Source organism: Kurthia senegalensis, assembly GCF_000285595.1.
GTDB classification, from domain to species: domain Bacteria; phylum Bacillota; class Bacilli; order Bacillales_A; family Planococcaceae; genus Kurthia; species Kurthia senegalensis.
Map to the genome: position 1 here is coordinate 628,613 of NZ_HE611064.1, position 115,343 is coordinate 743,955.

Genomic DNA, 115,343 nt, shown 5'->3' on the forward strand with positions numbered 1-115,343 from the left:
TACCGCCGAAACGACCTAAGCCGATGACTACGAATTCTTTTTCCATTCAATTCCCTCAACTCTCTAGGCAATTGCCTACATATTCTCTATTGCTAGCGTTGTTCTTCACCCGAATCGGTAAGAGGATGCGCGGGGCGAGATTGACAACGTTCGCATTCTGGTTCGTCACATGTAATTTCAATCCATTCATTGCAAACCGAGCAATACAATGCATCGTACAAATCTGAAAATCGTAACAATTGAATGCAAGTTGGACAATAATCTCGTAAATCTTCTACGTCTATTAAACGACGGTTAATGGCTAAAAATACGCCTTCAATTGCTGCCTTCTCCATGTTCGTGCCCCCTACTATAATTGTAGTATAGCACATAAAAAAGCAAAGAAACTGTTTCGAATCACCTTTCAAAAACAGTCCCTTTGCCTTTTTAAATTTATCGTCATAAATAAAGAGCAGCTAAAATTTAAGCAAGTTGTTTATAACCAGATAATGTTAAAAACTCTTCAAATTCTTCTTGTTTTACTAAATTGCTGAAAATCGTTTCGGCTTCATTGAATTTCGATGATTGGAACACATCTTCCCCGAATTGCGCACGCAGTTTTTGCATTTCTTCGGCAATCGTTTGTTCAACGAGTTCCCACGTAATAGCACGACCATCCGTTAATTGTCCTTTCGGATGACGAATCCACTGCCATACTTGCGTTCTTGAAATTTCAGCAGTCGCTGCGTCTTCCATTAAGTTATGAATTGGCGCAGCACCTTGCCCTCTTAACCACGATGCGATGTATTGAATGCCGACGCTACAATTCATACGCAATCCTTCTTCGGTAATCGTGCCAACGGGTACTTCTAATAAATCTTTCGCTTCCACGCGTACATCTTCACGTTTCTTATCAATTTGATTTGGCGCTGGCATATACAAATTGAATTGCTCTAATGCGACAGGTACAAGTCCTGGATGTGCAACCCACGTCCCGTCATGACCGTCCATCGCTTCTCGTTTTTTATCTTCACTCACTTTCGCATAGGCTGCATCGTTCGCTTCTGGATCATCTTTAATCGGAATTTGTGCCGCCATACCACCGATTGCAGGTGCATTGCGCTTATGACATGTCTGAATACAAAGCGACGTATATGCACGCATGAAAGGTGACGTCATCGTTACTTGACTGCGGTCTGGTAAAATAACGTCTTCTTGATTACGCTGACGTTTAATATAGCTAAAAATATAATCCCAACGACCACAATTCAGACCAGCTGAATGCTCGCGTAACTCATATAAAATTTCATCCATTTGGAATGCGGCAGTAATCGTTTCGATTAGTACCGTCGCTTTAATCGTTCCGCTCGGGATGTCTAATGCCTCTTCCGCAAAATTAAATACGTCATTCCACCAACGTGCTTCTAAATGATGTTCTAATTTTGGTAAATAGAAGTATGGACCTGTTCCGTGTTCTAACGCAGCTTTTGCGTTATGGAAAAAATATAAACCAAAATCGAATAAACTTCCAGACATCGGCTCTCCATCAATTTCAAGATGCTTTTCACTATAATGAAGCCCTCTCGGACGAACGAGTAACGTCGCTGTTTCGTCATTTAATTGATATTTCTTACCCGAAGCATTCGTAAATGAAATCGTACGACGAATCGCATCCACCATATTTAGCTGTCCTTCAATCATATTGGACCACGTCGGACTTGTCGCATCTTCAAAACAAGCCATAAACATCTTCGCTCCTGAATTCAGTGCATTAATAACCATTTTACGATCAACAGGACCTGTAATTTCAACGCGACGATCTTGTAAATCTTCCGGTAATGGCGCAATCGTCCAATCCCCTTCACGAATCGCCTTCGTTTCTTCTAAAAAGTCTAACTGTTCCCCTGCATCTAGACGTTTTTGTGTTTCTTCACGCGCTTTTAATAATTCTAAACGGCGGCGATTAAATTGTCGTTGAAGTGACGCTAAAAATTGTAGTGCCTCTTGTGTTAATAAGCGGTCCGTTTGTTCATTTTGTTCCCCTGTAATACGAATATGTGAAGTCGTTTGTTGTTGCATATAACATTCCCCTTCCCCTTTTAGATATAAAAACAATCTATATTGCGGTTGTAAGCGACTTACTTCCGACAGCACGTAGAATATGGAGGCGCTCCTTCTCCTACGTACCTATGCAAAAGTGCATCCCGCAATATAGATTATTTAGCTAAATTAAAATTGTGCTGTTTCAGTTGATCCAGCCATCGCTGTAGTTGAAGACGTACCACCTGAAATAACTTGTGACACTTCGTCGAAATAACCTGTCCCAACTTCACGTTGATGTTTCGTTGCTGTGTAACCTTTTGCTTCAGAAGCAAATTCTGCTTGTTGCAGTTTAGAATATGCAGCCATCCCGTTGTCTTTGTAATCGTGTGCAAGCTCGAACATTGAGTGGTTCAATGCGTGGAAACCTGCTAACGTTACGAATTGGAATTTGTAGCCGAGTTTTCCTAATTCACGTTGATACTCTGCAATTTCTTCTGTCGATAAATTCGCTTCCCAGTTGAAAGATGGTGAACAGTTGTACGCTAACATTTTCCCTGGGTATTGCTCATGAATAGCATTCGCAAATTGACGTGCTTCTTCTAATGAAGGTTTTGAAGTTTCACACCAAACTAAGTCTGCGTACGGTGCGTATGCTAAACCACGTGCAATCGCTTGATCGATTCCTGGGTTCGTGCGGTAGAAACCTTCTGGTGTACGTTCTCCCGTTAAAAACGGTGCATCGTAAGGATCGATGTCCGACGTAACCATATCTGCTGCATCTGCATCTGTACGCGCAATAATAACTGTATCAACGCCCATTACGTCTGCTGCTAAACGAGCGGCTACAAGGTTTCTTACAGCTGTTTGTGTCGGTTGTAACACTTTACCACCTAAGTGACCGCATTTTTTCTCAGAAGCTAATTGATCCTCTAAGTGAATACCTGCAGCACCTGCTTCAATCATCGATTTCACAAGTTCAAATACGTTTAGCGGACCACCAAATCCTGCTTCAGCATCCGCTACAATCGGTGCAAACCAATCAAATTCACCGCCGCGTCCCTCTGCTGTATCAATTTGATCTGCACGTTGTAATGTTTGGTTAATACGTTTCACTACTTGTGGTACAGAATTAGCCGGGTATAATGATTGGTCTGGATACATATTACCTGATAAATTCGCATCTGCTGCTACTTGCCAACCTGATAAATAAATCGCTTGTAACCCTGCTTTTACTTGTTGCATCGCTTGATTTCCTGTTAATGCCCCCAACGCATTAATGAAAGGCTCTGTATTTAATGAATTCCAAAGTCGATTTGCACCACGTGTTGCGAGCGTTTGTTCAATTAAAACAGAACCGCGTAATTTTAAAACTTCCTCTGCATCATATGGGCGCTCTACCCCGTTAAAACGCGCTTCTTGCCATTGTTGTTGTAATTGTTGTGCTGTTTGATTTGTCATAATTAATTCCTCTCCCTCATATCCATTAAATTACAACCCCTGCCACTTGTTGCATAACAGTTATTGTTTGTTGTAAACTACTATATAACAACGTTATTTTTTTGTATTATTTTTTAGACGAAACGACATTTTTCGGCGATAAAACGTTATAATTCTAGATGGAAGCGTTTTATTTCTAATTTAAAGGAGTGGTACAGATGACGATAATAGAACAAATTTTACAACCTGTAATAGAACAGTATGAATGTTTATGGGATGATTGGATTCCAAAAGATGCGACTGTCGCCATTGCGTATGCAGATCGTTACATTTATTACGCACCGAAACAGTTTGATATTCACGTACAAATTGGTAGCCCGCTTCCTGAAACGAGTATTGCTTATGAAACAATTCAACAGCAAAGAAAAATTAGCCACACCGTTACACATGCCGAATCCGGTATCGATTATTTCGGCATCGGTTATCCGATTACATTAAACGGTCAACAAGCTGCACTCATCGTCGTCTTACCTCCTACTTATAAGCAGCCGACTACCGTTCCACTAAAATTTATTACAGGACGAATGGAAGACGAATGGCTCCCAATTCCGATTGAGAAGGCAAGTTATTTTGAAAGCTACAATAAGAAAAATTGGTTGTACGTTCAAAAAGAAATGTTTCAAATTTCACTAACGATGAATGAACTTGAACGACGATTAACGGATGATTTTGTTCGAATTCATCGTTCTTACATTGTGAACATTCATGCGATTGAGAAAATCTCAAAAGATATGACGAATAATTTAATTGTCATTACAAAAAGCGGTAGCTCGCTTCCTGTGAGTCGTACACATGCTTCCAAACTACGAAAAATTTTAGAATTTTAATCCTTTTTCTATATAAAAATCGCTAACACGTCGTATTAGTTACTTCGTGTTAGCGATTTTTATTTTCGAGGCCTACACCTACTCCACTGCAAGTATTTTCGTTTTCATTTTTTTAATTGCAATATGATTGTAATATTCTTTTTTTCATGAAAATGGTTGAAAAAAACGATAATTTTGTATAATTATAGTCGTTTGAGTAAACTTTAAGTTTTGTTAAAGTAAACTTTTGTTATTTTTAGTTTCGCAAAAGTAAACTTTCTTTACTTAAAGTTTACGAATAGTAAATAAACGAGGAGCACCTATTATGCAAATCGGAAAGAAAATTAAACGCTTACGCTTAAAAAAAGGTCTCACTCAAGAGGAACTTGGAGAACGTACCGATTTAAGTAAAGGCTATATTTCTCAACTTGAACGAGATTTAAATTCTCCTTCAATTGAAACACTGTTCACACTTTTAGAAGTGCTCGGTTCTACGCCGAAGGAATTTTTCGATGATGAAATCGACGAACAAAAAGTCGTGTACAACGAAGATGATCAAACAATTTATAGTGATGAAGAAAAAAATTATCGTATTCAATGGTTAATTCCGACATCCAATGAAAAGGAAATCGAACCAGTTCTACTGACATTCGGTCACCGTGGTGAATTTAAGCGTTTTGAGCCATCACAGTCTGAAACATTTATTTACGTTTTAGAAGGTCGCGTTCGAATCGAACTCGGAAAAGAACACTATACCGCCTCCAAAGGGAACGCCGTATATTTTGAAGCATCTGATTCTCATCAATTATTTAACGACTGTGATGGACGAACAGAGTTACTACTCGTTGTCACAGATTCTTATTTGTAATAAAGGGAGGCATACAATTGTCACAAAATACGATTATTCGCTTTGATGGCGTTTCTAAATCTTATAATGACGGCACAGTCGTGTTAAAAGATATTAGTTTTGAATTAGAAAAAGGAAAGTTTTACACACTACTAGGTCCTTCTGGCTGTGGTAAAACGACCATTTTACGCTTAATTGCCGGCTTTATGGAGCCGTCAAAAGGTGATATTTATTTTAACGGTAAAAAAATCAATAACGTACCAGCGAACGAACGCCAAGTAAATACGGTATTCCAAGACTATGCGTTATTCCCTCACTTAAATGTTTTTGAAAACGTCGCTTTTGGATTACGTATTCAAAAGAAAAAAGAAAAAGAAATTAAAGAGCGTGTAGAAGAAGCACTTCGCTTCGTCAACTTAGCCGGTTACGATCAACGGGACATTCAAGAAATGTCTGGTGGACAACGCCAACGTGTCGCAATTGCGCGTGCCATCGTAAACGACCCAGAAATCATTTTATTAGATGAACCGTTATCAGCGCTTGATTTAAAACTTCGTACAGAAATGCAATATGAGTTACGTGAATTACAACAACGCCTTGGCAAAACATTCGTTTTCGTAACACATGACCAAGAAGAAGCACTTGCTATGAGTGATGAAATTTTCGTCTTAAACAAAGGGAAAATCCAACAAAGTGGCTCCCCTGTCGATATTTATGATGAACCAATTAACCGCTTCGTTGCAGATTTTATCGGCGAATCAAACATTATTAACGGCATTATGGAACGCGACTTCTACGTAAACATTAATGGAAAATCTGTCGAGTGTGTCGACCAAGGCATTCCTGCTAATGAAAAAGTCGATGTTGTCATTCGTCCTGAAGATTTAACGATTACGACTGTCGAACAAGGTACTTTAACAGTTACAGTTGACACACAATTATTCCGTGGTGTTCATTACGAACTTTCTACGTACGATGAAGATGGCAATGAATGGCTCGTTCACTCATTGAAAAAAGCCGATGTTGGTGCAAAAATCGGTTTAGATTTCGAACCAGATGCCATCCATATTATGCGTCCAAACGAAACGGAAGAAGAATTCGATGCCCGTCTCGAATCTTACGGAGATGAAGAACATGCAAAGTAAGCGCGGTAGTTTAACACTCGTTCCATATTATATATGGATTGCGCTCTTTGTTATTGCACCGATTATTCTCGTTGGCTATTATTCTCTTCTTGATTTAGATGGTCATTTTACATTAGAAAACTATCAAAACTTTTTCACACCGGTTTATTTAAAAATGACGTTGAGTTCGTTCTGGTATGCATTTATTATTACAGTCATTTGCTTGCTTATTTCTTACCCAGCCGCATTTATTATTTCTCGTTTGAAAAACAAACAACTTTGGCTCATGTTAATCATCATTCCATCATGGATTAACCTCCTGTTAAAAACATATGCTTTTATCGGGATTTTCGGTCAAAGTGGTCCAATCAATGCATTCCTATCGACGATTGGTTTTGAAAAACAACAAATTTTATTTACGAGCGTTAGTTTCATCTTCGTATCGGTGTATATTTTTATTCCGTTTATGATTTTGCCAATCTTTAACTCTGTTGATAAATTAAATCGTGGGTTACTTGACGCTTCTCGTGATTTAGGAGCGTCTCGCCTTTACACGATTCGTCGCGTCATGATTCCACTAACGATGGACGGCATTAAAGCTGGGATTCAGGCCGTCTTCATTCCGGCACTTTCTCTCTTCATGATTACACGCCTAATTGCCGGAAACCATGTCATTACACTCGGTACAGCGATTGAGCAACAATTCCTCGTAACTCAAAACTGGGGAATGGGTTCAACGATTGCCGTCTTCTTAATCATTTTCATGTTCATTATTATGGTCATTACAGGTGAACAGAAGAAAAAGAAAGGAGCTGCTCGTAATGGAAAAAATTAATAAGCGTTCAAAACTTTATTTAACACTCGTTTTCATCGTGTTGTACGCTCCTATTTTCTTCTTAATTTTTTATTCATTCAATAGTGGGGATTCGATGACGAACTTCCAGTCATTCACACTAAGCCATTATAAAGATGTTTTCTCAGACAATCGTCTCGTTGTCATTTTATTAAATACGATTGTCGTTGCCCTATTGTCTGCATTATTTGCGACAATTATCGGTACGATGGGTGCGATCGGAATTCAAACGATGCGCAATCGTAAATTACGCAACACTGTTTTATCATTAAACAACATCTTAATCGTAAGCCCTGACGTTATTATCGGTGCTTCTTTCTTAATTTTATTTACGATGATTGGATTAAAACTCGGCTTTATGTCCGTTTTACTAAGTCATATCGCCTTCAGTATTCCAATCGTTGTCATCATGGTCTTACCGAAAATGCAAGAAATGTCGAATTCATTAATCGACGCAGCACTTGACCTTGGTGCTTCTAAAAAAGAAGTGTTAACACGCGTTATTTTACCGTATATCCAACCCGGGATCTTCGCTGGATTTTTCATGGCTTTAACGTATTCACTAGATGACTTTGCTGTTACATTTTTCGTTACCGGCAATGGCTTCTCAACATTATCCGTCGAAATTTACTCAATGGCACGTGCCGGTGTATCCTTAACGGTCAATGCGATTAGTGGTCTCGTATTCGCAGTAACAATGCTTCTTGTAATCGGTTACTACTTCGTAACGAATCGTAAAATGAAAGGAGTGCGCTAACATATGAAAAACCTCGTAAAAGCTTCCATAGCTATTTTAGTCGTTTGTGTTGCGCTAATCTTCATTACGAAATCGCTCGATACGAACGCTTCAAAATCAGGGAAAAACATTTTAACTGTTTACAACTGGGGAGAATATATCGACCCTGCACTACTGAAAAAGTTTGAAAAAGAAACAGGCATTCACGTCGTTTATGAAACATTCGATTCGAATGAAGCGATGATTACAAAAGTGGAACAAGGTGGTACGAATTACGATATCGCTATTCCTTCTGAATATACGATCGAACAAATGAAAGAAAAAGATTTATTACTTCCTGTCGATCATTCAAAAATCCCGAACTTAAAAAATATCGAACCTGATTTTTTAAATTTAGATTTTGATAAAAACAATTCCTATTCCATCCCTTATTTCTGGGGTACAGTCGGAATCGTTTACAACGAAAAAATGTTAACGAAAAAACTAGATTTCACTTCTTGGGATCAATTATGGGACCCTTCTCTTAAAGGAAAAGTATTACTCGTCGATAGTGCGCGTGAAGTACTCGGTATGAGTTTGAATAGTATGAATATGTCTTTAAATGAAACCGATTCTACTAAGCTTCAAAAAGCGACAGACAAATTAATCGACCTGTCACCGAATGTGCAAGCTGTCATCGGTGATGAAGTAACACAATTAATGGTCAACGGTGATGCTCCTGTAGCACTGACGTGGTCGGGACAAGCGGCTGATATGATGTACGATAACGAAGACTTAACATATACTGTACCGGATGAAGGCTCTAACTTATGGTTTGATAATATGGTCATTCCGAAAACGTCTAAAAACGTAGACGGTGCACACAAATTCATCAACTTCATGTTAGATCCTGAAAACGCTGCTCAAAATGCCGATTACGTAGGTTATTCAACACCAAACAAAGCGGCACTAAAATTATTAGATCCCGAAGTAACGAGCGATGAACGCTATTACCCTTCTGCAGAAGTGCGTAAAAACCTTCACGTTTACAAAAACTTAGGAAAAGAAAAAATCGGCGAATACAATGAACTATTTTTGAAATTTAAAATGTCATTGAAATAGACCTATTTTTCCAGAAAAAGTCCTTCAACATATGTTGAAGGACTTTTTTAATGAACGCTGTCTCCTGTTTATTCATTTGTTCAAATTAACAATTTTATTAATAAATCCCATTTTTAAATGTGTATAGTTATGAATCTATTTTCAAACAAATGAAAAAAAGATAGTATGACAAACATTCGATGCATAAATCTTTCTCATTTTAAGTCCCATCACTCATAAATAGAATAACGAGTACGGCTCATTTTTTTCTGTTTTTCATTTGCTATACTGACTTTCGGGAGTGAAACAAATGAAAAAGACACTTGCAGTTTTCGCATTAACTGCCGCACTATTTACGAGTGCAACAACAGCATCAGCAGAAGGAATCACAGGTAAAGTTCCATCTGAGAAAACGATAAATACATATCTTACGAAACACCCTCTAGCACTATCTGAAGAACAAAAATACATAACAAAAACTTCTTCAAAAACAGTCGGTAAAACAGACAATACCGCTGCACTTAACTCATTAAACTTCGTGCGTCTTCTTACTGGCTTACCTCAAGTGAAAGAACACAAAAACTTTTCGAACATCGCACAAACAGCGGCTTATTTAATGGATAAAAATAAAACACTTGCTCACCAAATTAGCGTTCCTGTAGGCATGAGCAGTACGAGCAAAACGTATCGAAAAGGGGCACTCGGTGGCTTATCTAGTAATATTGGTGTCGGCTATCCAAACATTCAGCGTTCGATTCTCCAAGGTTATATGTATGATGGTGGCGGAAATATGTCGGCTGTCGGACATAGAAAATGGTTATTGAACCCTTCTCTTCGTTCTACTGGATTCGGTAAAGTAGGTGCTTACACAGCGAACTACGTCTTCGACAACAAAGCGACAGTTAATCAACAATTAAAAGGGCTTTATAAATGGTCCGCAGCTGATTTAAATGAACCTGGTGGTTGGGGCTTAACAGCAAAAAATTATGCATCTGCGAAAATCGCTTGGCCTGCGCAAAGTATGCCGACACAACTCATGACAACGTCGACACCTTTCTCTTTATCTCTAGGCAAAAACTTTACGATTTCAAACAAAGTAAAAATCACGATGAAAAACGCAAAAAAACCGTTTCTATTACGTCTAACAATTTAAAAAAAGGGCAACATTATAGTGTCAGCCCTTCTGGTTACGGATATATGAACGCCATTGTTTGGAAGCCAAACACAACTGATTTTGCTTATAAAGCTGGCGAAACGTATACAATCAAAATTACCGGCTTATTGAAAAACAATAAAGCGACGACGATCAATTACAAAGTGAAGTTCTTTAATTTAGCTACTGCATTACCAAAACCAACGTTACCAAAAACGATTTCATTGAAAAAAGGAAAATCGTATACATTCTCAACATTGAAACGCTTTGATTATGAAACATCACCGAACGTTTCTGTAAAATCGAGCAATAAAAAACAAAAGTATCGAATACGTATACGATTAAAGCTATTTCAAAAGGAACGTCTTACGTAACTGTAACGAATAAGGCGAAAAAACAAACACAAAAAATTAAAGTAACAATTAAATAATAATGAAAAACCTCATCAAATATGTATTCGATGAGGTTTTTCATTATTATCATCTTTTTCCTTCTACGACTTTTTACTGATTTCGTTCAGTATAGTTGCGATGCGATTTCTCGTAAGGCTATAATCAACTTACAGTACTCATTTTTTATGGAGTAATCGGAGGGGAAAAGATGAAACATCCACGCTTTACTTTAGTTTTATTAATGTTCATTATGTTCATTACGATGAGCGGTATCGGACTAATCATTCCTATAATGCCCGCTTATTTAAAAACATTCGGGGCAGCCGGTCAAGTACTCGGCTTTTTAATCGCCGTTATCGCTTTCGCACAATTTATTTTTTCCCCACTCGCAGGAAATTTATCCGATCGAATCGGTCGTAAAAAATTAATTGTCGTCGGGTTATTAATTACAGGGATTGCCCAAATCGGCTTCGCTTTATCAGGTCATTTATTTGAACTTTTTTTATGGCGTTTCTTAACTGGCGTCGGAGCGGCTTTCATTATGCCTTCTGTTATGGCATATGCCGCCGATATTACAACGCTTGAAACGAGAGGGAAAGCAATGGGACTCATCGGCGCAGCCATTTCATTTGGCTTCATGATTGGACCCGGAATCGGGGGTGCACTTTCAAACGTAAACTTGCATTTTCCATTTTACGTAGCTGGTTCAGCAGCAATCATTACGAGTTTACTCGCACTCCTCTTCCTTACGAACATCATACCGAAAGTACCTGCTGCAAAATCGTCGAACAACATCGTGAAAGAAATTATTCGCTCGACGAAAAAACCGTACTTCATTATGCTCGTTGTCGTATTTATTTTTTCATTCGGTATCGCTAATTTCCAAGCGACATTATCGATGTACTTAACGTATAAATTTGATTACTCAGCAAACGATATTGCCATCTTAATGACTGTCGGTGGATTTGCCGGTGTCATTATACAAGGTGTATTACTGAGCCGTCTGTTTAAAAAATTCGGTGAATTAAACATCGTATTATGGAGTTTACTCGTTGCCGCAGTCACATTTATTTGTATGATTTTCGTAAGTGGCTACTTCCTTATTTTATTCGTCGCAACAATTTTCCAAATTGCAACGACATTAATTCGCCCAGCAATCAATACACTCGTTTCCAAATCCGCTGGGGACGAACAAGGTTTTGCTGCAGGAATGAATACCGCTTATATGTCACTTGGAACGATGGTAGGTCCTGCACTTGCAGGAACACTACTCGATTGGAAATTAGATGCACCATTCGCACTCGGCGCAGTCATTTTATTCATTGGCTATCTCGTACTACGTCAATGGACGAAAAAAAAATCCAGTCTCAACTGAAGCATAATAAAAAGAAATGAGAACATAAAAAGGAAAAGACACTTTCAAAGGGATCAAATCTTTGGAAGTGTTTTTTGATGGAAAAAATATTCATACGAAACAAAAATGAAAGTGATGAACGTATGTGGAATTAAAAATGACAGGCAACTTTATCAGTAGGCAAATTAGTATGAAAAGGTGGAGTTGCGTCGTTTACAACAACTAATCGGTAAACAAGATCGTGTCGGAAAAGAACCGTTTGAAGAAAAATTAATTGAAACGTTCCATGCCATGCCTAACGTGCGAAACGTTTGATTTTGAATAGCTTTTGAGAACAACAAATGACATTGTCGTTCAAAGCGTTCAAGCATACATCAACTACTGTACGAATACTCGGATTTTAGCAAAGTAAAACCATCTTTCTCCAGTACAATACCGAAAAAAGATGGTTCAATAAGAATTTGACGGCGACTCCTAGTGAGCAGAAGACCCTATAGTAAGCTTGCGAGCGAGGAGGCTTTTGCCATGCCCCAGAGGAAAGCGTCCGTCACATTTAGCTTAAAAGAAGTGTCTTTTTCACTGTCTCACTTTCATGGGTCAGTTCATCATTCACGTCTTTTCTTATTTGACTAAAGTTTCATTCCAGCCTCTTTTTATATTATTTATTCCCCTTTGAACTGTCTTAAAAATCCGGCAACAAATTGTGTAGTAATCGGTAATAAACGCTCATCTGGGCTCATTTTTGCATCGTGTAATCCGTACGGTGTATTCGCACCTGCCCAAAACATTGCGCCAGGTAACTCTTTCAAGAAGAAACCAAAATCTTCCCCGGTCATCGCAGCATCACATTCGTACGCTGTCACACCTTCGACTTCACTCGCATACCGTAACAGCGCATTCGCACTTTTCTCTTCATTGAACACTTGATAATAGCCAGAACCCCAGTCAATTGTTACTTCACAATCGTACGCTATTTCTGTTGCTTTACATAATTTCGTAATACGCTCTTTAATCAACGTCATTGATTCAGCAGACATCGTGCGAATCGTTCCTTCTAAACGAGCATTCGCCGCAACAATGTTTTGAACGACACCACTCGTCATTTTACCAATCGTCACGACACCGCTATCGAGTGGATCGATATTACGGCTAACAATCGTTTGCAACTGCAAAATTAAATTCGCGGCAACGACCGTCATGTCTTTCGTTAAATGCGGACGCGCTGCATGGCCACCTTGTCCTTTCAAATCAATGAAAAGTTCAGACGTATTTGCAAAAAGCATCCCCGGTCTTGTCGCTACTGTACCAACAGGATATTCTGGTGCGATATGACAAGCAAATATGTAGTCTGGCACAAGTTCTGGACGCGATTCTTTTAAATAAGCAAGCATCGGTTTTGCTCCACCCGGGCTTTCTTCTGCTGGTTGGAAGTAAATAATCATCGTTTCATCTGGTTGTTCTTTTGCAAAATCTGCTACAAGTCCGAGTGCAATCGTCATATGACAATCGTGTCCACACGCATGCATATAGCCTTCGTGTTTTGACGCAAAAGGAAGATCCGTCTCTTCTGCAATAGCAAGTGCATCAATATCTGTACGCCAGCCAATTTTTAACGTTGGATTTTTCCCTTCAATTTTTAAAATAATCCCCGTACGCCACGTCTCTACCTCAAAATAAGGCTGTTTGACTTGTTCAATCGCCGCTAATAAATAGTGCTGCGTTTTGAATTCTTCAAAGCCGACTTCTGGAATTTGATGTAAGTCTCGACGCATTTCTACTAATGGTTTCATCTAAACACTCCTATTTATAAAAAAAGCCGCCTCAAATAAACAATTGAGGCGACTTACTTTATTAAATTTTACGCAAGTCTTGCATAATTTCAGTTTTTGATTTTGTTTTTTCATCGATTTCTTTAATAACACGTGCAGGTACGCCCGCAACGACTGTGTATGCAGGAACATTTTGTGTCACGATTGCTCCAGCTGCAACAACTGCACCTTCACCGACGTGTACGCCTTCTAAAATAACCGCATTGGCACCGACCATTACATTCTTCTCAAGAATAACAGGATCTGCGCTTGGTGGCTCAATTACGCCGGCTAAAACAGCGCCTGCGCCTACGTGACAATCTTCGCCAACTGTTGCACGACCGCCTAATACAGCGTTCATGTCAATCATCGTACGTGCGCCAATTTCTGCACCGATGTTAATGACTGCACCCATCATAATGACCGCATTATCACCGATTGTTACTTCATCACGAATAATTGCACCTGGCTCAATGCGAGCATTAATACCTTTTAAGTCCAATGTTGGAACTGCTGAATTACGTCGATCATTTTCAACAACATAATCTTCAATTGTTGTTGCGTTTGCTTCTAATACAGGCGCAATTTCTTGCCAGTTGCCGAATACGACCGCTGTATTTCCTTCGCCGAACACTTGGCTTTCTTCACCGTATGATAACTTCGCAACACCTTCACCTTTAACGTAAACTTTGACCGGTGTTGCTTTTTTAGCATCCGCTAAATATTGAATGATTTCTTGTGCAGTTAATTTTTGCATTGAGACGTGCCTCCTATGTATTAAATGAATTAATATACATTGTACACGACTTTTTCAGAAATTTCACTTATTTTTAGAATAATCATATAAACATTGCGCTTGTTGCTTCACAATGTCTGTAAATGCTTGTACTTGGCGGAGTTGTAAAGACGTTTCATAACCAATTAACCACGTATCTCGCGTTAATTCGAATGCTTCGGTATCTGCATTTAAATCGATTTTATGAATATTTTCATGTCCGCTTAATGTAATCGACGGTAAAATCGCATAACCAATCCCATTCAATGCCATTTGTTTACACGTTTCAATTTGGTCTACGATAATTTGATGTTTCGGATTAGACGTAAAATGGCGTTGCCACCATTGTTGAATTTCTTGATAGTAATTCGAGTCACTTTTAAACTGAATAAACGGTCTTTCCGTTTCAAATACTTCGTCTAACGATTCAATTTCTGTATCGACTAAATAAAGTGTATCGCGGAATAAATGTTCTTTCGGACCTTTCCAATCCGTATGACCACGTATAATGCCAATATGTGCTTCCCCTTCATAAATTGCTTTCAAAATTTCTGAACTCCACCCTGTAATAAGTGAAATTTTTGCATCTGGATAAAGCGTCACAAACTCTTTCAACACTTTCGGTAGCCACGTATGACCAACAATTGAAGCACACGCAATTTTTAACGTTCCGTGCACTTTCGAATTCAATGCTTGAATCGTTTCAAACACTTCTTCTCGTTTATTTAACATTTCATTTGCATACTGAATCACAAGTTCTCCAGGTGGTGTCGCTGTCAAACCTTTTTGGGAACGTAAAAACAACTTCGCTCCCCAGTCTTTCTCAATTGTTTGCAGGCGTTGTGAAAGAGCTGGCTGCGATAAAAATAAGCGTTCTGCCGCACGACGCATATTCCCTTCTTCTGCTAATACTTTCATCATTTCCGCTTCCGATGTCGTCATTAAAAAAACCTCCTAATAACATTAATTTCATTGTATCAGAGTAATTGAGAATCGTGTTCATATACGCTTAAAACGAAAAAAGATAGCCGAAACGACAAACGTTCCGCTATCTTTTTACTACTTATGATTGATAAACATATTTTTTTAATTGTTTTAAAATAACACGACGTGTCATAATGCCGACGAAATGATGGTCATCATCTACTACACATAAAAAAGCATGATTAATGACTAAATCTAACGCTCTTTTAAATGTTTCATGTACGTTCAATGTCGCAATTTGTTCATCCATTACATCATCTACACACGTATCTTCTAATTTTTCATATTCAATTCGTTCTAACCCTAAGATGGAATCCATAATCATTCGAGCACTGATCAAACCACAAAAATGAAATTGTGCATCAAGTACGGGAATTGCCGAATAACCACTCTTCGTCAGCACAAGTAATGCATGTTCTACGTTATTTCCTAATTGAACGTGTGCGACTTTTTCAGCAGGAATGATAAACTCTTCTACGGGCATTTCTAAAAACTCTCTTTTGCTCAAAGAAATCATCTTCCAGAACCCCTTTTTCTCTATTGCTTTTAAGTCCTTCTTTTTTCATCATATCATAAGCATCTCTTTTCATTCTACTCATAACATTTTGATAAAATCGATGAAAAGAATACTTATAGCAAAAGCAATCTAGCGTTATTTATTCTTCATCATTCAATACGCGATACGCTTGCTTCAGAAAAACATTTTGACTATCGACAGCCTTTTGACCACGTTGCTCTTTATAATGATACACCCCATTCGCATCTTGTACGCGTGCTTTCACATTATCTTCTAATTCTGTATTAACCGCATCCATAATACGTTGTTTAATCGTCGTATCAAAAATTGGGAATAAAATTTCCACACGTTTAATCATATTGCGCGTCATCATATCTGCCGAAGATAAGTATAATTTATTCTCCCCATTATGATGGAACCAATAAATACGCGAATGCTCTAAAAATCGCCCAACGATACTCGTCACCGTAATATGTTCACTAATGCCTGGAATACCTGGGCGTAAGCAACAAATACCACGAATAATCAAATCAACGTGCACACCGGCAATTGATGCTTCGTATAACTTCATAATTAAAGCTTTATCTGTAAGCGAGTTCATTTTAGCCTTAATAGCCCCGTTACCAAATTGTTTATGAAAAGCAATTTCTTCATCAATCAAACGTAAAAACGCATCCCGAATATCGTACGGGGATACGACAAGATGTCCAAAGTCTGGTTTATTCGTATAACCACTTAAATAATTAAAGAAGTTCGTCGCATCGACACCAATTTTTTTATTCGTCGTAATGATGCCCATATCCGTATAAATTTTAGCTGTCGCATCGTTGTAATTCCCCGTTCCTAAATGAACAAAGCGCTCAATACGACCTTGTCGTTTACGAACGACGAGCGTAATTTTAGAATGTGTTTTTAAATTGTGCATGCCATAAATAACGAGGCAACCCGCTTGCTCTAATTCTTTCGCCCAGTGTACGTTATTTTCCTCGTCAAAACGTGCCTTCAACTCAACGAGAACGGTTACTTGCTTGCCATTCTCCGCTGCTTGCTTCAATGCACGAATGACCGGTGAGTTGCCACTTACACGATACAACGTTTGCTTAATCGCTAAAACGTCTGGATCCTGTGCCGCATCTGTTACAAAATCAACGATCGGTTGGAAAGACTCGTACGGGTGATGGAAGAAAATATCTTCTTTTAATGCTTTTTCGAATAAATCTTCATCATACGCAAGTGATTCAGGTGCTTGCGGAATAAAACTTTCGTATTCAAGTGATTCGCGCCCTTCTGCGACCATCTTACAAAAACTGAATAAAAACGTTAAATCAAGAGGGCCATCTAAACGGAAAATTTGTGCATCCCAATCCTCTAATTCTTCTAAAAGAAATTCGAGTACGTTGTCATCAATTTCTCCTGAACGTACTTCAATGCGCGTCGTCGCTCCCCATTTTCGTTTCTTCAATTCTTTTTCAATTTCAACGAGTAAATCACGCGCGCCTTCTTCGTGAATCGTCAAATCTGCATTTCGTGTAAGTCGGAATGATTGAACGGATTTCACTTTGTATCCTAAAAATAGTTCATCGATGTTTTGAACGATCATATCTTCTAGCAATACGCCGCAAATTTCATCCATTGCACTTGGGATACGAATAACACGGTCTAGTACAGACGGTACTTGAACGATAGCTACTTTTTCTTTTAACTCTTCCTCATCATTTTGTTGCTCTAAAATGACGATTAAATTTTGCGTTTTATTTAATAATGTTGGAAAAGGACGATAGGCATCCACGGCAATTGGCGTCAATACTGGGAAAATCGTTTCGTCAAAATACGTTTGAACGTACTCGCGCTGTTCCACATTTAAATGCTTCGTTTTCAAAATTGAAATCTGTTCTTTCGGCAACTCGTTATAAACGAGCTGCTTGTATACGTCCATTTGACGTGTAATCAATTGGCGTGTACGCGCTTCAATACGCGCCAGTTGTTCTTTCGGCGTGAGCCCCGCTTTGTTTTCTGGTTTATGAAAATTCGCTTTAACTTGGTCTTGTAACCCTGCTACACGTACCATAAAAAACTCATCTAAATTCGAGCTAAAGATTGCTAAAAAACGTAACCGTTCTAACAATGGATTACGTTCATCTTCCGCTTCTTCTAATACGCGTTCATTGAAGGCTAACCAGCTTAATTCTCGGTTGTTATAATATTTTGGTAAAGCAATTTCTTCTAAGGTAGCTAACTGATTCATACTTTATCCTTCCTCTTCTATAAATTTTAAAACGATTGGCTTTTTCACAATGCGCTCAATATGTTTCGCTTGTCGATTCGTTCGATATTGTTCTGCCAACGAGTTACGACTCGTATAAATATGAACTTCCACCGTATCTTCTCGGTCGAACAAACGAATTTTGCGTACGACATTTCGTTGCGTCGCATCTAGCGCATAAGCAAATTTTAAAATGGCTCCTAATTCTTGAAACATTTTCAACTCTTGGTCCCCATACCAATGCTGAAACGGCTCAGAATATCGTTTAAAATTATCTTTATTTTTATAAGATGCTAACAGAGCAAGCCTTACTCTTTCTTTATGATTCAATCCATCGATTGCACGGTTCGATAAGATATAGAAAGTATGCTGGCTCGCAGCGTCCTTATCAATATATTCCCCTAAAAAATAAACTTTAGCGGCTTGTTGCAAATAGCGTAAATTCGTCGCATTCCAACTCACAGCACCAATCGAACCGAGCTGCGCATAAAGCATGCTCGCTAAATAATCGTGATGTGCGATTTGGCTATGATCTTTATTAAATTCTGTACATAAAAATTTCGCCGTCGTTGAAAACACATCGTAACGATCAAACGCATGCGGATCTCGTTTTAAGATCATTTGAATAACGAGTCCTTCCCGCAACCCTTTACGACTAAATTGGAATTTTTGAGCACCAACGACGTCCATCAATGCATGGAACACTTCAATAACCGGTCCGATAATGTCTGCACGATCACTCGATAGGCCGTCTAATTTTTGAAGTTGCTCTAATTGCATCGTCGTTAGTTTTTCCGCAATGGCGACGAAATCTTCTCGCGTAATTCGATATTGATGTACACCTGATAGTGGATAATCTTGACGATGCTGGTCATACGTTGCCATATTCCTCGCACTACCACCGATTCCAATAACCGGTAGATTCAACCCTTTTAACCACGGTACACGTTCAAACTGCTCTTTCGCAAACTCATAAACAGCGCGTCTTTCAGAACTTGTTAATACGTCGCCTGATACGAACTGTTGCTTCAAAGATACCGAACCGAAAGGCAAGCTAATCGAATCGACGAGTTCTTTTTCATCGAAGTACGTCAACTCCGTACTACCGCCCCCCATATCAATCGTAACACCGGATGGAGTAGACGTCGTATGTACGACCGCATAATACCCGTAAAAAGCTTCTTGTTCTTCTGACAGCAATTCAATATCAAATCCTACATGATCTTTCATTTGTTGAATGATTTGTGCACCATTTTTCGCTTGGCGCACAGAAGCCGTCGCAATTGCTCGCGTATGCACGACTTCATAATCTTCTAAAATCACCTTGAATGACGTCAAAATGGATTGTAATAAATCAATTCCTTTTTGCGCTAACCATCCTTCTTCATTTAAAAAACTACGGAGTCTCGCTACCGCTTTAATATTCTCTATTTCTTTTAACCCTGTTTTGGCACTATATTGATAAATAACGAGGCGAACGGTATTCGAACCGATATCAATAATAGCTGTTTGATACGTCGTCATGAAAGCACATCCTTTATCGTTCATTTAATTGAATTATCATACAATCATCTATACTTTCTACTTAAAGCTTGTTAAAATAATGAAGACTTTAAATTGAATGGCCTGATTTTCCTTAAAAATCATCTTGGGAAAGGAAGGTTGACATGATTTCATCTATTTCAGATCAACGACTAGCATTAGCCATCTTCACTGTTAATAAGCATGCCAAAACAGCTCCAAACAATCAGTATTTATACGCATTAAAGCGTGAAGCACTTCAAAAGATGATCGATGAAAAGCGCGCGAATAAAGTAGGCCTGCACTTCGTCCAACGAGCGAAATATAGTCAACAAAATTCCGTTGTTGTCGTACAATGCGCAGACTACTTCTTTCATACATTGCCAACGAAACAAGATATGAAACAACTTTCACATCTTGGCTCATTAGATCCACAATTTCGAAATCCACAAGGTCATATGAGTTTAACAGAGGCAAAACGATTGCTTTGCACGTATACGAACCGTCCGATTAAATCAGCTTCTCCACCTAAATTGCGTGGCACCGGCTATTTTCAAGGCTATTAATGTAAAAAGAAAGCGCGTTGCTACAACGCGCTTTCTTTTTACTTGAAGAAGACGCTCGTTCTTACTTCGACTCGTATTATTCGCCTTTACAAGACGTGTTCATCAATTTTTAAAATAAGCTCCGCAATTTCTGGTTTACTAATTTGATCCTCTGCCCCTACTTCAAGACCTTTATGGCGCAAATCATCTGTAATTAAGCTTGAGAAAATAATGACCGGTAATTTTTGGAGTGCTGCATCTGATTTAATTTTCTTCGTCAGATGATGTCCATCCATTTGTGGCATTTCAATATCTGTTACGACTAGCTGCACGTAATCTGCAATGTCGCCTCTTTTCGCACTAAATGCTAAAAAATCGTAAGCGTCTTTCCCATTTTCGAAAAACTCCACATTGACATAACCCGCTTCTGTTAGCGTATCATTCAATAGTTTACGAAGAAGTGGCGAATCTTCTGCAACGACAATTTTCTTGTCGCTGCGGCTACGTTCCCCTAATTTTTTAACCGATTCAATTTGAATACCTGATTCCGGATTAATATCGACCATAATACGCTCGAAATCTAATAGTAATAACATTTTATCATCACGTTTAATAACGCCGATTACTTGTGAGCCACCACCTTGATACATATCAGATGGTTTTTCAATTTGATCCCATGAAATACGGTGAATTTTCGTCACATTGTCTACATGGAATACAACTTTTTGTTTGTTAAACTCTGCAACGATATACTTTTGTTGATCTCCGTACTGCTGCACGTTCATGCCAAGAACTTTTTGCATATCAACTACTGGCAATACTTCTCCGCGTAGTTGAACAATCCCTTCCACGTTCGGATGAGCATGTGGAATAAATGTTACTGGAATCGGTTGAATAATTTCTTTCACTTTAATAACGTTAATACCAAATTTATTATTCGCTACTTCAAATTCAACAATTTCCAGCTCATTCGTTCCACTTTCTAATAAAATCCCTTTATTACTTTCCATTGAACAATCGCCCCCTCAGGCTTTTTATTAATACCATTGTATCATAGCGGATAACAACAAACATAGACAAAAATCACACATAACAAGGCGATTCAATGTCAATATAAAAGGACTTTGAAACTATTTATTCATTCATTTTACGCATTATACAGTTCAATCAACGCTTGTGTACCTTTTAAATCAAACCCTTTGGCAGACAGTTCATCGTACATTGATTTAGCTAATGTTAACCCCGGTAAATTCAAATTCATGCGTTCTGCTTCTTCGAGTGCAATGCCCATATCTTTAATAATGTGCATAATATAAAACCCTGGTTCTTGATCTCCTTGAAGCATTCTCGGTGCTAAGTTCGTTAAAGACCACGAACCTGCCGCACCAGATGAAATGGATTTCAATACGCTTTCCATACATAAACCAGCTTTTCTACCGTAAGCAATCGCTTCACAAACGCCAATCATATTCGTCGCAATCGCAATTTGATTACACATCTTCGTATGCTGACCACTGCCCGCAGTACCTTGGTACACAATATTTTCCCCAATTATGTCGAAAAGTGGTACGAGTTTTTCGTATGTGGCTTTTTCTCCGCCTACCATGATCGATAGCGTTCCATTTTGTGCCCCGATATCCCCACCTGAAACAGGTGCATCTAACGCTTCCATTCCTAGTTTTTTCGCATGTTGCGCAATTTGAATAGCGAGTGCCGGTTGTGACGTCGTCATATCGACGACAATCTTCCCTTGCTTCACCGCTTCAAAAATTCCGTGTTCACCAAAATACACTTCTTCCACGTCTTTCGGATATCCGACCATCGTCAAAATAACGTCAGCTGCAGTCGTTGCACTTGATGCAGTAGCATGCCAAATAGCGCCACTTTCTACGAGCGATTGTGCTTTTTCTTTCGTACGTGTATAAATATGTACTTCATGATTTGCTTGCAACAAATTATTTATAATCCCTTTTCCCATAACACCTGTACCGATAAACGCGATTTTCATGAATGAAATCCCCCTTTTATTATTATTGTATCAAAAAAATTTGAAAGTTAAGACAATCATAAACCGATTTTTACAATTCTCGAACAAATATACATTTTTAATGTATAAAAAAGAAGCCATGATTTAGAAATCACGGCTTCTCATTGCAATGTCTATATTTTTTATTAGAAAGGACCGTAGTTCATAAAATGAGCTGCGATTAAGAATAAAATACTTACAACGACTTGTGCAAGGAAGAATGGGAAATACCAACGTACCCATTTATTCCAAGGAATACCTGCAACAGCAAGTGCTGCAATTAAAGCACCGTTCGTCGGGAATAATAAAGCCGCAATCCCGTCACCTAATTGGAAAGCTAATACCGCTGTTTGACGTGTTACGTCTACTAAATCGGCAAGTGGTGCCATAATTGGCATCGTTAATGCCGCTTGACCACTTTGAGACGGTACGAGGAAGTTAATAACCATTTGTAAGAACATCATAACAACGGCTGTTAAGGCAGATGGTACACCTTCTAATAAACCGCTCATGAAGTGCAGCATCGTATCTAGTAAACCACCGTTTTGGAATACGACTAACACCGCTTGTGCTAAACCGATAATTAATGCCCCACCGATTAATTCACTTGCACCTTTTACGAAATTATCCGCAATTGCTGATGGGCTTAAGCCACCAACAATCCCCATAATAATACCAGCTAATAAGAATAAACCAGCTAGTTCTGGAATGTACCAATCGTATAATTTTACACCTAAAATTAATACGACAAAGTTTAATAAAAAGACGATTAATACGAGTTTATGACGAAACGTCATTTTTAATTGTTTATCTTTATCTTTCGGGCTAAATTTTTCGAACTTGCCGTAAATACCTAGCTCCGGATTTTTTTGTACTTTTGAAGCGTGACGATAAATAAAAATAGATGCCATCACAACGAATACTGCAAAAATAATTAAACGTAATCCCATTCCTGAGAAAGTAGGTAATTCCGCAATACCTTGCGCTACAGCTGTTGAGAATGGGTTTAAGAAACCGGCTGTGAAGCCCATCCAAGCACCCATTACAACGATTGCAAAACCTGTAACCGCATCAAATCCTAATGCGATCGTTAACGGTACGATTAAAGCAACGTATACGGCTACTTCATCACTCATACCCATTGTAGAACCACAAACTGCAAAGAATAATACAAAGACAGGGATCATTAATTTTTCTTTACGTTTCATTTTTTCAGCAAACGTGACGATAAACGTATCTAACGCGCCTGTTGCATTCATAATACCGAATACACCACCGATGATTAGTACGAAGAAAATCGTACCTGCACCGTTCACCATACCTTCGTGAATACTCGTGAAGATATCTAAAAATCCGACCGGTGTATTTTCTATAAATTTAAATGAGTCTGCGATGATGACACTGTGACCATCTTGATCTTTCGTGTCGTAATGTCCAGCTGGCACGATGTACGTTAAAATAGCCGAAATGACAAGCAAGCCAAAAATTAATACGTATGCATTAACGCCACCAGAAAGACCTTTCTTTTCTTTTAGTTTCATTTTCTTATTTCTCCTCTTATACTAACGTCTATATATGATATATGACTTAAATTTCTTTTTCAAAGCAAAAATAATTATACATATAATATGATTTTTATACAAGTGCTTTCTTCATAATTATTCATTGGAATTCGGATTTTCATTTATTAAGAAAAGGTCGGAATTTTTAGTATTTATTCTATATAAAATCTACTTGTAAGCATACCTCTTTATAATAGGAAGAAACATACTCTTAAAAATAATGATGTATACGCCCGTCATAAAAGCTTTCTTAGTTCTTCTAGTAAAAAAGAAACAACATACCTTTTCTTGCACACTACTCCATTACTGTGATAATTGTTCATTATTTTCCTTTTCTCGTTTTCACTTTTGTTCTTTTTCAAATGAAAAAAGGTCAAAAAGACTAAGAAGCATACCATACTTCCCCTTTATGAAAATGACATTTTTCTCTAAATTCACTTCCATAAAAAGTCGATTGAATTTTTTAACGTTGATGTTCTTTTCCCTTCTATATAACTTTCTGAGAACGTATACCTATCGTAATCATTCATAAAAAGATTTTTTCTACAGACTAATCTCCTTATGATTGCACAATCTTCTCACAAAAAAGCACTTTCGAAAAATAAATTTCCGAAAGTGCTCGATAATTTGTCGTTAGATTAAACGTTTCTTTCTTCTTTTTCAACGTGAAATTGGTACAAATTTAAAAGGTCATCAAGTTTTTTACTCAATTGGATGGTTTCATCATTCAAAAAGCCCTTTTCGAGCCCTGATTGAATCATTTTTTCACGTGTAGATTCTAATTTTTTAGTAGTGCATCAGACATCATCGTTCCATCCTCCCTTTACAATTTATTTACCATCATAGCTGTTCATTATTATACTATTATTTCCACTTGACTGTAGATGAAAGTTTCGGCAAAATTCGACATTTTAACTTCTTGCAACGTCACTATAAACGTATGAAATATTGCCACCTTGTTGTGCAATTCCTCTAAAATGTTTAAAATCTTCTCTTTTGATTAATTTTTCTCTTATTTCATAAAATTCATTTTTATCGACATGGATTATTTCTATAGTACCCATTTTTAAGTCTTCTAACTCTTTTTCATAATCTCTCAAATAAATACACCCTTTTTTTATTATTTAATAGTTTTTATTTTACTTTTTTTGAAATTCATGCACAATGTTTACATTATTGAATGAAGGAGTTGTTAGTTATGGAAGAAAAAGCTGAACTAGGCAACGTCATTGAATTTGGTGACGGTTTACAAGGAATCGTCGAGAAAGTAAACGAAAACTCGGTTATTGTAAATGTAACATATATGGAGAATTTCAATAGCTTAGAAATGGAAGAACGTACAGTTGTGAATCATAAACGCTATAAAGTAATTGCGAATTCTGCAGCTCAATAAGTATATTATTACATACTACATGCTATGTAACATAAAAAAATGCGTTGACGTAATACTGTATGGCCGTCCAATATGGACGGTTTTTTCACGTAAGGAGGATTTATGAATCGATATACAATCAGTTTTGTTTTTTCAATAATACTCGTAGTATCGTGTATGACCTATAGTTTCCATCAGCCACATACATTTTGGTACATCTATTCTTTCACGATGCTCGTGAGTGCAATTTTTTCTAAAACTTTTTTAAAAGTATATGATGAATTGTCTACGTTTAAATATTTAATTAGTGGCTTATTATTAGGTGGAATCGGTTATGCTTGTATTTTTGGACTGTATTTACTACTCCCTGAAAATGCAGAACGTGCTGTACAACATTTTTTAGTTCACTTTGCACCGACAACACTTTTTGAATATTTAATGCTCATTTTAATTATTGCTCTAACAGAAGAACTATTTTGGAGGGGGTACGTGCAAGGATTTCTAATGAAATATATGAGAACGTCCTTTGCAATTGTTACGGCTGCTCTGTTATTTAGCTTACCGTTCTTATTTAATGGCTTTTATTTATGTAGCGTCGCCACTTTCATTTGTGGCATCGTCTTTGGTATTTTATATGAGCGCCTTAGAAGTATGCCGCTACTCGTCATTACACATATCTCGCTCATTTCATTACTATTCATTTTACTACCGTTATATTAAAAAAAGAGGAATCGCCTAATCGAAGCGATTCCTTTTTTTAATACGTCTAATAAGATAAGTCTTTTATAGATAAGCCTAATTTTTTTAGTAGTTGGATAGCTGTTTCTTTTTCCGTTGGATTTAAGGCATCCATTAATTCATGTAATTTCTTCTCATGAACAGGGAAAATTTCGGTCATAAAGGCTTTCCCCTTCTCCGAAATTTCAGCATACGTTACACGACGGTCAGATGGACACGCAAGACGCTCTAAATAACCACGTTTTTCAAGTTTATCAATGACGTACGTAATCGATCCACTCGCTAGTAAAATTTTATTGCCGATTTGTTGAAGTGGTTGACGCCCTTTATGATACAACAATTCCAAGACAGCAAATTCTGTCGGATTAAGTCCCTGCTCTTGGAAAAATTGATTCGTTACTTCGTTAATTGCTTTATGTGCGCGTGACAAAACGATATATAACTTTAATGATTGTTCTATTTCTGGTGAAGACATCTTATCATCCTTTTTTGTTCAATTAGACTTATTATAGCGATACCGTTTTTACTTTGTCAAAAAGCGTTACTTCTATAAAAGATAGACATGACTTCTACAATTGACGAGATCAAGTAATTGAACGCTTCTCGTTAGAACGATACTCCTTGCATAATAGACGCTATTTTTCTAGCGTTACAAAAAAACGTTGAACGAATAACGTCCAACGTTTTCTTGCATTAACCTGTAATGACACGTTCTTTCGGATAATGGAATTTCGTTTTTTCTGACTTACCTCCAATTGAGAACAAGAACGATATTAAGCCGACACGTCCGATGAACATAAGCAGCATAATAATACATTTACCTATTGTTGATAAATCTTCCGTTAAGCCTAATGACATACCACACGTACCGAATGCAGATGTAATTTCAAAAATAATTTCGATTAAAGAAGCGTGCTTTTCGGTAATCGATAAAATCATCGCCGAAACGAGTACCATAATGATTGCGAGTAAAATAACCGCATATGACCGGAAAATATCGATTAAATAAATTTCCCGTTTGAACACGTGAATTTCTTCTCTTCCGCGCGCAAAGTTATAAAGAAACAATGCAGCTAAAGCGAAAGTCGTCGTTCTAATCCCCCCACCGACAGAACTCGGTGACGCTCCAATAAACATCATAAAACTTAAAAATAAATCCGTCGCTTCATGAAATTGTGTGACATCTACGGTCGTTAAACCACCTGAACGAGTTGAAGACGATTGAAACATTGCTGCAAAAAGTGCTTCATGCCAAGACATCTTTTTGAATGATTGAAAAGATTCAATTAGTAAAATTCCTATTGTTCCCCCAACGAAAAGGGCTAAATACGTAACGGACGTAATTTTAGCAAACAAAGAGAAACGAAAAGCACGTGGTCCTCGGTGCTTAATAAAATTTTTCACTTCAATTAAAACAGGGAACCCAATCGCACCGAGCGTAATGAGTAACATATTGATGACTTGGACGAAATAGTCTCCTTTAAATGGTGCAAGTGACTGACCTGTAATATCGAATCCGCCATTTGTTGTCGCAGAAATGGATGCAAAAACTCCGTTTAAAAGTGCATCTCCAAACGTTTCGAAATACGGTGTAAAATAAAAATATAGCGTTAAAATAAAAGCGCCTACTGCTTCGATTAATAATAAAATTTTAACGATTTCTTTAATCAGTTGTACGACACCAGATAAATTATATTGATTGTGGTCGACCATAATTAATTGACGCTCACGTAAGCCAATTTTTTTCCCTACGACGAGCCATAAAAATGTACCGACTGACATAATGCCGATTGCGCCAAACTGCATGACGACGAGTAACATGACGATGCCAAACAATGAATATGTTTCCGATATATTCACAGCAGTTAGACCCGTCACACTGACCGCACTCACTGCCATAAATAAATTGTCCATCCATGAAACGTGAACGCCAGGCTTATGTACACCTGGTAAACTTAACAAGATGAAAGAAACAGTCATTGCCACAAAATAATAAGAAACAATCGCCTGAAATGGCGTCGATCGTTTTTTAATTTTTTTAATAGCGCCCATAAAATCGAGTCCTTTCACAAAAACCTTCATATTCTACTGTATTGTATGCAAAAAGAACAGAAAAAGAAAGAATGTCTTAAGCATCAAAATTGTCAATCACTTCACAAAAAAAAGCATGTCGAACGCGTAACGCGTCCTTCATGCTTTTCTTATTACCCTCGTTGTTGCTTTTTAGAACTTCTAACACCCATCACATAACCACCGACTGCGATTACGACTAGAACTGTCCAGAAAACAGCTTTCCAAGCGAATGAATGTGGGAAATGCTCATCTAATATACCGACATCTTTATGCGCTAATGTCATAACTGTTAATTTCACGCCGACCCAGCCGACAATTAAAAATGCCGCTGTTTCAAGTTGTGGATATTTTTGTAGCAATTTCACGAACGCTTGTGCAGCGAAACGCATAATGACAAGTCCGATAACGCCACCTAAGAACATGACGGTGAATTGTCCACCGTTAATACCACCAATGTCCCAGTTGCCCCAGTGAGGTAATGTTACAGCAAGTGCTACTGCCGCAAGCATTGAATCAATCGCAAACGCTAAATCGGCCGCTTCTACTTTTACGACCGTCATCCAGAAACCTGAACCTTTTTTCTTTTTCGATGGTTCATCTGAATGCTCATCTGAATGCTCATCGTTCTCTTCTTTATGCTTTCGTAAATCGATAATGTTTTTCACACTGATGAATAATAAGTAGGCCGCACCAATTGCTTGTACCCACCACCACTCTACGATTAATGTGATCATGAATAATGCACCGAAACGCATGATGAATGCACCAATCAAACCGTAAAATAATGCTTTTTTCTGTTGTGCTTTCGGTAAATGTTTTACCATAACTGCCATGACGACTGCGTTATCTGCCGCCAGTAATCCTTCTAATACGATCAGTACGAGTAATACCCACCCATACTCTAACAATAAATCCATATCGTTTCCCCCTTTTTTGAACAAACAAAAAGAGACCCATGCCTAAATAAAGGCAAAGGTCTCACTAAGCAATTAAATTTGCTCTTATAACCGATGGCACGAGCCATGTATTGACGACTATAAGTACAGGACGCATCCTGTAGCTACTCCCCCTTGACAGATGTCAAAAGTGTATTCTATTTGTTGTTATAAATAGTATATCAAGGGCTGTGTAGAAAGTAAAATGATTTCTACTTACCTTGCTGTTTTTGTACGAATGTGACGAATTGATCGGTTACGACATGTAAAAATTGTTCGGTCGCTGCATCTGTTAGTTGCCCATTTTCATCAAACTTCGTATGCACGCTGCCGACTACGACTTGGTAACTCCCTGCTAAAAATGGTGAATCAATTCCGGGTGAACGAAGGACATCATATAAGTGTCCTTGCGCTTTCACCGTGCCAAGAGCGCCCATAGAGGCTCCCATCACGAGCGACGGTTTCCCGACCATTACTTTGTCGACACGACTTAGCCAATCAATTGCATTGACGAGTACGCCTGGCATCGTTCCGTTGTATTCAGGCGTGAACCAAATGACCGCATCCGCTTCCGCTACACGTGCTTTAAACTGTTTCACTGCTTGAGGTGCTTCATTTTCAATATCTTGATTGTACAAAGGAAGGTCTTCTAAAGTTAATACGTCTAACTCAAATTTATCCGCAAAACGTGTCGCAACATAGTTCGCTAACATTTTATTAAAAGATTGTTTTCGTACAGAACCAACAATACCAACTATTTTCATATGCACAAAGCCTCCATTTATCTCAGTTTCGAGGTAATTTTAACGTGATTTATTTTAGAATTCAACTCACACATACTTGGAATAAAAAATTCCTCATTTTGCTCTATATTTGGTCATTTTCAATATAAATATATGGACCTGTCATTCGTTTAAAAAAAGGCATATTTTATAAAATTATTGCGTCTGCACATAAAAAAGAAGCCGTGCATGATGCACGACTTCCCCGTTACCGATTGAATTATAATAAACTATATAGCTCAATTTCTGGGTATTTATCTTCAAACCAACGCAGAGCGAACTGATTTTCAAATAAAAATACTTTATTGCCGAAGCGGTCATTCACTAAAATAGAACGTGGCCCTGTCATTGAATCTTTAATGTCTTCTTCATTGCGAATCCAGCGTGCCATTTTTTGACCGATGTTTTCCATTATAACGTCTACATTGTATTCATTTTTCATACGGTTTTCGAACACTTCAAATTGTAATTGTCCGACCGCACCTAAAATAATATCTTCTGTAAATAACGTTTTGTAATATTGAATCGCACCTTCTTGTACAAGTTGGTCGATCCCTTTATGGAAATGTTTTTGTTTCATTACGTTTTTCGCACTTACGCGTACGAATAACTCTGGCGTGAATTGAGGAAGGGCTTCAAATTCGAATTTTTTCTTTCCGCCGACAATCGTGTCTCCGATTTGGTAGTTCCCTGTATCGTATAAACCTAAAATATCACCGGCTACCGCTTCATTTGCTGTTTCACGGTCATCCGCAAGGAATGTTGTCGCTTGTGTAACTTTGAATGATTTACCTGTACGGTTCATCGTAATGTTCATACCACGTGTGAATTTACCTGAAACGATACGTACGAATGCGATACGGTCACGGTGAGCTGGGTTCATATTTGCTTGAATTTTGAATACGAAACCTGAGAAATCGTTATCTGTCGGTTCTACAATCGTTTCTTGTTCTGTTAAACGAGGTTGTGGACCAGGTGCGAATTTCAAGTATGTTTCAAGGAATGTTTGAACACCGAAGTTCGTTAAAGCTGAACCGAAGAACACAGGTGTCAATTGACCTTTGCTGATTTTCTCTTCAGAGAATTCATTTCCTGCTTCGTTCAATAATAAAATATCATCAAGTGCTTGTGTGTAATAAGATGTTTTCGTCATATCATTTTCTACATCGATTGAACCTTCTTCATTCAATGGAATGAAACGGTCTTCCTCTTCTGTACGGAATTGTTCGATGCGTCCATTGAAACGATCGTAAATACCTAAAAATTCTTTCCCCATACCGATTGGCCAGTTCATTGGATACGCGTTAATGCCTAATACTTCTTCTAATTCTTCGATTAGTTCTAACGGTTCTTTACCTTGACGGTCCAATTTGTTAATGAATGTGAAAATAGGAATACCACGCATACGACAAACTTGGAAAAGTTTTTTCGTTTGTGCTTCAATCCCTTTCGCAGCATCAATAACCATGACTGCACTATCGACAGCCATTAACGTACGATACGTATCTTCCGAGAAATCTTGGTGCCCCGGTGTATCTAAAATGTTTACGCGGCAACCGTCATAATCAAATTGCATAACAGAAGATGTTACAGAAATACCACGTTGTTTTTCGATTTCCATCCAGTCAGATGTTGCGAATTTACCAGTTTTTTTCCCTTTAACTGTACCGGCGTCACGAATGGCACCACCAAAGTATAAAAGTTTTTCAGTAATAGTCGTTTTACCAGCATCAGGGTGAGAGATGATGGCAAAGGTACGACGTGACAAAATATCTTGTTCTAATTTAGTAGTCATATTGTTCTCCTTTATGTTCAATCAAAATACATCGAATTTGAAACGAATCTATTATTTATTACATCGGCAATCACCTTTGCAAATTATTTCTTTCATCTGTTCCTTAACTTATCAAGTATATCAAAAATTAAGACACGAAAAAAGCTACCTACTTATAAAATTTACGTAGGTAGCTCGGAAATACGTTACGCTTTCGTTACGCGCAGCTGTTGACCAATTTTAATCGTTGTCGTCTTCAGCTTATTCCATTTTTTTAAATTCGTTGTGGTCGTACCATTCTTCTTAGCGATTTTCGTTAACGTATCCCCTTTTACTACTTTTACTGTTGCTTTAGCCGTCGCCGTTAATTTTAACTTTTGACCGACTTTAATCGTTGTGGAAGAAAGACCGTTCCATTTTTTAAGTTCTTAATCGTGACGTTGTATTGTTTCGATACTTTCGTTAACGTATCGCCTTTTTTAACGGTATGTACAGTCGCTTTCTTTTTCACTGTCGTTGCTTTGACAGCTTTTTTGTCCGAAACGAATAATTTTTGACCGATGAAAATCGTCGTCGTCTTCAATCCGTTCCACGCAACGATTTTTTCGTTGTCGTATTGTATTTTTTCGCAATAGCTGACAACGTATCCCCTTTTTTCACCGTATACTTCGTACCAGTTGTTAAAGTCGTCGTATTACTTACTTGTGTCACCGTTGAATTCGTCGTCGTACTAGTCGTCGCTTTTTTCGGATCGTATTTCGTTAAATCGTATTTTGCGATGACATTATTTAATTTCGTTCCATAATGCGTATCTGTCGCGTATGTACCAGTTAATGCAGCCGTCGCATCTTTGTAAGAACGTGTATTTTCAAGCCATGTTTTTTGATAATATGTAGCATTCCAACTTAAACCGTAGCGTAATTTTTTCGCATAATCTTCTAATGATTCACGGTAAGAAGGGTACTTACGGAACTTCGCCGTAATCGTATAATATTGTCCTTTACCGTTATCTTCTAAAGTAGGTAAGCTTACCGATTTACCATTGTACGTTCCCTTCATTCCGAATAAATTGAAGTTCGGTGCAGATGCTAATTTACTTAAACCATACTGACTCTCAAGTACCGCTTGTGCCATCATTACAGAACCGTACAAGCCATATTGTTCAGATAATGCGACAACGTCCGGTGCAATCGTATCCATGAACGTATCGACTGCTGGGATAGCGCTTTGTACTTGCGCATACACTTTCGCATTTTGTGTTGCTGTATTAGACGTAATGTTACTTACGGTTTCTTCTCGTTGTTGCACTTCTGTCACTGCAGATGAATTCATTGTACATAGCGTTGTAGAAGCCATCATTGCTGTCATTGCCGCAACGATCCATTTTTTCTTTTCGTGCATTTAATCATTCCATTCTCTCAGTGCTAAACCTCTTCCAAATAAAAGGCCTATCCTAGCATAACACATTTATAAAAGAACAAAAACACAATAAAAAAATAGCGTAAACAGCCGATTTTTACGACGCTTACGCTAACTTTTTATTATTTCATGAATTTCTTCGTAGCTTCATCTAAAGCGATTTCAGCATCGCTATGTGGGTATTTCGTATTTTCGATAATTTGATAGTTTTCATGACCTTTACCAGCGAATAAAATTAAATCGCCTTCTTCAGCCATTTGTACAGCGTGGCGTACCGCTTCTTCACGGTCCCCAACACATGCATAGTTACTATGTTCCATACCTTTTTCTAAATCACCCATAATCGAATCATACGCTTCGTAACGTGGATCATCTGTCGTTAACACAACGTATTCCGCTTTTGACGCTTTACGTGCCATATCTGGACGTTTCGATTTATCACGATTACCACCTGTACCGATGACGAAAATCATTTTATTTTTTTTGTAAGGCATTGCCGCGTCGATTGCTTTTTCAATCGCATCTGGCGTATGCGCATAATCGATGAAAATATCAATTGGTAAATCCCCAGTTGGTACGCGCTCCATACGACCTTTAATCGCTGTTAAGCTTTCTAATTGTTCAATGACTTCTGGTAAGGCATATCCTTTTGCATAAAGTGCTGCAACAGCTGCTAATGCGTTGTATACGTTAAATTCTCCGAGTAATTTTAACTCAACTGGGTAATCACCATCTGGTGTCACCATCGTGAACGCTGTATGTTCATCGTGGTATTCAACATTTATTCCGCGGAAATCGGCTTTTTCATCTTTTAGACCGTACGTCCAAATTGGGAACGGTGTTAAATATTCATATTTTTCGCTCCAAGCGTCATCACTATTTAAAACGACATGCTTGTCTTTCGTTAAGTCTTGACCAAGTTGTGCAAATAACATCCCTTTTGCATTCCCGTAGTTTTCCATTGTTTTGTGGAAATCTAAATGGTCTTGCGTTAAATTTGTGAAAATGGCTACGTCAAAGTCAATACCTGCAACACGACCTAATACGAGGCCGTGAGAAGAAACTTCCATCACCATTGCACGACAATTTTCTGATTTAGCGCGGAAAATCATTTGTTGCGTTGAAAGTGCGTCACTCGTCGTGTTGGAGGATTGATAAAGCGTCCCGTTAATGTCGAAACCAATCGTTCCTTTAAGAGCTGATTTAATCCCTAAACCGAGAAGCATTTTCTCTAACATGTTCGCAACAGTCGTTTTACCGTTCGTTCCTGTTACACCAATCATCGTTAAATCATTTGATGGGTAATCAAAAAAGCGGTTTGCTAATAAACCGATAGCACGGTCTGTATTTTTCACGATAACTTGTGCTGCATTTCCTTCTAATTGTAATGGACGTTCTGTAATGATGACTGTCGCACCGCTATTCACTGCTTGTTGTGCGTAATCATGTCCATCTACTGTATAGCCTTTAATACAAATGAAGACGCATTTTTCTTCAACATTACGAGAATCGATGGCCATATTGCGTACTTCTTCAGGTAAAGTACCGATGATTGTTTTTTAGGTAAGCATTGTAACAATTGCTTAGTTTGCATAGTTAATCCTCCAGTTCATCGATCATAGGAGACAACACGTAAGCGTGCAGAAGTGCTGCTGTGTGGCGTAAAGAATCGACATGTGTACGTTCATACGCATGGGATGATTCAATACCTGCACCGAAAAGTGCATGACGTACATCAAAACCGGCACGAATTGCTGCCGAAGCGTCCGAACCATAATGCGGATAAATATCGAGTTTGTAGTCAATATCATTGTCATTGGCAAGTGCTACTAACTGACGAGTTAATTCATAGTGATAAGGGCCACTTGAATCTTTTGCGCAAATAGAAACTGTATATTCATCAGATTGTTGGCCATCCCCAATTGCACCCATGTCTACAGCAATATATTCGACTGTTTTTTCTGGCACGCTCGCATTGCCACCATAACCGATTTCTTCATTATTTGAAATATAAAAATGTGTTGTGTACGGCAAGATGAGTTGTTGCTCTTTAATTTGTTTCAATAGTTGGAGCAACAACGTCGTACTCGCCTTATCGTCTAAATGACGTGATTTTACGAAGCCAGATTTTGTGTATTCAAAACGGTTATCGAAAGAAACAAAATCGCCCACTTCAATACCGAGTTGACGCGTTTGTTCTGCAGATGTTGTTTTCTCATCTACGCGTACTTCAATATGTTTTTCGTCACGTGGTAACGTACCGACACCATCGTAGACGTGGACAGATGTTTCGTGCATTAATATAGTACCACGAATTGCCTCTCCTCGTGCGGTATGAATTGTACAATATTCACCTTCTACCGCATTCCAACGAAAGCCTCCAATCATAGATAGGGCTAAACGTCCCGAAGGTTTAACTTCTTTTACCATTGCTCCGAGTGTATCGGTATGCGCTGTTAATAAACGATGGCGTTCATCGTTCGTTCCTTTTACTGTTGCGATGAGCGCTCCTTTGTTCGTACGTACGAAATCTACCCCGATTTTCGTAAGCATGTCTGCCATTACATTCATAATATTTGTTGTGAATCCTGATGGGCTAGCGATGTTCGTTAATGTTTCTAACAACTGAACGGTTTCTTTTTCATTAAAAATGCTCATTTCTTTTATCCCCTTTGTGTATTGAAGACAGCATTGCCTACAAATTTATTCCATCATATCAAAATATGACTTTTTACGACAACGACAAATCATGTATGATAGTACTATCAAGTATTCGAGGTGTCTTTATGGAGAACTCTACTAGTTTACGCAGAAGAAATCAATTCATGTTGTTTACGATGACAGCAGGGATGTTCCTTTTTTGCTTATTGTGCGTCATTCGGAATTTACCTTACCCGATGACAGCGAGTATTTTATCATTTTTAGCTTCTGCTGCCTTAACGGCCATTTTTTTAGCGAAACGCATTAATGAGCGCTCGATTCGCATCTTAACAATTATATTTTTAAATGTGATTGGTCTCATAACTATTTTTAATACAGAAAATCCGTATTATTTAACTTTTCTCATACTCGGATTATTTATGTTTTCTATTTATATGTCTTTCATTATAAATATAATTATGACGATCGTTGTTACTGTTGAAATTGCGTTAATCGTCTCATTCCACTTTCCTACATTATTGGAAGACCTCGCACCGCATCAACTATTTTGGCTAACGCTTTCGCTTCTTTTCTTTTTCACATTCAGTTGTATTCAAATGCTCTATTTATACAATTCATCTAAAATAATCGAAGCACAGCATAATGATATGGAAATGAAGTTCGAATCACGTGAAGGGTATTTAAATTTATTTTTCGAAAATGCGAAAGATAGCATTGCCGTTTTTGATAAAAACAACCGAGTTGTCGCTGTCAATCCCGCATTCACACAGCTTTATGGTTGGACGAGTGAGGAGAGTATTGGGAAAAGTATTCCTATGGTCCCACCAGAAGCATACGAAATGGCACAAAAGCGCATTCAAGGCATGCTCAGTGGTCAAAGTTATGATTTGTTACAAACGAAAGATATGCGAAAAGATGGCACAATTTTCGATGCCGAAGTAACGTTGTCTCCAATTTTAGATACGCACGGTCAAGTCATCGCTACATCAGTCATTACACGTGATGTCTCGTATCGTAAAGAAGCAGACCAATTACGACTGCAATCAGAAAAATTACAAACAGCCGGAGAAATCGCTGCAGGTGTCGCACACGAAGTACGAAATCCACTATCTGTTATTTCTGGGTTTATTCAAGTAATGAATGAAGACCCGCATTCACCTTATACGTTTTACACAAATTTAATCGAAAAAGAAATTGATCGAATTCAATTAATTGTTAATGAATTTTTAGTCCTTTCCCGCCCACATACAGAAGAGCCGAAAGTATTTAAAATCGATACAATTTTACAAGATATTTTAGTTTTCTTTTCACACGAACTCGAAATTAAAAACATTATTTTAACGACAAACTGGCTCGAAGAAAATATTTGTATTAAAGGCGATCCAAACCAGCTGAAACAAGTGCTTATTAACATTATTAAAAATGCAATTGATGCCATTGAGGCAGAAGGAAATATCGACATTACATTCCAAAAAGAAGATGATCGCCATATCGGTATTCACATTGCAGATGATGGACTCGGTATGAAACAAGAAACCGTCAATCGAATTTTTCAACCGTTCTATACGACGAAAGAAAAAGGAACAGGGCTCGGCATGATGATCTGTGAAAAAATCATTACCGAACATAAAGGAAAAATTGAAATTGATAGTACGTACGGTCAAGGAACGATTTTTTCAATTACACTTCCGATTTGCACGAAAGAAGAAAAAAATAAAATGTTAAAAAAAGCTTCTGAAAACGCATAATCGTTTTCAGAAGCTTTTTTACTTTAACGCATAATCGTTTTAACAAGTTTCACTTTTTTCTTATACGGTGGGAATAATACGTTCGTAGAAAGTTTCGTTGAGCGTTTCAAAACGGATTTCGCATGTGTGAAGCACTCAAAGCTTGCTTTCCCGTGATAATTCCCTGCACCTGATTCACCGACACCACCGAACGGTAAATGAATCGAACCGACATGTGTAATCGTATCGTTAATACAGCCGCCACCGAACGGTAGATTAGCTAAGAAATAATCGACTGCTTTATCTGTTTCTGTGAATAAATAAGCCGCAAGTGGTTTCGGTTTTTTCTTAATTAAACGAATGGCTGTTTCTAAATCTTCATAAACTAAAATCGGCATAATCGGCCCGAAAATCTCATCTTCCATAATGGCACTATTCCATTTTACATCTTGTAAAATAGTCGGTGCGATATATAAATCTTCTCGATCACGCTCGCCACCCATTAACACGTGATCTTTCATTTCATTTAATAAGCCGTTTAAACGATCAAATTGACGTTCGTTGACGATTCGACCATAATCTTTTGATGTTTGTGCATCTTTGCCATAAAACTTTTGTAATGTTTTTTTAAGCTGGCGTAAAAATGGGACTTTCACTGATTCATGTACGAGTACGTAATCTGGTGCGACACACGTTTGACCTGCATTCGTAAATTTCCCCCATGCAAGACGTTTCGCTGCTACTTCCAAATTAGCCGTTTGATCGACGATTGCAGGACTCTTACCGCCAAGTTCTAACGTGAATGGTGTCAGACGTTCTGCACAAGCACCCGCCACAATTTTGCCGACTGCTACGCTACCTGTGAAGAAAATAAAGTCGAACGGTGCATGAATTAATTGTTGTACGACGTCTTTCTCCCCTTCAACGACTGCGACGTATTCTGGTGAAAATGTTTCTTCAATAATGTGACGAATGATTTGCGTCGTATGCGGTGTGGATTCAGACGGTTTAACGATTGCTGTATTCCCCCCAACAATTGCGCCGATAAGTGGTTCAATAACGAGTTGGAATGGGTAGTTAAATGGTCCGATAATACACGTAACGCCGTACGCATCTCGAACGATCATACTTTTCCCAGGTTGGAATTGAATTGGTGTCGACACGTTGATTGGATGCATCCATTCTTCTAAATGTTTTAACATGTGGCTAATCGAGTCATACACAATACCGATTTCCGTCGCAAATGCTTCGAATTCGCTCTTATGTAAATCTCGATGCAATGCCTCCATTACACGTTTTTCATTTTTTGAAATCGTTGCCTTCAGTTTCTTTAATTGCTCTTTACGAAACGTAATAGATTGTGTTTCCCCACTGTCAAAAAAAGCACGTTGCTTTTCCATTAACTGTTCAATATGTGCCATTTTCCATAAGCCCCTTTCAAATTTCCTTCGTATTCGAATTGTACCATTTCTCGCTCATTTCTTACCATTCATATATATTTGAAACATATTATAAAAAAGGATTGCTTTTTTTATAATATGCGTATAATTAATTATTAGGTGCCAAACCTATTGCTATTCTTTATTGAATAGCAGACTTACTCGCTCATAACAGCCGGATTGCTGGAGCGAGTTTGTTTTTTTCGGCGGGAAGGATGAGCTCCCGCCTTTTATTTTTGTCTAAAAATGAACGTATATAGTGTATAGGAGAACAGACTTCTTTGTAGAAGACTGTTCTCTTTTTTTCTACCTCATCTAATTTTCAACCGACATTCGAACAAATAAAAAAGAGACTGGGACAAAACACGTCATTTTTCTTTTTTAGCGTTCGCAACGAAAAACCGGAACCGCGCCACAGCGCGATTCCGGTTTTTCTTATGCTCATATGAGAGGTGATTTCTGCACGTATGTCCCAGCCTCTTTAAATAAAGCAATCTTACTTAGCTGCTCTTACTTTATACGAATAAGTTTAATAGTAAGTAAATACCACCAGCTAATAATGCTGAGATTGGCAACGTAATAATCCAAGTTAGTACGATTTTACGTGCTACGCCCCATTTAACGCCTTTCACACGTTGTGCCGCACCAACTCCCATAATCGCTGAAGAAATAACGTGTGTCGTTGATACAGGCAAGTGAATTAACGTTGCACCGAAAATAATAGAAGCTGAAGATAAATCAGCTGCGACACCATTTACAGGACGGATTTTCATAATTTTACCGCCGACCGTTTTGATGATTTTATAACCACCAATTGACGTACCAAGACCCATTGCTAATGCACAGGCAAAACGAACCCAACCTTGTACGTCATCGTTCGTTTGAAGACCTGCAGCAATTAAAGCCATCGTAATAATCCCCATCGCTTTTTGTGCATCGTTCGTACCGTGTGTAAATGCTTGAATAGCTGCCGTACCAATTTGTACTGTACGGAACCCTTTATTCGTTTTATATAGATTAAATCCTTTAAATATAAATTTAAACAGTGTCATCATAATGAAACCGACAGCAATCGCAATAAATGGTGATAAAATTAACGCTTGAATAATTTTAATAAAACCATCGTAGTTTAAAGAGGCAAAACCTGCTGCAGCAATTGCTGCACCCGCGATTGAACCGATAATTGCATGTGAAGAACTTGATGGGATACCGAAGTACCATGTTACTAAGTTCCAAATAATTGCTGCTAATAATGCTGCTAAAATAACGAGCGTCCCATTTTGCAATGCAAATGGATCCACGATATCTTTCGTGATGGCTTTCGCTACACCTGTAAACGTAATCGCCCCAACAAAGTTCATGATTGCAGCCATGATTACAGCTGTTTTCGGCGGTAGCGCACGCGTCGAAACAGAAGTCGCAATCGCATTCGCCGTATCATGGAAACCATTAATAAAGTCAAATACTAACGCAAAAATAACGACTAAAATCGTTAAAAGTATAAGCGTATCCATTCGTTCACCCTACCTCTTATGCATTTCGCATAATGATTGTTTCCATCGTATTCGCTACGTTTTGGCAATCATCTGCGATATCTTCAAGTTGTTCGTAAATATCTTTATATTGAATAATACGAATAGGGTCTGTTTCGTGTAAAAATAGTTGTTTAATCGATTTACGTAATACTTCATCACATTTTGATTCGTAATCTTTTATTTTAATCGCATTTTCACGCATGCCGACTAAATCTTTTCTTTGAAGTTTTTCCATCGCTAGAACGATTTCGTCTGTGCTTGCTACGATATTTTCTACAAATTTCTTCATTGATTCGTCCGCTTCTACGATCCCGAACATGTCAAAATGAGCGATACATTCTTCCATTCCATCAAGTACGTCATCCATGCTGTTCGCAAGAGCTAAAATGTCCTCACGTTCGATTGGTGTCATGAATGATTTATTTAACATAACGATTAACGCATGAATCAGCGTGTCACCATCTGTTTCATATTTTTTCATTTGCGTACTGATTTCAGCTAAATCATCAAGGTTATGAATTTGAAAATCATTTGCATAATGAAGTGCTTTTTGTGCATTTTGTGCGATTTCCGCAAGTTTGTTAAAGAATGGATCGTCTTTTTTCGGTTAAACATAAGTTCCTCCTAGAGCTTGTCTGTTTGTAGTTTTTTTATAATTAAGGATCAAGCATATAGCTTCTCTCTTGCTTTTCAGGTTAGCCAACTTGCTTTACTGACAAAGCTATCTTAACAATCTTTTAGACAATTTGCTTTGAAATTTACATTACTTAATGCAACATTTACAAAACTGTAACAAAGTCGTCCACAAAATTGCTGTTAAATAGAAAAAATAAATGCCTAAGGAGCATTTTACACCATTTGTTAGCAAAATTTAATTGTTTTCTATACGTTTTTTCTGTTTTTCATGCAAAATTTTTGTTCAAACCTTTACATCGCCTTTATAAATTTACAAACTATGGAATACTTGTGCATAAAAAAGAACAATCATTGAATTGATTGTTTCTTTTTTATTTACTTAATCGAGCAAATGATGCGTTTCATTGTATTTACCGAGCCACCATTTACCGTCTTTCGTATAAATCGTACTAACCCCACCATTTGAAAGACGCGCATTCGCCGGAAAAAGGTCGTTATTCTCTACAATTTGAAAAAGATGATGAATGACTGCACCGTGTGCTACGAGAACAATCGTGCCTTTCGGATATCGTTCTTCTAATACAGCTAAGCCACTTTTCAAACGGCTTACAAATTGGCGCAATGGCTCTTGATCCGGGTATTTCTTATTCGGAAAAATTTTAGAACGCTCTTCATACGTCATTCCTTCTGCTTTCCCGAAACCACGTTCTTTAAATTGTGTGATCATTTGCAACGGTAAATCAAACGGTTCATTAATAATACGTGCTGTATCATATGCACGCTTTAATGGGCTCGTAAAAATCGCCGTTGCTTCGTTTTCAAAAAAGTACTTTTGACAAGCCATTGCTTGTGCAATACCTTGTTCATTTAACGGTATATCTGTCGTACCTTGAAGCCGACCTTGGCGATTCCAATCGGTTTCGCCATGTCGCACTACGTAGACCTTTGTCATCGCTCTACACCCCATTTGTTTTATCCCACTCATCGTATCACAAAAATTGGAATTTGCGTATTTTTCTCATTGATTTCAGAACGAGTTACGACGCTTTTTTAAACCCTTCTTTTTGTGCATCTGCTTCACTACAAAACATCTTCTCTTCTTTTACATCATCGTAATTGTTCGTACCTGGTAAAAAGTAATTTTTGTTCCCTTTCGCATTTACATTCCCCTTAATATTACATGCTGTATCCGAGCTTTTCTCTGAAGTGGATTTCGTCGTTGAACTAGAATCGGTCGTTGATGTTGATGTAGAAGTACTGTCTGCTGACGGTAAGTTGTTCAACGATCCATTTTTATCTGGATTGTCGCCGACTTGCCAACCCGCTACTTTCTCTTTGACGAAACCACGATTCGTTACGTATCCAGGATATTGCCAAATACCACGCTTTTCAGCTTTCGCTTTATCTTGTGCGGCATAAAATGGTTTTAAATATGTTGCTTGTTTGTTGTACACGTATCCAACACGCACGACACCTGCACGAATTAATTGTTCTTGCACACTTTTGCCGTCTGCATAAACATATGCTAATAAACGGTCATATTTATCTTCACGGTCTCCCGTCGCATCAAATTCGATTGATACGACTTTCGCTTGCTCGATTAGTTTTTTATTCAAATCAAGCGCTTCTTGTCCGAATGGTTGTTGTCCGAGCGTTTCATGATGCATTTCGGGTGCATCAATTAATAGAAAGCGAACTTTTCTTTGCTTCCCTTTATAATCGATTCGCATCGTATCTCCATCAATAACTTGTAATACTTTCACTCGTTCTCCGACGATTTTGTCACCATTCGTCGTAGTCGATGTACTTTTTTCTGTACATGCACCTAAAATCATCACACATACGACGGTGAGTAACATCATAAGTTTCTTCATATTTTATCTACCTACTTTCTGTCTTCTTACTCATTGTATCGAAAGTTTGGAATGCTGGCTATTTCCATATTAACGAACAAAAAAACTCAAAATCTATAAATGATTTCGAGTTCTTCATTATATTTAAATAAATGCATGCGTTTCTAACGTTTCGCCACGTTCTTCTAAATCGCGAACCGTATGCGCTAAACGTGCAGATGCACATGCAGCAATACTTCCTACAAGATCATCTAAAAATGTATTAACGCACTTACCATCTTTCGAATCAAGATGATTAATAATTCCTACTTTTTCTTTATCTAAGTGACCGTACGTCGTTAAAGCGATACTTCCGTAAGATTGTGTCGCTCCGACAGCTAACGTTTCATCAATACCGAATAAACTTTCATCACTCACGATTAATTGTTGTAATGGTTCAGATAACAACCCTTTTTCTGCTAGCTCATCTAATTCAATCCCAACGAGCACGGCGTGTTGCACTTCGCGTTTTTGTAACACTTTATGCACCGATTGTTCACAATGTTCAAGCGTTAATCCTTTACTATAAGGACTTTGAACATCATATACAATCTCAGCGATGTCTCGGATTGTTACGCCACGACGTGCAAGTGCAGCATACGTCGCATCGGTTACTTCTTTTGAATGCACTTTTAAATTCGTATTAAACATGTAAAAACCCTCTTTTCATTCTCTCTTCCTTGAACGTTTTCTATTATAACGTAACTTGATTTATGTTACACTTTTCGTACATATTGACTATTTATTTTAGAAGGAGTGCTTTTTAGTGAACACTGGCACAATTAAAGAATTTTCATTCCATAGTACCGCTTTAGACGAAACCCTCAACTTATACATCTACGTTCCGTCAAACTACACCCCGATGATGAATTATCCGCTTATCATTGCGGCAGATGGCAAAGACTACATTCAGCTCGGTCGTATTTCTTCTGTCATGGATCATTTAATCGAAGATGGCGATATTGATGGGGCTATCATCGTCGCTGTTCCTTATAAGAGCGTTCAAGATCGCCGCGATAAATATTTACCAAAAGGCATTAAACATCCAGCTTATTTACAATTTTTAAAACATGAATTATTACCGTATATGCATGAGAATTATTGTCTTTCAGACGATGCAGATGACCGTACACTCATAGGAGATTCACAAGCAGCGACCGTTTCTTTGTTAGGCGCACTCGCTTTTCCAGATACATTCGGGCACGTTATTATGCATTCTCCATTCGTGGATGAAGACGTTTTAGCTATCGTTCAAAATGCGACAGACGGCATGGCAGTCAAAATGTATCACGCTGTCGGCAAAGGGGAAACGGAAGTTCATACGACCGACCATAAAATTAAAGATTTTTTAACGCCAAATCGTACACTTCATACATTGCTCGTTGAAAAAGGATTCGATACTTTTTATAAAGAACTAGATGGCGACCATTCTTGGAAAACGTGGCAACCTGACTTAAAACAAGCATTCATCAAAAATTTTAACGAATTGTAAAGGCCCTGACTAAAAATTCTTTAGTATTTTCTGTTATACTGAATTTTAAGATAACTGTTAATTTTAAGGGGGATTTTTTATGAATTATGGTATTGTTGCTTTTCCATCAAAAGAATTACAAGATTTTGCGAACGCTTATCGCAAACGATATGACTCTCACTACGCACAACTCCCACCTCATATCACATTACGTGCAACGACTGAATCAAGTAATATCACGTTACAAGAATTGGCGGATCAAGTAGCTGAAGTAACGAAAGAAATGAAACCAATCGACATTCACATCGGAAAAGTAAGTACATTTTCACCTGTGAACAATGTCATTTATTTAAAAGTCGATCCGACAGAACAATTAACAGCCTTGCACAATACATTTTATGAGGAACCGTTCGGTGGCAAACCACCGTATCAATTCGTGCCTCACATTACACTCGCACAAGGTCTTTCTTCAAGCGAACATGACGATATTTTCGGTCAATTACGCATGTCCAATATCGAATTTAACGAAACGATCCATCGCATACATTTACTTTATCAATTAGAAAATGGTACATGGTCTGTTTATGAAACATACCGTCTGCGAGGCGAATAAGTTGTTACCGGTATTTGCTAAAATCGTCCAAAACGATGAAGAAAAAAAGACGCATTTTTCGTAAGAACGGAAGTATTCGTTAAAGAACAAGGCTTACCGCTTCCGCTTGAAATTGATGAAGTAGATGACTATGCGACACACTTCGTCGCTTATTATGAAAAAATGCCCATTGCGGCAGGTCGCGTTATTATTGAAGAAAGATACAACACAGCCCAAGTGGAGCGCCTCAGCGTACTCCCACAATTCAGAAGGAAACAAATCGGCGTTCAAATGATGCAAACCGTTGAAAAATTTATACGCGAGCATCATCCGGATGTAACGCACATTAAAATTAATGCGCAAACACACGCTATTCCTTTTTATGAAAAACAAGGATATCATGTGACGACACCTGAATTTATGGATAACTACATTCCACATCGTGCAATGGAGAAAAATTTGTACGGTGTCCAAAAATAAAAAAACTAGGATAAAACTTAGTCAACGAGAAAAGACATGCACGATTTGAATAAAATCATGCATGTCTTTTTCGTATACTGGGAGCGATTCTATACTTCTACCGCAAGTCGCTCATAAAAAAAGTCATTTTAAATAAAGCATCCCAAACTAGTAGCAGTCTTATCGTTTAAAAATCCAAAAATGTTCAACAAAATAAAAAAGCTTCCTCATCGTTCGAAGAAGCTTACTGCTTATACATTTACGCATAAGCATTTATGACAAAACCTTTGCCAACAATCTCTGCAGTAGACATTGGTTTCGGTTGGTAAAAAACAACATCTTCCGTAGGTGCATATACAGGTTGTGAATGTTTCGCCGTCTTTTTCACTTGTTCTTTCTCAACAAAATGCTTTTGTGATCGTTTCACTTCGTCAAAGAAACGATTATGTGCTGCCACCGCTTGTACACCTTCAATATACGAGAAACCTTTCGTTTCAAATGCTAGACGATTTGCATAATCGGCGTACTGTAATGGTGTGTTCGGTAAAATATACCCCATCTGCACCTACTCCTTTCAAAAAGTTTAATTATTAATAACATTCCTGCAAAAACAATCTATTAAACTATTTTTTTATTAATTATTAAAAAAAGTTCGAAAGTCATAAGACGAAAAAACGACTTGAAATAAATTTCAAGTCGTTTTTTCATTACATTAATTGCTCGACAAATACAGTCGCAATACCTAAATAAATTAAAATACTCGTAATATCATTTAGTGTCGTAATAAAGGGACCCGATGCAACGGCAGGGTCAATTTTCAGACGATCCATTAACAATGGAATAATTGCTCCGGCTACTGTTGCCACAACAATCGAACAACAAATTGCTACGCCGACAAGCAAGCCTAAAATAAATTCATGCTTCCAGAAGAAGACGATACTGACCGCAATCACACCACAAATGACACCCATGACTAACCCCGTCAACATCTCACGTGTTACAAGCTTCCATTTACTTTCTTTCTCCGTATCACCGTTTGAAATCCCTCGGACAGCAACGGCTAGTGCCTGCGTACCACTATTCCCTGACGTCCCACCAATTAACGGGATAAATGCAGCGAGTAAAGCTACTTTTGATAACGTATCTGTAAATAAATCGACGAGATTCGCTGTAATCATTCCGAGGAACAATAAACAAACGAGCCACGGCAAACGCTTTTTAGCAGCCGTAAAAGGACTCGTATCAAATGTTTCCATATCAGAGACACCGGCAAATTTTGAGTAATCTTCTTCGGCTTCTTCATCAATGACGTCGATAATATCATCGACTGTAATAATCCCTAACATTTCATTACGTGAATTCGTAACAGGAAGTGCTACGAAGTTATAATCACGCATGACTTGTGCAACGTCTTCTTGGTCGTCTGTCACGAGAACACTCACGACACGTTCATTGCGAATATCACGAATGAGCGTATCTTCTCCAGCGATAATTAAATCTCTCAATGACAAAACACCCGTCAGACGGTTTTGGTCATCTACTACAAAAATATAATAAATCGTTTCTGCTTCTTGTGCTTCATTTCGAAGAATAGTCATTGCAGAACGAACATTTGAATTTTCAGCAACCGCCACATACTCGGTCGTCATAATCGAACCAGCTGTATCTTGTTCATAGTGAAGTAATTCACGAATATCTTGTGCTGCTTCCTCATCCATAATTTTTAAAAAATGGCTCGTTTGATCTTGGTCCAGTTCGTTTAAAACGTCGACCGCATCATCGGTATACATTTCACCGAGCATTTCAGCTGCATAAGATGCTTCCATTTCTTCAATAAAAATAGGATATTCTTCATCATCTAACTCAATTGCCTCAAAAATCGTTGCAAGTTCTTTCGGAGATAAATATTGGTAGATGATTTGACGTATATCAGGGTCCACCTTCTCATAAAATTGTCCTTGATCATAGGGATGTAAATCTAAGAATTGGTCTCGGAAAGCAACAATGTCACCTTGTTGTAAAAGTGCGATTAATTGTTCTTCTTGAAATTGTGCTTCCATGCGATCTTTTAATTCTTCTGCCATATTATCCCCTCCTTTCAATCGATTCATTTGAACAAAGTTCATACTACCATTTTCCACAACTATATTAAACCTTAATTCTACTATTCGCTCGAATTGGCATACATCTTATCCATTCACTTACGAAAAAAGATGCTACATTCACCGTTTGACTATCTTCCTACTATTCTTTTAAAAACACTCCCTTTTGAAAATCATATCTATTAATTCAAATGAGCATATTATACGTATTAAATAAAAAGAACTTTCCTAAGATGACACTTATATAAATGAATAATAAAAATAAAGCTAGGCAACTTTTATACTCCGTTTTAGCCGAAGCTTTTCGCAAGGACGCGAAAAAAATGGATATTCCGCTCGCGCTCTTCCCGTAGAAGTCGCGGCTGTCACTCCGAATATACTTCTATTAAAAATCCCTTATAGAAAAAAATAATTTTTGTTGAAATTTAAGTATGCTACTACGAAACCTTAAACGAAATAAGCTTCATACTCATGACAACAAACGTAAGAAAATACACAACGGGAATAGCCATTCCTCATTTGCGCATAAAAATAAAGAAGGAGATGCCCTATTGGAACTGCCCCACGAAAGTGAGACAGTGAAAAAGATGCTTCTTTTAAGCAGAATGTGACGACCGCTTTCCTGGGGCATGGCATTGATAAAGTTGCCTGTCATTTTTAATCCCACATACGTTCATCATTTCTTTCACTGGCACTTGTGCCAACTTCCTCTTCATCACTTTCATTTTTGTTTCGTATGAATATTTTTTTCCTATCAAAAAACACCTCCAAAGATTTGATCCCTTTGAAAGTGTCTTTTCCTTTTTATGTTGTCTCAAATTTTTAGGTCAGTTTTATTACCGTAGCAATTGTTGCATATCGTCTGGTAACGCACTTTCCCATTGAATCGTATGTTGTGTCAGAGGGTGCGTCAACTGCATATATACGCAATGGAGCGCAGAACGTTCAATTCCTGTTAATCGTCCATCATAAAGCGTATCTCCGACTAACGGATGCCCTAAATGTGCCATATGCACACGAATTTGATGTGTACGTCCTGTATGAAGGAATAAACGAACGTGCGTCATCGGTTCCCCTTCATACGTAAAGCGACGTAGCACTTTATAATCCGTATGTGCAAATTGCCCTTCTGGACAAATCACACGTTCAATAATACTCGTATCGTGACGACCGATTGGTGCAATAATCGACCCTTCATCTAAAGAAACATGTCCGTGCACAATCGCTTCATACTGACGTGAGATGTCGTGACGCTTTTGTTGCTCACACAATACGTGATGGACGTGACGATGCTTGGCAATACACATTAAACCCGACGTATTACGATCCAAACGATTCACGACGTGTACCGTTGAAGGAATATGATTTTTTTGGAAATAGCCCGCAACGATTGCCGCGACATTCGTATCTAAATGATTATGAGACGGAATCGTCGCTTGGTACGGTTGTTTGTTTAAAATTAAAATTTCCGCATCTTCATAAACGATGTCTAACGGACCGTCTACCGGCACGAGTCCATCGCTCACTTCTTCACGTGGGAATTTCACCGTGATGACATCGCCTACTTCTAATACGTAACGAACGGTTTGTTCTTGCCCGTTCACCGTAATCTCACCGCCACGAAATTTAATCGCCGTTAATGCTTTTTTCGAAATGCCATAACTTTGTAATGCGCTGCGTAGCATAATTGCTGCAGTCGCTGTAAATGTAATTGTATACCGATTATCCATGTTTAATCTCTTAAATCACTATCAATAAATGAATCGTGAACACGTTGCCAAAATGGGAAAGCTTTGAATCGTGCAAAACGAACTTTTTCTTTCGCTACACGATATTCAATCGATTTCACATTTTTATGAAGGAGTTGTACGTGGTCAACCGTCACCATAAAGTCATCTGCTTGTACAGGTTTCAGTAAGCAATGATGATGAGATGGTAAAACGAGTGACGAACCGACCGTACGGAATACGCGGTTGTTAATCGATGCCATTTCCGTAATTTGTAGCGCTTCTAATGAAGGATGTAAAATCGCTCCACCGAGTGCTTTATTGTAAGCCGTACTACCCGACGGTGTTGAGACACATAAGCCGTCTCCACGGAATCGTTCGAAACGACGTCCATTTAACATGACATCCATAACGAGCGTGACTTCCGATGACTTCACTGTCGATTCATTTAATGCTAAATAGGTGAAACTTTCTTCAGAATCTTGATAATTAATCGTTACTTCTAATAAAGGATATTCAATGACGCGGAATTCTCCTTTTGCGATTGAAATGACTAGTTTTTCAATTTCACTCGGCTTCCAATCCGCATAAAAACCGAGGTGACCTGTATGAATGCCGACAAACGCAACTTCCGACAACATATGCGTATAGCGGTGGAACGCATGTAGCAGCGTGCCATCTCCTCCAATAGATAAAACGATATCTGGTTTCTCCTCATCGACTTCCATGCCGAAGTCGGTTAAATAACTGATCGCTCTTTCCATTAATTCATTTGATTGTGGATCATTACGTGATTGTACGGCGAACTTCATACATTTTCCCCCTTTTCATTCGAATCATTTTCTCTCACGACTGGTTCAGAAGCTTCTTTATACTCTGTAAAGTAAGCTTGTGCTTCGTGAATTTCATCTCGTATAAGTGACATTTCCCCATCAAGTCGGAAAGCCGCTTCAGCAGCGCTTTGCAGTCTTTCTGAAATTTCCGATGGGAAGTCCCCTTTATATTTGTAGTTGAGTGAATGTTCAATCGATGCCCAAAAATTCATCGCTAACGTCCGAATTTGGATTTCTGCTAATATCGTCATTTCGCCATGAATCGTTGCTACAGGATATTCTACAACAACGTGATAAGAGCGATACCCACTCGGTTTTGCATTCGTTATATAATCTTTCTCTTCTACAATTTTTAAATCGTGGCGTTGGCGCAATAAGTTCAGTACGGTCGGAATATCGTCCACGAACTGACACATAACACGCACGCCGGCAATATCTTGCAGCTCATGTGCTAAACGTTCAGATGGTTCAAACACTAACCCTTTTGAAAGTGTTTTGTCATAAATACTCGCCAGCGGTTTCACACGCCCTGTAACAAACTCAATTGGAGATGTTTCATTGTTACGTTGAAACTGTGTACGAATACCTTTTAACTTAATTTTCAACTCATCTACGGCTTGTTTATAGGGCTGTAAAAATCGATCCCATTGTCCCATGACAAGTCCCCCTAATTCTTAGGCCTCGCTTAAAATGCTTGTGAAGGCTTGCTCAACAGCTTGTGAAAAAGCTTCACCATAATTCGAGTTACCTTCTATATTGTAAATTAATCCTTCTAATTCATCACGGAAATTGTGAAGAACGGCTTGCTGTTCGCCCCAACGAAGCACTGGATCTTCTGATGCAATTACCTCAACGAGTTGTGGCCACACATCTTGCTCAAAAAATACGTAGCTATAATTTTCACCATTATCCATTAAATAAATGAATGTCATATTATCTGAATCCGTAATAATTTGCCCAGCTGGTACGAAACGCCCCTCTGGTAAAGTAGTCAATTGAAACTGTACGACCGCATTTGTCGTTTGTTCATAAGATGCTTTAAATAAGTTACGCAATGCCAATCTTCCCTTCCATGAATATACTACTCCATTTTATCATATTCTGTTCTTTTTTTTCACAACAAACCGACGCTTTCCCCATTTTCCAACAGAGAAAAAAACGTATAATGAAATTCAAATGAAAGGATGCGTTCTCATGTCAAAACAACTAGAAATTGAATTTAAAAATATGCTTACAAAAGAAGAGTTTCAAACGCTAACGAAAGCGTTCAACGTCAATGAAGAGGCATTTCACACACAAAAAAATCATTATTTTGATACAGCGGACTTTTCCCTTCGTGATGCGAAAAGTGGTTTACGCATACGCGAAGTTGCCGACCGCTTCGAATGTACATTAAAAGAACCAGCCGCAGGAATTGGTTTGACCGAGACGACTGATTTACTACAAGCTGACCACGTACAAGCCGTTTTAGCTGGGAATGAAACGCTTCATGCCGAAGAAGTACACGAACGCCTGCAGTTTTTAAACGTTTCTGAAGAAAAATTACAATTACTCGGTACACTTTCAACGACTCGTGCCGAAATAAACTATAAAGACGGTTTACTCGTTTTCGATCATTCGCAATATGCGAATACCGAAGACTTCGAGTTAGAATACGAAGTACGTAACGAGCAAACTGGACGTATCATTTTCGAACAATTACTCCAACAGTTCCATATTCCGGTACGACAAGCCGATAAAAAAGTCGCTCGCTTCGTCAAAGCCGTTCAAAAACAGAAAGGAGAATAAATCCGTGGACGTTTCATCATTAGCTGCCCTCGCACAAGTGCAAGCGCTTAATACGACAACTGCAAGTGATTCATCATCACTTACTTCTTCTACTGATTTTTCTAATTTATTATCACAATCTTTAACGAACAATACCGCCTACAACAATTCATCTACACTCGGATTAATGGCTGGTCTTTCAGCGAATCAATCAAGCAATAATGCTTCGATGACACAAGCTTTCACACAGCTATTGTCTGCAGCTAATACGTTTGCCGCAACCGCTCAACAATCCGGCATCGATTTGTCCGCCGTTGCGAATCTTTTAGGTGCGAGTACGAGCTTATATAACGGCTCAACTTCTGCTTATACACCTGCATCGGTGCAATCTACGTACGCGACGACACAAAGCCAGCCTGCGATTACACAAACTGCCGCATCGACTGCAACTACAAAAGCAACTGCGAGTGATTCTATCGCTTCAACTTCCACCGGGAAAGCAACGCAATACGATGCGATTATAAAAAAAGCATCTGTTCTTTATAGCATCCCTGAAAAAATGATTAAAGCTGTCATTCAACAAGAATCTGGCTTCAATACGAATGCGACGAGCAGTACTGGCGCTAAAGGATTAATGCAATTAATGCCGAGTACCGCAAAATACTTAGGTGTGAACGACTCTACAAATGCCGAACAAAACATTATGGCAGGGACGAAATATTTACGCCAAATGCTAGATAAATTCGGTAGTTACGATTTAATGCTCGCTGGATACAACGCTGGCCCTGGAAATGTTTCTAAATACGGCGGGGTTCCTCCATTTAAAGAAACGCAAAACTACGTTTCAAAAATTATGGCAAACTACAATGCTTAAATACGCTTCTTCCGAAACACGCCTGCAAATTGCACGCGTGTTTTTTTATTATAAAACCGTCATATGCTGCAAAAAAAGGACGCCGATCCGATAAAAAATAACTACGCACGTTTCTTATTTTCAAAAATCCTTTTCAAAAAACCCTTTTTAGTTGCATCTTTCTTTAAAAACAACGATGATAACTTTTAGATTATCAATATTTAGGAGATTTTAATGCCTAAAAAGACGACCCGATACCATTTGTTTGAGAAATTACTAGGCTGTTGCTAAAATAGAGTTACAGCTAAAGCAAAGGAGCATATTACGATGACTCAAAAACCGATTATTCCATTTGAGGAAATTGGTGCCGAAAAACTTTCGGATTTAATCGATTCTTTTTATTCGAAAGTAGCGAAGAATCCAAAGCTAAAGCCTATTTTTCCAGATGATTTAACAGAAACAGCCCGCAAGCAAAAACAATTCCAAACACAATATTTAGGCGGGCCTGATTTATATACACAAGAACATGGACATCCGATGTTACGCGCTAGACATATGGGATTTGCCGTTACACCCGAACGCGCACAGGCATGGTTAGAATGCATGTACGAAGCAATGGACGAAGTTGGTCTAGAAGGTAAATTTAGAGAAGTTTTTTACAAACGTCTCGTTTTAACAGCACACCATATGATTAATGCCGAGGATCCAAACGAGGAGGTATAACAGTGGCAAATGTACAATTTGTGACCGAGCAAGTAGCACCCTCAACTACTTCCTTCAGCAAACCAATTGAACTTTATGTATTTGTGGACTTACTACATCCGGACAGCTGGCATTTGCAGACGATTATCCGTCGCCTACAAATCAGCTACGGACATTATTTTACGATTCGATATATTTTAAGTACGGAGCTTTCTTCTTTAAATGTCGCTTGCCAAAAAAGAAACGGTTGTCCTGTCGGAGATGATTTTACAGACGTCTCTCATCCTGTACTTCCTTCAGTCGCTGTCAAAGCAGCTGAACTACAAGGTAAAAAAGCAGGCTCTCGCTTTTTACGCAAACTGCAAGAATATGTCCTAATGGACGAAAAAGACGTTTGCCTAAGTTCTACACTTAATGAAATCGCTGAACATTGTCGTTTAGACATGGTGGAATTCCATTCGGATTTCCGTTCAATGGAAGCGTCTCGTGCGTTCCAAAATGATCTATGTGTTACTCGTGAAATGGAAGTAAATGAAGTACCAAGTCTCGTATTTTTCAATGAAAATATAGAAGATGAAGGCTTAAAAGTTTCTGGCGCATACAGTTTCGACGTATACGAACATATTTTACAAGAAATGCTCGATGACACATTAATTGCACAAGACCCTCCTACCCTTGAAGATTTATTCCGTCGTTATGAAACATTGTCTACGAAAGAGGTCGCTGAGATTTACGAAATTCCGGAGAAACTTGCGGAACGTGAATTAAAAAAACGAATGCTACAACAAAAAGTGGCACGCCTCGTTTGTCAGCGTACGTCTTTATGGCAAATTAAATAGATGCATGAAAACCCGCCTGTACGTATAGGATGCGTACAGGCGGGTTTATTTATTCATCAAATGATTCCCTTCGAGATGCAATCATTTAAAACTGAAAAAAAGGCAAAAAAAAGACTCCGTTGGGGAAACGGAGTTTTTTTGATGTAACGAGTTACATCAATTTTTTATTAAAATTAAAATGAGTATCCTCTACGGGAGTTACTCACTTTCACAAAGGGGATGGGAGAAATGTTCACGTTCAAACAAAGGGGTGTATGTTTGTTGTGATTTATTTCACGAGTATTACTTTATCATCGAAATGTTGTTATAGCAACGTTTTTAACTTAAGTTCACAAATAAGACATAATGAAATCGTTTACATTACACACACGATTCTTTCTCATTACTATGAGGAATCAAAACGTAAATTAAACGTTCGCCATTTTTTCTTTAATTTGTCAATATGTTAATTTTCACAATTTTTAATTTGATCATTTGAATGAATATATTTAAACATTGCAACAATAAGTTTACACGATGTGTTGCTATGGCCATGTTTCTAAAAAAGAAAAAGCAGTCCGAAACCACTTTGTGATTTCAGACTGCTTTCTAAAATGCTTGTTAATTATTTCGTTAACAATGTTTCTAATTCAGCAAGACGTTCTTCAAATAAATCAAACGCTTCTTGAATTGGTTGAGCTGATTCCATATCAACACCTGCACCACGTAAAATGTTAATTGGCGTATCGGAAGAACCTGCTTTTAAGAAGTTATTAATATAACGTTCTACCGCTACATCGCCTTCTTGTAAAATTTGTTTACTTAATGCGATTGCTGCCGATTTACCTGTTGCATATTGGTATACGTAATAATTGTAGTAGAAATGTGGAATACGAGCCCATTCACGACCGATTTCTTCGTCAACGATCATATCTTCACCGAAGTAGCGTTTATTTAGTTCATGATAAGCAGTTGTCATCGTTTCAGCTGTTAATGCTTCACCGCGATTGTCCATTTCATGAATTAAATATTCGAATTCTGCGAACATCGTTTGACGTACAATCGTGCTACGAACGCCTTCTAACCAATGGTTTAATACGTAAATACGTAATTTTTCATCTTTAACCGTTTTCAGTAAGTATTCAGTTAGTAACTCTTCGTTACAAGTTGACGCTACTTCCGCCACGAAAATTGAATAGTCGCCGTATACGAACGGTTGATTTTTACGTGTGAAGTAACTGTGCACACTATGACCAAATTCATGTACGAGTGTAAATAAATTGTCTAAGTTTTTTTGCCAGTTCATTAAAATGTATGGGTTCGTACCGTATGTGCCTGAAGAATAAGCACCGCTACGTTTCCCTTTGTTTTCAACGACGTCGACCCAACGATTTTCTAATGCTTCATTTAAAATCGCCGTATATTCTTCACCCATTATAGACAATGCATCAACCATCATTTTAGCTGCTTCATCATATTCAAGTTCAAACTTCGCTTCTTTTACAAGTGGTGTGTAAATATCCCACATATGTAGTTCATCGACACCTAACACTTTTTTACGAAGGCTAATGTATTTATGCATGAGTGGTAAATTATGATGAACCGTATCTAATAATTGATCATATACTTTTTCAGGAATTTGGTTGTTGCTAAGTGCGGCATGGCGTGCTGAATCGTATTGACGAATACGTGCAGACACATTATGTTTTTTCACATTCCCTGTTAATGTCGTCGCAAATGTATTTAAAAATTGACCGTACGTTTCATACATCGCATGGAAAGCACGCTCACGTGTAGCACGATCTGCACTTTCTAAAAAGTGTGTATAGTTGCCGTGCGTTAATTGAACGTCTTCCCCATTTTCATCTTTAACGGTTGGGAATTGTAAGTCCGCATTGTTCAGCATACCGAATGTATTAGAAGACGCATTCGTTACTTCGCCCATTTGTGCAAGTAGTGCTTCTTGTTCTGCTGGTAATACGTGCGGACGTTGTACTTTCAATTCGTCTAACTCTATTTTGTATAAACGTAACGCTTCGTTTTCATTTAAGTAACCGTCGACAGTCGCTTCGTCCAACGCTAAAATTTCAGGCGTTAAGAAAGAAATGCTCGTAGATGCTTTCGCTAACAATGTTTTAGCACGGCTATCCATTGCTTGGTAAAAGCTATTCGTCGTATCTTGGTCGTAACGCATATGAGAATATGCATATAGGCGGCTAAGGCGAGAGTAAAGTTCGTCTCTATATTTCAACGCTGCTAACATCGCTTCAGCACCATCTTGTAACGTTCCTTGATAGTTGCTTGCTTTTTCACTTAATGCTTCTACATTTTCGTATTCAGCATCCCATGCTGCATCCGTCGCAAAAATATCTTCAAGACGCCACGTTTTTTCAACGGGAACCTCATCACGTGTAGGAATTTTTTTCGTTTCTGTTGCCATAATCAAAATCCTCCTATATTTCGCATTACTAAATAAATTTAGTTACAACTATTTTCTCAATTTTCATATCGAATTGCAACAAATTGACTGTATAAATAATCAATTTGTTTCTGCCCATTTTCAAGCATTTCGACTAAATATCGGTCGTAAGCTAGTAGTTGTTCCTCCTCCACATCAAAATGCTCCGAACGTTGAAATGAAGCGATTCCGTCGGGAAAATAATTCGCATAATAAACGAGCTGCCAATCCGCACAAAATAGGGACTGCATCCCGTAGTTCGTCGGGACACCGATATGTTCGGACAATTCATCGAGCGATATTTTTTGTTCATATAAATAGCGTACGAGCGGCTCTTGTAATCCTCTTTTATACCGAATCGTTTGATGCAATTTTCGATGGCGTATTTGCTGCCACAAAACGAATAATTCTTCAAACTGTTGCTTCGTTATAGGCTTCACCCGATGAAACGGAAAATGTTGTTTTTGCAATGATAAATGAGTCACCTTTCCAATCCAAATCGTTTTCGTCACCATAATTAAATCCGTCACATATTGAAACGTTTGGCGATCCGGATCATAGGTCATGAGTTCGTGCTGCTTCATATATTTTTGCATCGCTGGTACGAGTGTAATTGTTTGAATACCCTCTTTATCTAACTTTCTATACGGAATCCAAATCGGCACAATATTCATAGATGCATACCCTCGATTCCGTTGTTGAAAAGCATCTAATGATAATGGGCTACATTGAAACTCAATCGCATACGGTGCAATAAATACGTCTGGACGTTGTTGAATCGTCGGAATATATTGCTCTAATTGCGCATTCGCAAAACGTTTCAACAACGTATGTAGCTGTTTTTTGCCAGCTAAATGTATAGCACTCTCCCCTTCCGAAAAATGAGCGATACAGCGCTCACTTTGTTTATGAGCAAAATGGGGTGTCATCGTTTCTCCAATTTTCAACGTTACTGGGCGTCGACATGCAGGACAGAAAAAACGACGCTGCTTCCTTATTTGTTTCAAGCTTTCCCTACTTTGAACACCTTCTAAAAAAACGAGCTTATGCCGTTCACTCAACGCAACTAACATGTCTCTCACCTCTTTTCTCTAGCATAAAAAAGAGATACTTCTTATACAAGAGTCATCGACATCATAAAAAAATGAACAAAAAAAGACTACATTTTCATGTAATCTTCTTCCTTTTAGTATGTGTGATGCAAATGCTTTAAAAATAAAGACGCATCGTATGGAATACATCTTTTTCAATGATTTGATTGCCGTATTCTTGAAGTACGTGAATCGTCGTATTTGATTTTGTTAAACACTCTAACGCAATGCTCACAATATCGAAGCGATCGTTTACATCCATTTGTTCATCAAAATGCATATATAAGAAGTATTTTTGATCTCGTTCAAATAAAGCTGTTTGGACGTCTGCATCGATTGGCATACGCTCAGCAGTATGAATAATCTCATCAATATCTTTTCCTTCAAACACAAATTCAAATTGCTCAATGCCATATTCGTCTTCTTCAAGTGGTGTCAAATCTTTCCCCGACATTTGATCTAAATCAAAAATACCTGGTAATCCAACTGGTAATCCATTTTTTCCGAAAGGCAAGTCCGTTTCCTCAAGATCATCTGGTAACTTAGCCGTCGTGATCGTTAATTCTAGGCCTGATTCTTTACTAACGACTTGAATCCAGAGTGGACCGTCTGAATCGACGTCATAACCATTTCCAGACTCCTCTAATTCATCCATCATAACCCAAAAAAGTTCTTCCCCTTTTTCGCGGTTATACCAGATTTCATCTTTCGTAAATCCACGTTCTTCAATATCCACATACGATAAGAAAAGCATGAGTGTATTTTCGTTAATACGTTTAAAGTCCATCATTCACAACTCCTTTCGGCTGTCCGATGTTTGAAATAGTTCAAACAATACAGTTAATTCTATTGTAATAGCTTTCAGACAAAAAAGGAAAGGATATGTTTTAGAGAGCAATAAAAAAAGCAACACGAAGCTTAATCGGCTCGCATTGCTTTTGAATAGGCTTTAATTCACCATTTTTTGTGCTTCTTGTAATTGATAGGCACGTACTTTACGTGGTAAGAAGCGACGAATTTCGTCTTCGTTGTATCCTACTTGTAAACGTTTTTCATCTAAAATAATCGGACGACGTAATAGTCCTGGATTTTCTTGAATTAATTCATACAATTGATTTAAAGGTAATGTTTCTAAATCAACATTTAGTTTTTGGAAAATTTTTGAACGTGTTGAAATAATTTCGTCGGTACCATCTTCCGTCATGCGTAAAATTTCTTTAATTTCACTAATGCTAAGAGGTTCTGCAAAAATATTGCGTTCTGTATATGGAATTTCATGCTCTTCTAACCAGGCTTTTGCTTTACGACAAGAAGTACAACTTGGTGATGTAAATAATGTTACCATCATCTTCAAACACATCCTTTCAAAATGTGTAACCGTATTATAAAATTAGAATAACTCTAATTAAGAGGTCTAACGTCATTATACAACAACTTATTTACTTTGAATATAGGATAATGAAAATATTTTTATTTTCTTCTATATTAGTCGAGTATTTAATGAATGGGTTCTTAATCTTCGCCACTTTGTTGGCTACACATAAACTGTTCCCCTTTCACTATGACATTAAACCTATTTTTTAATATTCGTCATTCTCAATTAGATAGCCTCTAATGAAAAAATAAGGCTTTTTTTGACTAGCTTTACTGCATCATTCTAATATACATCTTTTATCATACAGAACATGTATTTAAATGGAATCGGTCAAAATACGGAAGTTGTTTTTTTAAATGGTCTGTATTATACTGTTATCAATTAGTGCATGCAAAACATGCCATATGATTAAAGATGAAGACGAAGAGTAGTATATAAAGTTTCTATGTAAAGAGAGTCTGTGGTTGGTGAAAACAGAACGTAGCCTTTATAGAATGGACTTCCGAGTCAACTTAGTGAAATTTTTCAGTACCTAAGTTCGTACCTCGCGTTAAGAGGGTGAGTGGTCGAGTAATCGACAAGCTTGGGTGGTACCGCGGATTTTAAACATCATTCGTCCCTATTTTTTAGGGAGCATGGTGTTTTTTATTTGAGGAGGAAAAGAACATGGCAAAACGTATTTTTTCAGGTGTACAACCAACAGGTGTTATTACATTAGGTAACTATATCGGGGCAATCAAACAATTCCCTGAGTTACAAGACCAAGGAGATGCGATTTATTGCATCGTCGACCAACATGCAATTACCATCCAACAAGATCCGAAAGAGCTTCGTTCAAACATTCGTAGCTTAGCTGCTATGTATATTGCAGTCGGAATCGATCCAGAAAAATCTATTTTATTTATCCAATCAGAAGTACCTGCACACGCACAAGCTGGCTGGATGTTACAATGCGTTTCATCAATCGGTGAACTAGAACGCATGACACAATTTAAAGATAAATCAGCAAAAGCAGCTGGTACGAACGAAACCGTTCTTGCTGCTCTATTAACGTACCCACCACTAATGGCTGGCGATATTCTTTTATACAACACAGATATCGTGCCAGTCGGTGATGACCAAAAACAACATATCGAATTAACACGTGACCTTGCAGAACGTTTCAACAAACGTTACAAAAAAACGTTCAAAATTCCAGATATTGCATTGTCTAAAGCAGGTCGTCGTATTAAGTCATTACAAGATCCAACGAAAAAAATGTCTAAATCTGATGCCAATGCAAAAGCGACAATCCGCTTGTTAGATACACCGAAACAAATCGAGAAAAAAATCAAATCTGCTGTAACTGATTCAGAAGGAATCGTACGCTACGATAAAGAAAACAAACCAGGTGTTTCCAACTTAATCGACATCGAAGCAGCATTGTCAAATAAAACGACAGAAGAAGTCGTAGCAAAATATGACGGCAAAGGATACGGCGACTTTAAAGCCGGCGTTGCAGCTGTTGTCATCGAACATTTAAAACCAATTCAAGCACGTTACAACGAATTAATTGAATCTGACGAATTAGACCGTATTTTAGACGAAGGTGCCGCCAAAGCAAATGCCATTGCGAATGCGACAATCCAACGTATGGAAGATGCTATGGGTCTAGGTCGTGGCAAACGCTCTTAATTATTTTTAACGTTCCGATATGCACTAGTATAAAAAGAGTAGTTCCTGAAAATCAGGTACTACTCTTTTTTTCTTCTATTAGATAGCAACACAAAAAGGCAACGCTGTTTTACAGAGCGCTGCCTTTTTTATTTACTATCAGATTTTACGCTTCGTATTTTTTGAATACGAGTGTTGCATTATGACCACCGAAACCGAATGAGTTACTAAGAGCATAGTTTACAGTCATTTTACGCGCTTCGTTCGGAACGTAATCTAAATCACATTCTTCCGCTTGTTCGTGTAAATTCATTGTTGGGGGTACGATGTTTTGTTGTAAAGCAAGTGCAGAGAAAATCGCTTCAATCCCACCTGCAGCACCAAGCATATGACCTGTCATTGATTTTGTTGAGCTAACTGCTAATTTTGCAGCGTGATCGCCGAATACATTGTGAATCGCTAACGTTTCAAGCATATCGTTATAATACGTACTCGTACCGTGTGCATTAATGTAGTCAATCGCTGAAGGCTCGATGTCTGCATCAGCAATCGCTTGTTGCATAGAACGAGCTGCCCCGCTACCATCTTGTGCAGGTGCTGTAATATGGTACGCATCACCTGATGCACCGTACCCAACGACTTCTGCATAAATGTTTGCGCCACGTGCAATCGCATGTTCTAATTCTTCTAATACGACAACCCCAGCACCTTCACCGATAACGAAACCGTCACGATTTTTATCGAATGGACGACTTGCAGTCGCCGGATCATCATTCGTAGATAAAGCCGTATTTGAACAGAAACCAGCTACTGCAAGTTCTGTAATTGGCGCTTCTGCACCACCTGTAATCATCGCAACTGCATCGCCACGTTCAATCACTTTGAATGCATCACCGATTGAATTTGTACCTGTTGCACAAGCCGTTACCGTACAAGAGTTAATCCCTTTAGCACCTAAGAAAATCGATACTTGACCTGCTGCCATATCCGGAATCATCATCGGTACGAAGAAAGGACTTACACGACGAGGCCCTTTTTCAAGTAAGTTACGATATTGGTTTTCAAACGTTTCCATACCACCAATACCAGAACCTAACCATACGCCGATATCGCCTGCATTCTCGTCTGTAATTTCAAGTTTCGAGTCGTCCATTGCCATTTTGGATGCTGCAATCGCATAATGTGTAAAGCGGTCCATTTTACGTGCATCTTTTTTAGAGATGTATTGTTCGATATCAAAATCTTTTACTTCCGCAGCTACTTTTGCATTGAAACGTTCCTTATCAATACGAGTTAGTGGACCAATACCTGATTGTCCTGCTAATGCTTTTTGCCAGCTTTCTTCCGCTGTATTCGCAAGCGGTGTTACCGCTCCAATTCCTGTAATTACAACACGTTTCTTTGTCATGTCCTTCCCTACTTTCAAATTATTTGCCCCAACGTAATGCGATTGCGCCCCATGTTAAGCCGCCACCGAATCCAACGAGTACGAGTACATCATCGTCTTTAATTTTACCGTTTTCTAATTCTTCTACGAGTGCATTTCCAATAGATGCCGCAGACGTATTACCGTATTTAGCAATAACTGAAGACATTTTTTCTTCCGGTAAGCCTAAGCGTTGTCGAGAGGCATCCATAATACGAATATTCGCTTGATGCGGAATAAGTAAATCTACTTGTTCTTTTTCAAGTCCGGCTTTTTCTACGACTGTCAATGCAGATTCGCCCATTTGACGTACAGCAAATTTAAACACTTCGCGTCCATTCATAACGATATGTTTGGCTTCATTTTCATATAAGTATTTGCCGCCTGCACCTTTCGCACCAAGGTCAAAAGATAAAATACCGCGACCTTCACTTACAGGTGCAACGACTGCTGCACAAGCTCCATCACCGAATAGTACAGCCGTATTACGGTCTGACCAATCTGTAATTTTCGAAAGTTTTTCAACACCGATTACGAGTACATGTTTGTACGTTTCGGCTTTAATATATTGTTGCGCTGTCACAACTCCGTACATAAATCCTGCACATGCAGCGGAAATATCCATCGCTGCTGCATTCTCTGCCCCTAATTGATCTTGCAACATGCAAGCAACAGATGGGAATGGACGGTCTGGCGTCACAGTCGCAACTAAAATCAAATCGATTTGATCAGGTGTAATCCCTGCATTTTCAATTGCTTGTTTCGCTGCACCGTATGCCATATGCGATGTATCTACATCGTCATCCGCAATGTGACGTTGTTCGATTCCCGTACGAGTACGAATCCATTCATCATTCGTATCTAAAGTTTTTTCTAAATCAAAGTTTGTTACGACACGTTCGGGTACGTAACGTCCAACGCCGATAAACCCTACATTCATAAATGTAACCACCTTTTATAATCAATTATTAGCACTTGGTACTAATTATAAATAATATTTTTTAAAAATGCAATACGCGTCCGCTGATTTACAAAAATGACCTCAATTTGTTCAAAACTAGTAGTTCATTGCAGATAAAAATTATGGTATCATTGATAAGATAGAATAGTAACTTCGAGGTGAAAACAAATCATGAAATACATTTTCCTATTCATCTGGTCAATTATTTTAGTTAGTGTATTGAACTACGTAGTTAGTGCAATCAATAACGGAAAACCTGACTGGACACAAGGCTTGATTCTTTCATTGGTATTTGCTGTATTACTGATCATTATTGATGCTGTAATTCCTAGCAAATCTCCAAAAGCAATCGGTCACGAAGAATAATTCGTTCATAAAAAAGAGGTTGGAACATTGCGTTCCAACCTCTTTTTTCATTTACTTTATGCTTCTATCGGGTTTTCCACACGTACATTTGCTACGTCCCCGTCCATATAAACGGTCATCGTAGCGCCTGGTAACGCCTCACCTTTTAACAATTCACGTGCAACGACTGTTTCAATATGACGTTGAATAAAGCGGCGTAATGGACGTGCACCGAAAGCAGGGTCTACGCCTTCTTTCGCAATCCAACTTAACACATCTTCCTCAATCGTTAACGTAATTTCTTGTGCTGCTAAACGTTTTTGTAACGATGCTAAATATTTTTCTGCAATCTTCATGAAATGAGCATCGTTTAACGAATGGAACATGACGATATCGTCTAAACGATTTAATAATTCTGGTTTGAAATGTTGTTTCAACTCAGCCATTACTAAATCTTCTGTCGCATGTTCATTTTCTTCGTTCATTTCTAATAAATAATGTGAGCCTAAATTTGACGTCATAATGACGACTGTATTCGTAAAGTTAATCGTACGACCTTGTCCGTCTGTAATACGTCCATCATCTAAAATTTGAAGAAGAATATTCGCCACGTCTGGATGTGCTTTTTCAATTTCATCAAGCAAGACGACCGCATACGGATTCCGACGAATTTGCTCCGTTAATTGACCACCTTCTTCGTAACCAATATAACCTGGAGGCGCTCCGACTAAGCGAGACACTGTATGTTTTTCCATGTATTCACTCATATCAATTCGTACGAAATGATCTTCTGAGTCGAATAATTGTTCTGCTAATGCTTTCGCTAATTCTGTTTTACCGACACCTGTTGGTCCTAAGAAAAGGAAAGAACCAATCGGTTTATTCGGATCTTGAATACCTGCTCGTGCACGCCATACAGCTTCTGTCACGAGTTTCACTGCATCGTTTTGTCCGACGACGCGTTTGTGCAATGTGTCTGCTAAGCCGAGTAATTTTTCACGTTCACTTTGCAACATTTTCGTTACAGGAACACCTGTCCAACGTGAAACAATCGTTGCGATTTCGTCAGACGTAACATCTTCACGTAATAAGCGGGTATCACTTGAATTCGCTAAGTTTTTCTCTAAGTCTTCTAATTCTTTTTGCAATTGTGGAATTTCTCCGTGACGAAGTACGGCTGCTTTATTTAAATCGTATTCAGATTCTGCTTTTTCTAACTCATTACGTTTACGATCTAACACTTCACGTTTCGCTTGAATGTCGTGTAATGCATTTTTTTCTTCATTCCATTGTGATTTCATCGTTGAAGAAGATTGTTTTAACGTTTCCAATTCTTCACGTAAATTCGCTAAGCGTTTTTGAGAAGCAGGGTCTTTTTCTTTTTTCAACGCTTGTTCTTCGATTTCAAGTTGCATTTGGCGACGTGTCACCTCGTCCAACTCTTGTGGCATCGAATCAATTTCAGTACGAATCATTGCACATGCTTCGTCAATTAAATCGATTGCTTTGTCTGGTAAAAATCGTTCGGTTAAATAACGATTAGATAATTCTGCAGCTGCAACGATCGCACGGTCATGAATTTTCACTGCATGATGCAATTCAAAACGTTCTTTCAATCCACGTAAAATCGAAATCGTATCTTCCACAGATGGTTCACGTACGAGTACTTGTTGGAAGCGACGTTCGAGCGCAGGGTCTTTTTCAATATTCATACGGTATTCGTCCAATGTTGTCGCACCGATACAATGAAGTTCGCCGCGTGCAAGCATCGGTTTCAACATATTCCCTGCATCCATCGAACCTTCTGTTTTACCAGCACCAACAATCGTATGAATTTCATCGATGAATAAAATAATGCGTCCATCTGCTTCTTTTACTTGTTTCAATACACCTTGTAAACGTTCTTCAAATTGACCACGATAACTTGCTCCTGCAATTAAAGCGCTCATATCTAACTCATAAATTTCATGATCTTTCAATCCTTCTGGTACGTCACCTTTAACGATTCGTTGTGCTAACCCTTCCACGATGGCTGTTTTACCAACACCTGGTTCTCCAATTAACACGGGATTATTTTTCGTTTTACGTGAAAGAATACGGATGACATTACGAATTTCTTCATCTCGTCCAATGACGGGATCCATCTTACCGTCTTTCACCATTTCATTTAAATTTCGACCGTATGTTTCTAACGGATTTTGTTCTTGTTCGTTATTCATTTTCATTTGCATGTATGTCCAACTCCTTTGTCGGAATATAATGATCAAACTTAGTTTGACTATCTTTGACCTTTTGATTAACTTCATTATAATCCGCTGTTTTTTAAAATTCAAATGATTTGTTTGACCATTTTTGACCTTTTTGTTTTATGCTTTATTCTACATAATTTGGCAACGAAAAGTTTCCTTCTTTTTTATTTTTATTTATCTATCTATTTCTTTACCCTATACTCGAATAAAAAAAGCAATGGATGCAACAGAAACAGATTCCTTATTAAAAAAGAGCCGCCATAATTTTACAATCAGAAACTGACCTAAAAATCTAAGATAACATAAAAAGGAAAAGACACTTTCAAAGGGATCAAATCTTTGGAAGTGTTTTTTGATGAAAAAAAATATTCATACGAAACAAAAAGGAAAGTGATGAAGATGAAATGATGAACGTATGCGGAAGTAAGAATGACAGCCAAATTTATCAATGGGTGAAGTCGTATGAAAACTGGGAGTTGCGTCGTTTACAACAACTAATCGGTAAACAAGATCGGATCGGAAAAGGAACGTTTGAAGAAAAATTAATTGAAACGTTCCATGCCATGCCTAACGTGTGAAACGTTTGATTTTGAATAACTTTTGAGAATAACAAATGACATTGTCGTTCAAACCGTTCAAGCATACATCAACTACTTTACTAATACTCGGATTTTGGCAAAGTAAAACCATCTTTCTCCAGTACAATACCGAAAAAAGATGGTTTAATAAAAATTTGACGGCGGCTCCTAGGAAAAAAGCGTCCGTCACATTTGGCTTAAAAGAAGTGTCTTTTTCACTGTCTCATTTTCGTGGGTCAGTTCCTCATGACGACTCTTTCTGTTTAACTAGTTTTTTTAATGCAGCCACGTTCCACCGTGTACTGCTCGAATACAATCTATCGTTACTTATTTAATTTTATTAAATTTCTTTCGGCGTAATTCTAGCACGATATCACATTCATTCGCAATGTCACGTTCATGTGTAATGACGATGACACATTTCCCTTGCTCATGTGCTAACTCTGCAAATAATTTAATCATTTCTTTTGAGTTATGTTCATCTAGATTACCTGTAGGTTCATCGGCGACAACTAGTTTGGCATCACAGCACATCGCTCGTACAATCGCGACACGCTGCTGTTAATGAAGCACTTTGAATCGTTAACCCAGCTAGAATAAAAACTAAAATTGCTGAGAACACAAACGTTAATAATAACGTTCTTCCTTTTTTCGCTTTCGTACTATGAAAAGCACGTTTTAAAAAGTTCATATTCGTTCCTCTTATAATTAAAAAAATGAAACACATTTGAGCTCATTTCGTATGTGCTGTTGTTTACATTTGTTAGTATAGGAGTCGAATGTATCAGGAATGTGTCAGACCCTTTTTTATTTTATTTTCGCAAAAAAATCAGAGCTTTATAGTAGCTCTGATTCATCGTTTAAGTAAAATGATGTTTGTTCTTGTAATCCCGCTTCTTCTACGAGATGCCTCATAAGCTTCGCTGCCGGCATTACACGTATTTGCCTAAAGTTCTCCCCTGCCCACATCGCCGCTAAGTCTGCACGACCGAGTGCATTCGCACGTTTACGAAAAGCAGATGTGACGTAATGCATTTCTGGATACGCTTTTGGCGCCACATAATACCGGTCCATAAAATCATTTCGTAACCCTCTCGCATACCTTCCCGTATACGCACGTGTAAATGTCGTTTCTTTCATCGTGCCATTCAATAAAGAGTGAATATGTAATGGCGTCGTACCACTTTCCGGGCAACAAAGGAAAGCCGTTCCGAGTTGTACAGCTTTTGCACCTGCGCGTAACACTTTTTGAATATGGCGTCCATTCATAATACCACCCGCCGCAATAATCGGTATGTCTATATGCGCACGAATACATTTGACGAGCGGAATGAGTGGTAGTCCTTGGCGTGGATTTTCATCATTAAAAGAAGCGCGATGTCCACCCGCTTCCGTGCCTTGTGCGCATACGGCATCCATACCTAAATCTTTTGCTATTTGTGCTTCTTCTATAGAAGTAACGGTTAAAATCGTTTGAATTCCCGCTGCTTTCATTCGACGGACGACTGCCTGACTCGGCGCATTAAACGTAAAACTCACGAATGGTACTTTCTCTTGAATGACGAGCTCTACTTTTTCTTGCCATCGGTCTTCCGAATACGCATACTTCCCGAGGGGCGCATTAATTAAATCACTTTCACGTCGCATCCGATTGCAATACGCTGCAATAGTTGGCGTCATTTCATTCGGTTCATTCGGGACGAATAAGTTCACGCCAAATTGTTGTGTACCGAGCGCTCGAACCGAATAGATTTCTTCACGTAATGTCGCTTTCTCTTTGTATCCCCCTGCTAAAAAGCCAAGCCCCCCAGCTTGTCCGACTGCATGTACAAGTGCGGGTGTCGCATTTCCACCAGCCATTGGTGCTTGAACGATTGGATATTTCATCCTCGTTCCCCCTTTGTTTGCATCATTTTCTTTCATTATAATTTGATTTATAAAAAAAGAAAACTGTCCTACAAACAGTATACTTGTAGGACAGTTCTCTTTTTATTTTTAGCGTACGCCTAAAGCCATTTTTGCATAACGTGTCATATGATCTTTAGACCAAGGTGGATTCCATACGATGTTAACATCTACGTCCTTCACTTCCGGAAGATCAAATAACGCTGTACGAATTTGATCGACGATGACTGGGCCTAATGGACAACCCATAGATGTTAGTGTCATTGTAATCATTGCCACACCTTCATCGTTCATATCTATTTCATATACAAGACCTAAGTTAACAATATCAATTCCTAACTCTGGATCAATAACGTTTTCTAAAGCGCCTAAAATACTATCTTTCATATCTGTATCAATTGCCATGAGAAGTTTCTCCTCTCTTTATAGTAGTTACTCTTATCATACAATTAACGCAAATGGTCTGCAAGCCATGCGGTTCCAGCAAGCATACCTGCACGGTTGACCTTATGTCCATCATGTTTCGCAACATCAAATTGTAAACGTTCTGGAACGTCTGCATATAACGGTTTAATTTTTTGTTCATACACTGGATACGTCAATCCAAATGGGACGGTTTTATCCAATTTGCCATGCCAGAAATAAACCGGACGAAGATTTAGCTTTTCCGGTTCTTCGCTTAGGTCAAAATAACGTAACGTGGCCATTAACTTTTGTTGGTCCTCATCAGACAGCGGTACATCGAATCCTTGTTCTTTCATTTGTGCAAGTTGGCCTTCTGCTAATCGTATGTAAGAAGGCGTACCCATATATACTGCTGCTGTTTCGATAAAATCGTACACTTTCAAACAACCGAGTGTCGTAATGCCGCCCATTGATGTACCAGCTAAGCCAAAGCGACCGGTGAATCCGCGCTCACTTAGCGCTTCATATATTTTTTTCACTTCTTGAATGTTCGTTAACACGACTTCCCAAAAACGTGCGCTTAATTCAACAACGCTTAAATTTTGACCGCGTTCTCCATGAAGCATCGCATCTGGTAATAAGACGCGAACTCCTTGTTGTACGAGGTTGTACGCATAATGTAAATTATGTTCCTTCGCACTTTCAAATCCGTGAATAAATAACACAATCGGTGTATCCGGTGTCGCTTTTTCCTCATCAAAGACGTGTAATAAAGGAATATCTCCCCATGTTTCGTTCACTACTTTCATATCATTACTCACTCCTATCTTTCTCTATCGTAACAAAAACGGAAATTCATGACAAAGTTTTGACGTACGTATTTAAAAAAAGGTAAACTGAGGATGGAGCATTATGACAGAAAGGGGGCCATACGATTGACCCTCATTTGATTGTGTTAGATTTAGATGGTACTCTATTAACCGACACAAAAGAGATTTCACCTTATACAAAACGTGTTTTATTTGAAGCGAAACGACAAGGACATCAAGTAATGATTGCGACAGGACGACCATTTCGTGCCAGTCACCCTTATTATGAAGAGCTTCAATTGACGACGCCGATTGTTAATTTCAACGGTGCTTTCGTACATGACCCAAGGAAATCTTCTTTTCAACCACAACATACGACAATCCAACTAGATACCGTACACGACATCGTCCAATCTCTTGCGCCGTACGATTTACGCAACGTACTCGCTGAAGTAAAAGACGATGTTTATATTCAACAATATGACGAATCGTTACTCGATATTTTTAACATAGGTAGTCCAAATGGAATGCTGGGGGAACCCATGGCATATTATCGAGATGGTGCATCATGGCATTCATAAAGCAAAAGGGCTTTCTTATGTCGTGAAACATTTAGACATTCCACGTGAACGGATCATTGCTTTCGGTGACGAAAACAACGATTTAGAAATGATTGATTATGCAGGAATTGGTGTCGCTATGGGCAATGCCATTTCCCCATTAAAAAACATCGCAAATGACATGACAACGAGCAATAATAAAGATGGCATCGCCACTCTTTTAATGGATCGTTTACATTTGAATTTATAGGAGGCTACACAAATGAAAATTTTTGCAGACAGTGCTTCTGATTTATCAAAAGCATATTACGAAGAACATGACGTGCATTTATTCCCTTTACGCGTCGAAATTAACGGAGAAAACTTTGACGACGTTGTTGGAATTGAACCAATCGAAATTTACAACAACATTCGTAACGACGTATTCCCAAAAACATCTCAAGTTTCCCCTGAAGCGTTTATTGAAGCGTTCACAGAACTTGCAAAATCAGGTGAACAAGGGTTATACATCGCCTTCTCTTCTAATTTATCCGGTACGTACTCAACAGCTGTTATGATGCGTGAACAAGTAAAAGAAGATTATCCTGAACTACAACTTGAAATTATCGATACGAAATGTGCTTCACTTGGCGAAGGGTTAGTCGTAGAAGAAGCCGTTCGTTTACGCGATGAAAAGTACACATTTGATGAAGTCGTAAAACGGACGAAATTCCGTGCAGAACATGCCGAACATTTATTCACAGTTGAAAACTTAGACTTTTTAGCAAAAGGTGGCCGCGTTTCAAAAGGTGCTGCCTTCATCGGTGGTCTTTTAAACATTAAACCACTTATGCATATGGAAGATGGTAAACTCGTCCCAATCGAAAAATTACGTGGACGCAAAAAAGTGTTCAAACGGATTATCGAAGTCATGGCTGAACGTGGTGAAGATTTATCGAACCAAGTAATTGGTATTTCTCACGGTGACGACATTGATGCAGCGAATGAAATGAAACGTATGATTGTCGAAGCTTTCCAACCGAAAGCCGTTCAAATCGAAATCGTCGGCTCTACGATTGCTTGTCATACAGGCCCTGGCGTTATTGCTGTCTTCTTCGAAAATAAACGTTACGAAGATTAATCATAAAAAAAACTGGGACATACTGTCTCATAACGTACATAAAAATGACGCTGTCGATCGGCAGCGTCATTTTTATTATTCATTGATAGTTTGGACTCGACTTTTCTAGGTAACCGCACGAGCGAAAAGCGTCGCCAAAATGAAAAACAATACGCGTACGCATATGAAAAAAGGGGCGTCATGATTTCAACATCATGACGCCCCTTTCTATTTGGCTAGTTTTTTGTCCCAGCCTCTTTTTTCATTTCGTGGCTCGTCTAATCACGCCTACTTATACCGTTCTTATCTTAAGAAAGTAAGAACGCCCATTGGTAAGTAGCTACCTAATAAGAATGTAATAACGAAAGCGATAAGGAAACCGATGAAGAAGCCTTTAGCGTTTTTACCTTTTTGACTTTTCACTAATGCCATTTCCATCATTGCGATTGTTACGACACCCATTAAGAATTTAATACCGTACAACATATCATCGATGCTATGACCATTTAAGAATAATAACAGACCAGAGAAGATAATAATTAAATAGAATACGCGTAAAATCATATGTACAATTTTACGTCCCTTTGTAGCTGGGCTCATGAAATAAGCTACGAAAAATAAAATAACCCCTACTGCCCATGCTGTAATGTGCAAGTGCGTACCTGTTGATAATGCGTCCATCATTGGTGATGTCCCCCTCAAAAATAAATTGTTACTGTATTTATCCTATCAAACTAGTAGAAACTAAACAACTTAAAGACCCCCGTTACTCCTCGGAGCAACGGGGGTCTTGCAATAATTTGGACAAATATTACTCGAAGCGGTTCACGAGTGTACCGATGCCTTCGATCGATACTTTAACTGTATCACCTGCTTTTAAAAATGTAGGTGGTGTCATTGCCTTCCCTACGCCAGCTGGTGTTCCTGTTAAAATAACGTCCCCCGGTTCTAACGTTACGAGGCTAGAAATTTCAACAATCAAATCAACGACTGAGTGCGTCATTTGAGCAGTCGTACCGCTTTGGCGAATTTCATCGTTCACTTTCGTTACGATCGTTAATTTTTGTGGATCTGGAATTTCATCTTTCGTTACTAAATATGGACCCATTGGGCAAGAACCATCTAATGATTTTCCTAAGAAATATTGACGATGTTTGTCTTGTAAATTACGTGCCGTTAAATCGTTCGCAATCGTGTAACCGAAGACGTAATCATATGCTAATGCTTTCGGAATATTTTTACCTTTTTTACCGATCACAATCGCTAATTCACCTTCATAGTCAAATGAATCTGTTACGTCTGCGTGGACAGATAATGTTTCTTCATCTGCTGCAATCGCTGTCGGTGCTTTCGTAAAGACAACGATATCTTCCGGTGCATCGCCACCCATTTCCGCAACGTGATCGCTATAGTTTTTGCCGACACAAATGATGTTTTTTGTCGTACGTGGAATCGGTGCTAACCATTCAATTTCTGTAAAGCTGCGTTTAAAAGCAGCTGGGTTTTCTGATTGTTCAGCAGCAGCAACTAATTTACGTGCAGCTTCAACAAATTCGAAACCGTAAGTCATTCCTTCAACGATTGTTTTTGCAAATGACGGTAATACTTGTAGTTGTTCTTGAATCGCAAGCACGTCCCAAACAGCTTCCTCTTTTTTAACTTTTGGACCGAAACTTACGACATCGTTATAACGAAATGATAAAATTTTCATGAATAGTTGCACTCCTTCTTTTTTTACATCATACATCATTTTTCAAATAATTTCCTCAATTTGCCCATAAATTTTCTGTAAATTTAGAATAAAAATTTATTTATTTACTATATTATGATACTTTTTGCCAAATCGAACGAATAAATAACTTGATGCGTAATTTTTTGACGCGTAATTTGTTCGATTGCTTCCGTATATAAATTCAGTTGAACGTTGTAACGATTACGAAGTACCGATTCTGGATCTTCTGCAACACGTAAATAATCGGTTTTATAATCGAGTAAAATCCATTGCCCATCTTCCGTTTCAAGTAAGCAGTCGATAATCCCTTGTACGATTTGATCGTCGCCTTGCGCATCTGCTTTTCGATACGTAAATGGCAATTCACGATACAATTGTTTCGCCGCTTTGAATTGTCGCCCTACTTCCGAGTCAAAGAATGCCAAAACATTTTTGTAGAAAATCGTTTTCGCTTCAGATGGCGTTAGCAATTCACTAGAAACTAAGTGCATCACAAATGCTTCGACGTCGGCAACGGAATCAAAACCTTGTTGCGGAATATGTTGCATAACCGTATGCATCGCTGTCCCCGCTTCTGCCGCAGACATTTTTTTCTCTTGCATAAAACGTGGTCTCGTCGCAATTTTTTGTTCACTTGAACGTTGTTGCTCAAAAATCTCCGGTAACTCTTGTGCTTCTAAATGACTCAAACGTTTCAGTTCACTAACAGACACTTTAGAACGTTTAAACAAGCGTCCGTGATGAGCGTATGGCGTATTAAAACGTTGCTGAATTTCTTTTAGTAATTTCGGGTCATACGTTGCTTCTTTAACCGCTTCTTCGTTTTCATTCAGCGCTAGTTGTTGCAAGCTCGTCGTATCAACGACTTGCACATCAAAACGGGACGGCTCATCTTGTCGTGCCGCCATCGGTAAATCGAATTGGTGCTGATAATCTTTATGACGCGCTACGGCTGGTCCAATCCAATCGAAATAACTATTTGCCGAACGACGAACATACGGTGGCAACGGTTCATCAAGCGATAATTGCAGCATCTCTTGCCATGTCTCTGCCGTTTTCTCCCAATCTTTTATCGTTCCGACTAAATACAACTTCTCTTTCGGACGTGTCATCGCTACGTACAATACGCGCATTTCTTCAGCTTTCATTTCTAACATTTTTTTCTCTTTGACAGCGAGGAACGGAAGCGACGTATATTGCAAACGTTTCTCTGGATCAATCATCTTCACTGCTAGTCCGTACTGCTGGTCAAATAAATACGGTAAGTGAAAATCCATTTTATTAAATGGACGACCGAGTCCTGCCACGAATACGTACGGGAATTCCAACCCTTTCGATGCGTGAATCGTCATAAGACGAACGACATTTTCAGATTGGCTAATCGCTTTCGCTGTTCCTAAATCTTCCCCGCGTAAACGAATGCGGTCAACGAAACGTAAAAAGCGGAACAAGCCACGGAATGACGTTTTTTCATACGATACGGCACGGTCATAAAGCGCGCGTAAATTCGCTTGGCGCTGTTTCCCGTTCGACATCGCTCCTGCCATTTCATAATAGTTCGTATCCATATACACTTGCCATACGAGGTCTGCGAGCGACCCTCGACGTGCTAAATCACGCCAATCATCGAATTGCAGTAAGAAGCGTTGTAACTTCTCTGCTGTTTCAGCGCGCAAGCCGTGACGTTCCTTCGCTACGAATGTTTTCAATGCATCATAAAATGGTGCTTTCGGTTCCGATAAACGAATTGCTGCCAAATCATTTTCCGTCATGCCGACGAATGGCGAACGTAATACAGATGCCATCGGAATATCTTGGTACGGATTGTCGATAACGCGTAACGTATTCATCATAATCATTACTTCAAGTTGTTCGAAATAGCCTGATGATAGCTCTGCATATAACGGAATGCCGGCCGCTTTAAACTCTTCCACGAAATCATTTGACCACGTCATCGAACGCATTAAAATAACGATGTCTCGGTATTCTAAATCGCGTTTTCTCGGATTTCCAGCCGCATCTTTTTCATACGCATCGTACACTTGTGCACCTGTATTTACTAGCTTTTGAATTTCTCGAATAATGTAACGTGCTTCTAACTGCGATTTTTTCATTTCTTGTTGTTCTTCAAGTGCTTCGTTTTCTGCTTCTTCTTCGTCAGGCGAATGAAGTGCTGCGACCGTAATCGGCAAATCGACTTCTGGATAAGGCGCACTCGGTTTCAATGCAGCCGCTTCATCGTAATCAATTTCTCCGACTTCTTCGCTCATAATTTGATTAAAAATATAGTTTGTTCCGTTCAATACTTCTTTCCGGCTTCGGAAATTCGCATTTAAATCAATCTTCATCCCATTTTGCTCGCCGCTTTCGCTAAACGCTTGATACTTCGCTAAAAATAAACCTGGTTCTGCAAGACGGAAGCCATAAATCGATTGCTTCACATCCCCAACCATGAATAAATTGCCATTTTCTGCAGTTCCTTTTTTCACGAATAGTAAAATTGTTTCTTGCAAGCGGTTCGTATCTTGGTATTCATCGACAAGCACTTCTTTAAATTGTTGTTGATAGCCTTTTGCAACGTCTGTCGGCACGAGTTGACCGTCTTGATCCTCTGTTAAAATTGCTAAAGCAAAATGCTCTAGATCCGAGAAATCGACGATGCCTTTTTCCATTTTCGCACGGCTATATGCTTTTGAATAAGCTTTCGTTAAATCGACGAGCGTCTGAATAAGCGGATGCATTTGTTGCATCTCTTGTAATAAATGAGCGGGTGTACGTCCGAAAAATTGCTTCGTCGCATCTTCCACGACTTTTTTAGCACTGTTTCGTTTTTTCTTCGCTTGCTCCATTAATTGCTCATCACACGTACCTTTTTTTTGCGATTTTAACTTACCAAATTTGAAGCCATTTAAAAATTCAAACGTTTCTTCCCAGCTACGATTTTCCACATACGCTTTCGCTTCATGTAAGACGATTAAATCCATTTCAGCCGTTTCACCGTATGCATCGGGGCCGTCTGGCATTAAAGCCAAATTACGCATTTCTAAAATCATGCCAATCGCTTCTTCAATGCTATGCATGACCGATTGGCGAATAGATGCCGCAAAAGGTAATTCATCAATTGACGTCACATTTGATACGTCATACATTGTAGGAAGTGCATCGAGCCATTTCATCGGCTCCGGATTTACACGGGCCATTTCATACAAGCGCTGGATCAACACTTCTATGTCTTGGTCATTTCGATCCGACGTAAACGCGTCTACGAGGCGATACATTGCTGTAGGGTCTTTTACGCTATACGCCTCTTCTAACACTTCTGCCATCGTATCGTCTTTTAACAGTGTCGCTTCATTTTCATTCGCAATACGGAAACCCGGATCAATATCGAGCATGTACGCATATTGACGAACGATGTTTAAACAAAATGAATGCAACGTGGAAATTTGTGCTTTATTCACGAGCGTTAATTGTTTTCGCAAATGTTGTGACGTTGGATTTTGTTTTAATGCTTTTTCAAGTGCCACCGCCATCCGTTGACGCATTTCAGCGGCAGACGCATTCGTGAACGTCACGACGAGTAGCTCATCGACATTCATCGGTTCACTTTCATCTAGCACTTTTTGAATTAACCGTTCAATAAGTACGGCTGTCTTTCCGGAGCCTGCTGCTGCGGATACGAGCGTATCTTGTCCTTTTGCCCAAATTGCTTTCCACTGAGCATCTGTCCATGTTACGTCCGTTGGTTTAGTTGGTATGATTGTCATCTAATGCAGCCTCCTGACGAATTTTTTCGATTACGACATCTGGTTTCTCAACTGGTAACGTACGGTATTGTTGACGTGCGTCGTTCACATCAAATTGGCATACCGATTTGTGTGGGCAATATTCACAAGCCGTTTTTTGCTTCATACGGTACGGGCTAATCGACGTATCCCCTCGTAAAATTCCTTGCCCTGCCACTTTATGTTTATGACGGACAAATTTTTGTAACTCGGTCATATCTTGTTGATTAATGACGGCACTCATACTTTCTGATACCGTTCCGTCCTTTTTCACATATGCTGGTACGATCGAAGAATGCCCTGCTTTTTCTTCTAACGTTTGGTCCATGTCAACGATGACACCGGCATCATCTAACAGTAAACCGGTCATCTTATAATTTTTCACAACTTCTGATTCATAGTCTGTCGCTGCCAATGCTTTTTCCGGTTTCAACATCGGATTGTGAACGTGGACGTAAAGAACACCCCCTGCTTCAGCGTGAACAGGCAACCATTCTTTTGAATTCGTAACGGCAACGTCTAAATACGTCAACATTTGTAACGATAAGCCATAATAAACATCGTTCAAATCTAATTTTTTCGTCGATGATTTGTAATCAATAATACGTAAATACGGCTGATCGTTCACTTCTGTCGCATCGATTCGGTCAATTCGACCACGCATTTTCAAACGATGCTGTTCATCTAAAGGAATGATGAGTGGGGGTAAAATATCGTGACGCCCTGGTCCGAATGACGCTTCAATCGCAATCGGTTTAAAGCCGGTTACGCGTGCATGATTTGATAATGACAACATCGTACGCTCCACGACTTGTGTCAACTTCCGCATAATGTAGCGGTAACGTGCCGTACTTAATAAAATTTTATGATATAAAACAGGTACGATCACTTCGACAGCTTCTTTTGAAAGCTGTCGACATTCTTGCTCGCTCAACTGTCCCCAAGACTTCCCTTCAGCTGTCGTTTTTTCTGAAATGTATTTTAAAGCCGCATGGAATAAGTCACCGATTGTCGGCGTTTCCAAACGATATTCTTTTCTTTCTTCAAGTTGCAATCCGTACGTCGTAAAATGGGAGAATGGGCAACTATAATATTTTTCAATACGCGATACGCTTGAAATAATGTCCGTTCCGTACAACGCTTGCGTATGCTCTGGCGTTAAATTTTCCGCTTTATTGTGCGTAACGAGTGGCTTCATCAATCGTTTTAATACGTCTGACCAATAAAAATCATGCTCATAGTAATATTTCAACGATGCCCACGTTTCTGACAGTGGTTTTTCATCATAATACTGACGGCGTAATTGCCCCATTAAATAGCCGAGAGACGTTCGCGGATGTGAAATATAATGCCAATCATCATCCGTATCAAGAGATTCCTCTGGCTGCATGTAAATGAATCGTGTCAGTACGTTTGGTAACATATCTTGAATGTTTTTTACATACATAGAAGGCAGCATTGCTTTCCCGTCTACATCTGCCATCGCATAACTAATAAAAATAAAGTCAGACGCTGTCGTAAACGTGCGGTATGCAATGAAATTTTCTCCAAGTAAACGCTCTTGTGACGTCGGTGCAATATCGTTCCCTGTCTTTTCAAACCATTCACGGTCATTGTCCCCGATTAAGCCTTCACGATCCATACGTTGCGGATAAATCCCTTCGTTCATACCGATAATGAAGACGCTCTTCACGTGCATTAAACGTGCCAAGTCTGCCTTTTCGACTTTTACTTCGTCGATTGAAGGTGGAATACGTGAAAATTCAAGCGTGTCGAAGCCTTCATCCATTAAGCTATAAAACGTCGGCATATCCATCGCTTCATCACCGAACATTTCGACGAATTGATCTAAGACACGAACCCATTCTTGCCATGCTTGCTCATGCTCTGTCGCACTTAACAATTTCCCTTTATCATTTTCATAATCTTTTAGCTCTTGCAACTTGCCATAGACGTTTTGCTCTTCAACGAATGTATACAAAATCTCAGCGAAATGACGTCCATGCGTCGCTTTTTTTAATTGTTGCTCTAAACGTTGAAGTGGCTCACGAACTAATAGACGAACCGCTTCGATTTCTTCTTGCCACGCACGTTCTTCATCCGTTTGTTTCGTCGTGAAAAATTCTAGTCCACGATATTTTTTGTACAACCAGCGATGTTCGTCTTGCCAACGGTCCCCGTATATTCCTTGTGCTATGACGAAGTTTTCCATGCGATCGGCACGCTCACGCCAAATTTTCATATCGGCATGTAATGGGAAAAATAAATCTGTCTTCACAGCACGGAAAATCGGCTCATACTTCCAATCACTTTCGATTGCTTCTAAAATCGAGCGGCTAAATTCAATTAACGGATGATGCAACATCGGCTTTTTCTGACTAATGAAATATGGAATATCGTATTCCGGGAAAATTGTTCGAATGAGCGGATCGTATACGTCTTCTTGTCGATAAATGACCGCCATTTCATTGAAAGCGACATCATTTTGCGAAAGCTTACGTATTTGACGTGCCACCTCATGAATTTCCGCATGTGGACTAACAGCTGCGACCATTTCTACGTGGTCCGCTTTTTCAAATGGTGTCACACTATATTGACCAAATTGGCGTTCTACGTGACGCAACGTATCGTTTTTGTAACGATGTGCCATGTTTAAATGCACATCTTCCTTTACTTCAATCCCATTTGATAACGACGCTTCTTTCAAACGACGTGCTGTCGTTGCACCTTCGTAAAAGAGCGACTGCTCGTCATCCGCATCGTACTCATCTTCGTACGGTAAAGCGATTGTGACATCTTTCGCTGTCGCAATGAGTTCCAAAACGAGTTGGAATTCACGCGTCGGGAAAGACATAAATCCATCAATATAAATAATGGCTTCTTGCATCATGCGTGAATCCACGAGTTTTTGTTGCAATAAAGGCAAGTACCCATCACTATCGACGTATGACGTGCCGAGTTTTTCTTCTACTGCACGTTGAATAAGACGCAAGTCATGTAATTTATCTTGCAGCGTTTGCGGTGCTTCTAACGTCGCAAATTGTTGCTGAACGTCATCCATTTTTTCACCCGTTAAACTATAGCGATTAAATTCTTTTAATAGCTGTTCGACTTCTTCTGTGAATCCTCGCTTATCCGAAGCTTTCGCAAATAGTTTTAAATGGTCACGTTGTTCTTGCAACACACTTTTTAGCATCATGCGATAACCGAAACCGTTCAACTCTTGACGACTAATGCCGCCCGCTTCTTGCAACACACGCCACGCTAAACGTTTAAAAGAAGTTACTTGTACGCGAATCGTACCTCGCCCTTCTCCCGCCATCATCGTCAAATCTTTTTCACTTGAGAACGACATTTGATCTGGCACGATTAAAAAAATCGGTGCTCCGAGCGGTTGCTCGTTTACCATTTGCATCACTTCACGTTCGATAAACGTCGTCTTCCCAACGCCCGCACGCCCCTTTACTACTCGTAATGCCACTTGAATTCCTCCTTTGTTTTGCTTCTATATGTAGTATACCTTTTTTTCTATTATCCTCCTACAAATAAGAACAAATGTTCGAATAAAAAACGTGCCGTCTTTTATGACCGGCACGTTTACATTATTTTTCGTGTTGTTCTTTTTCATTTAATTCTTTTGCCATTTTCGCATTCATACGCTTCTCTGCATACTTTCCACCGCCCCATAAAATAGCGATAATGAGCACGACGATGATCGTACGCTGTGGTTGTGTAATGAGCGCATGCAAGTCCGAGCCAATCCAGCTAATCGCGAAAAGTTGAATCACTTTTGCGAACATAATCGTAAAGAAATAATGTTTCTTTTTCAATCTAGATAAGCCTGCTACGACATTCACAATCGATGTTGGTGTAAATGGGAAGCAAAGTAAAACGAAAAGTGGTGTAAAGCCATGATACTCGACCCAAGCAATCAGTTTAACGACTGCTTTACGTTCCGTAATAAAACGGAATACTTTCGCATGACCAAAACGTCTTACGATTAAGAATACAGAAAAGGCCCCTAGTACAGAACCTGCCCAAGATAATACAAAACCCATCCATAAACCATACGCAGATGCGTTCGCAACGACAAATGCCGCAAGAGGTAATACCGGAAGGAATGCTTCTAAATAAGGTAGTAGAAACCCTAAAAGCATGCCAATCACTTGATGTTGTTGTGCGACGGCTTGAAAATTTTCCACCGTAAGCCAGTCTGGCATATTCATTCCTCCCTTTTCGAAACGTTCTATTCCTTATTATAATACGGCAACTTTAGAAAAAAGTTCCTTTTTACGTATGAATTGTTCGAAAGTATTCACGATTTCGTAAAAAACCACCTCGTTTCATCCGAGGAGAAACGAAGTGGCTTCGAAACATCTATTATTTTAAGACGATTAAACCGATTCGGAAATGGTCATCGCGGAACACGACATGTTGACGAATTCGAACTTCATCATTCGTATCAAGTACTTCGATACGACAATGTGCCGCATTAATTTGGAGTGCTTCATACAATTCATCTTCTGAATGAATTGGAATACCATTCACGCGGCGAATCACTTCCCCTTTTTGAATACCCATTGCTTCTGCAGGAGATCCCGGTAGAACGGCAACAACGACAACACCTTTTTTATTCGGTGTTACCGCAAAAGCACCTTTTCTTTCCGAAATACTATACAAAATGGAAATGAGCATACGTCCGATCACTGCAAGAACGACAGCAGCAAGTCCGACGATTGGAATGAAAATCGCGATCAGTGCCTCGATGAAAACGAGTGCACCTAACAATTGTACAGTCGCCCCAAACTTCGGATAAAATGTTGCTGGTAATTCTTTTCTTGCCCGTTGTTGGAATCCAAAAACGACTGGGAATAATACGAGACTAAACGTTTCGCTTCCGATGTTAAAGCGTGGCCAAAACGGCAGTGCATCGGGAATAACCGATCCTGGAATTAAAAAGAAGACTGGTAAAATCCAAATACGCTTCGCTAAATAAGTGACCGCTTTTAATCCACGATCTGTTTTTTGATAGCGTGGTGATGCATTCCATGCAGCATATTTTTTAATAAGCTGCCCTTCGATGATTAACACGATCGCTAATAAAAAAGGAACGGTCATAAATAAATGCTGATGCATCGATAAAGCATCCACTTGCCACGGTCCTAATGTCCAAGAACCGTCGTATACGTACGTAAACCATAAAATGACGAAGGCAAAGCCGAAGCCATAAACTGCCGAGGCTAAATGATAATAAAAACTTACTAAACCAATTATCATAATGATTGCGACGAGTACTAAATAAACGGGTGGTAATACGAACCCGAGAAGCAGCGATATGATCGTGAAGATTAACGCCATCCGCCACCCTTGTTTTAATAAAAATACCGTTTCATACATTCCCCAATGAATTTGGCGATTGAACCATTTTCGTTCATTTTGAACGCGACGATGTCCAATGGCCAAGCAACAAATAATCGCTATGTATAATAAGGGATTCATAAACAAACGTCCAAAACCTTTTCCTATTTCTATGACGATATCCAATACGATTCACCTCAACTTCATTTGTAAATGTTTGACTATTTCCATTGTATCAAAACGCACTAGAATGTGCGACCATCCGTCGTACACATTTCAAATGACACAAAAAAAGATTGAGGCAACATTCCGCCGCCCCAATCTTTTATTTCACCCGCACAAATTTATGAGCGGATAAGCCACTTCCAAGCAATCCAATGAACATACTCATAATGAGTAACATCGTATTGAGTTTCCATAAAAATGCATTCGGTTCTAATAATGTAAACCCTTGTCCACGCAAACTTATCATTAACTGTTCATACAATTGTGTATAGCCCCAAGTCATTACAATCATCGGAATAATCGCACCGAAAATCCCGAGCAATGCACCTTCTATCATAAATGGCATACGCACGTAATGATTCGTCGCTCCAACGAGCTTCATAATTTCAATTTCATGACGTCTTGCCGTAATCGTCACTTTAATCGTATTCGAAATGAGGAACAACGCCATACAGACGAGACCGACGATAAAGAGGGAACCGATAAGGCGCGCAATGCGCACAAATTCGAATACTTGATCAATTTGCCCTTTACCGTAAAGAACGCGATCCACCCCTTGAATCGTTTGAATTTGCTGTGCGACCGATGCTGTTTCAGAAGGTATTTCCGCTTTGACATAAATAACATTTTGCAGCGGATTCTCTTGATCAAATAAGCTTAAGTCACTCCCAAAATCCGTGACGATTTCTTTCATTTCTTCTTCCTTCGTTACGTAGCGCACCGTATCTACATGGCGTAATTTCAAAATGCTTTGTTGCATTTCAATTGCTTTACTCTCGGCTACTTCATTACTAATTAGCACTTTTATTTCCACGTTGTTTTCAAAATCAGTCGCCACTTTATTGACGTTTACTAACAGTGATAAAAATACACCGACGAGTATTAATGTTACGGTCACCGCTCCAATCGAAGCAAATGCCATCCATCGGTTACGTAAAAGCGACTGGAAGCTATCTCGTACATGACGTCCAAATCGTTTACTACTCACTGTAACCACCTCGCAGTGCATCGTGTACAATTTTCCCGTCTGCAAATCGAATGACGCGATGTGGCAAACGGTCGACGACGTCTCGGTTGTGCGTTGCCATAATGACCGTCGTTCCTTCAGCATGAATTTTTTCGAAAAGACGCATAATGCTCATCGTCGTATCTGGATCCAAATTCCCTGTCGGTTCATCCGCAATAATAATTCTCGGTTTATTCACGAATGCGCGTGCAATCGACACTCGCTGTTGCTCGCCCCCTGATAACTCTCCCGGAAATTGCTTCGCCTTTTCTAGAAGGCCGACTAGTTTTAAAACCGTATGTACTCTTTTTTTAATGTAAGCCGTATCCGCTTCAATAACTTCTAATGCGTACGCAATATTTTCATACACCGTTTTCGCCGGTAATAATTTAAAGTCTTGAAAAACGACACCCATTTGGCGACGCAAATACGGTACTTTACGCGATGGTAACTTCACGATGTCTACACCGTCTAAAAAAATCGCACCGCTCGACGCTCTTTCTTCGCGATATAACAATTTAATAAATGTTGATTTCCCTGCGCCACTCGCTCCGACAACGTAAACGAACTCACCTTGTTCAATTTTCACGCTCACACCTTTCAGCGCTACGTTTCCTGTCGCATATTTTTTGACGACTTTTTTCATTTCTATCATCTGGTCGCCTCGCTTATTTCATAATTTTCTCTCTTTTGTATCATAGCACAAAAGAACCTTTCGAATCGTCTCCGCATAGGAAAAACATAACGTAAAAAAACGACCTCTCCAGCAAAGCTGAAAAGGTCGTTTCATCTATTTATTATAATGCGTAACGTACGACAATTGAGCCGGCACGTGTTTCCGCTTTAACTTCTAACGGTTGTTCCTCATTTACTTTCTTATCAAAACGAACTGATTTCGACAACATTTGGTCTTCAGATTTCACATGTTCTACATCTTCGAGTTGCACGTTAATTTGTCCGATATTCGAATTCAATTTACCGTGTAAATTCGTTGCTTCTGGTAGTTGAAGGTCAATCGAACCCGCTGCTGTTTGAGCTTTCATCAGCTCCGCATTCGAATCCGTCGTTTTCAATTGTACCGCACCATTAACCGTGCTACCTTTTATTTTTTTGAATGTACCAGACACTGACACGCTACCGTTTGTAGACTCTGCTTCAACTTCGCTACCCGCGCTATCGATCACGTCAATCGTACCATTCGACGTTTCTAACTCCATTTTGCGAGCTGTCGTTTCGACGATTTTCACTTTACCATTCAATGAAGCTACTTTGATTTCGTCAAAAACAAAATGCTTCACGACGAAATGACCGTTCGATAAATCGACCGTCATATGTTGATACACTTTTTTCGGTAAGAATAGCGTCACATTCGTACGATACGTACGACTATGATTCGTAAGACGTACTGTGCCGTAATCGTTTTCAGCCGTAAATAATCCTTCAAAGTCCGATTCCACATCTTCCGAACGAACGAGCAATGTCGGCACGACTTCTACTTCCGCGTACGCTTCACCGCTCGACGATTCAACAATTTCAAATGAACCATTCGGTACTTTAACGCTTACATTTTGAATCGCATCATTTCCTAATTCATAACGTTTCGTGAATTGGCGTTTTTCACCTGTAAAATCAAATTCGCGTACTTTCGTTACTGCCGTCGTAAACATGTCCATGAATTTAGAGCTAAACTGTGTAAAATCTTTTTTCAATTCATCGATAAATTCTTCGTCTGTCTTATCTGTTTTTTGCTTTTCTGATTTTTCCTCTTCAAAAGAAAATGGCGCTTCCTCATGTTTTGACGTTTGTTCTGTATGAGGCTTTTCAGTTGTTGTAAAAGGTTGTTTAGGTTGTGCTGTTCCTTGCTTTTCTGCATCAATTTTCTCAAGTAAATCAAGCGCTTCTGTTGCAGAAATAACACCTTTCTCGACTAAAGCTAAAATACGTTTACGTTCATCTTGCATGGAAACATCCCCTTTTAATTTGATACTAGTATTTACGTAAATAATTAAAAAAAGTTTCAGTTTTCATTTATTTTTCTTAAAAGTGCTTCAATTGATTCCTCTGTCAGCGGCTCTGAATTATCGTACGTCACAACAACATTTTGTTCAAACAATGCCCCATCTGAAAATACAGGGAATCGTAGTGCAGCCTCTCGTTCCCACGTAGAAAGACTGCCTTCATCCGGATGACACGCTACATACTGCACAGCTTCTAATTCAAGCGGCAATGTTACTTCGACGTAGTGAACGGACGTTTGTAGTTGTTCTGCTAAATGAACATCGCTATAATACGTCGACAGTTCAACGACGACGTCTAATCCATTCGCTACTTGGTCTGCGATGAGACGTCGCAGCATCTCCATTCCTTTTTCACTTTCTAAACGGCGCTGCATTTCTTGTTGAAAACCTCTCCCATTTAATTGTTTAGCACGTATGATGTGAGCAATCAATGGCTCAATCGTTGCCGGTCCATCGATCCAAACAGCTCGTAGTTTTTGAGCGAGCGCTTTTGCAACAGTTGACTTTCCTACACTTTCATACCCCGATACGATAATTAACATAGCTCTTCTCCTTTGCTCACAAAAAAGCACTTTCAAAGAAAGAATCTTCCTTCAGTGAAAGTGCTTAGAGCGTCTTTATTTTTTTGATTGTGCTTTCGCCACGACTTTTTGCATACGCTCACGATCTCGTTTTAAAATTGGCGCTAAATAGCGTCCCGTATAAGAAGCTGCTACTTCTGCTACTTGTTCCGGAGTTCCTGTCGCAACAATTTGTCCACCACGGTCTCCACCTTCTGGACCGAGGTCAATCATATAATCGACCGTCTTAATAACGTCTAAATTATGTTCAATAACGAGAACTGTATCCCCGTTATCAACGAGACGTTGTAACACATCAAGCAAACGTGCAATATCATCGACATGCAAGCCCGTTGTCGGTTCATCTAAAATGTAAATCGACTTCCCGTTCGAACGTTTATGAAGCTCAGAAGCTAATTTCACACGCTGCGCTTCCCCACCAGATAATGTTGTCGCCGGTTGGCCAAGTTTCATATACCCTAAGCCGACATCAACGAGCGTCTGAATTTTACGTTGGATTTTCGGAATGTTTTTGAAAAAATCTGCTGCTTCTTCAATCGTTAAATCAAGGACGTCTGAAATGTTTTTATCTTTGTATTTCACTTCGAGCGTTTCACGATTGTACCGTTTACCGTGACACACTTCACACGGAACGTAGACATCCGGTAAAAAGTGCATTTCAATTTTAATAATCCCATCGCCACGACATGCCTCACAGCGTCCGCCTTTTACGTTGAAACTAAAACGACCTTTTTTATAGCCACGTACTTTCGCTTCATTCGTCGTCGCATAAACGTCTCGAATATCATCAAATACGCCTGTATACGTCGCTGGATTTGAGCGTGGTGTACGTCCAATTGGAGATTGATCAATATCAATAATTTTTTCTAATTGTTCAATACCTTCAACCGATTTTACTTTCCCCGGTTTCGCTTTCGCACGGTTCATTTTTTGCGCGAGTGTTTTATAGAGCACTTCGTTAATGAGTGTACTTTTCCCTGAACCAGATACGCCTGTTACCGCCGTGAAAATACCGAGTGGAATGTCTACTTTAACATTTTTTAAATTATTTTCACTTGCACCTTTAATCGAAAGTTTGCGCCCATCGCCTTTTCTTCGTTCAGTCGGTAGCGGAATGAATTTTTCCCCTTTTAAATATTGACCTGTTAATGACTTAGGATTGTTCATCACTTCTTCTGGCGTGCCGACAGCGATAATTTCGCCACCGTGTTCACCTGCACCAGGACCGACATCGATTAAATAATCCGCCGCAAGCATCGTATCTTCATCGTGTTCAACGACGATTAACGTATTGCCTAAATCACGCATCGATTTTAACGTTTCAATCAAGCGATCGTTATCCCGTTGATGTAACCCAATCGATGGTTCATCTAAAATGTACAATACGCCCGTTAATCGAGAACCAATTTGAGTCGCAAGGCGAATACGCTGCGCTTCTCCGCCAGATAACGTACCTGCCATACGATTTAGCGTTAAGTAATCAAGCCCTACATTTTCTAAGAAAGATAGGCGCTCATTAATTTCACGTAAAATTAAATTAGCAATTTGAGCATCTTTCTCAGACAGCGTTAACGTATTGAAAAATTGGATAGCTTCTTTAATTGAATACGTCGTTACTTCTCCAATATGTTTATGCGCAATTTTCACCGCTAACGTTTCTTCTTTCAAGCGATGTCCGTGACAGCTTGGACAAGGTAATTCCGTCATATATTTTTCCATTTGTTCGCGAACCCAATCGGAATTCGTCTCATGGAAACGACGGTGCACGTTCATTAAAACACCTTCGAAAGGTGCTACTTTTTCGCGTGTATTATTAAACTCATTCGTATAAACGAAATGAATTTCTTCTTCACCAGAACCATGTAAAATAATGTTCATTTGATCTTTCGGAAGATCTTTCACCGGCGTATCCATGTCGATATTGAAATGATTACAAACGGTTTTTAAAAGCGTTGGATAATAAGCTGAACTCGTCGGAATCCATGGCACAATCGCATCTTCATTCAATGATAGATCCCAATTCGGAATCACGAGCGTTTCATCGACAACTACTTTCGAACCGAGTCCGTCACATGTCGGACAAGCACCGAAAGGACTGTTGAAAGAAAACATACGCGGTTCTAGTTCACCGATTGAGAAGCCACAAATCGGGCAAGCGTGATGTTCACTAAAAAGAAGTTCTTCTACGCCCATCACATCAACTTTCACACGTCCTTCTGCAAGACGAAGTGCCGTTTCTAATGAATCGCTCATTCGTCCTTCTACGCCTTCTTTTACGATCACACGGTCAACTACCGCATCAATGTCATGCTTTTTATTTTTTCGAGTTCAATCGTTTCGTCTAAATCTCGTACTTCTCCGTCAATACGGACACGAACGAAACCTTGTTTTTTAAGATCTTCTAACACTTTTACGTGTTGTCCTTTACGACCTGAAACGATCGGTGCAAGTAATTGTAGTTTCGTACGTTCCGGATATTGCATAATACGGTCAACCATTTGCTCCACTGTTTGTGAAGAAATTTCGATGCCATCGTTCGGACAATATGCTTTACCGACACGCGCAAATAGTAAGCGTAAATAATCGTAAATTTCCGTCACCGTTCCGACTGTCGAACGTGGATTTTTACTCGTCGTTTTTTGGTCGATCGAAATCGCAGGTGATAACCCTTCAATCAAGTCTACGTCTGGTTTATCCATTTGCCCTAAAAACTGGCGTGCATACGCTGACAAAGACTCTACATAACGTCTTTGCCCTTCTGCATAAATCGTATCGAATGCTAAAGAGGACTTCCCAGAACCAGATAAACCTGTCATGACGACAAGTTGGTCTCGTGGAATCGTCACATCTACATTTTTTAAGTTATTTGCACGTGCCCCTTGCACGACAATTTCAGTATTCTTCATGATGTCATCCTTCCGCCTTTAATTCTAAAATCGTATCTCGTAATTGTGCTGCTCGTTCGAAGTCGAGTGCTTTCGCAGCGTCGCGCATTTGCACTTCTAACTCGGCAACCAACTCTTTTCTTTCCGAAGCAGAAAGTTTTTTCTTCGGCTCGTATAATGCCTCTTCCTCCGCCACTTTCGTTGCACGAATCGCCTCTCGAATCCCTTTTTGAATCGTTTTCGGTACGATGCCATGCTCTTCGTTATAAGCCATTTGAATGCTACGACGACGCGCTGTTTCATCCAATGCTTTTTGCATCGAATCCGTCACCTTATCTGCATACATAATAACGTGCCCGTTCGAATTACGTGCTGCACGGCCAATCGTTTGAATAAGCGCACGTTCCGAACGTAAGAAGCCTTCTTTATCAGCATCTAAAATCGTCACAAGTGACACTTCTGGAATGTCCAACCCTTCTCGTAATAAGTTGATTCCGATTAAGACGTCATACACACCTAAACGTAAATCTCGAATGATTTCTGTTCGCTCAAGCGTCTTCACTTCTGAGTGTAAATATTGTACTTTAATGCCGATTTCTTTTAAATAATCCGTTAAATCTTCCGACATTTTTTTCGTTAGTGTCGTAATTAATACGCGCTCATTTTTCTCAATACGCGCATAAATTTCGTCGATTAAATCATCAATTTGTCCTTCAATCGGACGGACGTCAATTTCTGGGTCAAGTAACCCTGTTGGACGAATAATTTGCTCGATCATTTCCGGCGTATTTTCTTGTTCAAAAGGTCCTGGCGTTGCGGATACGAACACAGCTTGAGAAATATGTTTTTCAAATTCTTCAAAGCGTAGTGGACGATTATCCATAGCAGATGGCAGACGGAAACCGTGATCGACAAGCATTTTTTTACGCGCTTGGTCTCCGTTATACATACCCCTTATTTGTGGTAAGGTCACATGGCTTTCATCGACAACGAGTAAAAAATCTTCAGGGAAATAATCTAAAAGTGTGTACGGCGTTGCCCCCGCTTCCCGAAGCGTTAGTTGCCGTGAATAGTTTTCAATTCCTGAGCAAAAGCCCATCTCGCGCATCATTTCTAAATCGTAATTCGTTCGTTGTTCTAAACGCTGCGCTTCTAATAATTTTCCTTCTTCGCGCATCAAAGCCAATTGTTCTTTCAATTCCGCTTCGATGTTGGCAATAGCCACTTGCATTTTCTCATCACGTGTAACGAAGTGGGACGCAGGATAAATCGCAATATGATCCCGTTCTCCGATAATTTCTCCTGTTAAAGCGTCTACTTCTCGAATGCGATCAATTTCATCTCCGAAAAATTCTACGCGTAAACAATGTTCATCTTTTGAAGCTGGAAAAACTTCTACAACATCGCCACGTACACGGAATTTCCCACGAGAAAAGTCGATGTCATTCCGTTCGTACTGAATGTCTACGAGCTTACGAAGCACTTGATTTCGTTCGATTTCCATTCCTGGTCGAAGTGACAAGACGAGTTCCTTATATTCTTCTGGTGAACCTAAGCCGTAAATGCACGATACGGAGGCGATAATAATGACATCATCTCGCTCAAATAAAGAAGACGTTGCTGAGTGACGTAATTTATCAATTTCATCATTAATACTCGCATCTTTTTCGATATACGTATCTGTTTGCGGCACGTATGCCTCCGGTTGATAATAATCGTAATAACTAACGAAGTATTCGACCGCATTGTTCGGGAAAAATTGTTTAAATTCGCTGTACAATTGCCCCGCAAGCGTTTTATTATGCGCGATTATTAACGTCGGTTTTTTCACTTGTTGAATAACGTTTGAAATCGTAAAAGTTTTACCCGTTCCGGTCGCACCGAGTAACGTTTGATAATGCTTGTTTGCCTCAATGCCTTCGACAATTTCTCGAATCGCTGTCGGCTGATCTCCACTCGGTTCATAAGGGGCTTGTAAATCAAATTCCATGTTCGTTCCTCCTCGATCTTGCTGTTACGTTTATAGTATCATATGTTTGCACAAAAATGCGAACATACGTTTTATTCCATTCATTCTTTCTAGTACAAATAGTACCGTTTCTCGTTATATAAAACAAAAAAGACGCCTTCCTCACCGCAGTAAGAAAGACGTCGTAAGTACAAAAACATCTTGTTTATTCTTGTTTTAAATGTTGTAAATAGTCGTTCGTCAATGCTATAAATAGTTGTTCATCTCTTGCATCTAAAGCTTGATCAATCTTATTTAAATAATAAGTTTCTACTTGTTCACTATGAACATGCTTTAAAAATAAATCTAAGTACAAGTCATTTAATAAGGCTTTGCCTTCAACCCCGGGGATTGCATGTAATGCTTCATTCGAATGCGCTGGACGATATTCCATATTGCATCCCTCCCTATAGCTTTTTATTATTATATGACGAAATCGGTACAATACGCAACATTAATTTTTAGAATATTTCGTATTATTATTAAACAACTTTCTATTTTTAACTTGCATATTTTATTTTTGCTCTGTATACTCGGTTTAGAAACATACAAATGTTTCCAAAAAAATAGTAAGAAGGGAGTTTTCGTTATTGAAAACTGAAGAAAAATTAAATGTTATGCCACTCGCTAATTTCAAAGTGTCGCGTGAAATTCTTTTGCTCGAACCAAAACTTTGCCGAAACTTAAAGTACACCCTCGTCCACGAACTTCATCGAACGTATTTAATTAACGCTTCCATCCCACGTGTCATTGAAAAAATTTGTAACAGCTATGGCTCCTCATTCAAAACTGCTTTCCATCTCACTCGTCGCATTACACCAGGCTTCAAAAAACTTCCGATTTCCGTCGGCTCAACGAACCCACTCATTTTTATTCCAACTGCATCTCATACGAAAACGTACGTACGCTGGGTCAACTACCACGCAATTATTTCATACGAAGATAGCGGAAACGGCTACTGCACAGCGTTACTTCAAAATGGCAAAGCATACCCACTTAACCTTTCTCTCACAAGTCTTCGCACACAAATGTCACATGCCCAACAAATCGACCGCTACATGCAGTCCCTCTCTAACAGTGAATTAATGAAACTTTTCCCGAAAGATGATCCATTCATCGATGCTAAACATTTAGATGAATTAGAAGATTTATTTTAACGTTTACACATCTTTATTTTTTTACACAAAAAAAAGCCATGTTACACATGACTTTTTCTCGTTATAACTCGTATGTTCATTAAGCCATTTTCATTCGTAAATAGGCATTAATGAAATCATCTAAGTCGCCATCCATGACCGCTTGAACATTACCTGTCTCAACATTTGTACGATGGTCTTTCACCATTGAGTACGGATGGAATACGTAAGAACGAATTTGACTAGACCAGCCAATCTCTTTTTGCTCTCCGCGAATTTCATCTAAATGTTCTTGTTTCTCTTCTAATTTCAATTGGTACAGTTTCGCTTGTAACATGCTCATCGCTTTTGCACGGTTTTTAATTTGAGAGCGTTCTGCCTGACATGAAACGACTGTATTCGTTGGAAGATGGGTAATACGAACAGCTGATTCCGTTTTATTAATGTGCTGACCACCTGCGCCTGACGCACGATACGTATCGATTTTTAAATCTTCTGTACGAATGTCGACAACGACTTCATCGCTAAATTCTGGCATCACATCACATGACACGAAAGAAGTGTGACGACGACCGGCTGAGTCAAATGGTGAAATACGTACGAGACGATGCACGCCTTTTTCTGCTTTTAAATAGCCGTATGCATTATGACCACGCACTGCCAATGTAACAGATTTTAGCCCCGCTTCGTCCCCCGGTAAGTAATCTAGTGTCTCTACTTTAAAATCGTGTTTTTCTGCCCAACGTGTGTACATGCGCAGCAACATCGTTCCCCAGTCTTGAGACTCCGTACCACCTGCACCTGGATGCAATTCTAAAATCGCGTTGTTTTGGTCATACGGTTCGCTTAATAAAAGCTGCAATTCAAACGTATCAATACGTGCTTGATAAGCTTTCATCGATTCGTCTAAATCGACGAGTAACGCTTCGTCCATTTCTTCTTTCAACAAGTCATGCGTCATTTCTAAATCTTCTTGCTCCGTAGCAAGACTGTAAAACTCATTGACCGTATCTTTCAACGCTTTTGATTCATTGATCAACGTTTGTGCTTTTTGTTGGTCGTTCCAAAAGCTTGGGTCCAACATAATTTCATCTAATTCTTGAATGCGGAACTCTTTGTTTTCTAAGTCAAAGAGACCCCCTAAAGTCTTCTAGTTTTGTTGCTGTTGCATCAAGCGCATTGCGCACATCTGATAATTCAATCATGTTTATTCCTCCAATATGAAAAGAAGGTTGCCATTGATGAACGCCTCGTTTGTGTTCACGAAAGGACAACCTTCTTTATTTACTTACTATTCATTGTAAACTATTCGTTTACGCCGTGACAGTTTTTATATTTTTTACCGCTACCACATGGGCATAAATCGTTACGACCGACTTCTGCCGATTTGCGAACAGGTTGTTTTTTCTTCGGTTTATTACTTTCTTCTTTCGGATTCACCGCTTGACCTTTTGCAACTTCTTCACGTTCAAGGTTCGAACGAATTTCTGCTTTCATCGCAAATTTCGCTACGTCCCCTTTAATTGCTTCAATCATTTCATTGAACATACGGAACCCTTCTTGTTCGTACTCGTGTAATGGATCCGTTTGTGCGTAAGCACGTAAGTGAATCCCTTGACGAAGTTGTTCCATCGCATCGATATGGTCAATCCATTTCGAATCAATGGCACGAAGTAAAATAACTTTTTCAAATTCGCGCATACGTTCTGGAGATAGTTCTTCTTCTTTTTGATCGTATTGCTCTTTCACTAAGCCACGAATGTATTCAATCATCTCGTCGACTGTTTTACCTTTTAAGTCGTCTACTGAAATAGAATCTTCACGTAATAAGTTTCCGATTAAGAAACCGTGGATTGCTTCGTAATTCCATTCGTTCACATCTTCTAATGCTGTGAATGCTTGAATGTTTGAAACGAGTACATCATCAATCATCGTTTCTACAACGTGACGCATGTCTTCTGTTTCTAACACGTCGTAACGTTCTTTGTAAATGATTTCACGTTGTTGGCGTGATACATCATCGTATTGTAATAAACGTTTACGTGCATCGAAGTTATTTCCTTCTACACGTTTTTGAGCAGATTCAACAGCGCGTGATACCATACCTGATTGGATTGGTTGAGAATCATCCATACCAAGACGTGTCATCATCGCTTTCATGCTATCGGAACCGAAACGTTTCATTAAATCATCTTCAAGTGATAAGTAAAATTGAGATACACCAGGGTCCCCTTGACGACCCGCACGACCACGTAATTGGTTATCAATACGACGTGATTCGTGACGCTCTGTACCGATAACAGCCAAACCGCCTAATTCGATTACACCCTCACCAAGTTTAATATCCGTACCACGACCAGCCATGTTCGTTGCGATTGTTACCGCACCTTTTTGACCAGCAAGTGCAACGATTTCAGCTTCACGTTCATTATTTTTCGCATTTAACACTTCGTGTGGAATGCCACGACGACGTAGTAAATCTGATAATAATTCAGACGTTTCGATTGCGACTGTACCGACTAGAACGGGTTGTCCTTTCTTATGACGTTCTGCAATATCATTAGCAACTGCTTCAAATTTGCCGAGCATTGTCGCATAAATTAAATCCGGACGATCGTCACGTGCAATCGGTTTATTCGTTGGAATTACGACAACATTCATGTTGTAAATGTTACGGAATTCTTCTTCTTCTGTTTTCGCCGTACCTGTCATACCTGATAATTTTTCATACATACGGAAGTAGTTTTGGAATGTGATAGTTGCCATCGTCATCGATTCATTTTGAATTTCGACGCCTTCTTTTGCTTCAATCGCTTGGTGTAAGCCGTCTGAATAACGACGACCGTTCATAATACGACCCGTAAAGCCATCAACGATCATAACTTCGCCGTCTTGAACGACATAATCTACGTCGTTATGCATCGCTGCATGTGCACGTAACGATTGGTTGATTGCATGGTTTAACTGAACATGTGTTAAATCGAATAAGTTATCAATATTAAATGCACGTTCTGCTTTTTCCATACCCGTTTCTGTTAAGGCGACAGCTTTTGTTTCTAAATCGTACGTGTAATCGCCTTCACCATATTCCATCTTGCCTTCTTTATTTTTCGTACCTTTTGCTTGTTTTAACGTACGAACGAATGCATTCGATTGTTTGTAAAGTGCTGCTGATTTATTCGCTTGTCCTGAAATAATTAATGGTGTACGTGCTTCATCAATTAATGCTGAATCGGTTTCATCGATTACGGCATAGTAAAGTGGACGTTGAACACGTTCTTCTTTGTATAACACCATGTTATCGCGTAAATAGTCAAAACCAAGTTCGTTATTCGTACTGTATGTGATATCACATGCATACGCTGCACGTTTTTCTTCTTTTGACATACTACTTAAATTCAATCCTACAGATACGTCTAAAAATTCGTATAGTGGGCGCATCGTTTCCGCATCACGCTCTGCTAAATATTCATTGACCGTTACGACGTGAACGCCTTTACCCGTTAACGCATTTAAATATACTGGTAAAGTTCCTGTTAATGTTTTCCCTTCACCGGTTTTCATTTCAGCGATATTACCTTCATGTAATGTCGCACCACCCATAATTTGAACGCGATATGGATATAAACCGAGTACACGTTTAGCCGCTTCACGAATTGTCGCAAACGCTTCTGGGCGAATTTTATTTAAATCTTCCCCATCTTGAATACGTTGACGGAATTCCGCTGATTTTTCACGTAATTGTTCATCTGTTTTTGCTGCATATTCTGCCGCAAGTGCCTCTACTTGATCCGCTACTTTATTTAAATGTTTTAATTCACGTTTATTCGGATCAAAAATCTTGTTCAAAATGCCAAGCATTTGATTCACATCCTATTTCTCATTTCCCAACCTTTGAATAATCGCCATACTGTTCAAAATAAGTTGAGTTATTGTTTTATATTTCCCTCTAAATTGTATATATCGATATACATTGCCATATTTCATTGTAATGAAAAATTGGCATTGCCGCAATGAAAAGCGACGATTCCATTAAAAAATTATTCATTTTTTCAACAATTCTTTGTTTGTTTATAAAATAGGACGAAAAAAACAGCCTAAAGATTCCTCTCTAGGCTGTTTAGCATACATAACTGTTGATTAATTCGTCTCAATTAGACCGTACTTCCCATCTTTACGACGGTAGACGATGTTCGTTTCATTTGATTCGGAATCCGTGAAGATGAAGAAATCATGCCCTAATAAGTTCATTTGAAGAATCGCTTCTTCATCATCCATCGGTTTTAATGAGAACTGTTTCGTACGTACGATTTCTAGTTCTTCTTCTTGCTCTGCTTGCACAGCTTCAGTTTCTTGAGAAGGGACAGTAGCGAAATAAACGCCTACACCTTCACGTTCTCGGAATTTACGATTAATTTTCGTTTTATGTTTGCGGATTTGGCGTTCTAATTTAGCTACGATTGCGTCAACGCCCGTGTATAAATCATCATTACGTTCTTCTGCTCGTAATGTTAAACGTTTCATCGGAATCGTTACTTCCACTTTCGTACGTTTATCGTTATACGTTTTTAAGTTAACGTTTGCTGTCGCATCCATTTCATTATTGAAATAGCGTTCTAATTTAGATAGTTTTGACTCCACATATTCTCTAATCGCTGGAGTTACCTCAATGTTTTCACCACGAATATTAAATGTTAGCATGTAAACTCCTCCTTCTATAAAACCTATACTTCTATATTCTATATTTACCCTTCGGATTCCTTCTTAAACGCGTAACTTATTCATATTTTTTATAAATCAGATTGTTTTTTTACATTTTATACACATAATAAAAAAGAGCGCCCCATTCAGACAATTTACTGATTGGCCCTCTTTCTTTTATTATGATTATTTTTTTGAAAAAACTTCTGCTCTACGGCGAAGTTTCAATTCTTCAATGATTGTTTCTTGCAACGCTTCACTCGCATGAAGACGGATTCCATAACGATATTGCTCATCGCCGGTCGGACGATTCCAAACAGCCTCTCCGTCTGCACGAATGACGCGCTCGTGAATTTTAAATTCTAATTGTAAAACACACTCTTCAATATCTTTCGGAAGAGGTTGCAATAATGAAATGCGCAGTCCTTGTGGGCTAATGTCAACAATTTGCCCTTTTGCTTGAACGCCAATCTCCATTGTCGAGTGGCTCACAACACAATCGATTTCAATTGGGTTTTCTAAATTGTGACGAAATGATTCTTTACGTTTAAACTCCATAGTCATTCATCGCTGCCACATTAACTGTAGCAACTTCCCCCTTATCCATTTTAGTACTAGAGTAATGATTCTCTTTTTACATTCATACTCGTATTCTCATATTATACATTTAAATACCATCACTAAACACTACTTTTCAACCATTTCATTCCATATTTTCCCGTTTTTAAAGGATTATATGCGTAAAACTTATAAAAAAAGAGGAAAACTTCCGCATCGCATACGAAAACTTCCTCTTTTTATTAATTAATTCGTCGTTTTAATGACTGCATCTATTACTTTCAATTGATTTTTCATATCATACGCTTTGTAATAGTATGAATAGCGCGCAATAGCTTTCGCTAATGCCGAAACAGATGGCTTCGTACTCGTTCCATTAATTTTCACGTACTTATTAAGTGCAGAACGTAGATTAATTAAATCTTGAACGTTAGCGATATAATTCGTACGATCTTTCGCAACTTGATCGGCATTGTCATCTAAATAAGCGACAACCCCTTCGTAGTAACGAAGCATTTCGTACGGATTACCAGTAATCGACATGCCGTCTTCTTGCAAGTAAGAACCGAGTGGCGCATACGTATATTGCACTTTATTAACGAGCGCATCATACTTCGCCAACGTTTCTGCTTTTTTCAAATAATTTAATTGCTCAGGCGTCAACTGTTCATACGCACGTTTTGCTGCGACATATTGTGAGAAGAAGTTCGTTCCTTTCACAATTTTACCGATTAATTGATCGACTTTATCTGCTGCTTTCACGTCCGGTGATGCGGCCATCGCATTTTTCGCATCTTCATCAGTCGCAAAGTAAGCCGTCATAATCGCTTTCGGATCTGCTTTTAACTTCGCATATAAATTGATTGCTGTTTGAAGAGCCGTATTTTCTTGTTCAGTTTTATTCATCGTCGTTGAAATATCATATGCATCTAAATTTTGAACGATGTCGTCGATTGGTGCATAATCTTTGTATTTCGATAACACTTTACTATCGATCCAAGCTTTTTCATACGGCGTGAAATCAGTGTACTGTGCAACGAGATCTTGTACGTCTAAAATCGTTGACTTGCTCGTTAATTTCGCAACAGCTTCTTCAAATTCCTCGACGCCGCCTACTCGTGAATATTCATTATCAAATGCGTCTTTTTGCACTAAAATTTCCGGCGTATTCACGACGTAATAGCGTGCATTGTTTGATAATTGATTGTACGTATTAATTAGCGTACGCAAAGCTTTCGAATATTTTTCTGCGTCTTTTTCAACGAGTGGTGGTTTCGTCGTTGATGGATCGAAATAAGGTGTCGTGCCGTAAGAAGCGACAAACTTATTGTATAAATCATCTAGCTTATTTGCTGCAACGATATACGCTTCCTGGCGCACGTACGTTTGTAAATCGTCGTTTGAACCGATGACACCAGAACCTGTATTCAATGTTTTATCTTTGTTTGCAATCGTTTTTTGTAGCGTATCGAGCTTTTTATATGCTGCCAGTGCTGTTTGCAATTGCTCCATTTGAGCTTCCGTATACGGCGTTGTTACGGTCGGTGCATCTAATAATTTATCTGTCGCTTGTTTTGCATCACGCAATGCTGGAACTTGCGTCTTTAATAGCGGTAAATATTTGTTATAAATCGTCATCGTCGCTTTCGGAACAGCTTTTTGCACTTCTGCACGTAATTTATAATACATATCATTTACTGCGCTCACAGTTGACGCACTCGCTGTATTATTTCCTTTTACAGAACTGTCTACAGAAAGTAAATCAACGGCTTTAATAAACGCATCGAGTGAATTGTACGCTGCACTATATTTCGCTTTTAAATCTAAAATATTGGATGCGTTACGAACGAACGGTTTAACGTCCGAAGAAGCACGTTCATATGCATTCACAACTTCCATCACTTTTTGTAAGTAATCTGTCGCTTTCGGATCAAGTGCTGTATACAATTGATCAATTTTTGCTGCTTCTTTCACAAATGTAGCATCTGTTAAAAATTCTGGGTCACGAATAACGTTTCGCTCTGTCGTCGCTGTCGGCACATAACATACCGTTCCTAATTGCTCGGCAGGCGTCGTCGGCGTTAACGCGATAATCCCTTGTTGATTCACATTTAAATTGTTGTACGCTGTTAACGTATCAATCAATTTATCCGGCGTAATATCGACGTATAAATAGCTGTAATAAATCGATTCATCCGTACTACACCAGTTGTTATAGAAATATTTGTAACGTGCTACTGCTTGAATATCAAGCAAGACGATATACCCTTTGTATAATGCCATCGTCGCTTTCGGAACGAACGCTTTCACAATTGCATCTGTGTCTACATTCGCATTGTAATAATCTCTCAAATCATGTACATTCCCAAGATTCCCTCCACTACCGAGTGCATCCACTTTCGCTTTAAATGCAAGTGCTGTCGCCTTTTTCTTCGCATATTTCGTCGCAATGGCATTCAACGCATCTGCAGATGTCACGTATTTACGTACCGTATCTGATGCGTTGTCGTACGTCGTATACAGCGTAATTAAATCTGTCGTGTACGTTTTACTAGACGGTTTTAATTCTTGATAAGCCGAATCAATCGTACTCGCTTCTTTAATTTCTGATGATTGACCGAGTGCAATTGCATACGCACTCCCTTTCCCAATTCCATTCATCGCTGCCGCTTTTGGTTGTGTCGTCAATTTGTCGTACAGCTTAATCGCATCTTGAATATTTTTAACGTCTTTCGTCGTTAATTTCGATGTCGTACCGAGTGGTGTCGCTTTCAATAACGTAACCGCATTGTACGCATTCACATACTCGTTATATTTTTTCATAACGGTTTTCGGAATTAAACTTTGCGTGCTCGTATCATGTTCGATCATCGTACTGTAATACGACATCACGTCACCAATGTTCGCATGCGTACTTTCACTATTCAATGCCCCAACTTTTTGCTCAAATGCATTCGCTTTTCCTTGTGGATAGCTGCTTGAAGTGCCTGAAATTAAATTGTAGAACCATTGTAGACGTTGTTGATTAATAACGTATTTCTTCGTTTCAGGTGCAGCAGACTTGTACTGGTTGTACACTTTTTTCACATCGGCTGCGAACGATTTACTACCCGAATTTAATTTTAAAATCGTCGCGTCTAATTTTTGCGCGATTTTAATATTGTTTGCTTCTTGTCCCCAAACACGAGCAATCGGTGTTTTTTCATTGTTTTTTCGTTTCGTAATAATGATGACCGCATCGGCTAAACGTTTTTGTGGTTCAGTGAGTGTATTGTATGTTTTGGCGAATGCGATAATACGATTTTCATCCGCCGTATTGTAGTTATAGTCTTTCCCTTCAATTTGAAGTTCCGGACTTGCTTCATACGGTTTATTTTGTAATTGATCTGCCACTTTATTTCCTTCTAAAATTAATGCCGGAAGTGTCGTATACAACGTATAATTTTTTACATCGGTTTTAGAAAGCATATCGAGCGCAGCTGGGGCACTCGGATTTTTTGCTTTCAGTGCAACGAGTTGCTTGTACGCTTTAATTAAATCGTCCAATGCATTGTTAACAGCTAAAAGGCGTTCTTTTGAATTAGTAGATGGCTTCACAACACCATTAATTTTTGAACCTTCCAAACCGTCTAAGTTTGCTAACGTTTTCCCATTTTTGTCTTTCCCATTATCTAAATTTTGCAGCATCGCGATAAATTTCTCAGCGTCTTGAATTTGTGTTTTGTACGTCGTTTGAATGTCTGTGATTGCTTTCCCATCCGTAACGTATTTCTTCACGTCATCTTCTGCTTTGCCGTACGCACCAGAAGAAGCAATCATCGCATTGATGTCGCCTTTTTCAAAGGCTTTTACGTACGTGCTCTGAATTTTCTCTCCAGCTTTCAATTGCGTTTCTTCCTTCGCAAAATTCAACTCCGGTGTCGTCGCAAGTTCTGTATCTACGAGTGCCTTTTGCTCTTTACCGAGCGCTTTGTACAACGTTTGTACATTTTTAATCGCCGTTAGTTGCTTCGCTGTCGCAGGCGAAGTCGCCGTTACGCTCGCATAGTTCGGTAAGCCGTCGATGGCTGTAATGACTGCAGGTACTTTGCTATAAGCCGTATACGTTTTAAGCAACGCACTGTCGACGTATTTTTTCAAATCGGCTGGTTTTTTCGGCATCGTCGATGTTAATTCTGCATAAGCAGACGTCGCATCTTCAATGGCTAGTAACGTTGGTGCATCAGATAACTCTTGTGCTTTTTTATTAAATTCATCAATTAAATTTAAAGAATCCGCATATTTCGTCTCCATTTTACCGAGTACGTCATACATTCTTTCTGAAAAATAATTATCAGGTTGTGTGTATTCATCCGCTAGCTTACTAAATTTATAAGCCAAATCGAATGTCGATGCTGTATATGTTGACGCTTTCGGATCCAATTTATTGTATGCCACGACAAGCGCATGCGTATCATGAATTTGCTTTTCATCTTGCATGAACGCTTCGATTAATGCCGTTTCATCTTCATCAAATAAACTTTTTTGGAAATCGTCCATTTTTTTGTAATTCGCAAGAAGCGATAATAAGTCTGACACAAGTGCTGACACGTCTGTTTTGTCGATTGCTTCTGTCACATCTTCAATCGTAAGTTCTTGGTCATCATCATCCGTCAGTAAAGAACTAAGTACCGATTGTACTTGTGCTTTTGCCGTAGCGGAAGTCGTATACGTTTGAAGCGTCGCAACTGTTTTTGTCGGTACGAGCGCTAATGTCACCGCATTCATCGATGCATAAGTTTTTTGCGCAACGACTACTTGTTTCGGATAATTCGTCTTCGTAATCGCACTTACTTGTTTTTGAAGCGTCTTTGCTTTTTTCTCATATGCCGCAATCGTAGAAACGTGCTTCGTCAACTTCGCTTTATTCGCAACACCTGCACGATATACAGTCGGTAAACGATCGTATGCTTTTTTCGCCGCTTTCACGTCTTTCACATACGTTTTTTTCGTTGATTTCAGTGCAGTAATTTGCTTTTGTACTGCCGTAATTTTCTTCTCATATGGTTTAATTTTCTTCACATGGGCTTGTAATGTTTTCACATTCGATACGAGTTGTTTATCTTTTTTAGAAAGCTTCGCATACGCTTTCTGTGCCGCCTGCACTTTCGTTAAATAAGTTGTTTTTGTTGAATTGATAGCTTTAATTTTTTGAATAACGGCTTTCGCTTTCGCTGTCGGTTTTTTCGTAGCAGCTTGGGCTGTCATCCCACCATCGGGATAAGCAGCCGTCAGCCAAACAGGAACCGTCAACGCAAAAACGAGACTAGCCGATACAATGGATTTGCGCACAAAACTTCCTCCTCTTTGTTGTATGTAAACGTAGTTCTAATAAGTTCATGAATATTCGTATACCTTTACTATCGTCAACATGCGGAAAATATCAAGATAACAAACGACAAAAAAACAGCCCCGATTATTCATCGAAGCTGCTCATTTTATTTGCGTTTATCGTAATACGTGCCGTCCATCGTGCGCACCGCACTGTACGGGTCCGCGTATTGCACTTCGGATTTCTTCGTCTTCTGCAAGTTTTTCATATCGATTGCGATCGTTTGTTTAAACGTCTTCAACCGCTCCAAAATCCCCGCATCCAATTCCCGAAGTTGCGACTCATATTCATGACCGATAACCGGATTAGGCTGTGCCTTAAGCAACAGATCAATCGTCTGTCCACGCGCATCCAACAACTTGTGCACGAACGCAATATGCGCATCACGTGCATCCTCTTTATCTTCCGGTTCTTGTCCTAAGTACGTATATAACTTTTCCGATAATAAAAGGAATTGTTTCACCGTATCCATTACACTTGATTCCCTGAAAATTGTTGCTGACGATTTTTTTGAATAACTTGCTTCCACGTATCGCGGAATTCTACAACAAGCCCTTCCACTTCATCTAAAATCGACACATCATTTTTAATGTTCGCTTGCGTTAATTGACGATTCATATACTCATATAATCCAAACATATTTTGAGAAACAGGAATATCCATATTTAATGTAATCATTAACTCTGAAATAATCGCCTGTGCCTTTTGAACATATTTATTACGATTTTGAATATCTTGTAATTCAATTGCTTTTCTTGCTTGATGAATGAATTTAATACATCCATTGTAAAGCATTAATGTCAGTTCACCTGGGGACGCGGTCGTAATACTATTTTGTTTGTATGCATTGTATGCATTTTGTACTGACAAATCTAACAACTCCTTTTAAATAAAAACTCTTTCCATACTTTTAATTATATACATATTAAGATGAGAAAATAGATGATTGGTTATTTGCTTTTTGAATCGCTGTCTCCATTGCAGAAAATTGATTCCAATAACGCTCTTCAATGTCTTTTAGGCGTTCTTTCCAATCATTGATTTTTGTATCCAATGACATAATATTTCTGCCTAGCGTATATTGATTTTCAACCATTGTAGTTTTACCAGCTGATTTTTCAATGTTCGTAATAGCTGTCTGCGCTTCTTTACGAATCTTACTAACAATTCCTGGATTCTCTGTAGTCCCAACAAAAATCTTGCCTAAAATATCAGGATTTTTTTCAAGTGCTGTACGTAATTTTGTTTCATCAATTTCCAATTTACCATTATCAGACCAGCTTTTCGAAGATGAAATCCCAATATTGTATAGCGTTTCTTCACCCGTTCCACTATTTAAAATCGAGCGCATTTTCGTTAATAAATTACTAATATTGGTATCACCTTTTAATAATCCAGCTTTTGCTTTTTCTTCCCATTTGCTAATTTCAGAATCTGTCATTTCAGCTTTTTGCGCGTCTGTTAACGGCTCGTAGCTCACATTACGCTTTTCTGTTGTTTTTGAATTCAATGATTTAATTAAATCATTATACATAGTAACAAATTCTTTTACCTTATCAATTGAGCCGTCTACATTAGACGTAGAAGAAATTGAAACATTATCACTTGAAGTGATATCTTCTTTCAATTGGACAGTATATCCTGCAATACTAAATGTGTTAGATGAACCTTCATAAGTCACACCATTAACTGTTAAACTAGCTGAAGATCCACCATCTGCTAATGCTACTTCTCCATTTGCATTGGCTGTACTAATCATACCTAACTTATTAAATAATGATAACCCTTGAGCATTTGATATTTGTTGACCTTCTTGAACATTATAATTTAACAAACTCACTTCAGGTATATCAAGTCCTGATGAATCTTTTGCCGCACCTGTATTATTTGATGTGATACTCATTTGTCCATTGTTAAAAATAGCTGTTACACCTATATTCGCACTATTAATTCTGCTCATTAAAGAATTTATTGTATCTGAACTATTATATTTAATTTCGGTATCTTTCATCGACCCATCATTCTGAATAGATCTCAATGTGAATGAACCATCAGAACTAAATCCAAGTTCCTTCAATAATGTAGTTCCTTGTGTTACTGAGTTAACAGGTGAGTCTGTATTCTTTTCAAATAAGCGTTGACTGTTTTGAACTTTATTTTCAAAACCAAGACTCTCTTTCAAAGATGAATCTTCAAGAGAAACTATTCCTGCTGTTGAAGTTATTGATATTTGCCCAGAACTATTTAAAGTTGCTTTAAGTTGCGGATCATTTTCTCCTGTACTTGTTACATTAATTTTTTCGAATAATTTCCCAATAGTATCATCAGAAGCATCATAAGTAATTGTTTTCTTACTATCGCCTATATTGAAAGTTAGTGTCCCTGATTGTGGAAGACCTAATTCAGATACCTTTGTATCTTTAGTAATAGCTAACTCTTTACCATCAACATCTGTTACTTTTAAAGCCTTGCCTAAAGCAGTCGTATTATTCTTCATACCTAACATATTTAAATTTTCTAATGTACTACTATCATTAGATGTAACCGTTCCTAATGATGAACTAATTGATAGTTTACCATCCGTTATAGATGCCTTAAAAGCCGTTTTTTCCTCACCATCAATTGTTAAAGTAGTAGAATTTAAACGTTTTACTAAATCCCCCAGTGTATCATTAGAAGATACAGACACTACTGTTTCTTGACCTGCTACTGTCAATTTTAGTTCTTGACCCGATAAATTCAAACCTTCAATGTTTGAGATTTTTGTATTTTCATTAACACGTTGTTGTGTAATAGAGTTTTTAACTGCACTACCAATAAGATTTGTAGATGTAGCCGATTTTGCTGCAGTAGCGCGATCAATATTTAACGTACCACTTGCTGCACTGCCTGCCTGCACGGAAACTTTAGAACTTGAACTCGTTACTGTCTTACTTGACCAAGAACTGCTTAGACCAAATTTATCCCATGTATCTGTTCGGAAAGTATTTAATGATGTATTTACCTCACGATATGCATCACGTTTCCATTCATATTTTTGTTTCTGTTGCTGAAGTTTCTCCATCTGAGCACTTTCAGCTTTCATTAATTTTTCCATAAGTGAATCAATATCCATTCCAGATACTAAACCACCAATTTTATTTTTATATTGTAGATAAGAATATGCTGTTTGTGAACTACTAGTGCTATTTACTGCTGCCATTATTTTCCCTCCTTATGCTTGTGTGTCAAAAATTTTCCCGGCTAATTTCTGCATTTCATAATATGCATCTAATAATTGTTTAGGCGGTACTTCTTTGATGACTTCTTGTGACTTAGCATCTACAACTTCAACATAATAACGTTCTAAATCTTTATGGAAAACAAATTTAGAATTGCGTTGCTTATGTGCCATAAACTCATTCATTTTATTAACAGCTGTTTGATATGCCTGTTCTGTCGGATTCCCTAGTTCATCTGTCATTTCAGAAATATCTATACCACTTTTCGAAAATTGCTTAACTGTATTTGTATGATTGACTGATTCCATATTTTTTTGATTTTTTATTGGATTACTAGATATATTTTCTAACTTTAAATTAAGAACATCCATAACTACTACCTCCTTTAATTTTTCTTTTATCTTTGTTTTTATATCGGTTTATACGACTAAAATTGAAATATTCCTTAAACCTTTTTATTATTGAATTTCTTAATTGAAGACTGTTTACTACTATATTAGAAAACTCCCCTCTTATGACAACTTAGTAAATTGTAAAAATAATTAGTTATAAATAAAATTCAGATGATAAAATCATTTTCTAAATTCCCCTTGAAAGATACACTATAACTACTTCGAATATCATATAGCCTCCCTAACAAAATGTTATATTTTCTACAGTATGATAAAAATTTCAAAAAAAAAAACGCTCAGACAAAAGTCTAAGCGTTTTAGCGTTTGATTGATTATTGTAATAATGAAAGAACGCCTTGTGGTTGTTGATTAGCTTGAGCTAACATTGATTGTGCAGCTTGAGTTAAGATGTTGTTCTTAGTGAATTCCATCATTTCTTTCGCCATATCTGTATCACGGATACGAGATTCAGCTGCTGATAAGTTTTCAGAAGTTGCACCAAGGTTGTTGATAGTATGTTCTAAACGGTTTTGAACAGCACCAAGGTTTGAACGATTAGTAGAAACCGTTTGAATTGCTGTATCAAATGCAGTAATAGCCGCTTCTGCGTCTGTTTGTGTAGCAACTGTTGAAGCCTTAGTTGCTAAAGTAGCTGTATCTGCTTTAGTAATTTTTAATGCAGTTATTTGACCTTCATTTGCACCGATGTGGAAATTACCATCAAAAGTACCATCTAATAACTTTTTAGTATTGAATTCAGTATCGCCTGAAATACGATCAATTTCTGAATTTAATTGAGTAATTTCAGCTTGTAATTGTGTACGATCATCATCAGTGTTTGTATCATTTGCTGCTTGTACTGCTAATTCACGTTGGCGTTGTAAAATTGAGTGAGTTTCATTCAATGCACCTTCAGCTGTTTGAATTAAAGAAATACCATCTTGAGCATTTTTAGAAGCCATGTTTAAACCTGAAATTTGACCGCGCATTTTTTCTGAAATTGCTAGACCTGCAGCGTCATCACCAGCACGGTTAATTTTATAACCTGAAGATAATTTTTCTAAGTTTTTAGAAGCTGCCGCGTTATTTGATGTTAAGTTACGGTGTGTGTTTAAAGCTGCAATATTGTGTTGAATTCTCATTGTGAGATTCCTCCTTGAATGTTTGTATTTTCCACGTCCCTGTGGAGTTGTTTAGCAAGTTCCTTGCTTTACATTGTATATATCGAATCGTTTTTGAAATGTTTAACTCTTTTTTAAAATTTTTTTATTTATTGTGTCACTTCTAATGTTATTGTCGGGATATTGTATGCATTGTGATACATATCTTGTAGCTTAGTTAACACTTGCGACGAATCTTTTAATTGGAATGTAGACGTTCCGACTACACTTGCTGTGCCGTTATTACCTGATGGTGTAATCGTCATGACTTTCCCATCCGAAGATAGTGCAACCGTCCCGTACGTATACGAGTTTTCTTCAACTTTCACAACCACTTCTGTTCCAGTTGGCAATTGCATCGGTGTATTAAATGTAGCGACAATTTTTGATACCGCTTCATTTTGCTTCATTTGTAATGTAACAGTTTGTGCTGCCACATTCCCTTTTACTTCTATTCCATTGTTCATCGCAACGATACTCATTAACGTCGGCATGACGGTTTTCACTGCTAATACATTTCCGTACGGTGTTACTTTCCCATCTTTCAACAATGCCGCTTGAATCGTCACATCAATCGTTTTGTCGTCCCCGTCAATATGTTGCGTCAAACTAGATACAGCAATGTCAGCAGTCGTTTGCGATTCTGCTTTTTGGTGCTGTGGTGTATTCGTACCATCAATAATAGACAGTAATTCTGATAAATAAATCGTTTCACCTTTTTTAAGCGTACGTGTGTTAAGGTCGATGTCTTTATTTATTTTTATAATTGCCTCTGTTTCGTACTCATCTAACACTTGTTGATATGCTGCTATATTTGTCGGCAGTGTCGTCACAATCTGTCCATCGACTAAACTCAATTGAATGTTATCGTACGTCGCTAGCGCTTCTTTCACAAGATTTTCTGCGATTGTCGTTTCTAGTTTTACTTGTTGATGTAATGCCGTTTCATATTGCTTCAAAGCGGTCACGTCTTCAGTCAGTATAAAGGGACGCGCTTTTGCATTCGCTCGGGCATTATTGTACGCCGCAACAGCCGCTTTAATTTTGGTAATTTGTTCCGACGTGTATTTCGTCGCCATCTCAAATGTATCAACCGTTACATTTGAAAAATCGAGTACTGGTACAGCTTGTGTCCCTTTCGTTGAAACAAACACTTTCCCCCGATTATTCGTCACGACATAATTTGAAAATGTTGTCGTATCAACTTGACCGCTTATGATTTCTTTCTTCTCAGCACCGTTTGTGAAAGTTGCTGTTTTCGAACGATTATCAACCGAAAGCGTATACACTTTCCCATCTAATTGAATGGATTGATCGACGAAGCGAACGGACGTCTTGCCAGTCAATTCTTTTAATTTCGCTTCGAATGTGTCTACTACCGGTTTGCTTTCAAAATAATTCGTTTGTTTCGTAGTAAGTTGACGATTCGCTTTGAACATTCGATAATTTTTCACGAGCGTTTTCACTGCACGATCTGCTTTTTGATAATCTGCTTCTAATCCATTAATTGACGTAATCAATGCTTTCGTTGTCGTATCATCACTATTTTTTGCCAAGCTGCTCACGTCGAGCGTATCAATTTCTTTCATGATGACGATTGCCGCTTCGTGATTTTTCAACGTTTTCACAGTCGATACCTTCACTTTTTTCTTATATTTTGGCAATAAAGCATTATAATGCGCACGTGCATCTTTAATTTCTTTTTCATACGCATTTAAATCGTTTTTATAGCGTAGTTTCGTTAATTCTTTTGAAACGCCTGATACATTTGATGATACGAGTTTCGTTTCTAACGTTTGCTGTGCTGCCGCTTCTTTCGTTATTTTATTGTAAAAAGCTTTTTGCTCGGCTGTTACTGTACGTTTTGCTGCTGCGCTTAGACGATTGTACACCGTCTTCATTTTTTGAATAACTTCAATTTGCGCATCTGAATATTTCGTCGTACCCGCAACGAGTTTCGCATAATTGGCTACGGTCATTTTCGTAGATAACCCATATCCTGTCGTTTGAGGAATCGTCGCTGTCTCTTCTATTTTCGTAACGACGATTTTACCTTGTTCAAGTGTCAGCTTATACGTATTGAAAAGCGTCGCTGGCGAACTATCCGCATCTTTGTTCTCGATCGTAAACGTATCATTCGTCAGTGGCACATTTTCTCCACTAGAATCCGTCACGCTAAATACACCGTTCACCTTTTTCGCATCGTATACGTCCGAATCAATTTTAAAGCGGCCGTTGCGTGATGAAATCGTCGTCGCTTCGATTGCGACCGTGCCGCCATTATGCAATACATCATACAAATCAATAAAGTTTTTCGCATAATATTGCGCGTTGACGACATTTTGCTGCGCTTTCACTTTTTTCACGAGAACATTATACGTACGGTATTGTTTCGCTAAAATTTGTCTCGCTTGAACAGTCGTCGCTACTTTTTTATATTCAACTTGAAAGTTAGCAAGTGCCTGTGCAGCCTCTACTAACGTTTTGTTCACTCCACGAACCGTTATTTTTCCTTTTTTATCCGTAGTCGACACCGTGTCGACTACGTTCCCTGTCATCGTATACGTTTGAATGGCATTAATTTGAGCGGCAGTCGGCAATGCATTCGTCGCTTGAAGCAGTGCTGCCGCATTCGCCACTTTTACATGCGCTGCTAGTTGCTTCGCATTGCTCACGTATTTTTGTTCTGCTGTTGTCAATGCATCAAATGCTGCTTTCGCTGCTGACACGTCTGCTTGGTACGTTGTATGTTCCCATTTTAGTGCCTTAATTTTTGAACGTACCGCTTTCGCTTTTGTATGCATTGCTGCCTCTGCTGTCGTCACTTGCTGTGGCGTCGTGATTGCTGTCTCCATTACAACGGTACTGAGTGCTATCGTTGCAGCGAGTGTAATTGCTACGTATTTTGATTTCTTCTGTTTCATAGAACCCACCTTCTCATCATTATTCTCTCTTTCATTATCGGCAACATTCTTTACTATTCTTCTTTTTTCTGTCAATTCAATATATCAATTGAATTGTTCATTGATAATTTTCACATAAAAAAAGAAGTCACACATTACGTATGACTTCCACTTTGAAACGTATATTGTTATTCCCAATCGTTTAACATCGTTAAATCAAAATTCGTATTTAATGCCGCTTCATTTTCTTTTTGAATCGCTTCAAAAATTTCATGACGGTAAATTTTTAACGTCTTCGGTGCATCAATACCTATTTTCACTTGATCGCCATCGATGCCGATCACCTTCACTTGAATGTCATCTCCTAACATCAACGTCTCACCCGTTTTGCGTGTTAGCACTAACATTTATTTCACACTTCCTTCTACTGATTTCAGTGGGAAATGAAGTAAATCTTCTTCTGATGGCAGAACGATTTGTTTCGCTACTTGTTTTTTCTCGTTAATTACGACAGGCGCTAGTAAATTAATCGTCGACTGTAATAACGTATCTTTCAACGTCAAAATACCATAAACGAGCACATCTTCCGCACGTTCAATTTCTAACTTCTCTACGTCTGATTGTTGTAAATCAAAAGCGTAATCTTTTTTAAATGCGTACGGTGTCGCTACCATGAATCCTACTTTTTGTGTATGAATCGATTGTAGTACGAGGAAGGGCGATGCTTCATTTAATGGAATTAACACAAATTGCTTCTCTTCTTGAAAACCCGGAATGCCTTCTGGAAACGTAATAATTGCTTGTTCTTGAATCGTTACTTCGCCTAAAAATTTCGTTTGAATGTTCATTTACTTATTCTCCCTTAATAACGGTCGTCTCGACAGAAGCACGTTGTACCGTCGTTCCTGTCACAGTCCCCGGTGTAAAGTTACCTTGAATATCTCCTAGTGTAACATCATATCGCGGTGCATGTTGTGTAATATGAATGTCCAATCTTCCCGCAACGTACGTAGATTTCACCGCATCGACAGAAGGAATCCATTTAATTGCAGAACGAACCGGTTCAATCCCTAGTTTTCCCTTCGCAATTTGCGCCACTTTATTGCCACCTGACTCGATATGCATCATTTGATCGCCTTCTCTTGCACGTCTCGCTGTTCCAGCTGCGACGTCTTGCAATCCTTTTTGTGCAGCGTTTCTTCCGGCTTCAAGTGGTGTAAATAAGCCCATATCTCGCCACGCTTGTGACTGGTCGATTAATAACTTCGCTGCCTCCGAACTAATTTCGAGCGTTGCAGCAGGTTGTTCGATATTCACTCTCGCATTACTTGAATGCATCGTAAGCTTCGGTTGTGTTGAATGAATTTCTACTTTTTGGTCCGTCGTACGAATGTCCACTCGATCTATTTTCATACGATTCTCTCCTTTCAAAAAAGCCCGCACGAGGCGAGCTTTTCATTAGCGAATAAAGTCAACGAGCGTCTGTTGAATAATACGACCACCTACAGAAAGTGCCGCATTATGAATCGATTCTTGCGTAATTAAATTCGTAATCGCTTGTTCATACTCAACATCTTCTACATTCGATTGTTGTTTCGTTAACGTAATTTTCTGCATAGCTAAACGTGTATCCATCATATCGACACGATTTTGTTTCGCTCCGACATTTGCGACTTCTTTCAGCACTAAATCAATCGAACCTTGAATCGTTTCATTTGCTTTATCTTCCGCAGAGTTCGTACCACCAAGAAGCGCTCCAATATCCGCTCCAGATGTCGTACCGTTCGTACCGGTAAGTGCCGTTTCAATTTTCGCAAATACCGTATCTAATTTCTTGAATAACGTTTGGGCACCTGTCGTATTTACATCTAACTCAATCCCGTTGTAAATTTCAAGAGTTGCGGATTGATCCATTCCTGGTAGTGACTGCATTACACCATCTTTATAAAGTGGTTCACTCGTTCTCGTCCCACTGAAAATATACGTATCACCGATTTTCGTATTGCCTAAATCGTGAACTTCCGCTTGAATTTGTTTAATTTCTGTCAGCATCTTTTCACGGTCAATCGTTTGGTTCGTGTCGTTTGCTGCTTGTGTAATAAGTTCTTGTACACGGGCCATTGCACTTGAAACGGATTGTAATGCAGAATCTGTCGTATCTAAAAATTTCGTTGCCGTATCTAAATTTTTATCGTACTGTGCATTTTGGTTCAACTGTGTACGATAGCTCATCGCCTTCGTGACACCTACTGGATCATCTGACGGGCGTAACAATTTAGAACCTGTTGATATTTGTTGTTGTAAATTCCCCATTTTATTGTAACTCGTATTTAAATTACGGAGCATCGTATTCGAAAGCATTGATTGAGTTGTACGCATTATATTATTCTCTCCTCACGCTATAAGCCAACTCGGCCCATACCATTAATAATTTTATCTAATGTTTCGTCGACTACTGTCACCATACGGGCAGATGCATTGTACGCTTGTTGGAAACGAATCATGTCGGTCATCTCTTCATCTAATGAAACTGTCGTCACTGAATCACGATTGTTCGAAATCGTTAAACGAATCGTACCTGAATTGTATTCCATTTTCACAGCTTTTTCGCCTTCTGTACCAACGTCTGCTACCATCGATTCGTAAAATTTCTGTGCAGATGCCTCGTTCAAACCTGTATTAGGTTTATTGCTTAAATTAGAAAGAGCTAATGCTTGTTTGCCATTCCCCTCTTCTAAATTCGCTGTGGACGCTGCAATATTGTTAAAATCTTTCATTAAGTCACTTACTTTAATCGTCGCTGCTGTAACTTCTACACCATCCTCAAAGAATGCTTTTCCTTGAGGAGATGCTGTCGTACCGTCTGCCGATAATCCATAGCCAAGTTTATGTAAATCGTTAAATTGTTTCGCAAATTCACGCGCTAACTTATTTAAGTCTTCCAATTTATCATGGAAATAGCCATGCGTTGTAATCGTTGCTTTGCCATTCGCATCTAACGTTACATTTCCTTGTAGATCTTTTGCCACTTCTGCTTTTCCGTAAGAATCAATATAAGAAACGATTGATCCTTTGTTTGCTTGCATATCTTTTACATCCGTTTTCGATGAAGACGTCGTCGTTGTCGTTTCAAGTGAAGCATCTTTAATTGTTTTTTGATCTGCCGAAACGTTTAGCTTCAACGTCATCACTGGATCATTAGCTGTCGCACCTGGTATCGTAATCGAACCGTTTTTAAAATCAGCTAATACAGAATTCCCGTTATACGTCACATCCGTAATCGTCCCATTCGCATCTGTCGTAATACCTAATGCAACTGTTGAAGCGCCTCCTGCAAAATTAACTGTATTCACTGTACCGGCAGCTAATGTCGCTGGTGTCATCGTCATTTTTTCTGATGACGTTTCTTTCAATTCAATTTTCAAGCTCCCGATTGCTTCAAACGTATCACTAACTGAAAGGTCTTTCTCAACACCTGTTTCATCGAATGTTTGAAGCGATACCGTTGCCGCAAATGATTTTTGCGTTTGGCTCGTTGATACGAGTAAGTTTTTCGTACCGTTCGCATCTACATAATAGACGTTCATGGAACCTTCTGCATCAGGTCCAGCTAAGCCGCCTGATTGTACATTTTCTGTACTAATCGGCATGTACTCTGCTAATTCATCTAATAATAAATCACGTCGGTCGTACAATTCATTCGGAATATAGCCATTCGGTTCGACTGTTTTAATTTGATTATTAAGAGAAGCAATTTGGCTTAAAATGGAATTGACATTATTCACTGTATTCATTGCTTCGTACTTTAAATTCGTTTGGACTTGCGTCATTTGTGTACTCATATAATTAAATGAGGAAGCTAAATGTGCCGATTTCGTATACACAACTTGTCGTGCTGCAGAAGAAGAAGGTGAATTCGCTAGTTCTTGCCACGATGAAAAGAAGTCTTCGAAAGCAGCTGATAATCCGTATTCTGAAGGCTCTGACATGATGTCTTCCATTTGGCTAATCGAATTCGTTTGTTGTGTCCAGTAGCCTAAGTTATTCGTTTCTTGACGGTATTGCTTATCGATAAATGTATCGCGTATACGTGTAATCGATTCAGATGTAACACCTGTACCTAAGTGACCTGCAAACATCGGCGTATTTTGGCCGATGCCTGGGTAACCTGACGTCGCCGCCAAGTTAACGCGTTGGCGCGTGTAGCCGATCGTATTCGCATTCGAAATGTTATTCCCTACTGTATATAAAGCAGTTTGCTGTGCGCTTAAACCACGTTTGTTCGTTTCAAGGCCCATAAATGTTGAAATGCCCATTTCGTTTCCTCCTATTTTATATAAATATTTTCGTCGTTCATTACTGTTACTATAATCGGTCTTTTTCAAAAAAATTAAAGTAAAAAACAAAAAACGTTAAAATGCTTTCGCACTTTAACGTTTATGCTTGTGAATCAAATCGTCCTTTTGAAGCCGTGCTACGTACGCCTTGCTCATTTCCGTAATTGAAATTCGCTTCTTGTGGGCGCATTAAGTCAAGCGACATATTAACAACTTGAAGTGAGTTGTACAAAAGGCTTTGATTTAAATCATTTTTTCTTTCAGTTGTGTCACGACCGTTAATAAACCATCTCTCGCTTTTGCCAACTGCTGTTTGTCCGCTTCATTTGAAATGCGCGCAAGCAGCTCTGTCATCGTCGGTTGAACACCCGTCACTTGTTTAGCATTGAAAAAGACATTCACTGCTTTTTGACGTTGTTCTTCTAACTGAGCAATTGCCGAAATATGCGTTTGTTCGTCGTTGATCACTTTATTCAATTCATCTATATTACCGTCTGTAATCAGAGCTGTTTTGCTCGTCTCTAATTTCAAAAGGCTTTGATGCATAATCGTTAGTTTCGTCATAATTGATTGAATCGTTTGTACGGACATTGTCTGTTCCCCTTACGTTATCGACGGTAATGGTTCAACAAATCTTGCGCAAGTTTTTTCGAATCAACTTGGTAAGTTCCGCTTTGAATTTGTTCTTTCAACGCCGCTACTTTTTCAGTACGTGTTGCTTCATAACCTTGAACACCTTGTAAATCCTTTGCCTGTGAAGAAATTTCAAGTTGGTCTTTAAAAGTTTTGTTCGTTGCTTTCGCCGCAGATGCTTTTGTTTGTTGCGCTTGATATGGATTAATATTTGAAACACCGTATGATTGAATTTTCATCTTGGAAC

The 115,343-nt window shown here is 38.8% G+C and carries 101 protein-coding genes, 5 pseudogenes, 1 riboswitch and 1 other annotated feature (1 of these 108 cut by a window edge); of the genes and pseudogenes, 26 read left to right on the forward strand and 80 right to left on the reverse strand.

What is annotated here, in order from left to right:
• From KSHG_RS03475 to aceA, 4 genes are all read right to left on the reverse strand, one after another.
• Nucleotides 1–46: the beginning of a potassium channel family protein gene (locus tag KSHG_RS03475; RefSeq protein WP_010301882.1), read on the reverse strand. 614 nt of this gene lie to the left of the window's left edge; 46 of the gene's 660 nt are visible here — the first part of the coding sequence; its start codon is at nucleotides 44–46; its stop codon lies beyond the left edge, outside the window.
• Nucleotides 47–92: 46 nt separating this feature from the next.
• Nucleotides 93–335, reverse strand: a complete 243-nt coding sequence (locus KSHG_RS03480; protein WP_010301885.1) for a hypothetical protein — start codon at nucleotides 333–335, stop codon at nucleotides 93–95.
• Between the two features lie 127 nt (nucleotides 336–462).
• Nucleotides 463–2,058 (reverse strand): malate synthase A, encoded by a 1,596-nt coding sequence (gene aceB / locus KSHG_RS03485; protein ID WP_010301886.1) that lies wholly within the window; start codon nucleotides 2,056–2,058, stop codon nucleotides 463–465.
• 150 nt (nucleotides 2,059–2,208) lie between these two features.
• Nucleotides 2,209–3,480 carry an isocitrate lyase gene (aceA, locus tag KSHG_RS03490; RefSeq protein WP_010301888.1) on the reverse strand — a complete coding sequence of 424 codons (1,272 nt, stop codon included), beginning with the start codon at nucleotides 3,478–3,480 and terminating at the stop codon, nucleotides 2,209–2,211.
• A gap of 197 nt (nucleotides 3,481–3,677) precedes the next feature.
• Here aceA and KSHG_RS03495 point away from each other — a divergent pair, with 197 nt between their 5' ends.
• From KSHG_RS03495 to KSHG_RS03535, 9 genes are all read left to right on the forward strand, one after another.
• A complete protein-coding gene (locus tag KSHG_RS03495; RefSeq protein WP_010301889.1) occupies nucleotides 3,678–4,346 on the forward strand; it encodes a LytTR family DNA-binding domain-containing protein in 669 nt (222 codons plus the stop codon).
• A gap of 304 nt (nucleotides 4,347–4,650) precedes the next feature.
• Nucleotides 4,651–5,193, forward strand: a complete 543-nt coding sequence (locus KSHG_RS03500; RefSeq protein ID WP_010301892.1) for a helix-turn-helix domain-containing protein — start codon at nucleotides 4,651–4,653, stop codon at nucleotides 5,191–5,193.
• 17 nt (nucleotides 5,194–5,210) lie between these two features.
• Nucleotides 5,211–6,317 carry an ABC transporter ATP-binding protein gene (locus KSHG_RS03505; protein ID WP_010301894.1) on the forward strand — a complete coding sequence of 369 codons (1,107 nt, stop codon included), beginning with the start codon at nucleotides 5,211–5,213 and terminating at the stop codon, nucleotides 6,315–6,317.
• Nucleotides 6,307–7,131, forward strand: a complete 825-nt coding sequence (locus KSHG_RS03510; RefSeq protein WP_010301895.1) for an ABC transporter permease — start codon at nucleotides 6,307–6,309, stop codon at nucleotides 7,129–7,131. The genes KSHG_RS03505 and KSHG_RS03510 overlap by 11 nt, the downstream gene beginning before the upstream one ends.
• The gene (locus tag KSHG_RS03515; RefSeq protein WP_010301898.1) at nucleotides 7,118–7,906 is read left to right on the forward strand and encodes an ABC transporter permease; all 789 of its coding nucleotides are present in this window, start codon (nucleotides 7,118–7,120) and stop codon (nucleotides 7,904–7,906) included. The genes KSHG_RS03510 and KSHG_RS03515 overlap by 14 nt, the downstream gene beginning before the upstream one ends.
• A gap of 3 nt (nucleotides 7,907–7,909) precedes the next feature.
• Entirely contained in the window at nucleotides 7,910–8,986 is a 1,077-nt protein-coding gene (locus KSHG_RS03520; RefSeq protein WP_010301902.1) for an ABC transporter substrate-binding protein, read from the forward strand.
• Between the two features lie 289 nt (nucleotides 8,987–9,275).
• Nucleotides 9,276–10,118, forward strand: a complete 843-nt coding sequence (locus KSHG_RS03525) for a CAP domain-containing protein (RefSeq protein ID WP_010301904.1) — start codon at nucleotides 9,276–9,278, stop codon at nucleotides 10,116–10,118.
• 44 nt (nucleotides 10,119–10,162) lie between these two features.
• Nucleotides 10,163–10,492, forward strand: a complete 330-nt coding sequence (locus tag KSHG_RS03530; RefSeq protein ID WP_010301907.1) for a hypothetical protein — start codon at nucleotides 10,163–10,165, stop codon at nucleotides 10,490–10,492.
• Nucleotides 10,493–10,718: 226 nt separating this feature from the next.
• Nucleotides 10,719–11,885, forward strand: coding sequence for an MFS transporter (locus KSHG_RS03535; protein ID WP_010301912.1), 1,167 nt, complete (start codon nucleotides 10,719–10,721; stop codon nucleotides 11,883–11,885).
• Between the two features lie 641 nt (nucleotides 11,886–12,526).
• Here KSHG_RS03535 and KSHG_RS03545 read toward each other — a convergent pair.
• The 6 genes from KSHG_RS03545 to KSHG_RS03570 all read right to left on the reverse strand — a co-directional run bounded on the left by KSHG_RS03545 (nucleotide 12,527) and on the right by KSHG_RS03570 (nucleotide 19,735).
• The gene (locus KSHG_RS03545) at nucleotides 12,527–13,654 is read right to left on the reverse strand and encodes an N-acetyldiaminopimelate deacetylase (RefSeq protein ID WP_010301915.1); all 1,128 of its coding nucleotides are present in this window, start codon (nucleotides 13,652–13,654) and stop codon (nucleotides 12,527–12,529) included.
• A 61-nt stretch (nucleotides 13,655–13,715) separates the two neighbouring features.
• Nucleotides 13,716–14,429 (reverse strand): 2,3,4,5-tetrahydropyridine-2,6-dicarboxylate N-acetyltransferase, encoded by a 714-nt coding sequence (dapD, locus tag KSHG_RS03550; protein WP_010301918.1) that lies wholly within the window; start codon nucleotides 14,427–14,429, stop codon nucleotides 13,716–13,718.
• Nucleotides 14,430–14,492: 63 nt separating this feature from the next.
• The gene (locus tag KSHG_RS03555) at nucleotides 14,493–15,389 is read right to left on the reverse strand and encodes a LysR family transcriptional regulator (RefSeq protein WP_010301920.1); all 897 of its coding nucleotides are present in this window, start codon (nucleotides 15,387–15,389) and stop codon (nucleotides 14,493–14,495) included.
• Between the two features lie 121 nt (nucleotides 15,390–15,510).
• On the reverse strand, nucleotides 15,511–15,948 hold the full coding sequence (gene cbpB, locus KSHG_RS03560) for a cyclic-di-AMP-binding protein CbpB (protein WP_010301923.1): 438 nt from the start codon (nucleotides 15,946–15,948) through the stop codon (nucleotides 15,511–15,513).
• Nucleotides 15,949–16,087: 139 nt separating this feature from the next.
• The gene (locus KSHG_RS03565) at nucleotides 16,088–18,193 is read right to left on the reverse strand and encodes an RNA degradosome polyphosphate kinase (RefSeq protein WP_010301926.1); all 2,106 of its coding nucleotides are present in this window, start codon (nucleotides 18,191–18,193) and stop codon (nucleotides 16,088–16,090) included.
• Between the two features lie 3 nt (nucleotides 18,194–18,196).
• On the reverse strand, nucleotides 18,197–19,735 hold the full coding sequence (locus KSHG_RS03570; RefSeq protein ID WP_010301930.1) for a Ppx/GppA family phosphatase: 1,539 nt from the start codon (nucleotides 19,733–19,735) through the stop codon (nucleotides 18,197–18,199).
• A gap of 143 nt (nucleotides 19,736–19,878) precedes the next feature.
• Between KSHG_RS03570 and KSHG_RS03575 the strand changes: the two genes are divergently transcribed.
• A complete protein-coding gene (locus tag KSHG_RS03575; RefSeq protein WP_010301932.1) occupies nucleotides 19,879–20,298 on the forward strand; it encodes a YkyB family protein in 420 nt (139 codons plus the stop codon).
• Nucleotides 20,299–20,384: 86 nt separating this feature from the next.
• On the opposite strand, the gene KSHG_RS03580 is transcribed toward KSHG_RS03575, so the two are convergent.
• The 5 genes from KSHG_RS03580 to KSHG_RS03595 all read right to left on the reverse strand — a co-directional run bounded on the left by KSHG_RS03580 (nucleotide 20,385) and on the right by KSHG_RS03595 (nucleotide 24,965).
• Nucleotides 20,385–21,287, reverse strand: a complete 903-nt coding sequence (locus KSHG_RS03580) for a chemotaxis protein (RefSeq protein ID WP_010301935.1) — start codon at nucleotides 21,285–21,287, stop codon at nucleotides 20,385–20,387.
• Nucleotides 21,288–21,424: 137 nt separating this feature from the next.
• Nucleotides 21,425–22,285 carry an NAD(P)-dependent oxidoreductase gene (locus KSHG_RS03585; protein WP_010301937.1) on the reverse strand — a complete coding sequence of 287 codons (861 nt, stop codon included), beginning with the start codon at nucleotides 22,283–22,285 and terminating at the stop codon, nucleotides 21,425–21,427.
• Between the two features lie 164 nt (nucleotides 22,286–22,449).
• On the reverse strand, nucleotides 22,450–23,844 hold the full coding sequence (locus KSHG_RS03590) for a YfcC family protein (RefSeq protein ID WP_010301939.1): 1,395 nt from the start codon (nucleotides 23,842–23,844) through the stop codon (nucleotides 22,450–22,452).
• A 659-nt stretch (nucleotides 23,845–24,503) separates the two neighbouring features.
• The gene (locus tag KSHG_RS19200; protein ID WP_083844833.1) at nucleotides 24,504–24,626 is read right to left on the reverse strand and encodes an aspartyl-phosphate phosphatase Spo0E family protein; all 123 of its coding nucleotides are present in this window, start codon (nucleotides 24,624–24,626) and stop codon (nucleotides 24,504–24,506) included.
• A 150-nt stretch (nucleotides 24,627–24,776) separates the two neighbouring features.
• Complete coding sequence (locus KSHG_RS03595; protein WP_010301942.1) at nucleotides 24,777–24,965, reverse strand: hypothetical protein; 189 nt, start codon at nucleotides 24,963–24,965, stop codon at nucleotides 24,777–24,779.
• A 98-nt stretch (nucleotides 24,966–25,063) separates the two neighbouring features.
• Between KSHG_RS03595 and KSHG_RS03600 the strand changes: the two genes are divergently transcribed.
• Entirely contained in the window at nucleotides 25,064–25,258 is a 195-nt protein-coding gene (locus KSHG_RS03600; protein WP_010301946.1) for a YkvS family protein, read from the forward strand.
• A gap of 102 nt (nucleotides 25,259–25,360) precedes the next feature.
• Complete coding sequence (locus KSHG_RS03605) at nucleotides 25,361–25,957, forward strand: CPBP family intramembrane glutamic endopeptidase (RefSeq protein WP_010301951.1); 597 nt, start codon at nucleotides 25,361–25,363, stop codon at nucleotides 25,955–25,957.
• Nucleotides 25,958–26,003: 46 nt separating this feature from the next.
• Here the strand turns inward: KSHG_RS03605 and KSHG_RS03610 are convergent, their stop codons facing one another.
• The 9 genes and pseudogenes from KSHG_RS03610 to KSHG_RS03645 all read right to left on the reverse strand — a co-directional run bounded on the left by KSHG_RS03610 (nucleotide 26,004) and on the right by KSHG_RS03645 (nucleotide 35,616).
• A complete protein-coding gene (locus tag KSHG_RS03610) occupies nucleotides 26,004–26,450 on the reverse strand; it encodes a MarR family winged helix-turn-helix transcriptional regulator (protein WP_010301955.1) in 447 nt (148 codons plus the stop codon).
• Nucleotides 26,451–26,668: 218 nt separating this feature from the next.
• A complete protein-coding gene (locus KSHG_RS03615) occupies nucleotides 26,669–28,027 on the reverse strand; it encodes a TrkH family potassium uptake protein (protein WP_010301958.1) in 1,359 nt (452 codons plus the stop codon).
• 152 nt (nucleotides 28,028–28,179) lie between these two features.
• A complete protein-coding gene (locus KSHG_RS03620) occupies nucleotides 28,180–28,965 on the reverse strand; it encodes a TerC family protein (protein WP_010301961.1) in 786 nt (261 codons plus the stop codon).
• Between the two features lie 66 nt (nucleotides 28,966–29,031).
• Nucleotides 29,032–29,129: riboswitch (yybP-ykoY riboswitch) on the reverse strand.
• A gap of 66 nt (nucleotides 29,130–29,195) precedes the next feature.
• On the reverse strand, nucleotides 29,196–29,747 hold the full coding sequence (locus tag KSHG_RS03625; protein ID WP_010301964.1) for an NADPH-dependent FMN reductase: 552 nt from the start codon (nucleotides 29,745–29,747) through the stop codon (nucleotides 29,196–29,198).
• 238 nt (nucleotides 29,748–29,985) lie between these two features.
• Complete coding sequence (locus KSHG_RS03630; protein ID WP_010301968.1) at nucleotides 29,986–31,560, reverse strand: peptide chain release factor 3; 1,575 nt, start codon at nucleotides 31,558–31,560, stop codon at nucleotides 29,986–29,988.
• Between the two features lie 349 nt (nucleotides 31,561–31,909).
• Nucleotides 31,910–32,122: a LysM peptidoglycan-binding domain-containing protein gene (locus KSHG_RS17355; protein ID WP_010301970.1), complete on the reverse strand. Its 213-nt coding sequence runs from the start codon at nucleotides 32,120–32,122 to the stop codon at nucleotides 31,910–31,912.
• Nucleotides 32,119–32,940: a glucosaminidase domain-containing protein gene (locus KSHG_RS17360; RefSeq protein ID WP_010301971.1), complete on the reverse strand. Its 822-nt coding sequence runs from the start codon at nucleotides 32,938–32,940 to the stop codon at nucleotides 32,119–32,121. The genes KSHG_RS17355 and KSHG_RS17360 overlap by 4 nt, the downstream gene beginning before the upstream one ends.
• A 140-nt stretch (nucleotides 32,941–33,080) precedes the next feature.
• Nucleotides 33,081–34,552, reverse strand: a pseudogene (locus KSHG_RS16045) (UDP-N-acetylmuramoyl-L-alanyl-D-glutamate--2,6-diaminopimelate ligase).
• A gap of 2 nt (nucleotides 34,553–34,554) precedes the next feature.
• Nucleotides 34,555–35,616 (reverse strand): M42 family metallopeptidase, encoded by a 1,062-nt coding sequence (locus KSHG_RS03645; RefSeq protein WP_010301975.1) that lies wholly within the window; start codon nucleotides 35,614–35,616, stop codon nucleotides 34,555–34,557.
• Nucleotides 35,617–35,744: 128 nt separating this feature from the next.
• On the opposite strand from KSHG_RS03645, the gene KSHG_RS16050 reads away from it, so the two are divergent.
• Nucleotides 35,745–37,367, forward strand: coding sequence for an ATP-binding protein (locus KSHG_RS16050; protein WP_042231255.1), 1,623 nt, complete (start codon nucleotides 35,745–35,747; stop codon nucleotides 37,365–37,367).
• Between the two features lie 23 nt (nucleotides 37,368–37,390).
• Here KSHG_RS16050 and KSHG_RS03655 read toward each other — a convergent pair whose 3' ends face one another.
• The 6 genes and pseudogenes from KSHG_RS03655 to KSHG_RS03680 all read right to left on the reverse strand — a co-directional run bounded on the left by KSHG_RS03655 (nucleotide 37,391) and on the right by KSHG_RS03680 (nucleotide 43,499).
• Nucleotides 37,391–38,767, reverse strand: coding sequence for an aldehyde dehydrogenase (locus KSHG_RS03655; protein WP_010301979.1), 1,377 nt, complete (start codon nucleotides 38,765–38,767; stop codon nucleotides 37,391–37,393).
• Nucleotides 38,768–39,300: 533 nt separating this feature from the next.
• Nucleotides 39,301–40,299 (reverse strand): inorganic phosphate transporter, encoded by a 999-nt coding sequence (locus KSHG_RS03660; RefSeq protein WP_010301983.1) that lies wholly within the window; start codon nucleotides 40,297–40,299, stop codon nucleotides 39,301–39,303.
• Nucleotides 40,300–40,315: 16 nt separating this feature from the next.
• A pseudogene (locus KSHG_RS03665) lies at nucleotides 40,316–40,924 on the reverse strand (DUF47 domain-containing protein); the annotation flags it as partial.
• Between the two features lie 411 nt (nucleotides 40,925–41,335).
• Nucleotides 41,336–41,908 carry a histidine phosphatase family protein gene (locus KSHG_RS03670; protein WP_010301988.1) on the reverse strand — a complete coding sequence of 191 codons (573 nt, stop codon included), beginning with the start codon at nucleotides 41,906–41,908 and terminating at the stop codon, nucleotides 41,336–41,338.
• An 85-nt stretch (nucleotides 41,909–41,993) separates the two neighbouring features.
• A complete protein-coding gene (locus KSHG_RS03675) occupies nucleotides 41,994–42,830 on the reverse strand; it encodes a thermonuclease family protein (protein WP_010301992.1) in 837 nt (278 codons plus the stop codon).
• Between the two features lie 123 nt (nucleotides 42,831–42,953).
• Complete coding sequence (locus KSHG_RS03680; RefSeq protein WP_010301994.1) at nucleotides 42,954–43,499, reverse strand: phosphatidylglycerophosphatase A family protein; 546 nt, start codon at nucleotides 43,497–43,499, stop codon at nucleotides 42,954–42,956.
• Between the two features lie 115 nt (nucleotides 43,500–43,614).
• On the opposite strand from KSHG_RS03680, the gene KSHG_RS03685 reads away from it, so the two are divergent.
• The 3 genes from KSHG_RS03685 to KSHG_RS19070 all read left to right on the forward strand — a co-directional run bounded on the left by KSHG_RS03685 (nucleotide 43,615) and on the right by KSHG_RS19070 (nucleotide 45,391).
• Nucleotides 43,615–44,340, forward strand: a complete 726-nt coding sequence (locus KSHG_RS03685; RefSeq protein ID WP_010301997.1) for an alpha/beta hydrolase — start codon at nucleotides 43,615–43,617, stop codon at nucleotides 44,338–44,340.
• A gap of 79 nt (nucleotides 44,341–44,419) precedes the next feature.
• Nucleotides 44,420–44,932 (forward strand): YjcG family protein, encoded by a 513-nt coding sequence (locus tag KSHG_RS03690; RefSeq protein WP_010302000.1) that lies wholly within the window; start codon nucleotides 44,420–44,422, stop codon nucleotides 44,930–44,932.
• Between the two features lie 111 nt (nucleotides 44,933–45,043).
• The gene (locus KSHG_RS19070) at nucleotides 45,044–45,391 is read left to right on the forward strand and encodes a GNAT family N-acetyltransferase (protein ID WP_407635299.1); all 348 of its coding nucleotides are present in this window, start codon (nucleotides 45,044–45,046) and stop codon (nucleotides 45,389–45,391) included.
• Between the two features lie 238 nt (nucleotides 45,392–45,629).
• Here the strand turns inward: KSHG_RS19070 and KSHG_RS03700 are convergent, their stop codons facing one another.
• The 7 genes from KSHG_RS03700 to KSHG_RS03730 all read right to left on the reverse strand — a co-directional run bounded on the left by KSHG_RS03700 (nucleotide 45,630) and on the right by KSHG_RS03730 (nucleotide 51,087).
• Nucleotides 45,630–45,929, reverse strand: coding sequence for a hypothetical protein (locus KSHG_RS03700; RefSeq protein WP_010302005.1), 300 nt, complete (start codon nucleotides 45,927–45,929; stop codon nucleotides 45,630–45,632).
• A 148-nt stretch (nucleotides 45,930–46,077) separates the two neighbouring features.
• Nucleotides 46,078–47,454 carry a magnesium transporter gene (gene mgtE / locus KSHG_RS03705; protein ID WP_010302008.1) on the reverse strand — a complete coding sequence of 459 codons (1,377 nt, stop codon included), beginning with the start codon at nucleotides 47,452–47,454 and terminating at the stop codon, nucleotides 46,078–46,080.
• Nucleotides 47,455–48,068: 614 nt separating this feature from the next.
• Nucleotides 48,069–48,230: a hypothetical protein gene (locus tag KSHG_RS18245; RefSeq protein WP_154646871.1), complete on the reverse strand. Its 162-nt coding sequence runs from the start codon at nucleotides 48,228–48,230 to the stop codon at nucleotides 48,069–48,071.
• 78 nt (nucleotides 48,231–48,308) lie between these two features.
• Complete coding sequence (locus KSHG_RS03715) at nucleotides 48,309–49,202, reverse strand: RluA family pseudouridine synthase (protein ID WP_010302011.1); 894 nt, start codon at nucleotides 49,200–49,202, stop codon at nucleotides 48,309–48,311.
• 2 nt (nucleotides 49,203–49,204) lie between these two features.
• Nucleotides 49,205–50,011, reverse strand: a complete 807-nt coding sequence (locus KSHG_RS03720) for an NAD kinase (RefSeq protein WP_010302015.1) — start codon at nucleotides 50,009–50,011, stop codon at nucleotides 49,205–49,207.
• Nucleotides 50,008–50,688, reverse strand: coding sequence for a GTP pyrophosphokinase (locus KSHG_RS03725; RefSeq protein ID WP_010302018.1), 681 nt, complete (start codon nucleotides 50,686–50,688; stop codon nucleotides 50,008–50,010). The genes KSHG_RS03720 and KSHG_RS03725 overlap by 4 nt, the downstream gene beginning before the upstream one ends.
• 18 nt (nucleotides 50,689–50,706) lie before the next feature.
• Nucleotides 50,707–51,087: a UPF0738 family protein gene (locus KSHG_RS03730; protein ID WP_010302021.1), complete on the reverse strand. Its 381-nt coding sequence runs from the start codon at nucleotides 51,085–51,087 to the stop codon at nucleotides 50,707–50,709.
• Between the two features lie 139 nt (nucleotides 51,088–51,226).
• Between KSHG_RS03730 and KSHG_RS03735 the strand changes: the two genes are divergently transcribed.
• The 4 genes from KSHG_RS03735 to KSHG_RS03750 all read left to right on the forward strand — a co-directional run bounded on the left by KSHG_RS03735 (nucleotide 51,227) and on the right by KSHG_RS03750 (nucleotide 54,193).
• Nucleotides 51,227–51,820: a CYTH domain-containing protein gene (locus KSHG_RS03735; protein WP_010302024.1), complete on the forward strand. Its 594-nt coding sequence runs from the start codon at nucleotides 51,227–51,229 to the stop codon at nucleotides 51,818–51,820.
• A 4-nt stretch (nucleotides 51,821–51,824) separates the two neighbouring features.
• The gene (locus KSHG_RS19075; protein ID WP_010302027.1) at nucleotides 51,825–52,673 is read left to right on the forward strand and encodes a lytic transglycosylase domain-containing protein; all 849 of its coding nucleotides are present in this window, start codon (nucleotides 51,825–51,827) and stop codon (nucleotides 52,671–52,673) included.
• A 306-nt stretch (nucleotides 52,674–52,979) separates the two neighbouring features.
• Nucleotides 52,980–53,375, forward strand: a complete 396-nt coding sequence (locus KSHG_RS03745) for a globin domain-containing protein (RefSeq protein ID WP_010302030.1) — start codon at nucleotides 52,980–52,982, stop codon at nucleotides 53,373–53,375.
• 2 nt (nucleotides 53,376–53,377) lie between these two features.
• The gene (locus KSHG_RS03750) at nucleotides 53,378–54,193 is read left to right on the forward strand and encodes a DsbA family protein (RefSeq protein WP_010302034.1); all 816 of its coding nucleotides are present in this window, start codon (nucleotides 53,378–53,380) and stop codon (nucleotides 54,191–54,193) included.
• 604 nt (nucleotides 54,194–54,797) lie between these two features.
• Here the strand turns inward: KSHG_RS03750 and pepF are convergent.
• The 4 genes from pepF to spxA all read right to left on the reverse strand — a co-directional run bounded on the left by pepF (nucleotide 54,798) and on the right by spxA (nucleotide 59,066).
• Complete coding sequence (gene pepF, locus KSHG_RS03755) at nucleotides 54,798–56,612, reverse strand: oligoendopeptidase F (protein ID WP_010302038.1); 1,815 nt, start codon at nucleotides 56,610–56,612, stop codon at nucleotides 54,798–54,800.
• Nucleotides 56,613–56,668: 56 nt separating this feature from the next.
• Nucleotides 56,669–57,703: a competence protein CoiA gene (locus tag KSHG_RS17365; protein WP_010302040.1), complete on the reverse strand. Its 1,035-nt coding sequence runs from the start codon at nucleotides 57,701–57,703 to the stop codon at nucleotides 56,669–56,671.
• Between the two features lie 136 nt (nucleotides 57,704–57,839).
• Nucleotides 57,840–58,511 (reverse strand): adaptor protein MecA, encoded by a 672-nt coding sequence (locus tag KSHG_RS03765; RefSeq protein WP_235728334.1) that lies wholly within the window; start codon nucleotides 58,509–58,511, stop codon nucleotides 57,840–57,842.
• Nucleotides 58,512–58,670: 159 nt separating this feature from the next.
• On the reverse strand, nucleotides 58,671–59,066 hold the full coding sequence (gene spxA, locus KSHG_RS03770; protein ID WP_010302045.1) for a transcriptional regulator SpxA: 396 nt from the start codon (nucleotides 59,064–59,066) through the stop codon (nucleotides 58,671–58,673).
• Between the two features lie 438 nt (nucleotides 59,067–59,504).
• Nucleotides 59,505–59,720, forward strand: a binding site (T-box leader).
• 42 nt (nucleotides 59,721–59,762) lie between these two features.
• Here spxA and trpS point away from each other — a divergent pair.
• Complete coding sequence (gene trpS, locus KSHG_RS03775; protein ID WP_010302048.1) at nucleotides 59,763–60,770, forward strand: tryptophan--tRNA ligase; 1,008 nt, start codon at nucleotides 59,763–59,765, stop codon at nucleotides 60,768–60,770.
• A gap of 145 nt (nucleotides 60,771–60,915) precedes the next feature.
• Here trpS and fabF read toward each other — a convergent pair whose 3' ends face one another.
• Both fabF and KSHG_RS03785 read right to left on the reverse strand, forming a co-directional pair.
• Nucleotides 60,916–62,157: a beta-ketoacyl-ACP synthase II gene (fabF, locus tag KSHG_RS03780; protein WP_010302050.1), complete on the reverse strand. Its 1,242-nt coding sequence runs from the start codon at nucleotides 62,155–62,157 to the stop codon at nucleotides 60,916–60,918.
• A gap of 19 nt (nucleotides 62,158–62,176) precedes the next feature.
• The gene (locus tag KSHG_RS03785) at nucleotides 62,177–63,115 is read right to left on the reverse strand and encodes a beta-ketoacyl-ACP synthase III (RefSeq protein WP_010302053.1); all 939 of its coding nucleotides are present in this window, start codon (nucleotides 63,113–63,115) and stop codon (nucleotides 62,177–62,179) included.
• 192 nt (nucleotides 63,116–63,307) lie between these two features.
• Here KSHG_RS03785 and KSHG_RS03790 point away from each other — a divergent pair, with 192 nt between their 5' ends.
• On the forward strand, nucleotides 63,308–63,502 hold the full coding sequence (locus KSHG_RS03790) for a YjzD family protein (protein ID WP_010302056.1): 195 nt from the start codon (nucleotides 63,308–63,310) through the stop codon (nucleotides 63,500–63,502).
• Nucleotides 63,503–63,558: 56 nt separating this feature from the next.
• On the opposite strand, the gene KSHG_RS16065 is transcribed toward KSHG_RS03790, so the two are convergent.
• A complete protein-coding gene (locus KSHG_RS16065) occupies nucleotides 63,559–65,712 on the reverse strand; it encodes an ATP-dependent Clp protease ATP-binding subunit (RefSeq protein WP_010302059.1) in 2,154 nt (717 codons plus the stop codon).
• A 422-nt stretch (nucleotides 65,713–66,134) separates the two neighbouring features.
• Here KSHG_RS16065 and KSHG_RS17925 point away from each other — a divergent pair, with 422 nt between their 5' ends.
• A complete protein-coding gene (locus KSHG_RS17925) occupies nucleotides 66,135–66,308 on the forward strand; it encodes a transposase (protein ID WP_162829250.1) in 174 nt (57 codons plus the stop codon).
• A 327-nt stretch (nucleotides 66,309–66,635) separates the two neighbouring features.
• Here KSHG_RS17925 and KSHG_RS03805 read toward each other — a convergent pair whose 3' ends face one another.
• The 5 genes and pseudogenes from KSHG_RS03805 to KSHG_RS03825 all read right to left on the reverse strand — a co-directional run bounded on the left by KSHG_RS03805 (nucleotide 66,636) and on the right by KSHG_RS03825 (nucleotide 69,427).
• On the reverse strand, nucleotides 66,636–66,842 hold the full coding sequence (locus tag KSHG_RS03805; protein ID WP_010302061.1) for a P-loop NTPase family protein: 207 nt from the start codon (nucleotides 66,840–66,842) through the stop codon (nucleotides 66,636–66,638).
• A gap of 31 nt (nucleotides 66,843–66,873) precedes the next feature.
• Nucleotides 66,874–66,999 (reverse strand): annotated as a pseudogene (locus KSHG_RS17930) (hypothetical protein); the annotation flags it as partial.
• Between the two features lie 146 nt (nucleotides 67,000–67,145).
• Complete coding sequence (locus tag KSHG_RS03815) at nucleotides 67,146–68,195, reverse strand: NAD(P)H-dependent flavin oxidoreductase (protein ID WP_010302066.1); 1,050 nt, start codon at nucleotides 68,193–68,195, stop codon at nucleotides 67,146–67,148.
• Nucleotides 68,196–68,303: 108 nt separating this feature from the next.
• Nucleotides 68,304–68,612, reverse strand: coding sequence for a metal-sulfur cluster assembly factor (locus tag KSHG_RS03820; RefSeq protein WP_026022497.1), 309 nt, complete (start codon nucleotides 68,610–68,612; stop codon nucleotides 68,304–68,306).
• Between the two features lie 50 nt (nucleotides 68,613–68,662).
• Nucleotides 68,663–69,427 carry an alpha/beta hydrolase family protein gene (locus KSHG_RS03825; protein ID WP_010302073.1) on the reverse strand — a complete coding sequence of 255 codons (765 nt, stop codon included), beginning with the start codon at nucleotides 69,425–69,427 and terminating at the stop codon, nucleotides 68,663–68,665.
• Between the two features lie 125 nt (nucleotides 69,428–69,552).
• On the opposite strand from KSHG_RS03825, the pseudogene KSHG_RS16070 reads away from it, so the two are divergent.
• Both KSHG_RS16070 and KSHG_RS03835 read left to right on the forward strand, forming a co-directional pair.
• Nucleotides 69,553–70,237, forward strand: a pseudogene (locus KSHG_RS16070) (Cof-type HAD-IIB family hydrolase).
• 12 nt (nucleotides 70,238–70,249) lie between these two features.
• Nucleotides 70,250–71,107 carry a DegV family protein gene (locus tag KSHG_RS03835; protein ID WP_010302082.1) on the forward strand — a complete coding sequence of 286 codons (858 nt, stop codon included), beginning with the start codon at nucleotides 70,250–70,252 and terminating at the stop codon, nucleotides 71,105–71,107.
• Nucleotides 71,108–71,389: 282 nt separating this feature from the next.
• On the opposite strand, the gene KSHG_RS03840 is transcribed toward KSHG_RS03835, so the two are convergent.
• The 13 genes and pseudogenes from KSHG_RS03840 to KSHG_RS03900 form a co-directional block, all read right to left on the reverse strand.
• On the reverse strand, nucleotides 71,390–71,770 hold the full coding sequence (locus tag KSHG_RS03840; RefSeq protein ID WP_010302084.1) for a YisL family protein: 381 nt from the start codon (nucleotides 71,768–71,770) through the stop codon (nucleotides 71,390–71,392).
• 127 nt (nucleotides 71,771–71,897) lie between these two features.
• Entirely contained in the window at nucleotides 71,898–72,797 is a 900-nt protein-coding gene (locus tag KSHG_RS03845; RefSeq protein ID WP_026022498.1) for a fumarylacetoacetate hydrolase family protein, read from the reverse strand.
• Between the two features lie 107 nt (nucleotides 72,798–72,904).
• Nucleotides 72,905–76,585 (reverse strand): helicase-exonuclease AddAB subunit AddA, encoded by a 3,681-nt coding sequence (gene addA, locus KSHG_RS03850; RefSeq protein WP_010302095.1) that lies wholly within the window; start codon nucleotides 76,583–76,585, stop codon nucleotides 72,905–72,907.
• Entirely contained in the window at nucleotides 76,566–80,084 is a 3,519-nt protein-coding gene (gene addB / locus KSHG_RS03855; protein ID WP_010302099.1) for a helicase-exonuclease AddAB subunit AddB, read from the reverse strand. The genes addA and addB overlap by 20 nt, the downstream gene beginning before the upstream one ends.
• Nucleotides 80,085–80,205: 121 nt before the next feature.
• Nucleotides 80,206–80,823: a TVP38/TMEM64 family protein gene (locus KSHG_RS03860; protein ID WP_010302102.1), complete on the reverse strand. Its 618-nt coding sequence runs from the start codon at nucleotides 80,821–80,823 to the stop codon at nucleotides 80,206–80,208.
• 160 nt (nucleotides 80,824–80,983) lie between these two features.
• Nucleotides 80,984–82,102, reverse strand: a complete 1,119-nt coding sequence (locus tag KSHG_RS03865; protein WP_235728336.1) for a PDZ domain-containing protein — start codon at nucleotides 82,100–82,102, stop codon at nucleotides 80,984–80,986.
• Nucleotides 82,103–82,286: 184 nt separating this feature from the next.
• Nucleotides 82,287–83,174, reverse strand: coding sequence for a permease-like cell division protein FtsX (gene ftsX / locus KSHG_RS03870; protein ID WP_010302110.1), 888 nt, complete (start codon nucleotides 83,172–83,174; stop codon nucleotides 82,287–82,289).
• Nucleotides 83,167–83,847: a cell division ATP-binding protein FtsE gene (gene ftsE, locus KSHG_RS03875; RefSeq protein ID WP_010302111.1), complete on the reverse strand. Its 681-nt coding sequence runs from the start codon at nucleotides 83,845–83,847 to the stop codon at nucleotides 83,167–83,169. The genes ftsX and ftsE overlap by 8 nt, the downstream gene beginning before the upstream one ends.
• 142 nt (nucleotides 83,848–83,989) lie before the next feature.
• Nucleotides 83,990–85,153 (reverse strand): DUF4097 family beta strand repeat-containing protein, encoded by a 1,164-nt coding sequence (locus KSHG_RS03880; protein WP_010302115.1) that lies wholly within the window; start codon nucleotides 85,151–85,153, stop codon nucleotides 83,990–83,992.
• A 56-nt stretch (nucleotides 85,154–85,209) separates the two neighbouring features.
• A complete protein-coding gene (locus KSHG_RS03885) occupies nucleotides 85,210–85,752 on the reverse strand; it encodes an AAA family ATPase (protein WP_010302119.1) in 543 nt (180 codons plus the stop codon).
• A gap of 75 nt (nucleotides 85,753–85,827) precedes the next feature.
• A pseudogene (gene uvrA / locus KSHG_RS16075) lies at nucleotides 85,828–88,697 on the reverse strand (excinuclease ABC subunit UvrA).
• Between the two features lie 4 nt (nucleotides 88,698–88,701).
• Nucleotides 88,702–90,666 carry an excinuclease ABC subunit UvrB gene (gene uvrB, locus KSHG_RS03895; protein ID WP_010302128.1) on the reverse strand — a complete coding sequence of 655 codons (1,965 nt, stop codon included), beginning with the start codon at nucleotides 90,664–90,666 and terminating at the stop codon, nucleotides 88,702–88,704.
• Nucleotides 90,667–90,850: 184 nt separating this feature from the next.
• Nucleotides 90,851–91,078 carry an IDEAL domain-containing protein gene (locus KSHG_RS03900; RefSeq protein WP_010302132.1) on the reverse strand — a complete coding sequence of 76 codons (228 nt, stop codon included), beginning with the start codon at nucleotides 91,076–91,078 and terminating at the stop codon, nucleotides 90,851–90,853.
• 196 nt (nucleotides 91,079–91,274) lie between these two features.
• On the opposite strand from KSHG_RS03900, the gene KSHG_RS16080 reads away from it, so the two are divergent.
• A complete protein-coding gene (locus KSHG_RS16080; RefSeq protein ID WP_010302134.1) occupies nucleotides 91,275–91,841 on the forward strand; it encodes a competence protein ComK in 567 nt (188 codons plus the stop codon).
• A 79-nt stretch (nucleotides 91,842–91,920) separates the two neighbouring features.
• On the opposite strand, the gene prfB is transcribed toward KSHG_RS16080, so the two are convergent.
• The 18 genes from prfB to flgM all read right to left on the reverse strand — a co-directional run bounded on the left by prfB (nucleotide 91,921) and on the right by flgM (nucleotide 115,335).
• Nucleotides 91,921–93,022, reverse strand: a protein-coding gene (gene prfB / locus KSHG_RS03910; protein ID WP_162829253.1) for a peptide chain release factor 2 whose coding sequence is annotated in 2 segments (ribosomal slippage) — nucleotides 91,921–92,949 and nucleotides 92,951–93,022 — 1,101 coding nt in all. Because the reading frame shifts where the segments join, the coding sequence is not laid out codon by codon here.
• 103 nt (nucleotides 93,023–93,125) lie between these two features.
• Nucleotides 93,126–95,681 carry a preprotein translocase subunit SecA gene (gene secA / locus KSHG_RS03915; RefSeq protein WP_010302139.1) on the reverse strand — a complete coding sequence of 852 codons (2,556 nt, stop codon included), beginning with the start codon at nucleotides 95,679–95,681 and terminating at the stop codon, nucleotides 93,126–93,128.
• A 279-nt stretch (nucleotides 95,682–95,960) separates the two neighbouring features.
• A complete protein-coding gene (hpf, locus tag KSHG_RS03920; protein WP_010302141.1) occupies nucleotides 95,961–96,521 on the reverse strand; it encodes a ribosome hibernation-promoting factor, HPF/YfiA family in 561 nt (186 codons plus the stop codon).
• A 186-nt stretch (nucleotides 96,522–96,707) separates the two neighbouring features.
• Complete coding sequence (locus tag KSHG_RS03925) at nucleotides 96,708–97,085, reverse strand: PilZ domain-containing protein (RefSeq protein ID WP_010302143.1); 378 nt, start codon at nucleotides 97,083–97,085, stop codon at nucleotides 96,708–96,710.
• Nucleotides 97,086–97,325: 240 nt separating this feature from the next.
• On the reverse strand, nucleotides 97,326–102,410 hold the full coding sequence (locus tag KSHG_RS03930) for a hypothetical protein (RefSeq protein ID WP_010302145.1): 5,085 nt from the start codon (nucleotides 102,408–102,410) through the stop codon (nucleotides 97,326–97,328).
• A 146-nt stretch (nucleotides 102,411–102,556) separates the two neighbouring features.
• Nucleotides 102,557–102,922, reverse strand: a complete 366-nt coding sequence (locus KSHG_RS03935; RefSeq protein ID WP_010302147.1) for a hypothetical protein — start codon at nucleotides 102,920–102,922, stop codon at nucleotides 102,557–102,559.
• A complete protein-coding gene (gene fliS / locus KSHG_RS03940) occupies nucleotides 102,922–103,320 on the reverse strand; it encodes a flagellar export chaperone FliS (protein ID WP_010302148.1) in 399 nt (132 codons plus the stop codon). The genes KSHG_RS03935 and fliS overlap by 1 nt, the downstream gene beginning before the upstream one ends.
• Before the next feature lie 55 nt (nucleotides 103,321–103,375).
• Nucleotides 103,376–105,652 carry a flagellar filament capping protein FliD gene (fliD, locus tag KSHG_RS17370; protein ID WP_010302149.1) on the reverse strand — a complete coding sequence of 759 codons (2,277 nt, stop codon included), beginning with the start codon at nucleotides 105,650–105,652 and terminating at the stop codon, nucleotides 103,376–103,378.
• 12 nt (nucleotides 105,653–105,664) lie between these two features.
• Nucleotides 105,665–106,042 carry a flagellar protein FlaG gene (locus KSHG_RS03950; RefSeq protein ID WP_010302151.1) on the reverse strand — a complete coding sequence of 126 codons (378 nt, stop codon included), beginning with the start codon at nucleotides 106,040–106,042 and terminating at the stop codon, nucleotides 105,665–105,667.
• A 353-nt stretch (nucleotides 106,043–106,395) separates the two neighbouring features.
• On the reverse strand, nucleotides 106,396–107,205 hold the full coding sequence (gene hag, locus KSHG_RS03955; RefSeq protein WP_010302153.1) for a flagellin Hag: 810 nt from the start codon (nucleotides 107,203–107,205) through the stop codon (nucleotides 106,396–106,398).
• Between the two features lie 128 nt (nucleotides 107,206–107,333).
• Entirely contained in the window at nucleotides 107,334–110,147 is a 2,814-nt protein-coding gene (locus KSHG_RS03960; protein WP_010302155.1) for a hypothetical protein, read from the reverse strand.
• Between the two features lie 167 nt (nucleotides 110,148–110,314).
• Nucleotides 110,315–110,533 (reverse strand): carbon storage regulator CsrA, encoded by a 219-nt coding sequence (gene csrA, locus KSHG_RS03965; RefSeq protein WP_010302159.1) that lies wholly within the window; start codon nucleotides 110,531–110,533, stop codon nucleotides 110,315–110,317.
• A complete protein-coding gene (gene fliW, locus KSHG_RS03970; protein ID WP_010302160.1) occupies nucleotides 110,534–110,974 on the reverse strand; it encodes a flagellar assembly protein FliW in 441 nt (146 codons plus the stop codon).
• A gap of 4 nt (nucleotides 110,975–110,978) precedes the next feature.
• Nucleotides 110,979–111,539 (reverse strand): DUF6470 family protein, encoded by a 561-nt coding sequence (locus KSHG_RS03975; RefSeq protein ID WP_010302161.1) that lies wholly within the window; start codon nucleotides 111,537–111,539, stop codon nucleotides 110,979–110,981.
• A gap of 45 nt (nucleotides 111,540–111,584) precedes the next feature.
• Nucleotides 111,585–112,505 (reverse strand): flagellar hook-associated protein FlgL, encoded by a 921-nt coding sequence (gene flgL / locus KSHG_RS03980; protein ID WP_010302162.1) that lies wholly within the window; start codon nucleotides 112,503–112,505, stop codon nucleotides 111,585–111,587.
• A gap of 20 nt (nucleotides 112,506–112,525) precedes the next feature.
• Complete coding sequence (gene flgK, locus KSHG_RS03985) at nucleotides 112,526–114,442, reverse strand: flagellar hook-associated protein FlgK (RefSeq protein WP_010302164.1); 1,917 nt, start codon at nucleotides 114,440–114,442, stop codon at nucleotides 112,526–112,528.
• Nucleotides 114,443–114,706: 264 nt separating this feature from the next.
• Nucleotides 114,707–115,054, reverse strand: a complete 348-nt coding sequence (gene flgN, locus KSHG_RS16090) for a flagellar export chaperone FlgN (RefSeq protein WP_010302167.1) — start codon at nucleotides 115,052–115,054, stop codon at nucleotides 114,707–114,709.
• Nucleotides 115,055–115,071: 17 nt separating this feature from the next.
• Entirely contained in the window at nucleotides 115,072–115,335 is a 264-nt protein-coding gene (gene flgM, locus KSHG_RS03995; protein WP_010302170.1) for a flagellar biosynthesis anti-sigma factor FlgM, read from the reverse strand.
• Nucleotides 115,336–115,343 lie beyond the last annotated feature (8 nt).

What these genes read in the sequence shown, in the direction of transcription:
- KSHG_RS03845 (WP_026022498.1), bottom strand. Translation starts at nt 72,797, where the DNA reads ATGAAAATTTTATCATTTCGTTATAACGATGTCGTAAGTTTCGGTCCA.
- KSHG_RS03700 (WP_010302005.1), bottom strand. Translation starts at nt 45,929, where the DNA reads ATGGGGTATATTTTACCGAACACACCATTACAGTACGCCGATTATGCA.
- KSHG_RS03580 (WP_010301935.1), bottom strand. Translation starts at nt 21,287, where the DNA reads ATGGAAAGTAATAAAGGGATTTTATTAGAAAGTGGAACGAATGAGCTG.
- KSHG_RS03715 (WP_010302011.1), bottom strand. Translation starts at nt 49,202, where the DNA reads ATGGATAATCGGTATACAATTACATTTACAGCGACTGCAGCAATTATG.
- ftsE (WP_010302111.1), bottom strand. Translation starts at nt 83,847, where the DNA reads ATGATAGAAATGAAAAAAGTCGTCAAAAAATATGCGACAGGAAACGTA.
- KSHG_RS03935 (WP_010302147.1), bottom strand. Translation starts at nt 102,922, where the DNA reads ATGGATACGGTGAAACAATTCCTTTTATTATCGGAAAAGTTATATACG.
- KSHG_RS03525 (WP_010301904.1), top strand. Translation starts at nt 9,276, where the DNA reads ATGAAAAAGACACTTGCAGTTTTCGCATTAACTGCCGCACTATTTACG.
- csrA (WP_010302159.1), bottom strand. Translation starts at nt 110,533, where the DNA reads ATGTTAGTGCTAACACGCAAAACGGGTGAGACGTTGATGTTAGGAGAT.
- KSHG_RS03880 (WP_010302115.1), bottom strand. Translation starts at nt 85,153, where the DNA reads ATGCAAGATGAACGTAAACGTATTTTAGCTTTAGTCGAGAAAGGTGTT.
- KSHG_RS17360 (WP_010301971.1), bottom strand. Translation starts at nt 32,940, where the DNA reads ATGCACGAAAAGAAAAAATGGATCGTTGCGGCAATGACAGCAATGATG.
- KSHG_RS03790 (WP_010302056.1), top strand. Translation starts at nt 63,308, where the DNA reads ATGAAATACATTTTCCTATTCATCTGGTCAATTATTTTAGTTAGTGTA.
- KSHG_RS03605 (WP_010301951.1), top strand. Translation starts at nt 25,361, where the DNA reads ATGAATCGATATACAATCAGTTTTGTTTTTTCAATAATACTCGTAGTA.
- aceA (WP_010301888.1), bottom strand. Translation starts at nt 3,480, where the DNA reads ATGACAAATCAAACAGCACAACAATTACAACAACAATGGCAAGAAGCG.
- KSHG_RS03900 (WP_010302132.1), bottom strand. Translation starts at nt 91,078, where the DNA reads ATGGAATATCGTCCAGCGCATTCGAATGAAGCATTACATGCAATCCCC.
- hag (WP_010302153.1), bottom strand. Translation starts at nt 107,205, where the DNA reads ATGAGAATTCAACACAATATTGCAGCTTTAAACACACACCGTAACTTA.
- trpS (WP_010302048.1), top strand. Translation starts at nt 59,763, where the DNA reads ATGGCAAAACGTATTTTTTCAGGTGTACAACCAACAGGTGTTATTACA.
- KSHG_RS03675 (WP_010301992.1), bottom strand. Translation starts at nt 42,830, where the DNA reads ATGAAGAAACTTATGATGTTACTCACCGTCGTATGTGTGATGATTTTA.
- KSHG_RS03535 (WP_010301912.1), top strand. Translation starts at nt 10,719, where the DNA reads ATGAAACATCCACGCTTTACTTTAGTTTTATTAATGTTCATTATGTTC.
- flgN (WP_010302167.1), bottom strand. Translation starts at nt 115,054, where the DNA reads ATGTCCGTACAAACGATTCAATCAATTATGACGAAACTAACGATTATG.
- KSHG_RS03785 (WP_010302053.1), bottom strand. Translation starts at nt 63,115, where the DNA reads ATGAATGTAGGGTTTATCGGCGTTGGACGTTACGTACCCGAACGTGTC.
- KSHG_RS03735 (WP_010302024.1), top strand. Translation starts at nt 51,227, where the DNA reads ATGTCAAAACAACTAGAAATTGAATTTAAAAATATGCTTACAAAAGAA.
- KSHG_RS03725 (WP_010302018.1), bottom strand. Translation starts at nt 50,688, where the DNA reads ATGGGACAATGGGATCGATTTTTACAGCCCTATAAACAAGCCGTAGAT.
- KSHG_RS03925 (WP_010302143.1), bottom strand. Translation starts at nt 97,085, where the DNA reads ATGACTATGGAGTTTAAACGTAAAGAATCATTTCGTCACAATTTAGAA.
- KSHG_RS03670 (WP_010301988.1), bottom strand. Translation starts at nt 41,908, where the DNA reads ATGACAAAGGTCTACGTAGTGCGACATGGCGAAACCGATTGGAATCGC.
- KSHG_RS03815 (WP_010302066.1), bottom strand. Translation starts at nt 68,195, where the DNA reads ATGAAATATCCAATCGTTCAAGCACCAATGGCTGGTGGAAATGCGACA.
- KSHG_RS03480 (WP_010301885.1), bottom strand. Translation starts at nt 335, where the DNA reads ATGGAGAAGGCAGCAATTGAAGGCGTATTTTTAGCCATTAACCGTCGT.
- KSHG_RS03745 (WP_010302030.1), top strand. Translation starts at nt 52,980, where the DNA reads ATGACTCAAAAACCGATTATTCCATTTGAGGAAATTGGTGCCGAAAAA.
- KSHG_RS03975 (WP_010302161.1), bottom strand. Translation starts at nt 111,539, where the DNA reads ATGAAAATAGATCGAGTGGACATTCGTACGACGGACCAAAAAGTAGAA.
- fliD (WP_010302149.1), bottom strand. Translation starts at nt 105,652, where the DNA reads ATGGCAGCAGTAAATAGCACTAGTAGTTCACAAACAGCATATTCTTAT.
- KSHG_RS03660 (WP_010301983.1), bottom strand. Translation starts at nt 40,299, where the DNA reads ATGGATACGCTTATACTTTTAACGATTTTAGTCGTTATTTTTGCGTTA.
- KSHG_RS03765 (WP_235728334.1), bottom strand. Translation starts at nt 58,511, where the DNA reads ATGATGGACTTTAAACGTATTAACGAAAATACACTCATGCTTTTCTTA.
- KSHG_RS03865 (WP_235728336.1), bottom strand. Translation starts at nt 82,102, where the DNA reads ATGAATCCCTTATTATACATAGCGATTATTTGTTGCTTGGCCATTGGA.
- KSHG_RS16065 (WP_010302059.1), bottom strand. Translation starts at nt 65,712, where the DNA reads ATGCAAATGAAAATGAATAACGAACAAGAACAAAATCCGTTAGAAACA.
- KSHG_RS03645 (WP_010301975.1), bottom strand. Translation starts at nt 35,616, where the DNA reads ATGAGCATTTTTAATGAAAAAGAAACCGTTCAGTTGTTAGAAACATTA.
- KSHG_RS16050 (WP_042231255.1), top strand. Translation starts at nt 35,745, where the DNA reads ATGGAGAACTCTACTAGTTTACGCAGAAGAAATCAATTCATGTTGTTT.
- aceB (WP_010301886.1), bottom strand. Translation starts at nt 2,058, where the DNA reads ATGCAACAACAAACGACTTCACATATTCGTATTACAGGGGAACAAAAT.
- KSHG_RS03835 (WP_010302082.1), top strand. Translation starts at nt 70,250, where the DNA reads ATGAAAATTTTTGCAGACAGTGCTTCTGATTTATCAAAAGCATATTAC.
- flgM (WP_010302170.1), bottom strand. Translation starts at nt 115,335, where the DNA reads ATGAAAATTCAATCATACGGTGTTTCAAATATTAATCCATATCAAGCG.
- KSHG_RS03720 (WP_010302015.1), bottom strand. Translation starts at nt 50,011, where the DNA reads ATGAAGTTCGCCGTACAATCACGTAATGATCCACAATCAAATGAATTA.
- KSHG_RS03805 (WP_010302061.1), bottom strand. Translation starts at nt 66,842, where the DNA reads ATGTGCTGTGATGCCAAACTAGTTGTCGCCGATGAACCTACAGGTAAT.
- uvrB (WP_010302128.1), bottom strand. Translation starts at nt 90,666, where the DNA reads ATGGAATTTGATTTACAAGCCCCTTATGAACCGAGTGGAGATCAGCCG.
- KSHG_RS17365 (WP_010302040.1), bottom strand. Translation starts at nt 57,703, where the DNA reads ATGTTAGTTGCGTTGAGTGAACGGCATAAGCTCGTTTTTTTAGAAGGT.
- KSHG_RS03680 (WP_010301994.1), bottom strand. Translation starts at nt 43,499, where the DNA reads ATGTTTAATACGAATTTAAAAGTGCATTCAAAAGAAGTAACCGATGCG.
- KSHG_RS03575 (WP_010301932.1), top strand. Translation starts at nt 19,879, where the DNA reads ATGATTTCATCTATTTCAGATCAACGACTAGCATTAGCCATCTTCACT.
- secA (WP_010302139.1), bottom strand. Translation starts at nt 95,681, where the DNA reads ATGCTTGGCATTTTGAACAAGATTTTTGATCCGAATAAACGTGAATTA.
- KSHG_RS03825 (WP_010302073.1), bottom strand. Translation starts at nt 69,427, where the DNA reads ATGAAAGTAGTGAACGAAACATGGGGAGATATTCCTTTATTACACGTC.
- KSHG_RS03630 (WP_010301968.1), bottom strand. Translation starts at nt 31,560, where the DNA reads ATGACTACTAAATTAGAACAAGATATTTTGTCACGTCGTACCTTTGCC.
- KSHG_RS03950 (WP_010302151.1), bottom strand. Translation starts at nt 106,042, where the DNA reads ATGGATGTTCTTAATTTAAAGTTAGAAAATATATCTAGTAATCCAATA.
- flgK (WP_010302164.1), bottom strand. Translation starts at nt 114,442, where the DNA reads ATGGGCATTTCAACATTTATGGGCCTTGAAACGAACAAACGTGGTTTA.
- mgtE (WP_010302008.1), bottom strand. Translation starts at nt 47,454, where the DNA reads ATGGCAGAAGAATTAAAAGATCGCATGGAAGCACAATTTCAAGAAGAA.
- KSHG_RS03600 (WP_010301946.1), top strand. Translation starts at nt 25,064, where the DNA reads ATGGAAGAAAAAGCTGAACTAGGCAACGTCATTGAATTTGGTGACGGT.
- KSHG_RS03840 (WP_010302084.1), bottom strand. Translation starts at nt 71,770, where the DNA reads ATGATGGACGCATTATCAACAGGTACGCACTTGCACATTACAGCATGG.
- KSHG_RS03570 (WP_010301930.1), bottom strand. Translation starts at nt 19,735, where the DNA reads ATGACGACGTATCAAACAGCTATTATTGATATCGGTTCGAATACCGTT.
- KSHG_RS03545 (WP_010301915.1), bottom strand. Translation starts at nt 13,654, where the DNA reads ATGAAACCATTAGTAGAAATGCGTCGAGACTTACATCAAATTCCAGAA.
- addA (WP_010302095.1), bottom strand. Translation starts at nt 76,585, where the DNA reads ATGACAATCATACCAACTAAACCAACGGACGTAACATGGACAGATGCT.
- cbpB (WP_010301923.1), bottom strand. Translation starts at nt 15,948, where the DNA reads ATGATTTCTTTGAGCAAAAGAGAGTTTTTAGAAATGCCCGTAGAAGAG.
- pepF (WP_010302038.1), bottom strand. Translation starts at nt 56,612, where the DNA reads ATGGCAACAGAAACGAAAAAAATTCCTACACGTGATGAGGTTCCCGTT.
- dapD (WP_010301918.1), bottom strand. Translation starts at nt 14,429, where the DNA reads ATGCAAAAATTAACTGCACAAGAAATCATTCAATATTTAGCGGATGCT.
- KSHG_RS03860 (WP_010302102.1), bottom strand. Translation starts at nt 80,823, where the DNA reads ATGCCAGACTGGCTTACGGTGGAAAATTTTCAAGCCGTCGCACAACAA.
- KSHG_RS03530 (WP_010301907.1), top strand. Translation starts at nt 10,163, where the DNA reads ATGAACGCCATTGTTTGGAAGCCAAACACAACTGATTTTGCTTATAAA.
- KSHG_RS03585 (WP_010301937.1), bottom strand. Translation starts at nt 22,285, where the DNA reads ATGAAAATCGCGTTTATCGGTACAGGTGTTATGGGAAAAGGGATTATA.
- fabF (WP_010302050.1), bottom strand. Translation starts at nt 62,157, where the DNA reads ATGACAAAGAAACGTGTTGTAATTACAGGAATTGGAGCGGTAACACCG.
- flgL (WP_010302162.1), bottom strand. Translation starts at nt 112,505, where the DNA reads ATGCGTACAACTCAATCAATGCTTTCGAATACGATGCTCCGTAATTTA.
- hpf (WP_010302141.1), bottom strand. Translation starts at nt 96,521, where the DNA reads ATGCTAACATTTAATATTCGTGGTGAAAACATTGAGGTAACTCCAGCG.
- fliW (WP_010302160.1), bottom strand. Translation starts at nt 110,974, where the DNA reads ATGAACATTCAAACGAAATTTTTAGGCGAAGTAACGATTCAAGAACAA.
- KSHG_RS03620 (WP_010301961.1), bottom strand. Translation starts at nt 28,965, where the DNA reads ATGGATTTATTGTTAGAGTATGGGTGGGTATTACTCGTACTGATCGTA.
- KSHG_RS03500 (WP_010301892.1), top strand. Translation starts at nt 4,651, where the DNA reads ATGCAAATCGGAAAGAAAATTAAACGCTTACGCTTAAAAAAAGGTCTC.
- KSHG_RS03555 (WP_010301920.1), bottom strand. Translation starts at nt 15,389, where the DNA reads ATGACGACATCGGAAGCGGAAATGATGAAAGTATTAGCAGAAGAAGGG.
- KSHG_RS03515 (WP_010301898.1), top strand. Translation starts at nt 7,118, where the DNA reads ATGGAAAAAATTAATAAGCGTTCAAAACTTTATTTAACACTCGTTTTC.
- KSHG_RS03885 (WP_010302119.1), bottom strand. Translation starts at nt 85,752, where the DNA reads ATGTTAATTATCGTATCGGGGTATGAAAGTGTAGGAAAGTCAACTGTT.
- KSHG_RS03520 (WP_010301902.1), top strand. Translation starts at nt 7,910, where the DNA reads ATGAAAAACCTCGTAAAAGCTTCCATAGCTATTTTAGTCGTTTGTGTT.
- KSHG_RS03495 (WP_010301889.1), top strand. Translation starts at nt 3,678, where the DNA reads ATGACGATAATAGAACAAATTTTACAACCTGTAATAGAACAGTATGAA.
- KSHG_RS03960 (WP_010302155.1), bottom strand. Translation starts at nt 110,147, where the DNA reads ATGAAACAGAAGAAATCAAAATACGTAGCAATTACACTCGCTGCAACG.
- KSHG_RS03590 (WP_010301939.1), bottom strand. Translation starts at nt 23,844, where the DNA reads ATGAAACTAAAAGAAAAGAAAGGTCTTTCTGGTGGCGTTAATGCATAC.
- KSHG_RS03610 (WP_010301955.1), bottom strand. Translation starts at nt 26,450, where the DNA reads ATGTCTTCACCAGAAATAGAACAATCATTAAAGTTATATATCGTTTTG.
- KSHG_RS03510 (WP_010301895.1), top strand. Translation starts at nt 6,307, where the DNA reads ATGCAAAGTAAGCGCGGTAGTTTAACACTCGTTCCATATTATATATGG.
- KSHG_RS03625 (WP_010301964.1), bottom strand. Translation starts at nt 29,747, where the DNA reads ATGAAAATAGTTGGTATTGTTGGTTCTGTACGAAAACAATCTTTTAAT.
- KSHG_RS03565 (WP_010301926.1), bottom strand. Translation starts at nt 18,193, where the DNA reads ATGAATCAGTTAGCTACCTTAGAAGAAATTGCTTTACCAAAATATTAT.
- KSHG_RS03690 (WP_010302000.1), top strand. Translation starts at nt 44,420, where the DNA reads ATGAATTATGGTATTGTTGCTTTTCCATCAAAAGAATTACAAGATTTT.
- KSHG_RS03655 (WP_010301979.1), bottom strand. Translation starts at nt 38,767, where the DNA reads ATGGCACATATTGAACAGTTAATGGAAAAGCAACGTGCTTTTTTTGAC.
- KSHG_RS17925 (WP_162829250.1), top strand. Translation starts at nt 66,135, where the DNA reads ATGATGAACGTATGCGGAAGTAAGAATGACAGCCAAATTTATCAATGG.
- KSHG_RS03615 (WP_010301958.1), bottom strand. Translation starts at nt 28,027, where the DNA reads ATGGGCGCTATTAAAAAAATTAAAAAACGATCGACGCCATTTCAGGCG.
- KSHG_RS19200 (WP_083844833.1), bottom strand. Translation starts at nt 24,626, where the DNA reads ATGATTCAATCAGGGCTCGAAAAGGGCTTTTTGAATGATGAAACCATC.
- spxA (WP_010302045.1), bottom strand. Translation starts at nt 59,066, where the DNA reads ATGGTAACATTATTTACATCACCAAGTTGTACTTCTTGTCGTAAAGCA.